Source organism: Prevotella melaninogenica ATCC 25845, assembly GCF_000144405.1.
Lineage (GTDB): Bacteria > Bacteroidota > Bacteroidia > Bacteroidales > Bacteroidaceae > Prevotella > Prevotella melaninogenica.
The window spans coordinates 838874-954216 of record NC_014370.1 but is presented as its reverse complement, the minus strand read 5'-3'; the positions used below and the strand labels follow the sequence as shown (position 1 = coordinate 954216).

The window sequence follows — 115343 nt, the reverse complement described above, 5'->3', positions numbered from 1 at the left end:
TAGAGTGTTATGGTGCCAAGAATGTTCAAACACCTAATATTAATAAGCTCGCACAGTCAGGTATACGTTTTACAAATGGACATGCAGTCGCTGCAACAAGTACTCCCTCTCGCTATTCGCTTCTTACTGGTGAATATGCTTGGCGTCGAGAAGGTACAGATGTAGCAGCTGGTAATGCTGGTATGATTATAAAACCGAGTCAATTTACGATGGCTGATATGTTTAAGAGTCGTGGATATGCTACCTGTGCTATAGGAAAGTGGCATCTTGGACTGGGTTACAAGGGGGGCGAACAAGACTGGAATGCACCTTTGCCAGAGTCGTTAGGCGATCTTGGTTTTGATTATCATTATATCATGGCTGCTACTGCGGATCGTGTACCATGTGTCTTTATAGAGAATGGTTCGGTTGCAAACTATGACCCGGCTCACCCAATAGAAGTATCCTATGTTCGAAACTTTGAGGGTGAACCTACAGGACGTAAGAATCCAGAACTCCTTTATAATATGCGTTCGAGTCATGGACATGACATGTCTATCGTTAATGGGATCGGCAGAATTGGTTATATGAAAGGTGGTGGAAAGGCTCTTTGGAAGGATGAAAACCTTGCCGATTCAATACTTGCACACGCAGTGAAATTTATTGAAAACCATAAGAAAGAACCTTTCTTTATGTATTTTGCAACAAATGATGTTCATGTTCCTCGCTTCCCTCACAAACGTTTCCGTGGAAAGAATCCAATGGGAATGAGAGGTGATGCTATCGTCCAGTTTGACTGGACAGTCGGACAATTAATGAAGAAACTACATGAACTAAAGATAGATGACAACGCACTCGTTATTCTTACAAGCGATAACGGACCTGTCGTAGATGATGGATATCAGGATGGTGCAGAAGAACTCCTCAATGGTCATAGCCCTGCTGGTCCTTTCCGTGGCAATAAATATAGTGCTTTTGAAGGTGGAACAGCTGTTCCATTAGTTATATCTTGGCCTCGTAAGATTAAGGGAGGAATGGTGTCTAAAGCACTTGTGAGTCAGATTGACCTTTTATCTTCTTTGGGTTCACTCGTTCAAGCAAGATTTCCCAAAGGTAGTGCACCTGACAGTCGTGACTACCTCCCTACCCTTCTTGGTAAAGACCTGAAGGGGCGCAACTATGTAATTGGACAATCTAACACACATGTCCTTTCAGTGCTTACCGCTCAATATCGGTACATTGAACCAAGTAACGGACCAAAAATGATTCAATGGGGACCAAAGATTGAAACAGGAAATCTTCCTTTTCCCCAACTTTATGATATGACTGTCAGTCCTTTCGAATCCAAAAATGTTGCTGATGAGCACCCTGATGAGGTTTCTCGTATGCAATTAATATTGAAAGAAGAGAGAAATAGATAGTACTATTAATTAATGTTTGATAGAAATTAAGACATCCAATTCTTTCGATATAGCTAACAGCAAAACTATTCCACATATTACAAGAATAGTTTTGTTTTGATTTGCTGTCACTTTTAACACTTCTTGTAATCCTTCTGTAAACTAACGAGTTAGATGAGAATATAGAGTGATAGAAGTGACAGCAATAGTTATTTTTTATCAATAAACCGAGTTCGCTCTGGCAATGAATTGTAAGCTGTAATGCCAGCAACACGATGAGTGCTTACCAACAGCACAATACGTGCGGAGCAGCAACACGATATGTGCGGGGTAATATAGAATTCTTAAAGGATATTAGTTTGATGTCAAGGAAGCCTCTCCTTATATTCAACTTTATAACAAACTTACTTTTTGAAGGAACTTAATGTTCAGTTTAAGTAGCTTGTTGTAAACTTAAAGTATCTTCTATTATTTGAGGTGATGTTTGGGGTTTGAAAATCATTAATACCAAAGGTTTTTCCTTAATAATATCATCTAATAAAAATATATTATCATCTATTAGGCAAGATAAACCTGTAAAGAAATCACATATCTTATTGTGAATATCCAGACTATCTACAAATCTTACATCAATATCCATTTCTAACTGTTCTGTACTATTTAAGTACCACCTAATAATAGGTCGTTTATCTAAGAAAAGGGTTATTATTTCATTACAAATATTGTCCTCTATACCCTCTGCAAACCCATGAAATCTATCTTCTATAGAAAACAAAGACGTTTTACAGATATAGTTATAAATATCTGTCAATGTCCCTTCTTTAAGATGTAGAGCAATTATATCTCTAATAAAATCATCATGAGTATAATATAAATATTTCTTTATTTGATACCAGTTCATAACGCTTACCTTATTCAAAATCCATTAAAAGTTTTTGTAACATATTCTAAAATCATACCAAGTAACTTTATTATAAACCATCGTTCTTTAATTTATTTCTTCATTACTTATTTTGTTCTTAGAACTCATTATATGACTTGAAATTTTCATAAATCGTTAAATCACTATATTAAGCATCTCAATGAGTGCAAAGATAATTAAATATCGATAAATAGAAGTAATTGTCAATAATAAATTACAAGATTAATGAGACTCTTGTCTATAATTAAAAATATATTTTTTATCGCTATAGCATTCTGATATTCAAAAGAAAAAGAGGAATATCCTTACGAACATTCCTCTTATAACATTCAGTGATTCCGTTGGAATCTTTTGTGATTCGGCTGGAATCATTTTACGAACTCTTGTGCCTTGATGTAATTAAATATGTATCAATGTGTTGAACGGATTTATTAAACATTCACTTTGTATTGAACTTTGCGGTGGTAACACACCCGTAACACATTTGGTACATGACCCAACAAGAATCATTAGCACATATTCTATCGAGGATGTTTTTAACTTGTTCAAAGAGCTACACTACCGTATTTATATATCGGAGTGTTTGAGGAACATGGTGCATCAAGAAGTTAAAAACTTAGCATAACACCTACTCCATCTAAATAACGGAACAAAGATAGTAGTTTTTCTTGAATACAACAACTAATTTCGCAAAAAATATCAATGGAACAGCACAAAAATAATTATTGTATAACCACAAAAAACATCAATGATAATACACAAAACACATCAATATAGTTGTTGTAACAAATAAATTTATTATCTTTGCAAAAAATATAAACTGATATGGAGTATTATAGTAGAATGGCAGATGGATTACTTGCCGATCATCTTGATTCTGCAGGTGCGGTATTGATAGAAGGTCCGAAGTGGTGTGGAAAAACAACTACTGCCACACAACAGGCTGCAAGCGTCATAAAGTTACAAGATCCTGATATGAGAGAGCGTTATTTCTCTGCCGCATCCATAAGACCATCTTTATTATTGGCAGGTGAAACGCCTCGCTTGATAGATGAATGGCAGGAAATCCCCATTTTGTGGGATTCTGTGCGAACGATGGTGGATGAACGGAATGATGTAGGTCAGTTTATCTTGACAGGTTCTAATTCCATAGATAAAAGTGCTATCAGACATTCGGGGACTGGTCGTATTGCAACAATGGAAATGCTTCCTATGAGCCTGTTCGAGTCCAAGGAATCATCTGGTACAGTTTCATTGAAAAAGTTGTTTGATGATCCTCTTTTAGATGTTGACGGCAAAACATCACCGATGCAGTTGGAAGACTTGATTTTTGCAGCCTGCAGAGGAGGATGGCCAGCTGCATTGAACCGTAAAACGGACAAAGCACGTCTTCAGGTTGCAAAAGACTATATCAATAGCCTTTGCCGAATAGACATTTCAACCATAGATGGTGTTGCACGCAACGAAAAGCTTACTCAGCTTATTCTTCGTACTTACGCCCGCAATGTCTCGACACTGGCAAAGAAGAGCAATATGCTGAAAGATATTAGGGCAAATGTAGAAACCTGTTCAGAAAACACGTTGAATGATTATCTGAACGCATTGACTAAACTCTTCGTCATACAAGATATAGAGGCTTGGAGTCCGGCGGTCAGGTCGGCATCAGCCATACGTCGCGGTGTAAAAAGAGAATTTGTAGATCCGTCTATCGCAGTAGCAGCCTTATCTATGTCTCCAGAAACATTGCTTATGGATTTGAAGACTTTTGGCTTTGTTTTTGAGTGCATGTGCATTCGTGACCTGAAAGCATATTCTCAGGCCTTAGGGGGCTATATCTCCTATTATCATGACCGATATGATTTAGAGGCAGATGCTGTTCTTCATCTGGAGGATGGAAGGTATGCGCTCATAGAATTCAAACTTGGAAGCAGGGAAATCGAGGAAGGAGCAGAACATCTTTTAGAGATTAAGCGTCTCGTCCAGCAATATAATGAAAAAGAAAAGCAGATTCGGCTTCGTGAACCAGACCTGCTGATGGTAATAACTGGAGGTGCTATGGCTTATTCAAGACCTGACGGAGTAAAAATAATACCCATAGGATGTATGAGAGATTAAATATGTGGTAATCCAAAGGATTCATTTAGCATCTTTATCCAACAGACAAAGATAGCAGGGTTCCAAAATTTATAGAGGTATGGCCAATAACGGTCATACCTTTTTTGTGTCGTTTTACATACAAGACACCGTTAGTCTTCAAAAATCCCATTAGAACCTGCCAAGTAGTGTTAAATAGTTGGTTGGTTGGTAAGTTTTGATGTCTTTTCTTTCTTTTTCCAGATTTTTTGATTATATTTTTGCAGCATTAAATCAGAAGAAACAAGTACAAAATGGCTGGAAAAGGATTTAGTGCTATTCTACACGTCCCCAAAACAGGGACCGGAATCTTTCTACTTTTGAATACCGGAGCAATATCGCTTCGGACTAAAATTTCATCAACATGAAAGTAAAAGTAGAAAAGGTAATCCATCCCTCAGCATGGATCAACGGCATCAGTGTCGGAGAGGTAAGAGTGGCCAACATTCCCCCAATGCGTGCGCACGCTGTGCACAACCTGGCAAGCAGATTCAACCGCCTCTTGGGTGAAGAAAAGGACCGCTTCCTCCATGTTTCTTACAACAGCTACGCCCATCGTATGGCCATCTGTGCCATCAGTATGGATCAGCGAGCCCTTGAACTAAACTCATTTGCAGATAAACATGAATGGACAAAGGAACTGCCCAAAGGATTCTTCGACAAAGAACCATGGGAGGAAGGACAAGAGTATGAGTAATGCCACGGACAACAACCACGGCATAGTAGATACCTCGGACACCGTTTATACCGTGCCCGATGTCGCCCGCATGTTCGGACGCAAGGAATGTACCATACGCAAGCGCATCGAGAAGGGACTTATCCCCGCCCACAAGATGGGACGCTGCTGGTACATCCTGAAGTCGGAACTGGTGGCGGGACTGAGAGATACTTAGCAGAATCCTCTAAATAACAAGTAACTAAGTAGAAGCCCCCAGCCGACCAGCTGTGAAGCCAGTCGGCTGGGGCATTTTTTGTGAACATTGAAATTATTAGAGGATGAGATGATACCCAAGACCATCATAGAAAAGATACTCGATGCGGCACATATAGAAGATGTGGTTGGCGAGTTCCTGCCACTCCAAAAGCGTGGCACCATCTATCGTGCGCTGTGCCCCTTCCACCAGGAGAAGACGCCATCGTTCACCGTTACGCCCAACCGCAGCATGTTCTACTGTTTTGGCTGCCACAAGGGAGGCAACGTGATCACCTTCCTGATGGAGCATGAGAACATGACCTACCCGGAAGCCGTCAGGTGGCTGGGTAGGAAGTACGGCATCGAGGTGGAGGAAAGAGAGGAAACCATCGACGAGAAGCAGCAACGGTTGAAACGCGAGTCGCTGCTGATTGTCAATACTGCCGTGCATAAGCATTACCGTGAGGTATTCCTGCGCTACAAGCCTGCCCAAGATTATGCCTACCGCCGCTGGGGGCAGAAGTATTGCGACGAGATAGAAATCGGTTTTGCGCCCATCGACGGCAAAGCCCTCGCCCATCTACCTCTGCAAAAGGAGTTTCTTCAGGAGTTGGGACTTATTAACCCACAAGGCTACGACTTCTTCCAGAACCGCATCGTCATCCCTATCAAGGACCGCTACCAACACATCATCGGCTTCACGGCAAGGGTGATGGACGACAGTCAGCCCAAATACCTCAACAGCAAGGAATCCCTTCTATACAGCAAGCGCAGCACCGTCTTCGGGTTGGACGTGGCATGGCGGGCAGCGGGCAAGACCGGGCAGATGTACCTCGTGGAGGGCGCACCCGACTGTATGCGTCTGCACGCCATCGGGGTGCAGAACGCCGTGGCCGACCTCGGCTCGGCGTGGACTGTGGAGCAGTTTCAGCTCATCAAGAGGGCTGCCAACAAGGTGTGCTTCATTCCCGACAACGACCCACTCAAGGGTGGAGCCGACTATGGCACGGGCATCGAGGCGGTGATGAAGGCTGGTAAACTCGCCACCGAACAGCACCTTACGGTGTCGGTCAAGGAGATAACTACCACGGAGGAAGGCAAGAAAGAAGATCCCGACACCTATTTCAAGAATCAAACCCTCTTCAAGGCCGTCGAGGAAGAGGACTTCATCCTGTGGCTGGCCGCCAAACTCTTTGAAACGAGCGGCAACACCGAGCAAAAAAGCGATGCCGTGAAGCGGATAGCCCATCTGCTCTCCTTTATCGACGACGATACCAAGCTCACCATGTTCATCGATGCCCTCACGAAGTACCACCGGGGCAAGCTCTTCTGGCAGAAAGCCATCGAGAACGAGCGGACGAGGCGCGACAGTCCGAAGGAGGACGATATCGACCTGAACCGCCAGTACGGATTCTGGATAGACCGCGGCAAATACTTCTCCACCACCGAGAAGGGCGGCGTACTCGAATGGAGCAACTTTACCCTTACGCCGCTCTTCCACATCAAAGACCCGCTCATGGCCAAACGCCTCTACCTGCTCACCAACGAACTGGGCGTCAAGGAGATTGTGGAGATGGAGCAGGAAGACCTTATCTCACTGCAAAAGTTCCGTCAGAAGCTCGAATCGCTCGGCAACTTCATCTGGAAGGCCAGTGAGAAGGAACTCATCAAACTGAAGAGTTTCCTCTACGAAAAGACCGAGACGGCTGCGCAAATCAAGCAGTTGGGCTGGAACAAGAAGGGCTTCTTTGCCTTTGGCAACGGTATCTTTGACGGTCGGCAGTTCCACGAGGTCAATGAGTACGGCATCGTCCACCTGGGCGAGAAGGGCAATTTCTATCTTCCCGCCCTCTCTCGGATTTATAAGGAGAACACCGACTACTTCCGCTTCGAGCGGCAATTCGTGCATTTCAACTTCTCCATGATCAGCCTCCGGGACTTCACCCGTCAACTCTTCCTCGTCTTCGGCGACAACGGCAAGATCGGCTTCTGCTTCTATCTCGCCACGCTCTTCCGCGACATCATCACCCTCACCACACGTTCCTTCCCCATCCTCGACCTCTTCGGTCCGAAGGGTTCCGGCAAGAGCGAACTGGGCCACACGCTCATGTCGTTCTTCGTGATCGACAACATACCGCCCAACATACAGAACTCCACCATTCCCGCCCTCAACGACACCGTGGCTGCCGCTGCCAATGCCCTGGTGCATATCGACGAATACAAGAACGGCATCGACACCGCCAAGATAGAGTTTATCAAGGGGCTTTGGGACGGCACGGGTCGCACGCGCATGAACATGGCCACCGACAAGAAGAAGGAAACCACCGCCGTGGATGCGGGCGTGATTATCTCCGGGCAGGAGATGCCCACGGCCGACATCGCCCTCTTCAGCCGACTCATCTTCCTCTTGTTTCCCAAATCGAACTTCACGGCAAGCGAGAAGGCGAACTATCAGCAATTGCTGCAAATCCGCTCCAAGGGACTGAGCCATCTCACCCTCCAGCTGCTTGCCCACCGCGACAAGTTCGGCCAGTGCTTCTACGACCAGTACCGGCAGACGCTTGACGACGTGAACAGTCGCCTCACGAGCCACACCATCATCGACCGAATTGTTCAGAACTGGGTGATTCCCCTCACGTCCTTTCGCTGTTTGGAAGGGAAGTTAGACACCACTTTATCCTACAAAGAACTGCTGGAGATCACTGTCGAGGGTATCGTCCATCAGAACATGGAGTGCAAGACCAACGACGAGTTGGGCAGCTTCTGGCGCATGGTGCAGTTTCTCAACAGCGAGGGCGAGATCAACGAGGATGCCGACTTCAAGATCAAGGCCGTGAGCCGCTTCCGTTCCACCCTCGTCAGCGAGACCGTCTGGACCGAGCCGCGCAAGATACTCTACCTACAGAAGACCCGTATCTTCATGCTCTACAAGCTCAATGCCCACCGCAACGGCGAGACCTCCCTGCCCGAGGAGTCGCTGCGCTACTATCTTGAAAACAGCAAAGAATATCTGGGCGAGCAGCGCATGACTTACCACGTCATTAAAAAAGGCAATCAAGTCCTCGACTTTGAGCACCGCGATGCCAAGGGGCAGCCCACCAAAATGTCCGTGCAGCAGCGTTCCTACTGCTTCGACTACGAAAAGCTCGTCGAGGCGTTTGATATCAATTTGGAGATGTCTCGTAATGAAGATATTTGAATATCGTGATTGTCTCACAAAAATATTCATTTATTATGTTATAACATGAATAATTTAGGTGTATGGTAATGTTTTAACAATGAAAGCTTGTCGTTACACAAATAAAACACTAAATTTGCAAAGCGAATTATTGTGTGTTAGTAATTATGATTAATTCTGACCAAGTATTATCCCTGATACGGAATCATTTGAATAATGATGATGCCCAGTTCAGGAAGGTGGCTTTACAGATATCAGCTGTAGAAGCCAAGAATGGTCATGTTATTTTAGCACGTACCATTCAAGATTTACTCGGTAAATCCAAGACTTCATTTAGTCCACTTCATATTTCTCCGAAGCATAAAGATGTAGAAGATCTTTTATTGCAAATTGAAAGTGATGAAGACTTGAAAAGTCTCATAACATCAGATGAGAACATTGAGAAAATCAACAGAATCATCAAGGAATATTTGAAACGAGACAATCTTCATAAGTATGGACTTGACAATAGACGAAAACTGTTGTTATATGGTGAATCCGGAACAGGTAAAACTATGACAGCTAATGTTCTGTCTAGGGAACTAAATCTTCCTTTCTTTGTAGTACGTACAGAAAAGGTTGTTACGAAGTTCATGGGAGAAACCGGGTTGAAACTAAGTAATATCTTTGATTTTATCTCCGAAGTACCAGCTGTATATCTTTTTGATGAATTTGATGCAATTGGAGCTCAAAGAGGAATGGACAACGAAGTTGGTGAGCAACGTCGTATTTTAAACACATTCTTACAGCTCTTAGAAAGAGATTCTTCTGAAAGTTTTATTATCGCAGCAACAAACAGCATCGAATCAATAGATAAGGCTATGTTCCGCAGATTCGATGATGTGATAGAATATACTTTACCAGATTCAAAACAACGTCTAAAGCTTTTAAAAGAATATTTATATACGGCAAAGGATCTTGATTTTTCAATGGTCGAGCCTTTGTTTGACGGAATGAGTCATGCAGAGATTAAAATGGTCTGTGCTGACATATTCAAAGAATCCCTTTTAAACGATACACCTATCAACATTAATCTTGTAAAAACCGTTCTTGATATGCGTAGCATTTTGGTACGCAATATCGGGTAATATTTTTTATGCACAAAAAACATTTCTTCTTAGGTAATCAAATAGCTGAGAATAAAGGATTTACACCCCAACCGCAAGGAGGTGGCTCTCCAGCAGAATTTCCACAATACGATAATAGAAGAGCTCATGCAGATGCATTAAAACAGCAATATGCTAATGCATTTGCAAATGCAATTAATGAGCAAGAGCCACTTCTTCAGTATGGGCAGCATACGGCTGATGGTGCCTATCTGGATTTTACCGTACCACAAAACATGATACCTTCATCTCTTGACACCCAAAGAGGCGCTCGAATAATGAAGATCCATAAAAAGGATTCAGAGGATGATAATGTTGATGTAACAGTTTTTGTTTCGAACAAACATAAAGATTGGTTTGATAAGAAGGCTGATAAATTTGCTACAGCAGAGACAGAAAAGAAAAAACCATGCAATGAATCTCTTATCGCTCCAATACAAGGTATTTCATCAGCAAAAATAGAATCCCTATTTGAGTCAAATGACGAATATGAAGCCTTAGGACCTGCAGAGGAAATGGGATTCGAATTGTGGATTTGTAAGACAGATGATTATAACATCAATGATATTCAGATCGTTTTAGATGACCTGAGTATAAAATGTCAAATAGAACAACGGCTGCAATTTGCGGATGTTGATGTTTTTCTAATTACAACAAACAAGACCGTTCTTGCACAATTGCCATACCACATGGCAAACATATCTGAAATCCGCCGTTATAAGCAGCCATCTATTTTAACAGAATCTTCAGAGGTCAGTCGAGAATGGACAGACATACTTGCAAACGAGTTACAGTTTGAAGAATCTGATGTTCACATAGGTATTTTAGATAGCGGTGTAAATAATGCGCATCCATTAATAGCTCAAGCACTCCCAGACAGTCGTATGTCCACTGCTATCAATGTTCAAGATAACCTAGATCACATAGATCATGGAACAGGAATGGCAGGCTTGGTTCTCATGGGAGATTTGAAAAAATTGGCATACGATAGAGGAAATTTACCAGTTGTCCAGCATAATTTAGCTTCTGTGAAGATTGTAGATGCAAATTACTCCACAGCCCCTTCATTTTATGGCGCTGTTATTGAAGATGCTATATCTCAAAGTCAAGACATGGGAGCTGATATTGATTGTATGGCGGTAACAGATTCAATTTCTGATGATGGAAAACCAACATCTAGTTCAGCTGCTCTTGATGAAAGTATTTATCATAGTGGAGAATGTGATCGCCTAGTATTGGTTTCTGCTGGTAATATATATCAAGATGATGTAGACGCCACCAATTATATTAAATCATGTAAGGCAAATGCTATAAATAGTCCTGCTCAGGCATGGAATGCTCTAACGGTTGGCGCATATACAGAACTTTCTATACCTGCAGATAAGACTGCTAAAGGAATAGCGTCCCCTAAAGGAGTGTCCCCATATTCATGTACTTCGTTTAGTTGGCATGAAGAAAGAGTTAAACCAGAAATTGTAATGGAGGGTGGAAATCTGGCATATAGTCCATCTATGGGTTTATATCCTGACGAGGATCTGTGCCTTATCACAACCAGCAATGATTTACGTTCCCCTCTTGAGACGTTTAATGCTACAAGTGCTGCAACAGCTCTTGCTGCGCGTCTTGCAGCAAAGATAAAGGTAGAGAATCCTAATTTAAGTATGCTGTCAATCAGAGCGTTGATGGTACATTCAGCTCGTTGGACAGATGAAATGAAAAGTATTGATGACGGAAGACCTCAAGATATAATACCACTCTGTGGATATGGCGTCCCAGATGAAGATATAGCAGCATATAGCAGTGAAAAATATGCAACTTATGTATTTGAAAATGAATTAAAGCCATACAAGTCCGGGGGGACGAATACATACAATGAAATGCATTTCTATGCTTTGCCATGGCCTGTAGACGTACTAGAAGCAATGCACGATGAAGTTGTAACTTTACGTATAACTCTGTCATACTATGTCGAGCCGGCACCAGGAAAATCCGGAAAGAACAATAAATACCGCTACCCATCAGCCACTTTGCGTTTTGATGTAAAAACTCCAATTGAGAACGATTCAGAATTCTTGGCTCGCCACAATAAACTCGAAGGTGAAAAAACAAGTGACAATAATTCGACACGATGGAATATCGGACAGCAGCGTCGAGAAAGAGGTACCGTCCAGTCAGACTGGTTCTCATGTACGGCACAAGAGTTAGCAAGCTGTGGGCAAATTGTTGTGTTCCCAGGTCCTGGTTGGTGGAAAGAGCGTAAGCTTGAAAATGTCGATAATAAGATAAAGTATTCACTTGTGGTATCAATTCAGACGGAGAAAACTGAAATTTACCAAGCTGTAGAGACCGCTATTGCAAACAGAATAGCAATTCCAATTTCGAATCATTATTAAAAAGTATGAGGTTGCTTGATGGCCACATGAACCAAATCATCAACAAACTGGAAGCGCACGAGAGCAAGACTCCCTCACGCTGGCGCGAGGCGGCTGAATACCGCCAGGCCAACAAGTCGTGGCTCCGCCACTCGCAGCGTATTGCGATGCTTATGCTCGACAAGATGGACGAACTCCATCTTACCCAGACAGAACTTGCCCGGCGCATGGGCTGCTCGCAGCAGTACGTGTCGAAGATACTTCGTGGCAAGGAAAACCTTTCCATCGAGACACTATGTAAGATAGAGGATGCCCTCTCACTCCATTTGCTCCCCAGCGAGGTAGAAGCCGTATGATGAAGCTATACTCACATGAAGATATGCTCGACCAGGTGTTGGGCAGCAAAGGCACTCCTGCCCGTAATGCTTATGAGCAGAAAATCAACTACCTCTTGAAAGATAAAAGAGATACGCATTAAGAAAAGATACCAAAGGTTTGTATAGATAGGATTTATACTGTATCTTTGCACCGCTAGAACCCACCAAGCCTCTCAACGATGCTCAAATGAGTTTGCAAATGAGGGCAATGGAAAGTGCACTTTCACATTGCCGAATGCAGCAAGCATTATACAAATGTGCGGGTCGTTTTTTTACAAAGCCGCCATTACCAAGGTGTAAGTCCTTGTAATGGCGGATTTTTATATTCGCAACTTTTTCAGAAAGGAACTTGTTGAAGAGAATAACAATTAATCGTTTCCAAATCAATGATTAATGGACAATATCTTATCATAGTTCACACCTTTATATTCGTTCCTACGCCCTTTCAGCACAACTTTCATGGAGTCGAGAGGTTGATAACTGTGACGTTTGTAGAAATAAATTCTACTATATAATAGCATTTTAGTTGTATCTATGTCTATCATTTCACTTGCAATATCAAACTTGAGAGAATGTCTGTCGCTTATTTTTGGGGGAAAGATAGCAAATTTGCCTTGTTGTTTGATTTTCCATAACAATTCATCGGTGCAATATTCCTTGATGATTTGCTGTAAAGATTCTGCGTCAAAAGGTTTGTAAAGACATTCATGGGAATATAACAAATAAAATTCGGTCACCAAATCTGATTCGTCTAAACTCTGTGGCATCAGGTATTTGTTGACGTTACCGTCTTTAGAGAATGCTAAAATGTAAGTGTATCCATCGTCTGTTTCAGGTAGGTATGAACCTACAAATAGATAGACTGTCGTATTAGAAACAGCAAAGAGGGGTCCGGCATATAGTTGTCGTTCATTATCTGGACTCCCTAATAGCCATGGCGTAGTTACAGCCTTTTGATGGAAAAGTGTTTTGCCATTTTTGGCAATTGTCACAAAAAGCGTTTTATCGTAGAAGTTCTCATTTTTTATCTTAATGCCATTGTCTGCAGTTTGTAATAGCATATGCCAATCCCTTACTATGGTATCAAGTTCGATGGTCATTTTAGACTTGGCATCCACAAAAGAATCCGATTTTCCATCAATGATGGAATGACCTCTTCCGTTCGCTCTTGAAACCATAGTTGCTTTTCTTTCACAACCAGCCGACATCAGCAGGATTACAATAATAGTGCTAAAGAATAGTAGATGGATATAGTTTAACTTTCTTCCCATAATTCACCTGTTTTAGTTTTAATATTGCAAATATAGTGAAAAATACATGAAAGTAAACACCCTTATGTTTGAAAAATATCGATGAAAAGCTTAATTAGCGTTCAATGGGTATCTTTTCGGCCTCCGAAAATGCTTGTCTTAATTGTCTTATATGTCTTGTCATTGATTATCAATGGGTTATATGCTGCTTGTTTTGTCTTGACTTGTCATCGCTTGTCTTAGAAAAGGGCTGAAGTGGAGAATCTTTCTAATTTAGTCAAATTAGATTAAGTCTTGTCCAATAATAAAGAATATTATATTACTGAATATCAACACTTTATGTGTTTATGAAAAATAAGACAGAAAAGACAGCCAAAAAATATATGCCCTATGAAAAATAAAAAGGCGGAAGCTCCGCCTTTTCACTTAGCTGCACTCGGCAAAGTTGAAGTAAGCTCCCTTTGCTCTCGTTTGCAAAGTCTTTTGTTACTACTCTTCATATAGCCTTGACAGAAAGTCCTGTAGCCGCCTATCCTGTATCTCGGCAAGTGGGCATGGCTTAAAGTTCAGCACCTGCCTAATGCGCAACGTGCCCAGACCATACCGTGAGCCATCCACCGTGATGCCTTCCATCTCCTTCACAGAGGCGTAGCCATACTCCGTTTCAGCCATGCCGACGACGATACTGAATAAAGTGAAGTCATCGCCTTCTGGCTGTCCCTCCAGTACATACCAGCGGATGAGTCCAATCTCGAATACACAGACACAAGTAGCGTCCTTTTGCTTCCCATCCTGAGAATAAAGGGGGAAGTCCTTCAGCTGTTCGGCGAGTTCTGCCGTCATCAAACGATTTGCCATATAAAAAGCTATTGTGGAGCAGTGGTGAGCCACCCCGTTACTTTGATTTCGATTCTTTTCCCTCCTGTGAAGTCTAACGACTTCTTCGGGGAAACGATTTTCGAGCAAATAAGTCGCTATTGGACGACACATTCAACGGCAAGGAATTTTTCAAGTTTTTATTAGCTTACCACAACCAAACTAAGAACGGCCATTAAAAACCTGAAAAATAAGGCACTGGTACTTGACCAGAAGGTGCCAATAGCGAACTTCGCGAAGGAAATGGATGACCACCGAAGAAGGTTTATTTCTCACAGCAAAACGAGTGCGCAATGGCAGGTAATGAGTTGAAGAGAGCCGAAAATAGAATGGAAGAACTGCATGCAATGATGCGGACCTTCTTGCTGCAAGTCTGAAATAGAATGTGGTGTCTTCAACTCATCACTGGCCTTGCTGCGCACGGAATGACCTAACCTCTCTCCCTTGTCATTCTTCGTCCCTGAAGAATGATGGAAGCGGTATCGCAATGATTGCTGCTCTATGCGCAATGAATGGAGATACGGCCTTCAGGGAAATGGGCACAAAGCAGTTAGGTAAAACCTGTAAAGATAGTCAGTTTATCGTCAGTGCAACGAAAAAGTGAGTTACACCGACAATAAACTGGCGTTACACTGGATAGAGCGTGCGATATGGTGTGCATAGGCATGGAGCAGGAAGTAAGATAGGCGGAGCCGTGAAGTGGTCATGGGCGATAAGTCCTTGACAAGTGAAACAGCGGTAGCCTATCCTTCCTGCCCCCATTGCCCATGCACTCCATTCAGCACAAAACAACCTAACCGCTCTCCCTTGTCGCTCTACGTTCCGGCGGAGCGATGAAAGCGGTGTGGAGCCATCACGATCATTTATGGCGTGATAGCGAGATACGGCTTTCAGGGAAATAAAGTACTCCCAACGAATTGTCTTGTTTTCTGCGTCAAAAACAAGACTTTTTATCTCTGTTATTCATCCTTCCGATGGGCAATTCCCTCCCAAGCAGGCAGCGAACTGTGACCGCTGCCCGACTTTGAAAGCCGGGTATACCAGCCTGATATGCCCAGCCGTACCTTACTTCTCCCTGCTTATTCTGGCCACCTGCTTATAAGGGTGGTTACAGAAATTCCAGTCTATCTCATTGTCTGGCAGCGTGGTTTGTATGCCACTGTCCATGACCATGCCACAATGCTTTAGTATTTTATCCTTGGCTTCCTCCCTGCTTTCAGCTTCTACCTTGAAAGTACCCTCGAAGATGTATCGAGCCGTTACACTATACGTTTTCTTCATTGTAACTTGCTTTTGTGGAGTATGCCGATAGCTCGGCACACTCCTGGTTCTACTTAGTCAAACATCGTATTGACGTGGGTCTCAAACTCGTCATCGGAGTAGTTATAGAAAATATCGTCCTCCACATATCCGTAAAACAGATTGTCCACCGATGGATAGTCGCCCCTCCACTTGTCGCACACACTACAAGGTGCAAACAGGGCATCGCCCAACTGCGCATTGCAAATCTCCCTTGCATCAACGCCCTCTATCGAAAAAATACTGATATTCTCCATACGCTTAAAAATGAAAATCAATGATACCACCGATATAAAGCTCGTCGCCTTCCGTCAGATGCTCCACCATGCGCATCAACTCCACCGACTTCTCCGCAAAGGTCTGATAGTCGTCATTGCAAAGGTAGAAGTGTGCTGCGGTATCGAGTGGGTTCTGTAATTCGTTTTCCAGCCGGTACACCTCACCGCAAAAGTTCATCACGTTTTCCATGTTCACCTTTGCAGCCCTTATCTGAATACGCTCCACCCACTCACGTTTCCACTGCTCAAAACCACCTTGATACACCAACGTCGTTTCATCTTTGAGGTGAAACATACCCAATGGCAGTATGTCATCTACGAGCGAGCAAACGGCTCTCTTCCGCTCTTCCTCCGATATGGCGGCACAGTAGTCGTAATCGCTGCCATCACCCTGCAACAAGGTATCTTCACAAAGATAGCCCTCGATGCGTTCTTCCGATAATTGAAAAATCCATGCGTGCATAACTTATAATTTTATGAGGTTAAACTTAATCTTTTCCCTTTTGTGAAGTCTTCAGACTTCTTGCAGGTACTTAATTTTCGAGCAAAACAGGACGGTATAAGCGGGAAAGATAAGGCAAGTAATGCACAGAAAATCGACGGAATACCCCAATCTATGATTGTTGGGAAGGCTGCCGTCTATTTTCCTGCGCATAGCCGTAGCGGTACTTGCCGTTCTTTCCTATGCCGTAACTTTGCAAAGAAAATGAGCACATGTAGCAAGGAGGCAACTGCAAACATGGAAATGATACACAAAAAATGGAGACTGTCTCACGACAATCTCCACCTAAACAAAAGAGAATTAACCCAATTCAACCAAAAATGCCAATATCTTTATGGTAGCGGTAACTCAAACGTCCTTACTACCGCCTTGCCGTCCATGCTAATGAAGAACCACCGCTCAGCATTGTACTTCATGCCATGATGTGTTACCGCCTGATAGTCGATCTTCACTTTCCAGCCCGTCCATTCCTTCCTGTCAGTTGCCTGGCTAAGCATTTGCCTGATGTCCGAGTTGGCACGCATCTGCCTTTCAGCGAGATCCATCACGTAGAAGTCGTTGATGTCCAGCGACTGCATATTGTCAGTTCGCCTCATGATGCTGTCCGTTACCGATTTCATGATACGGACGATGCCTGCCTTCTCCTTTTGCGAGAAGTAGCTGAATCCAAACGCCGAGTCTGGTTCTGATATAGCCATCACCTGTAACTGCTTAGGATATTCCACCGACTGTTTCAGATTCTCCACTACCAACTGCTTCAACGCATGACGTTTATTCGTACAACCAGTGAGGCATAACAATGCCACCACTAAATATATAATACTTTGTCTTTTCATCATCAATAACTAATTAAATCATGATTATTCTGTCCTTTTCAGGCGTTAGCTGCAGACGCTTGTAGTACACCGTACCGTCTTCCTTGTAGAACTCAATGCTGTCCCTCGTCACGCCCTGCTCACATATCTGCTTCACCTCCTCCACCGACACGGCATGACCGCTGATGTTACGCCAGATGGAGAACTTGCAGGGATGTTCGGTATTGCGGTAATTGGCACAGTTGTATGCCTTCAGCCCTACATGCAGGTCTCCCCCGCAATGCGGACACTTTGCGATGCGCGATTCCAGCTTCACCTTGCCCTCGGCTATCGACAGCGACGAGGCAAACATCTTCCACTCATTCGAGGCAAAGCCCTCCAAAGCGATATGCTTGCCATTCAAGAACGCCACGGCATCCTGCTCCGTGATCCTGCGGTTGCAGATGATGCCCGGAATCATGAAATCGCATGACGGATGCTCTCCGATGGAGTTCTCACACCGGTAGCCTTTCGAGGTCTTGCGAATCCTGCCTCCGCAGAGAGGACATACGCCGTCGATGTAATGCACACCCGACGAGACCTCTACCTTTCCATTACGGATGACGAGAGCCGCCTTGAAATGCTGGCCGTCCCTGTTCTGTAACTGCAACGGATTGGTATGGCCATGCTTGACAAGCTGCGCAACCAGTTCCTCTGTCATTTCCAGATTAAACACACGATTAGGGATAACGAACCCGCAGGACTGCTCACTGCACTTCCACTCCTGTTCGTTATGTACCATTGTGCCCCTGCCACACACGGGGCAGGTCTGTAAATTGTCAGTATCACTCATTTTGTTATTTCTTTACGTTATATGTTACTCTATCTTTGGCAACCCTCCGTTTGCACCGCTCCTCCTCGAAATAACAAAGTGTAGCGAGTGCAAAAGTACAGAAAATTGCCCATATTCAGGCCTGTCAGATGTATTTCCACTCATAGACCAGTCCATCCACAATCGCCTTCCCCGACATCACCGTGGCCCAGCCTTCTGGATCAAGCCCGAACCAAAGGTCATTCCACGAGTACGTCCTTACCTGCCATGCCAGCAACCAAAGGTCAGTATTGATGGTCTCCAGTTTCGTTACCACCTCATTGGCAATGTAATACCGTTCCGCCGAAGAGAGCAAGTTTACCTTATGCTTCTCATTGATGGGCTTGCCCGTGGCATCATAGCCACTCACGTTGTATGTGCCGCTTGTCACCAGCTGCTTCATGAACGGATAGAGCGAAGCCATCTGCGTGGCAGCGTCCGTCAGCTCATCAGACACCAACAACGCAATGGCCGTTCCTTTCAGACGACCGGGCAGCGACTGGCGTAATAGGCTCATGTTTCGGGGTATTTCTACCGTCGTCAATTCCGCTGCCCGCTTAATCTGATAGAGGTTCTGCATCGCACCCTGTGCATTGGAAAGATACTCCAGCATCTTGTCCTCTACCTTGTGCATCCTGTCCATGGCTACCGTGACCGCCGTTTCCGCTGCAATGATTTTCTTCTGCGTCTTCTCGCGGTCTTTGAAAATCTTTTTCAGCATCTCGCTCTGCGCTACCACGGCGCCCGTCAGCGTCGGATCCGTCTGCTGTGCCAGCATTGGGCAGAAGGCCAAGCCTCCAACCATCATTGTCACAAGAATTCGTTTCATAAGCCTACTCCTTTCTCTCGGCGGTCGGCCAGATTTCGGTCCCTTGCAAACTTGTTTTTTACCGCCACAACTTCCAACTGTTTACCCATCAACTGGTCGTTCCAGTCTTTGTAGTTTGCGGCAGTCTTCCATTCACCCACGTTATAGCGGATATGGATGTGCTTGCGAAGCTCACGGATCGACAACTGGTCGTTAGGAATGGCAAAGCTCCTATCACCAATGGTAATCTTTACCTCGCTATCTTCCTTATGTATATTCATGCGAATACCCTCCAACAGGGCAGCCATACGGATGCCATAGATGCGCCCAGCAAGGTCATTGTCGAAACAGTCCATCGCCTTGGCTTCAGGGTAATGCGACATGATGCCTTTGACTTGTCCGTCAGAGAATGTACCGCCCAGCGACACGAATACCGAATGAGCAGCATCCAAGCGAAGGTGATTCAGCTGATAGAACGCCATGATGTCGTAGGCACTCTCTGCGAAATACACATTTCGGATGTCCGCTGGATTACCACCTCTTGACAGGTCAGCAATCCATGCGCCTGTTGTCGAGTTGGTACCAGCTGCTTTACTTTTGAATGAGCCGAAGCCACGGATTTCATAGCCTACCACCTTGTCCTTGCCAGCCTCCGTATAAGAGAAACCGATGTTGAACTGCTTGTAGGTGGTATGGCAGCTGTCCCTTATCTGCTTGATGAATGGAGCGAAGACACCCACCGTCTCCTCTTTGATGCCACGTTGGGCAAAGAATGCCATCACCTCAGACAAATCACGGCCTATCTCCTTCACTTCGTAGCGTTTCGGATCGAACACACGGTTGTCGCTATATCCGGCTTTTGTGAGATACTGGCTATCACCATAGTCGGGAATTGGCTCGTTGGCAAAGCGTGCCATCACCTTACCGATGATTTCCCACTCGTTCCTGCCGGACTCGTGAAAGCTGTTAAGATTCTCACGAATCAACGACACCACATCGCCGCCCTTCGCCCCGTTACGACGAAAATAGGTCTGTGAAGCCTTCTCCTTCGGATTCTTGATGATGAGCTTGTCCTTATGCCCCGTGGTGTCAGGCAGCACCATTTCGATATATCTGCCCACACCCGCCGAGCGGTCGAGGCGATACCCCAGGTAATAGGCAATGTCATCCACGCCGACCTTGGCTTTCAGGTCTTTGAAGTTTACGGTCTGTTTCATAACTATCTACAAGTATAAAGAGGTTAGATTTTCATACCATGCGAGCGTCGCTGTCCTTGTGAGAGGATTATATCGCCATAGCTTTTTTCCAGCGTATGGGAGAGCAGACGGGCCTTCTCCGCTTCCTCCGAGAGAGAAAAATAGAGGATGCCCACATTTCGGTCAATTGGTTTGATGCCCAAATCCTTGCCTTGGAACGAGGCACGCACCGCATAGTCGCCGTCATTCTGCTTGATGATCGAAGCGTTCTCAAAGACAATCTTGTCCTTGGCGGTATCGGCAGAAAGGTTCCTATTCTTGTCGAGCAAAGGCTCTTCGCCCAACGCCATCTTCTGCTTGTCCACCTCTTCCAGTACCATGTTGGCAGCCTTGTTCACGTCAGCAATCACCGACACGATGAACTTAGGATTCTCTTTGAGGGTAGAGATCCAGCCATCGAGGTAGGCCGCATTGTTGTCCAGTATGCGCTTGTCAAAGCCCATTGAGTTGCCCACCATCGCCGCCGTCAGCTCAGCTACCAGTTCCTCCTTGGCATACATTGCGTCTCCGAACTTCTCATGACTGCCCCTGTTCAGCCGAGGTTCCGTACCCGTGGAGTGAGCCATCTCGTGCAGGGCCGTGGAGTAGTATTCCATACCGTCCTTATACACTTCCTCCGGTGTCTTGCCGATGTTGAACTGTTCTTTCCTTGGAATGACGATGATGTCCTTGGAGGGAGAAAAGTATGCACCGGGTACCTGCTTGTCATATTGGATAGGACAAATCCACTCCTGTTTCTCAAACATACGGTCGAGTGCCTTGCTTGTAAACATCCCCTCTGCATCACGCAGTTCAGGCGGTGCAAATAGCTTTTTGAGTGCTTCCACCTTATCAGGCTTCACCTCAGCCAGATTGGTCTGATCAACATTGAACACATTGTAGGCCTTTAGGAATGGAATGGTCTGCACCTGCATCCGCTCCGCAAGGCTCATCTTGCGGTAGGTGTCTTTGGTGATTTTGCGTCCGTCCTTGTCCCTTGCCATGATGTCCCAGTAGAGCACCGGCATGGCCGACTCGCCCTTCTTGACATACGCTCCCAAGTCATTGGTTTGCTTGAAGGTGAGATACACGGGCATTGAGTAGCCACGGAGAGCCGTGTCCAGTTGGAGGAAGAAAGAGTTACTTCCCGAATATCCACGCCCGGACACATTCTGAGGCATGGCACCGGGGGCGGTGGCACCGCCTATCCACTCCTTGTGCCAGCCCACGGACTTCATCTGTTCCATGCGCCCAATCATCATCTCCGTGAACCTGTCCACGGCTTTCTGACCGAGCGTCTTTGTTTCAGTTCCAGCTGTAGTCATAGTCGTCCTCTGCCAAGATTTGCTTGTCCTGCATACTCAGTTCCACCGACTCCATGTAGAACTCTGCGGTATCTTCACTCGGATGCGTGTTGTGTTCCTTGCACCACTGCATGAAGCCGTCCGCATGCTCGCCTTCGAGCGTGAACTGCAGCCACCCGATCCGTCTGTCCTGTTTGAGCTGGACCAGCTCTTCAAAACTATATGCCATTTTCTTTGATTTTATTTTGCCTGTATTTTGTAATTCATACTCACTATACCATAACCAAGCTCTACATCTTCAGTCCGTTGCTGATGGCTTGTTTCTGTCCCGACAGCACCTTGATGTCGTCCGAGAGATATTTGGCGGCCAGCTGCTCCCGTGTGACGGTCTTGGCTTGGAAGAGAGAAAAGCCGTCGTCAAAGGAAATTGCTTTCTTGTCCGTGCGCCCATTTTCGCCCACGGCAGCCGAAATCTTCCACTTACCGTCCATGTTGTCCTTCGCCACCCGGATGTCCTCCACCTTGATGTTGGCTGGGAGCTGATAGATGGCGTAGGCGGATGCCAGGTGCAGCCGTTCACCAAAGTTCTTTTCTACCAATGCCGCCGGTGTCGTCACGCGGTCGAAGAAAGCACTCTGGTCCGCTTTGGTCATGGGTACGGACATGCGCTGGTCGCCCACCTGTGCGTAGAGCTTGTACTTGCCATAGTCGGCACGCTGCTCGTCCTTCTCCTTATACACCGTCATCTTGTCGATGACCCTACCATTGGAAAGAATGTTGGCAGCCTTGTATTCCTCCACCGACACCTTGGGAGCCAACTTGGTAGGATAATACTTCTGCATCATGTCCTCCACCTTCGCCTCCCGTTTCTGATAGGCTGCGATGTCGGCAGCGTCCATCTTCATAGGGTTGAGCTGCTTGCCGTTGAGTTGAGCCACATAGAACCAGTCGGCAGGATTCACCTTGGACTGGAAGGCATGGGCATGGGAAACTTTGTCGCCATTGACCGTTACCATCTGCGGCTCACGCGGCTGATGCTCCTGTTTGGCGGAAGCCGACTTGTCCACGTTCTTTCCTTCCTCTTTCTTTTCCTGCACTTTTGTTTCCTGTGCTTTTGTTTCCGTTTTTACCGATGTGGATTTCTCTACGCTTTGTTTCTTCTCCAGACTGTCCACGATGGCCACTCGAAGACCGGCACGGATGAGTTTTGGCAGGTTTGTGTCCAAAGCATGATGAGGGAATGTGACTTGCAGAGGGCCGTCCTCTGCCTTTGCCGGTTTTGTTGGCTTGATGGACAAGGTGTCAGCCACCTTGGAGGCATCAGCGTTCAGGGCCGTGTAGAAATCTCCCGTCCTGAAGAGCAGGACGGCATCAGGATGCTTCTCCTTCATGTTCTCGTACAGCTCTGCCAGCGTCTTTGACTTCGGGAGCTTCGCGGTTTTCTTTGCAGCTTTTTTCTCAGTCTGAGCCTTCGGCTCTTCCTTCGGGGTAGCTTGCTGTTGCACCTCTTCTTTTTTCTTGCTTGCCATATTGTTGTCAATTAAAGGGTAAATATCCGTTTTCCATTTGTTGGGCGTGAACTTATGCGTATCACCGAGCACCGCCATCAGCGTGTCCTGCCTGCCTATCGCTTCATAGGCAGCCATTGCCGTGTGCCCGGTGTCGAGTACATTATCAATGAGAATGGGTATCTTGTCTCTGGGCACCCTTCGGATGCGATAGAAGTAGAGCGGCACTTCATCGATCGAGCCATTGGCTTTCTTCACCAGATAAAGCGGCTCGTGGGTATTGCTTGCTAATGCGTCGATGACAGGTAGATGCAGTGCCTCGCTGATTTTCTCGGCAAGCGTTTTGGTGTAACCCGCCCTGCCCGTGCGGTTGGGAATGGGTACCAGTACCACCTGCTTGTCCTTAGGCATGACATTCCTGACGGCAGCCGTCATCATCGCTGCTGCCTTGGCAATGGCCATATCGTCCCCAGCCTTTACCTTTCGGGCAATGGGAGCAACCTTGGCATAGCCAGCCACGGAGCTGACGATGTAGTCGTAATCAAGATTTTTGTATTTCTTTCTACCCACCTTGCTTGTCGTGATATGCTTTAACGCTACGGTTCTACAACAGAAGAACTCGCCAACAAAGAAGAATGTTAAAGCACTCGCTGGCTCTTATGAAAGTGACAAGCCGGGAGCAGAATATTAAAGAATCCCTTGTTTGGGAGAATGGTTCTTAGTCCGGAGTTATCGTATCAAGCCAGTACGCTGTTTCTTTTCGATAGACTCAGAGGGGTTGTTGGTCATTGTCTGGCGTTCCACCACCTTCTGGTATTCCCAGCGGTTCTCGTCGGTCATCACATACCCTATAAAATCCTCGTGGGTATCATCGTAGCGCATCTGCTGAAGGCGTTCCCATTCCTTCATGTCGCCATTGACCACCTTGAAGCCCTGTGGCTCACGCAGGTCCACACCCACCGTTACCTTAGTGTCGCCGAGCGAAAGCTCCACGGGCTTTCCCTCCTGCAGAGCCTCCTTCTGGTTAGCCCCGAGTTCGATGTCCTTCACCTTGTCCCGTGTCATCAGTTCCGATTCGATAGACACACTGGCCACGTCACGGTGCATGAGCGAGTTGGTTTCCTTATCCAACTGGATAAATTTTACTTTCCTTTCTCCCTCCACGTCCACCTCCTTACGGACTACATCGCCCGACTGCACACGCCGGAGTTCAGTTTGATTGAGATTCAGCTCGTTGGCAATCTCCCGGCGAAGCGGATAAGTCATCAGCATCACTTGGTCGTTTTCATCCAGCACGAACTGGGCTTTAAGCGGTAACTGTATCACCTTGCCATTTACTGTTCCCATGTTTGCCACGAAGACAGGCGTTACCTCCCCACGAAGCAGCGGAACTTTCAGAGCGTCAGGCATTAACTCCAGTTTTTCGCTGTCGATACCCAGCTGCATCAGTTTCTCTAAGACTGCTCCCTGAGCTTGAAAAGTCATCACATTTTCCATACGTTGAATGTTTATCGGTAAATTTGTCGAGAGAAGACTTGCGCTTCTCACCAAACAAAATTATCAAAAAGCAAGACGATAAGATGAGACGATACAGATTATTTCTATTGGTTTTCGTCGCTACCGCAATCAGTATGAAGATGGTAGCGCAGTTTTACACCCTCCGTACTGAGGAGCCTCACGCACAGGTAAGACCTGTAAGACAAACAGTTACAAAGAAAAAAGCGGATAGCATAGACACAAAAACACCTGACGTAACCTTTCAAACAGGTCGTGGCTTGGAGATCACCATCGAGAAGGATGTACCACTGTTTGTCAATGTGAAGGACTCCCTGCTTTTCAATCTGATCAGCCAGCGTATGAACGTCTGCCTGCCGCTCGACTTCTTGAAACTCAACTCTGCTTTCGGTTACAGGAAAGATCCAGTAAGAAGATGCACGGCTTTCCATAATGGCATCGACCTCGAATGTAACCATGCAAGGGTCTATGCGATGCTGCCCGGTATCATCAAGGAAGTACATTTCGGGAACAGAGGCTACGGCAACTATATCATCTTAGAGCATGGCATCTTTGAGTGTTTATACGGCCATCTTGACCAGATAACCGTAAAGGAGGGCGATGCAGTGTCGGCAGGAACCATCGTGGGAATATCAGGGAACACCGGTAAAAGCACCGGTCCACATCTCCATATCCGAATCAGGAAAGGTGGGAAGAGCGTCGATCCCAATATTTTCGTGGATTATCTTAAAGGTTACATCACACAGCTACAGGATAAGATGGCATGCGTCAGATTCGGGACAAAGCCCGACAAAGAGTTGAACATCGAGAATCTGATGGCCACATTAAGGCAATTTGATGTAAAGTTCCCACAGATAGTAGCAGCACAGGCTCTGCTTGAAACAGGCTACTTTACCTCCCGGGTATGCTTAGAGAACAACAACCTCTTCGGACTACGTCGCCCCAGCAATGGCAGCTACTATACCTACAACTCATGGGAAGAAAGCGTTAAGGCCTACAAGGACTATGTACAGTACAAGTACAAAGGTGGCAACTACTACGACTTCCTGAACAGGATTGGCTATGCGGAAGATGGTAGTTATATCTCAAAGGTAATGAGCCTTGAAAAGAGCCTATAAATACTAATCGAGGAAGTGAAAACGCTCAGAATAAATAGCTTCCTCGAAAGATATTTCTCCTGCTTGTTCTGCTTCAGATTTCTGTAAGTGATGGATATTATAATTCTTTCCATCCTCACTATACAATTGAAAACGATTAAGTAATATATGACTTCGGTACACATAGAATCATCCGTCATCCAAATAGATTCCATATCGATTATCCCAATCGGTATAGTGAGATTTCATAATTTTATCTTTTAGGGAGACAGAAAAGTTCAGCAACGACATCCGAATCTTCATGTCTTCCCAATGATGCAGTTCTACATTTGTGAGCACACTGTTCTTGGGAAAGAATAATCTCCGTTCGTCAATCTCTCTGAACTTCTCAAACTCTGTGCGGTATGTAGATAAAATAGCCTTTGGTATCTGAATAGGAAAGAACCAATTTTCCGAATATTTCTGTTTAATCATTCCATATTCACACCCGTACATAGCTTCTGCTAAAGCACCGGTTAAAAAGCAAGCAAATGTTTATTACCATAGTAATCATACATAGCCATTGTGAAGGGCAGAAGTATAGTCTCAACTCTTCTTGAAACATTGCCAAGCATGGAATATGTACCCACCAAAATCATTAGAAGATAAGGAATCAACCCCATTAACAATATCCTGTACTCCTTCTATTGCCTGTGCTTTAGAAGCACCATGACGTAACCTTGAGATAATATCTCCAATAACAGTTATCAGATACTGATCTCTCTTTGAAAAACTATCCATTAAAGGCTCATACGAAAAATCTATTAGCTATATCGTATAAATCAACGAAAAATACAGTCAACCATGAATTAATGGCACAATCATCTAACAATATGACAGAATTTTTATATATTTGCGTCTAATATCAATTTTTGACAAATGGAAAAGATTAATAGAATTAAAGGCGCACTTGCTGATGTTGGTCAAACTGGTAAATGGTTGGCAGAACAATTAGAAAAGATCCTGCAACTGTATCGAAGTGGTGTACTAATAGTTCACAGCCTGATCTACCGACACTCCATCAAATAGCAAAATTGCTTAAAATTGATATTCGAGAGCTCTTGGTTAAGACAATGACTAACAATTAATTTGAATTATCAACATAGTCGATATTTTTTAGAAAACAGATGAAACATATTTCTATCAGAGTACCATGGCATGATAAAAAATGGAATGGCTCGGTTTGTAACTGTCCAAAAAACAACCCATTTTGCATGATGCTCCATAATATATCAGAAAAAAAGGATATTGAAAAAGAACAAAGTCTTTCGGGCAAAACCTTCTTTGAACTTTCAAGCCAAGATATGCCAGCATGTATGACTGAAAATGGGGGCTTTATGAGTGAGAAGTCTTTTAATCGAACATTTACTCATGTTTATGCTTGGAATAAAAATAACCCACAGAGCAAATTGTTGCCAACAGAGATTTCATTGAATCCCTATAGTGTCTTTGGAATTCCTTTCAAGTATTTAAATAAGGACAGCCAAGAAGAATTAGACAAGAGGTACCCAAATTTGCCAAAAGATGAAGAGGCGACTTTCCGTACAAGTTGGGTGTTTGGCAGAGAACGTCAATACGCCATTCTTAAAAAATTTTCATCAAATATTATCCCAGATTCCTCTATAGCTGTTTTTTATTGCAAAAATGGGAACCCCGTTGATGAGGACTGTTCTAGATTGATTGTAGGAATGGGAAACGTTAAAAGGGTTCATGAGATAAAGAGTTACGATTCAAAGGCTGAATATACATATCCTTTTTGGGATCTAATATTTGAGCATGGAATACGTCAAAATTTAGACAAATCTGAGGGTTTCCTTCTTCCATATCATGAATATTTAGATTTGGACGATGACTATATAAATAAAATCACAGGCAAGAAGAAGGAAGAAGTAGTCAGTGAAATAAAACTATCATTAGATAAACTTGGCAATAGTCAACGGATTTTCAATGAACTTTCCTATGGGTGTAATTATATAAGCAGCCATAGCATGCTCATTATTTTAGATGCTGCTAGAAAATGTTTAGAAAAAGTTATAGAACATAAGCTCGTAGGGGGGAATTGGAAAAAGCAGATTTTATGGATAGATGAGCAGATAGCAAAAGTAAAGGATCTAATCGGTCCATTCCCTTCTTTTGCTGAATCTTTACGTGCGATAGGAGTAAATTATGCCTATATAATAGAACAGGATCTTCGTAATAATGGTTTTTGCAAATCAAAAGATAATCCTTGGTTAGCATTTGATCAATTAATGTCAGGAAAGATATCTCTGAAAGATATTGTATACGAATGTGAGTTACCTTTGTATAAAGACACGTGGAAAAGCATTTCTGAAGAATCACGTAATGTATTATCACTCTTGTCTCGTTTTGAAATTACATCGGATATTATAGAGAAATGGTACGGGCACCCAGAAAAATATACAGAACTACTTGAGAATCCATATATCATAAGTGAAGATTGTAGTTTAGGCGAGGAGAATGTCGTCACCACAGAGATGATTGATCTTGGAGTCATTTCAGACCCTAACCTTCAGGGGCAGTGGACTCCTAAAAATCCTTCTCTTGTAGAAACAATGATTGATAAAAGAAGAATCCGTTCTTTGGTAGTTTATCAATTAAAGGCTGCTTTACAAAATGGCGACACCTTGTTGTCTGTCAATGAACTTGAAAGATCAATAAAGAACACGTTGTCCAGTGATAGCTTACAACTGCCGGTAAACTACCTACTGACAAACAGGAACTTTATGCAGACTATATTGACATATATAACTCCAGAAGACAAATATGGAGCAATACAACTCAAATATTATAGTAACGCAGAGGAATTTTTGAGGAAAAAGTTTAAAGCAAGAGCTTCAAAGTCTGTAAAAGTTCCCTTAAATGAAGATTGGGATTCGCTAGTTATCAACTCGATAGAAGGCTATGATGCTAACAATGAGCGAAGTCGTTCCGCAGTAGAAGACCAGATAAGAGCCTTAAAAATGTTCAGTGACAAAAGATTGTCTGTTCTGACCGGTCCTGCCGGCACTGGTAAAACTACTGTAGTACAAGCCTTTTTAAGCTCCAAGCAGATAAAAGAAGAAGGCGTACTACTTTTAGCTCCTACGGGAAAAGCAAGGGTTCGGTTAGGAAAAATGGCAGAAAACATTCAAGCCTATACATTAGCGCAATTCCTATCTAGAAGAGGTTTCTTTAATTGGTCAAAGATGGAGGCTTTTGTTCCTGCCAACTTAGAAAATAAGGGGTATGCAAAAGCAAAAAATATTATTGTAGATGAATGCTCCATGCTTACATGCAATGACTTCTACGTTCTACTCAATGCTTTGGATCTAAAGTATGTACAACGAATCATATTTATTGGCGATCCATCTCAATTACCGCCTATTGGGCCGGGACGTACTTTTGCTGATTTATGTAACTTTCTTGATAATAATAATGAAAAAGCCATAACTCACCTCAAAACTGTTGTTAGAACTATTAGAACAGGAGACTCCGATATATTATCATTAGCTTCTTGGTTCTCCGGGGAAAAGCCGGTAAAGGATGCAGATCAAATATTTGAAAAAATAATCGATAAAAAATTAGATAAGGATTTATCCGTCTATACTTGGAATAACGAAAATGATTTGAAAGACAAACTACAGGAAGTTCTGGTTAAAGAGTTACCAAATCCAGAATTAGACTTGAAGGACAGAATCAAGGATTCTATTGGGATTACAGATTTGAACTTTGCCAAGACTAATCCTGATTGTGTCGAAAGATTCCAAGTTTTATCACCTGTTATAAACCCAGTATGGGGAACTTATCAGTTGAATACTAATTTTCAAGAATGGGTTGGAAATACTAACAGAAAACTTTCAGTTGAGATAGCGCCAAATTTCATCTTTTATGGTGATAAGGTAATTCAACTTCTTAATGAAAAAAGAAATAGTTATCCTTCTAAAGAAGAAAAGCAATTGTCAAATGGGCAAATTGGTTTTGTTTCCTATGCTAATAATAATGATAAAAGGGCATCCGTCGTTTTCGCAGGAATACCTAATGAGACATTTACGTACTTTCCATCGAAAACAGACGAGAAGGATTCTGTAATTGAATTAGCTTATGCTATTTCTATTCACAAGTCGCAAGGAAGTGATTTTGACTGTGTTTTAGTTGTTTTGCCAAAAGGAGGAAGGATTCTTTCGCGTGAGCTTATTTATACAGCACTAACAAGAGCCAAAAAGAAATTAATATTATTGGTACAAGATAGTATCTCATGGTTAATGGAATATACTAAACCTCAACAGTCAGTCTTGGCAAGAAGAAATTCCAATTTATTTAATTTTTCTGTTCGAGACAATATTGATAAGATTCCGTATGTTGAAGGCCTTATTCATACAACCGAAAGTGGACTTATTGTAAGGAGTAAGTCTGAAGTTATTATTGCTAATATGCTTTATGAACAAGGAATAAAATTTGAATATGAGAAATTACTGCAAGAAAATGGAAGAAGATGTATTCCTGATTTTACGTTCGAAGATGCATCTGGTGATACGATAATCTGGGAGCATCTAGGAATGCTTGACAACCCTGGTTATAGAGAATCTTGGGAAAGAAAATGTAAATTCTATGAGTCTATAGGATTTGTAAAAGGAGAAAACTTATTTACTACGAGGGACCATGAAGATGGAAGTATTCATTCAAACGAAATAAAAGAAGTAATAGATGAACTAAAAGACCTGATTTAAGTTGAGAGGTTAGCTCATAAAAAAAACATATAGTTCCTACAGTTATCAGCTGCAGGAACTTTTTTACCAGTTGTCATTTTCGTTGCCCACAAGCCCATGCTTGGCAGCTTCTTCAATCTTGTCGAGCAATACATTCGAGTAAGCGTAAGACATCACGAGCGCTTTGCTTGATGTTTTCTTGGCATGATGGACATCTTTCTCCGTGAACGGATAACACTTGTCAAGTACCCATTTCTCCTCAACCCTTGTAGGGATAGAGCCTGCAAGTGCCCCCATGATTCCACCTCCGGCAAGCACCGTCACGTCATAGTGGTCGATGGAGTAAGTTACCCTGATCTTACCTTCCTTGATATCCGCTCTAATCACAGGCTTGATACTCACATTGTAAGAGTTCGTTCCTCCTGCATGACCGGCGATGTCGGCCATATAGCCCGACGCGATGATGACACCACTCTCCTTGTCGTTCAACTTGATCACAGAGTTGGCATCGTTGAAGGTTGCGGTAAACCAGTAGTTAAGGTTCACGTACAGCTGCTCCGCTGACTGCCCGTCACACGAGATAACTTGCACGAAGGTCATTGCGTTGTTCTTGTCGAGTTCAATGCTCTTCGAGATGTTGGTGGCAGCTTCTGTCCACTTGTCGCCATACTTCTCCTTGACGTACTTCTCCAACTCATCTACACGCATAATCTGCGCATTCGCACACACGGTTGCCATAACAAAGGCAATCATTAACAGTGGTTTCTTCATAACCGATTAGTATTAAATGAGAACTATATTTGTTTCTGCTTGCAAAGTAAACACTCAACAGCGCAACCATTCTGCATCATTCCACAAAAAGTAGTCTTTCACGATGAGAGAGGAGGTTGTTTGGCGGTCAAAACAACAAAATGAAGGAAAATTCCACATTATCTATAATATGCAGAGGCTTCTCTCGGAAAATTTCATTATATTTGTGCCGTAAGCATTTTAATTCCTAAGCGACATGGCAAAAGACATCAATCGAATCAAGGTCGTGCTTGTTGAGCATAAGCGCACCAACAAGTGGCTTGCCGAACAGTTGGGCATTAACCCCACTACCGTTTCCAAGTGGTGTACCAACACGACCCAGCCCAACATCGAAACTTTGCTCCAGATAGCCAAACTCATCGATGTGGAGGTGCAGGAACTATTGATTAAATAGCCTCAATAGACTTCTCATAAAAAAATATCAAGCAAAGCTGACAGACGGCATTGAAGCATTTTTGCCTTGCCAATAGAAAAGATACGATATGACCGAACAAGAATTAGCGTCCGTGATATGGGACATTAAAGAAATAATAAGAGGACTGTACGATGATGCCGAGGTGGAGGATGTGATTTTGCCCTTCACCCTGCTGCGCCGACTGGACTGTGTGCTCGACGAAAAGCGCGATGCCATCATGGAGGAACTGAGCAAGATCCCTACTGATGCGCCCGAGAAGATGAAGAAAATTAAGCTCGACAGCATTCTCCGTCGAAACAACCTGACCTTTTTTAATGTGTCCGGTCTCTCGATGGAAAAAATGCTGGCTGCCCCGGCACAGATTGCCACCTCGTTCGACTATTATCTCAACTCCTTCACCGACAACGTGCGCGACATCCTTGCCAACTTCGTACACAAGCAGGACGCCGGCGACCACCTTGACCTGAGCGACATCTACCGTCGGTTGGCTGAGAGCAACAAACTCTTCTCTGTGTGCCAGATGTTTGTGCAGCGTGCCGACCTGCACCCTGACAAGATGAGCAACGCCATGATGGGGACTGTCTTTGAGAATGTGATTCGCCGCTCTAAGGAATCGAGCAATACCAAGGCGGGACAGTTCTACACCCCACGCGACATCGTGCAGTTGCTCGTGGCGCTCACCATCAGCGGACACGAGGACGAGCTTTACATTCCCGGGCGTATCTTCTCCATCTACGACCCCTGCTGTGGCACGGGTGGTATGCTTACCGAGGGCAAGGCGTATCTCCAGCGGCTGGCCCACAACCCCGACTTGAAGGTGCAGCTCTTCGGACAGGAGCTTAACGACAAGACCTACGCCATCTGCAAAGCCGACCTACTGATGAAGGGCGACGACCACAACATCAGTCAGCAGCTTTTCAAGGGCAACACCTTCAGCGAAGACCGTCTCTATGGCCGCACATTCAACTTCATGCTTGCCAACCCACCCTTCGGAGTAGATTGGGGCAAAGATGAATATGTGAAGAAATGTGTGCAGAACGACAACGCCCCTGGCCGACGTTTCGAGGCAGGTCTGCCCACCACCAGTGACGGCTCGCTGCTCTTCCTCATGCACATGGTTGCCAAGATGGACCAGGAGAACGGCTCGCGCATCGGCATCGTGCTCAACGGCTCGCCGCTCTTCAACGGTGATGCTGGTTCGGGCTGGAGTAATATCCGCAAAATGCTGCTCGACCGCAACCTGCTCGACTGCATCGTGTCGCTTCCCGGCGACCTGTTTTATGGCACGGGCATCTCTACCTATCTGTGGATACTCGACAACAAACGGCCTGTGGAAAAGCAAGGAAAGGTGCTCTTCATCGACGCATCGCACAAGCACGAGTATGCCAAGTTGCTGCAGACCAACCTCGGCAAGAAACGTTATGACATCAGCGAGGAGGGGGCAAAGAATATTCTTGATATCTACAGAGAATATCAGAGCGTGAGCTGCGACATCCTCAACGAAAACACGGGTGAGGTGGAGCATTTGGAGACAGCCAAGAAGCTGGATTACGACGACTTTCTCTATACCAAGGTAGCAGTGCGCCGCCCTATGCGCTATTGGTTTGAAGGTATCACCTCCAAGTATGAGCAAATGAAGGCGGAAGAGGGTTTCAAGCCCGATGACAAGAAGAACCTTATCTATAAGAACGTTGCCGCCATTGATGGAATCGACAAGAGGCGCAGCGACACCGAGTTTTTCGCATTTCTGAAAAGCAAGAAGTGCAAACCATCTGCAGCAGAAATCAAGAACATCCGCAAGGCATGGGGCTCGATGAGCGAAGATGCTCCCGAAGTGCTCAACAATCCCTACAAGGCTGACAGTGGCTTTCTGGAGGACGGCAATCTCACGACACCGAGAACATTCCCTTTAAGCAGGACATCGACCAGTACTTTGAACGTGAGGTGCTGCCCTTCACTCCCGATGCGTGGATGGACCGCAGTAAAGATAAGATAGGATGCGAGTTCCCCTTCACCAAGCTGTTCTACGTGTATCGTCCCATGCGCGACCTCGACGCTATCCTTGCCGACATCAAACGGCTTGATGAAGAGGCCGATGAGGAGTTGGAAAATGTTAAGTTGTAAGTGTTAAGTATTAAGTGATGGATAGTAAAGGCGAGATAAAGATATATCAGACGCAGGACGGGCAGACCGCCATCGACGTGCGACTGGAGAACGAGACGGTGTGGCTCAACCAAGACCAGATTGCCCTATTGTTTGACAAGTCAAAGTCAACCATCAATGAGCATATCAACAATGTGTTCAAAGAGGGTGAATTGGAGAAAGAAGAGGTAGTTCGGAAATTCCGAATAACCACTCAACACGGTGCAATGACAGGAAAGACACAAGAGCATGACGTGATGTTCTACAACCTTGACGTGATTATTTCTGTGGGTTATCGTGTAAAGAGTAAGAGAGGTACGCAGTTTCGCCAATGGGCCAATACCGTACTAAAGGAATACCTCGTCAAGGGCTATGCCATCAAGAACGACCTTGCCCGGCAGCGGTACGACGACCTACGGCATGTGGTGGAGGTGATGGGGCGCACCATCAAGTCACTCGATGCCAAGGTGTTCGACGAGACCGAGAAGGCTGCTGACAATGCCGACGAGCGCGAGGCACTCATCAGCGTGGTAACCGACTATACCCAGGCACTCGACACCCTCGACGATTACGACTACCAGCGGCTGGAGGTGAGCGACACCAACGAGCAGGAGCGGTTTCATGCCACCTACGACAATGCGATGGAGGCCATACAGAGTCTGAAGGAAAAGTTTGGCGCCAGCCAGTGGTTTGCCAACGAGAAGGACGACTCGTTCAAGAGCTCCATCGGACAGATTTATCAGACTTTCGGTGGTGTGGAACTTTATCCGTCCGTAGAGGAGAAAGCCGCCATGCTACTCTATCTCGTTACCAAGAACCACTCGTTCAGCGATGGCAATAAGCGCATTGCCGCCACACTCTTCCTTTGGTTTATGAACAACAACGACATCCTCTACAACCCCGATGGCTCCAAGCGCATCGGCGACAATACCCTCGTGGCACTCACGCTGATGATTGCGGAAAGCCGGACGGAAGAAAAGGATACCATGGTAAAGGTGGTGGTGAACCTGATCAACAAAAAGAACATATAGGTATGAAGAGGTACGGGAAATATAAAGATAGTGCGGTGCAGTGGCTGGGGAAAGTTCCGAGCCACTGGAACTATTCACGTATTAAGTTCGGTCTCAAATCGAGTTTCTCTGGTGTATGGGGAGACGACGAAAAAGGAGATGATAATGATGTCGTGTGCTATCGTGTAGCGGATTTCGATTATAAAAATGGTGGACTTTCCGAGGAAAAGATAACTATTCGTAATATCGACGAAAAGACCTTCAAAGAAAGAGAAATTCTACCAAATGATATCCTTATTGAAAAATCAGGCGGCGGAGACGTCAATCCTGTTGGCAGAGCTGTAATAGCTAATCTTGATCATAAAGCAACATGTTCAAACTTCATACATTGTGTACGTTGCAATGAAAACGTTCTGAACACCAGATTGCTTTATTATTTCTTCTATTCGATTTATGTACAGAAGGTGAATCTTTTGTTCTTCAATCAAACAACAGGTATTCAGAATTTAAAAGTTCCTGAATATCTTGGCCAGGTAATGTTTTTGCCACCTCTTTCCGAGCAGCAATCAATAGCATCCTTCCTTGATGCCAAGACGAAACCGATAGATGATATTATCGCCAAGCGTGAACAGCAGATAGCACTTTTGGAAGAAATGAAGTCGGCCATCATCAGCCGCGCCGTCACCAAAGGGCTTAATCCCGAGGCAAAGATGAAAGATAGCGGGATTGAGTGGATTGGGGAAGTGCCTGAGAATTGGAATTTATTAAGGTTTCGATTGCTTTGTAGAATCAGTACCGGCGATAGTGATACTCAAGATGCAGAGCCAGATGGAGAATATCCTTTTTATGTACGTTCCCCGCAAGTCGAAAGGAGTTCTAAATTCACTTGTGAAGGAGATGCTATTTTAATGGCTGGCGATGGCGCTGGTGCAGGTAGAGTCTTTCATCATGTTGATGGCAAGTATGCTGTCCATCAGAGAGTTTACATTTTTAACCAATTTAATAAGGTTGTCGACTCTAATTACCTGTACCAATTTATGCGAATAATGTTCCCACAAAGAATGAATATGGGAAGTGCTCAGTCTACTGTTCCATCTGTCAGATTACACATGATTCAAAATTTTGTTGTTCCTATTCCATCTATAGATGAGCAACGCACCATCACCTCCTACCTCGACACCGAAACCGCCAAAATCGATGTACGGATAGATAAGCGTCGCAAGCAGATAGCACTTTTGCAGGAGTATAAGCAAGCCCTCATCACCGATGCCGTTACAGGAAAAATTGATGTGAGAGGATTTTCTTCTTAATGACGCTGAATGGTTGCATAGTTATGATGTACCTTTGCATAAGTAAGGCTATTGTAAAGACAAATTTTTCGCAATAAAAATGAGGAACGAGAAAATAGAAATCTGCAACCAATTGACAGTAAGAATAGTAGGGATGCAAAAACGAAAGAGCTTCTTTCGCTGTGCAAAACTTATCCTTTCGCCATGCGAAAGAGCCTCTTTGACGATGCGAAAGCTATGCTTTCACAATGCGAAATGATAGTATCTGAAAACAGTAAAGATAATTCACAGCGCAAACAACGGCCAGAAACCTAAAAATAGAATAAAGAAAAACAACAGATATGGCAACAAGCAATCTTAACGAGACAACTTTTGAGGAGCATATTGCTCAGCAGTTGGCTGGCAGCGACCTCTATAATCAGCGCACCAGCCGCGACTTTGACATCGAACACCTCTGCGACCGAGAGATGCTGGAACGGTTTCTCCGCCAGCAACCCGCTGTATGGGCGATGCTCGAACATGCCTTCCCCGGGCAGGAGACCGATGAGGTGGTGAAGCAGCTGAACAGCCAGTTGAACCGTGGCGAGAGCATGCTCAAAATCTTCCGCAAGGGATTTAAGATAAGGGGGAAAGACATCAAGTTTGCCCAATTCAAACCTGTTCTCGCCGGGGAGGACAGTGAGGCTTATCGGCTCTATCGGTCCAACACTTTCAGCATCGTGCGCCAGATGCGCTATAGCACAGCCTGCAGCGACAAGGGCAACGAACTTGATATGTGCATCCTGCTCAACGGTCTGCCGCTCTTCACCTTCGAGCTGAAGAACGAGGGTACGGGGCAGAACTATGCCAACGGCATCTACCAGTACCGGTACGACCGCAATCCCGAGAACCGAATGTTGCGGCATTGCCTGGTACACTTCGTGATGGATAACAACTATGTGTTCATGACCACGCGGCTGAAAGGTGCCGAAACGAAGTTTCTGCCTTTCAACCAAGACAGCGTGAACCCGCCCATCGAAGACGAATATCCCGTGGCCTATATGTGGCAGCACATCCTACAAGCCGACAGCATACTGGACCTACTGGAGAACTTTATCAAGCGATACAACGATGAAGACGGCAAGCCCGTGGTGATCTTTCCTCGTTTCCATCAGCTACGAGCCGTGCGGAAGCTACGCCGAAAGGTGAGCGAGGAAGGTGCCGGGCACAACTACTTGGTGTGGCATTCGGCAGGCTCGGGCAAGACCAAGACCATGGCGTGGCTGGCCCACCAGCTCGCCAACATGACCAATGAGGACCACAGCTGCGTGTTCGACAGTATCATCATGGTGACCGACCGCATTGTGCTCAACCGCAACATGGCCGAGGACGTGGTGAACTTCGAGGACGTGGTGGGCACCGTGAAAGACGTGCGCCATGGTAGCAAGAACCTCGCCACCGCTATCGACGAGGGCCACCGTATCATCATCAGTACCGTGCAGAAGTTTGCCTTTGCGCTGAAAACCCTGAAGCGCGAGAAGCACCGCCAATATGCCGTCATCATTGATGAGGCCCATACCGCCGTGGGCAACGAGAGTGCCAAAGACCTGGTGAACGCCCTGAGTACTGACGAGGACCTGAAAAACATTCCCGACTTCAACCCCGATGAGTTTGAAGACGAGATGGATGCTTTCATGGCCTATCAGCAGATTATGCGCCGCTCCATGCACCACATGAGCTACTTCGCCTTCACCGCCACCCCGAAGGACAAGACCTTTGTACTCTATGGCGACGAGAACCATAAGGAGCACGACCTCTACTCGATGAAACAGGCCATCGACGAGAAGTTTATCCTCGATGTGCTGCAAAACTACAAGTCGTACCAGACCATGTTTGAGCTCATCGAAACGACCACCGACCCCGAGGAGAAAAAGAAACGCTTTGAGGAAAAGAAGTCGCTCGCCCTGATCTATGGCGAGCTGAACAAAAACTCCTACATCATGCTGCGCAAGGCCACGATGATGGTAGATCATTTTATGAAGCATACCATCGGCAAGATTGGCGGTGAAGCCAAGGCTATGGTAGTGTGCGACTCGCGCCGAGCCGCCGCCGACTATAAGCGCATCATCGACAAGGTAATAGAGCAGAACTATCATGGCGTGATCAAGACCTTGGTGGCCTTTTCGGGTGAAGTGGAAGACAGTCATGGGCACAAGTGTACCGAGGCCAGTATGAATGATGAAGGCGTGCATGACGACGGCATCCGCATCAAGTTCAAGGGGAGCGACTATAAGATACTGATTGTGGCCAACAAGTTTCAGACAGGCTTCGATCAGCCGCTGCTCCACACCATGTTTGTGGACCGCTCACTCGGCGGTATACAGTGCATCCAGACGCTGAGCCGCCTGAACCGCTGCTGTCCGGGCAAGGACGACACCATGGTCATCGACTTCCGCAACAATCCGGAAGACGTAAAGGCAGCCTTCCAGCGTTACTACACCGACATCGACCTCCTGGGCGAGGTGGACACGCAGCGTATGTACACCATGATGGATGACGTGAATCGCTGGCGCATATTCAGCGATGACGACGTGAATCGCGTGGTGAAGATGCTCCAGCGCAAGGAGACGGCAGTGGGCGTGCCGTCGCTACTGAAGACCATCGTTACCGAGCGTGTGGAACCGATGACCGACGAGGAGAAGGACCGGTATCGCAAATATGTGAACCGCTATATGCGTCAGTATGGTTTCATGGCGCAGCTAATGGACTTCGTCGATCCCGACCTGGAGAAGTTCTACGTGTTCTGCCGTGTGTTCTACAAATATCTGCCCTACACCAAAGAAACCCTCCCTATGGAGGTTCTCGACAGGATTGACCTTGACAAGCTGCGCATTCAGCTGAATTTTGACGGGCAGCTGGAGCTGGAGGACGAGGATCAGCAGATGGCATCGAGCCGCATAGGTGAAGTGGGACAAAAGCAGGAGGACGAGAAGAAGACGATAGCTGAAATCCTTGACATTGCCAACAGTCCGTTCCAAGACCTGCTCAATGAGAATGACAAGATATTGAAGCAGATCTGGATAGACATTCTGCAAGATCCGGATGTAACAGATGCCTTCAGTGCAGGCAATTCCTACGATGCCCTGATAGCACTTGTCAAGGAGAAGTTTGACGAGAAGGTGGCCGACCAGATAGAGAAATACTATAACTTCCAGGAGGAACTGGAGAAGAACCAGTCGTTCTCGATGATGCTTATCCGCAAGTTTGTGGATGCACTGGCCATGAGAAGCCGGAAGGCCAGCGAACTTGCCTACGATGAAAATACACTGAAAGAGGCGCTGATGGTCAGCCTCGGCGAGGAGTTTGTGGATGTGTGCAGCCATGTACGCTCGTTCGATGAGTTTGTGGATGTGTTCTTCGCAGTGCTCAACCGCAGCAGCCTGCCTTCGCTCGACGGTGCAGACGGCATTATCAAGAATGCGCTGAACAATATCTATTGCAATGATCATCTGCAGAACTTTGACAAGCAGACCTATTTCAACAGCCTGCTTTCTAAGTATGAGAGCTATCTGAAAAAACTTTATTACCTCTGCCATGGCGAGGAAGTGCCGTCGTCAACAGGAGATACTGACCATTCAACATTGGCAAATGCCATCCATGGTTTCAAATGTCTCTGGAATCTGAGGCATGCCGCCACAGAGGAGGGCAAGCGTTTCAGTGGCTATCTGGACATGGTGCGTCAGTGGCGTAATGATGAAGCACATCGTGCGCCCATCACAACTGACGAAGAGGTGAACGCCGCCATCAAGGTGCTTGTGGCCATGTACTTGTTTGTGACAGGAAACTCAATAACCGATTTGGAGATGCAGGAGGGTGCAGGAACCCCTACTATCAAGCAGGATCCTGATTCCCATCCCCAAGGTTACGAAGCGTTCGAGGAGGACCATCTTGGATATTCTGTAGCCGCAGAGCCTGAACCGGGCGAAGAGTAATAGATATGTGTCTGAATAAAATAGAAGAATCATGGAACCGACAAAAGAGAATACCTTGTACCTGACCATCAAGCAGGTTTTCTTCGACCAGATAATAGCTGGTACGAAGAAAGAAGAATATCGTGAAATCAAGGATACCACCTATAAGAAGTATTTGGCTTGTACCGAGGATGGCTTTCCCTATTTCGATGATGAGAAGATAAGTGATGACGACCCATTGGTGGGCGACATCTGCGTGTGGAACAACGGTGTTTACCCTTACTATCCCAAGGATGAGCTGAAATACCTGAATCTTGCCGTGGGCTATGCCAAGGAGCGCGACACCGCATTGGTGGAAGTGACAGACATCACCTTCGAGCCTCTTACTGACAAAGACGGTAAGCCCGCTCGTTTCCACGATGACGGGGAGAATGTAGCAGCTGATTCCAATGGTGAGTTCTGCTTCTGGGAGGCGGTGTTCCATCTCGGCAGAATAGTTGAAGTGAAAAGGAAATAAGTTTTTCCCAACCATGCAGAAAGGCTGCATGGTTCCACTTTACCTTTGTTTCGACTATAATAGTAAGAGTATGGCAACAAATAAGAATGCACAGATAAGATACCAGGCACTGGACAGATGTCTAAGCAACTGGAGTCGCCGTTACTATATTGACGACTTGGTGGATGCTTGCAATGATGCGCTTTACCTTTACAATGGCGAAGGAAAGAAAGGTGATGGTGTCAGGAAACGTCAGGTACAGGAGGACTTGAAGTTTATGCAGAGCGAGGAAGGCTACAGAATGACGATTGATGCCATACGCGACGGTCATAAGATGTACTATCGTTACCACCATCGCAATGATTCTATCAGCGAGCGACCTTTCAATCAAGAGGAACAGAACATCGTATCTGATGCCCTGATGCTGCTCAAACGCTTTGAGGGTGTGCCACATTTTGACTGGCTAATGGATATTGACAAGAAGCTCTATTCCACCAGCCAATTAGGGAAGGATGTACGTTCGGTGGTCAGCTTTCAGCACAACCCCTACCTAAAAGGAATGGACAAGGACTATTACAAGCAGATTTTCGATGCCATTGTCAATAGGCAGGCTCTGGAGATTTGTTATCATCCTTTTGGTAAGGATGCTAAAGAGCAAGTCGTAAGTCCTTATCATCTGAAGCAATATAATAACAGGTGGTTTCTTATCGGCAAGCAAGGTAACTATGACGGACTGACCAACTATGCCATTGACAGGATTGACGGCATCAAGGAATTGGGCCGTAAAATGTTTGAACCGCTGGACGATGATTTCAACTTCGATGAGTTCTTTGAGGATGTCATTGGTGTGTCGGTCGAAGATGTTCCGGTTGAGGATGTGGTGCTCTATGCCAACGATAAGGCATTCAACTATATCTACACCAAACCTCTCCATGAGTCACAGGTAGCCAGAGGTGAACGAACCGAGGATGGAAGACGGATTGTAACTTTGAAGGTGAAAGACAACTATGAACTGCGGGCATTGTTGCGTTCTTTCGGAAGCCAAATAGAGGTGATAAAGCCAGCCTCACTACGTGAAAAGATGAAGAAAGAGGCTGATACCCTATCTAAAATGTACGCTGACGAATAAAAATCCGCAATAACGCAGAATGTCTGCACAGTTAGTAATTACCTTTGCATTGTAATTTTTAATAAGTTTGTTTATGAGCGAGATTAAATGTCCAAAGTGCGGTGCTATTTTCACCGTTGACGAAGCTGATTATGCAGCTATCCTTAATCAAGTTAAGAATGATGCTTTTGATGCAGAGATAAGTCAAAGACTTGCTGAACTTCATAAGCAGCAGGAGGCAGAGCAAGCTACAGTTATCTTAAAAAACGAGCAAGGGTACAAGGATAAGCTGTCGGCCAAGGATACAGTCATTGCCGGTAAAGATACGGAAATAGCCAAGCTCAACGAGCGACTGAATAGTATCGCTCAGGCTAAGCAACTCGAAATGAATGAGCAGATGGCAGACAAAGATACTGAGATTACCCGCTTGAAGGAGCAGATCGCCAGCTTGCAGAACAGCAAGCAGATGGAGATTGACAACAAGGTGGCAGAGAAAGACAAGCGCATACTCGAACTGGAGGCGTCGCTACAGCAGAAGGCCAAGGACCAGGAACTGGCCGTGATACAAGAGAAGACCGTACAGCAGGAGGCAATGCAGCAGAAGCAGCAGCGTATCACCGAACTAGAAGCCAAGCTCACGGAGAACGAGGCGAAGGCCACGCTCAACGAGAAGAATCTGAAGGAGTATTACGAGCGTAGCCTGAAGGATAAAGACGAGGAGATAGAGCGATACAAGGACTTTAAGATTCGCCAGTCGACCAAGATGATTGGCGAGGACCTGGAGATACATTGCCACAACGAGTTTGATAATGTCCGTTCGCTCGGGTTATATCCCAACGCCTACTTCGAGAAGGACAATGATGCCAGCAGTGGCAGCAAGGGCGACTTCATCTTCCGCGACTATGACGGCGGCACGGAGTATATCTCGATTATGTTTGAGATGAAGAATGAGGCCGACATGACCGCCACGAAGCATAAGAACGAGGACTTTTTTGCTAAGCTCGACAAGGACCGCAACACCAAGGGATGTGAGTACGCTGTACTCGTGAGTATGCTGGAGCCAGAGAGCGACCTATATAATAATGGTATTGTAGATGTGAGCCACCGCTATCCCAAGATGTTCGTCGTGCGCCCGCAGTTCTTTATGCCCATCATCTCGCTATTGGCCAAGGCTTCGAGAAACGCCGTGGATTATAAGCGGCAGCTGGCCATCGCTCGTAATCAGTCGGTAGATGTGACGAACTTCGAGAACAAACTCAACGAGTTTCGCAGCGGCTTCAGTCGTAACTATGAATTGGCCAGCAAGAAGTTCAATACAGCCATCGCCCAGATTGACGAGTCTATCAAGCATCTACAGAAGGTGCGTGAAGCCTTAGTTGGTTCTGAAGACAACCTTCGTTTAGCGAATAAGAAGGCTGACGAGCTGACTATTAAGAAGCTTACCTACAACAATCCTACAATGAAGGAAAAGTTTGAAGAAGCAAGAAGACTTGAGTCTGAAAGTCAAGAGGTGTAAATAGAAATAGGTATCCTCGTTTATTTGAGGATACCCAATACCAATAAGAATATGATTTACGACGGATGGCTAAAGATACAAGACTGGTTCCATGAACGAAGTCTTATCTATGACAAATATTCCAAATCGATTCCAAAGAAACCTGATGTGATAAACGTCGATTTTTTGAATTTACGATATGGATGGCTGGAAATGGTTTTTAGAATCAATGGTCAAAAGCAGCTGATGATACCTTTAAGCGATTTATACGATCCGCTACAGGATATAGTACAATGGCTGGAGGCAATCATAGATTTGGGTAATGGAAATCCATACTATGAGCATACGTTGCATAAAGACAGCGAAGGTACCCATATCTTTATGCACTATGAGTTAGTTGAACTTCCTGAATTTGGTAGCGTAGAAGACCAAAGAGGATTGTTTGTTGTGTATTGTTCGACTTTAGAAGATAAAGAACAAACGGTCTCTGCTATTTGTTCACCCGTTAATTTAATAAAAAGCATCTATTTGGCACTCCTAAACTTCTTTGCTTTTCATAACAATGGACAATACGATGAAGAATATCTTATTGAGAATTGGTCGATGCCGCACGGGGAAGTTTCCACCTCCCTCGAACTTTACAATAATGTTAAGTCTACCAAATTAGAGTGGTATACAGCCCAAAAGGACTATGATGCTTGGTTTGACAAGAGCTTCGTAAAGCCAACTATTAAGAAAATCATATTGTTCTGTTCAGATGATGGAGGCTCATTTTGGAATCGTGATGGATCCCGTTTGACTGATGAAGCGGAATTAGGGATGGATGAGCAAATGCCAAATGATGTTTCAATATCAACACAGACAAAAAATATTCTTGCACCACAAAGGGACGGGTCTAAGTCTGAGTTTGGGGTTGACATAAAATTCCTCATAAAACTGCGTATGAGCTTGAAAGATGATGTCGATTTGTTTTTTGGTAGCAGGCCTATCAATGGACATTTGGCAAAGTTTGAGTTGCTGCCAAACTATCGACTATGGCAAAAAGGAAATCATTCTGGGCTGAGGTATAGAAAAATAAAAAAACAGATAATGCAGTATAGATTTAAAGACGTTGAAATTGGAGTAGATTCTCCTTTTCAGGAGGACAAGTTAGGAAGAAAAAAGTATGTCAATATATTGACAAACATTATTGCTCATGACCACGAGGGCTGTGTAATAAGTCTTAATGGCGCATGGGGGACTGGCAAAACCACATTTGTAAAGATGTGGGAACAAATGCTGAAGAACAAGGGGTATAAGACCATCTATTATAATGCTTGGGAATCAGATTTTGTTGAAGATCCTTTAGTTGCAATGATCGCAGAAGTTGGCGAATTAAGCCAAGAAGAAAAATTCAAAGATTTGTTTGCATCTGTAATAGCTAATGCTGGCAAAATAACTTTGGCAGCAACACCCAAAATAGTGAAGCATATTGTGGAAAAACATATAGGAAGTGATGCAGCTGATTGTATATCCGATATGCTTGAGGAAGGTGCATCTGCTCTTAAAGAGCAAATAGATAAATACTATGAAGAAAGGAAGAGTCTTACTTCTTTTCGAGCACAATTAAAGGGTTTGGTAGACCAATTAACAGAACAACCATTAATCTTTTTTGTAGATGAATTAGATAGATGTAACCCACATCATGCTGTAAAAGTACTGGAACGAGTAAAGCATCTTTTCTCTATTCCTAATATTATATTTATTCTTTCTGTGGATAAGCAACAGTTAAGTAATTCTATTAGAGGGTATTTTGGAAGTGACCGAATTGACGCAGAAGAGTACTTACGTCGCTTTATAGATATAGAATACTTCTTACCAGAACCCAACTATGATTACTACATTAAGTATCTGTGTGATGATCTTAATTTCAAAGGCTTCTTCTTTGGTAATAATTCTGATATGCCAAGTTCTGCATATTCATTCTTCGATGAGTTTGTTAGATCGCTTGCTGGTAGTAAAAGGCTTACCCTGAGACAGATGCAGAAATTGTTCGTGTCTGTTCGATTAGTATATAGCTCACTCAACACGAATAGAGAAGAACTGCCAGGATTGATATTGCTGCTTTTGTATATTAGAAGTTATCATTTTGGATTATATGAAGCTATTGTCAATCATCAGCTTTCATGTCAAGAATTAGTTAGCGAGTTAGATAGAATATTACCTAATTCGCTTTTTGAACGGAAAAAATACTCAGGATATGATTTCCCAATTATTCTCTTCCCTTTCTGTGATTTGCTGGTTTATTATATGGCAATCGACAGCTATAGTGGAGAATCTAAACTATGGAAAGTTGATGAAGCTGATACTAATAAGTTGACAGTGTACTTTACCTCTGAACATATTGGAGTAGAAGATATTACTCGGTATGCAAAGTCTGTAAAAAGGTATAGTTCACCGAAATTATCTTATGTTACCAACTTTATAGATTTGACAGAGGATTTACAGATAGATTAGAAGATTTTTATATGAGGAGACAAAGATGTAACGGATAGTATGCGTAGCATAAATATTTCGCATACTGCCCTTTTATAAATCCTCGCTCTCCATTGTAACACAGGATGACGGCCTGCCCCAGCCAAAGCCCGACTACACCATACTGGTACATGAACAGGGTAGCTAAAAGGCATTTCGTCACCTTGTCCGGCTGGAAGAAGTGGAACGCGCATATCAAGAGAATGCCAGAATATTCATAATCGACATGCAGCCAAGTAGCATTAGCACAAATGGAAGCCATAATGACACACCAGAGCAAAGGCTTGTTGCCAATTCGGGTTATCAAGTCTATTGCCACCAGTCCTAACAATAGGGTAAAGAACACATTGTGGGTGTTGTCATGATTCAGCAACCACCACGGAGCTTCGGATATGAGTGCAAAAGCCAAGAGGTTGAGCGCATACTTCCCCGTGGAACGAGTATGGACATATCCTTCCACCAACAGAAAGGCGAAGATGGGGAACGCCATTCTTCCCATCGTCCGCATCAAGTCATACATCAAACTACCATGTTCCATGAGGTAATAAGCGATGTGATCCATCGTCATGGACACTAACGCTATTACCTTCAGGGCACTGCCCGACAATCCTTTCCACTGATAAGGTACCATACTACTGTTTATTTTCCTGTTTCTTCTTCCTGTCCTTGCCAAGAAGCTCGGCAATCATCGCGTCCACCTCGTCATTGACCCGCTTGAAGTTACGACCGAGCATGATTTCCTTCTCACGGTTAGAGGCAAACTGATAGATTTTCGGCAAGTCGGCATACTGACTTTCCTCCTGCTTGATTTGTGCCATGTCAAAGTGCGTCTTGCAGAAATACTTGGATGTCTTGAACTCCTCCGACTTTTCGATGTCAAAGCCTTGTATCATACTACCCTCAGTAGGCGTGAAGTCACGAGCCGACTGACCTGCCAGCCAACCAGTTGCCATGTCCGCTATCTTCGCCGCTGGAACAAGATAGTCCAACCGTTCCGAGATAGATGTGGAAACCTTCTGGTCGTTGATGGTGATGGATTTGGAAGTCTGCTTCGCCTTACCGAACACGTCATTCTGCGCCCATTCCAGTGTTTCCTTATTTCGGGCAGCACCCATGAAGATATTTCCGCAAGTGGTGATAATCTTCTGCATACCGTTCTTGCCATAGTCCGCCTCCAGCTGTGGCAGTTCCTGAAAGCCTAATGTCACCGCCACCTTGTTGCTACGCGCCGTACCGATCAGACGGTCAATCTTATGAAAGTATAAGGTCGGCAGCTCGTCCACAATGATGGAAACAGGGATATTCCCCCGGCTGTTCACACGGGTAACGAGACGGTTCAGCACCAACGCATTCAGTGCACCCACTATCTGCTCCTTCTCCGGGTCGTTGGCTATCACGAGATATGAAGGACTTGCAGGGTCTGAAATCTTCAGGTCGAAGTCGTCCCCCGTAAAAATCCAGTAGGCTTCTGGCGAGACCAAGCGTGCCGCATTGACCCGGAGCGTACCCACCATACCTTCGAGCTGGTCCATCGCCTTGTTGGTATAAGCCGACTGGAACGGAGCCATGAGCGAGAGAATCTTCTGGTCCTGCATCAGGATGTCGAATACGTCACTGTACTGCTTGCCAAGGAAGGACAGCACGTGCGGCATATCCGAGTATTCGCCGGTGATGGTGTCCGGTTCCACCACCTGCCCCTGCTCATCCTCATACCATGACGAAGTGATATGCACCCTCTGCCCGTTACGGCTGATATAAGTGAAGTCATTCAAATCCACGAACATACCGTCCTCATCTACAGACACATCGTGGCTCAACTCATCCACAAAGTCCAGTATCGTGTTGCCGTCCTTATCGACAGCCCGGTAGTCATGCCAGTTCTTCGTAATCAATTTCAGTTTCTTGCCCCTGTATTTGACATACCTCGTGAGCTTCTTGCCGTCCTTGAATCCCGTCGGGTGAAAGTTTACGAAGAAATAGATGATGGCAGAGAGGAAGTTAATGGCTGAGTTCTGAAAAAACGCCTCCGAGCCACCCTTCTTGTCGCCCCCTTTATTGAGCGATTCAAGCAAGGTCGCTGCCGTCTCTGCTGCCGCCGCCAAATCAGGGATATACTTTCGCTGAATAGGATTGATGCGGTTGGAATATTCCACATCGGTAAAGTTCACGATATGGAAACCACAGTTCTCTGGTAACCTACCGAGTTTCTTGTTCTTGCAGTACTGATAGAACAGCGTCTTTCCCAATGTCGGAAACTTATAGTCGTACACCATCATGGCAAACCCCTTGGCCGCATGCTGACGGATAAACGGGTCGATGATGCCGAAGGACTTACCAGAGCCGGGTGTACCCAGTACGATGGTTCCACGGAAGGGATTGATAATGTTAATCCAGCCCTTGTGCATCCGTCTCTTGAAATAGTAAATCATCGGGATATTGACCGAATACGGATTCTCATTCAGTTCCTCCGACTGCTGGAACGATTCATTCTCGAAGTTGAAGCGGTCCTCTCCTAACTTATAGTTGTAGAAGCGCGAGATACCGTCCAGCCCCTGATGCAGGAGCATTGTACCGATGATGGAAGTCATGGCATAAAGGATGCGGTTGGTCGGAAAACCAAAAGAGACTCCTCCCCAGATGCCCTTATGAAACATCATGCAGAGTGCGATGAATGTGATGCCGATGCCGATAGGATAAAGCACCATCGTTTTGACATTGAACTTCAGTGCCTTCTGCGGACGTGTGCCGATACATGTCACACCGATGCAGATCAGTTCGACGAGCTTACACGATGCCACATTGTTGAACACTTTGAAGCGTGCGATGAGTTCCAAAATAAATCCTGTGACACGGTTGTCCGCCGTGATGGGCAGATTCATGATCAGTTCCACTATCAGGAAAAGATAGATGCAGCTCCTGAAGATGTTGTACATCTGCTGCTGTTCTCTTGTCTCTTCTACAGCCATGACTTTACAATTTGATGGTTAAAACACTGGCAGATACGATACCATCTGCTCACTGACCCCGTCAGCGTGCAGCATATCCTTGTAGTTGATATCGAGCGTGATGACACGGCCCGAAATCTGCTCCTCCGAAATCTCCAGCTTCAGCACCTTCTCTTCAGGGAATGTGAGCTTGTCCAATACCAGCACGTTGCGATATGTCTTCTTAAAACTCCTGACACTGCTCAGGCTGTACACTGGTGTCAGCTCTATCGTCTGCGAATTGGTAGCCTTTAGCTCCTTCTTGTCCGTGAGCTTGATGCGTACCTCGCTGATGTCATACTTGATTTTGGTAGCATTGTAGAGCGAGTAGTCGATGAAGAAATAGTCACCGATACTGTAGATGTTGTTCACCCTCGCCTTGATTCCGTTCTCATTAGAATGGATGTTCTTGCGTGGTTTGCTGGTAAAGATGGCCCAGGCGTAGGCCGCCATTTCCTTGCGCGGCATCGTTACGTCGGGATTTTCATACCTGCCCATGTCCCCGGCTTTGATGCGGTAGATGGAGTTGGCTTTGGCAGGTCCGGCAGTATAAACCACGTTGAGCTGTACGATATGCCGTTCACCAATCACGGTAATCGTGCCCACCAGCTCGTTGTCGTACATTCTCCCGGAGGGTTTGATACGCACGATATTGTCCGTACACTGATTCCCTACTATCTTGTTCGTAGAAATGTCCACGAGCTTGATATTCTCAGGCATCAGCAGGTGTGTCGTCACCTCTTCGTTGACAAAGATCACGTCCTTGCGCCTGTTTTCGTCGAAGATGTAGCTGTCCGTAGGCTTGGCGTTGCGGATATACCTCACCGAAGCCGAGTCTGCCTCGATGTTCTTATACTTCTTCTGTGCCTGAAGGCTGCCACACAATCCCATGAGGGCAACCATGAGAACTAAATTTTTTTTCATATTTCCTAAATGTTTGATGAATTATTGAAAGCTACTCTGCATTGGTATTGATCAGATAGACGATGGTATTGTACTTGATTCGGGCCTTATTCTTGCGGATATTGGCAGACACGGCTGATGTTGCCGACTGGTACATATTCTGTAGGGCCTGCAGAGCCACCGCTTCGGAACTCAGTCCACCGCCATACCCACCGTCAAAGTTGATGTTGCTCTGCAAGGCATTTGCCTTGGCATCCTTCATCAGGTCACGGAAGGCAGACTCTGGGACATAAAAGCCCTCCATGCCGTCGTTGTCATAGACCGACAGTCCCACCTTGATGAACTTATCCCTGACCAGGATGCTGGTGATGGTCGCCATCACACGCTGCTGACCGAATCCCGTCACCGTACCATAGAGGTAGGTGCCCTTCTTCAATTTTGTCCCTTTGAGCGTGACATCGTCGAGGAGCTTGAAGCGGAGGCGTGTACCCTCGTGTGCCTTCGTCGTCTTGTCTATCATGGCACGGATCAACGGAACATCCGTCGTAGGCTCGGCACTGACGGTGTTGAACTTCTCCGCATTACCCTCCATCACTTTCTTGACAATGACCGGTTTCTCTTCGGACTTACGATTGGACGCACCAAAAGGATGTGACGCTTTTGACACTTTGGCACTTTCATCCTCGTCGCCGATACCTATGCTCTTCTCCAACGCTTTCTGCCGGGCAAGGCTTCTCTTCTGAATCGCCTCCACCTCCCTGGCATAGTCATCCATCTCTGTCTGTCTGGAACCGCGCCCATAGCTGCCGCCCGAACCATAGCCAGATGCACCTCCGTAACTGCCACCCTCATAGGCATTGATATGCTTCCGTGACTGAGCCAGCCGCTGCTGCAAGGCTTCCATATCCTTCTGCCGCTGGGCATTGATGGCATTCTGGCGGTCTATCTCATCCAGTTCATGCTCTTGATAGCTGTTGCCGAGCGAGTCCTGCTGTGGCTGGTCCTCACCGATGCCGTTCACTGCCGATGCCGCATCCTCTTCGTTATAGCGTTTGTTCATCTCAGTCATCTTATCACCCATATCAGCATTGGCCGCCGTGGGCAGGGAGGCATTGATGCTGTCCGTGGCCACACCCTTCTTGGCATTGTCCGTACCTCCGAACACCCCCATCAACTCATAGCCTAAGAACAAGATAGGCAGAAGAATGGCCAAAGGAAAGATGTACTTGGGCTGTTTGAAGTCGATGCGCCACCAACTCTTGCCCTGTGATAAGGGCTTCACTACGGGCGGCTCTTTCGGACTTGTCTTTTCCCTTTCGTCGCCCTTAGCCTCGTTTTCACCCTGCGTTTCTGCATCAGCCTCCGTCCGGGCATTGTCTGAAGGGTCATCCTCCTTTCTCAGTCCTACTTTGAGTAAGAGTTTCTTAATCAGTTCATTCATATCATTGATGTTTTAAGTTTGCCACTATCATTTCGAGTTGTCTGTATTTAGAGATGATGAGCATAGAATCCCGATGTGTCTTTACAGGGATGTGTACAAGGGAATCCAACTCCCATTTCAGCCGTTGTCCTCTGAGAGCCAGCTGCCCGACTTCACGCACCTGCACGTTTTTGCCATTCTGTATGCTCTGTAGTCCGGCGAACATAGACTGCACATTCTCTATCTCTCCCACAATATCCTTGCTGGGTTGTGGAGTGTAGAGGGAGACAAGAATCCCAAGGCCGAGCGAACAGACCAACGCACCGATGGTCATGGCCGCCGTGCGCTTCGGATGATTTGTAGCCCATGTATTGGCAGCGTCTATCCGCTCCTGTATCTTCCACTGACGAGAGAATTTCCTTACGACAGTTTCTATTTTACCTTTGACTCCCTGTTCCCATCTTGCTTTTGCTGCTTTCGCACGCTTCATTTTCTTCTTCATACCCTTAGTAGTCTAAATCCTTATTCTCCAGCGTTCTCCAGTTGGTAATCAGCAGCCCGTGCGGATTATTCCTTGTGCGGGGCACATTCTCGATGCTGCCCACCGTGATGAGGGAGCGTTTCATGTCGCGCGAACGGCGCTTGATAATCTGCGTACCATAATATTTGAACTTCCTCGACTGCTCATCCAACTTGATGGAATCGCAGATAATCATGCACACGGCAGAGGAAGACACGATGTCCGAGTAGAAACCGTTTTCCTCCATTGCCTGTTTCTGCTTCAGTGCCGTACCGTCCGCCATATACATCGCCTTGGACAGCGTCCACTTGATATAATCATCATCGGGCGGCAGGTTGAAGAAATACTGATGGAAGAGTTGGATGTGTGCTTTCGCCTCCATCACAAAGTTCGTCTCCTGCTTGCTCCTTTCAGCGAGGAAAGGGATGTCGCCGTCGAGGACATAAATCTGATTACGCTCTTCCGTTACCAACTTGGCACAGTAGAAGATGCAGCAGGCACAGACCACCGTACTGCCAATGATGGTCAGCAGTACGGTCGTCAGTGCGAGTCTTGTTTTCTGTTCCAAACTCTGTATTAACATATCCTGTCGTTTTAGTTTATTTTCCTCTGTTATATGAATCCTTCATGGAACTGCCCATCTTCGATGCCGCCTTGCCAGCAGAGCTTTCGGTGAACATGTGCTTGGCCTCTTTCGCCATACCTGAAGCTGCACCGCCCATCGCCCCGGCCAAAGTAGCTGCACCGCCATCGGAATAACCACTTGCGCCACTTACTGCCCCGGCCATACCTGCCGCTCCGAGGTGTGCTACACCCGATACCCCGAACCTGCTACTGGCGTAGCCACCGAAGCGATGCCCATACCAGTAGAGGCGGCACTGCCCATGGCTCCGCCCACAGCACCTGCCACAACACCACCGGCGGCACTGCCCGCACTCGAACTCACGCCACCTGGTATCAGCCATGATGCCACCTCTGGAACAAAGCGGATAATGTAGGCACCCACGAGCATACCCATAGCGTACATACAGTTGGAGCCGATGCCCTGAATGCCCAGCGCACCTATCTGTCCCCATGAGTTCACCTGTCCTTGTAGAAGCCTGCCATAGGCGGTAAGGTCCTCGCCAAGGTTATACATCAGAATGAAGTCTATGTAATACAGGCACATATAGGTAACAAATCCCCAAAGCGATAAGGAAAGGTATTTGCTGATCCATTGCGACCACGCACTGCTCCATGGCGGTACGATGGACAGGGCAAACATGATGGGCGCGAAGGTCGCCAATATCGTCATGAAGATACGTTGCGCCACCAAAATGCCATAATACGACATTTGGAAGATCAGTTCCCCGATAAAGCGTATCACGTCGTTGATCCATTCCGACACTTTTGTCTCCGCGGCTACGGTAGCCCGTTGCGCATAATTGTTGATGGTCGAGCCAAGATTCTCCATGTTGTAGATGAGCTTGTCCCACCAATGGGCATCCTCGCCAATTTCCTGTACCTGCTTCGCCGTCTCGATGCTGTCCTGTACCTGCCGGAGCCGTTTGAGGTAGTCCGACTGCTTCTGCGCCACTTTCAGTTCGAGGGCTGCCACCTCCTTATTTTTGCTGCTCGCCATCTGTTTGGTTGTCGCCTCCAATGCCTTTCCCGGCCAGGCAAGCTCCTGACAGATCCACGAGCTGTAAGTGATGCAGATGGACAGTCCCACGATACGGAGGAGTTTCATCACGTCCATCGCCCTGCGCCCAAGCATCATCATCCAGCACTCGTAGGAACCCACGCAAAGGGCAAGGCATAGGCCGATGACACGGGCATAGCCCACGGTGTCGCCCAGCACCGCCGACTTCGGGAAGGTTTCCATCGCCACCAGCAGCTTGTCAAGGCTCTCGTCGATGGAAGGCAGTCCCATCGTGAGCAGCTGACTTGTGATATTCAATAAGATGTCTGTAACCATATTCTTAAACCATGTTTTATCGTTTGTAATAGTTCTGCGCCATGCCGACAAGGTGCGCCACACGGCTGACCATCTCCTCCATCTGTTTCTTGTATTGCTGGTAGGCTTTCTGCCGCTTGGCGTTTTCAAGTTCATACCCTGCACCTGTCCGATGGATGTAGACGATGTCCTGGCAAATCATTTCATTCTGCCGTGTCAGTTCATCGACCTGATATTTCAGTTTGCCCTTGCTTCGCTGCATACAGAAGAGCAGTCCGTCGGCAATGGATTGCTGCATACGGTCAAAGGCGGCCTTGAACGAAGAATAAACCAGATCGACATTCCTGTCAGCGGCACGCGCCACTTCCTCCTTGTAGAGTTCTTCCATCTTGACACGTTCCTGTTCGGCTTCCTTCATCTTCTGCCGTTGTGTCTCCTCGGCGGTGATACGGGTGGGCATGATCCGCTTCACCTTGGACTTACTTTCCTTGAACCGCACCCTCCAACCAGATTTAAGGAATCCCCATTTCCAGTAGGTCTCCCCACCACTATACTTTTTATGCAGCAGGTAATAATACCATGCAGGAGAAAAATCCCACGGCCCGTTTTCCATTGACTTCCACTGCTTTTCCTTCTGGTCGTCGTAGGTTGGATGCTGTGCCGATACTGGTAAACATAGGTAAAGCAAGCCCACTATTATCAATAAATACTTTCTCATACGCTGTTCCATTTATTGATTACTCTCTCTGCTATCTTGTCCGTTACCTCACTGTTGAGAATGTCCCAGATGTAATCGTATCTGAAGCCGCCGACGGTAATGATGCTGCACCATACGTTGGCACCGTCTATAATTCCCCTCATGTTCTCGATGGATGTTCTCAGTTCCATGACCAGATGTAGCTTCTCGTCCACCGAGGCCTTCATTGCGTTGATACCGCTGGCGGCAAGCGAGGCATAAAGGGCTTTGATATTCTTGATTTCCCTTGCACATGCCATGTTCGCCTCGGTATAGTACCATGCCACCATCGGTTTCTTGAAGGTATATTGAAAGGTGGAGCGTGTAAACTGGGAATACTCCTGTATCAGACGATACATGCTGTTGGCCGTCGAACCCAACGCACTGGCTAAGATGACGTAGGAATAGCCGTTGTTCAGTTTGCTGTCCAAGGTCGTCCTCACATCATTGAACTTCGTGGCACCTTTTGTGATGATGCTCTGCTCGCCAAAACTCGTCGTCACCTTTGCCAAGGCCTTGTCCTCCTCGCCCTTAATGAGTTTGTGCAGACTGATGAGGGCTTCGATGGTGGCCGGATCCCTCGGTGTGGGAATTACATCGGCAAAAGTAGGAGCTGCTAATGTTAGGCATAAGAGCAACATCCAACACCTATTTATATAATATGCTCTTTTCATAGGCTCGACCTCCATTATACACCCAATCCGTTCCAGTTGTCAATCAGCCCGTCCACCGAGTTGCGAGCGGTGATATAGGCAGCCCATGACTCCACGTCGATGGCCATGAGCACATCGCCCCAGCTGTTACCGAACTGACACATCATCACCATGACCTCCAGTTTGTAGTGGATTTCAAGCAGACGGCTGTAGATTTTGTTAGCCATCGTCAGCCGTTCATAGCGGTTAAGCAGGTTATACCCATCGTCCTTGCCGCCGTTTTTGCCTTCTTTGAGTGGGTTGCGGATTCTGCCATTGTTCACAATGTCCACAAAGTCGTGTACCAGTCCTTCCGTCTCGGACACGAGGTTGGCCATCTCATTGATGCATACTACATAGTTTTTGCCCGGCGACTTGCCGAGCTGTTTCAACACGATGGGCACGTCCTTGAAGATACCAGCGGTGAGCGAGACTATTTCCCCATAGTATTTGCTTTCCTCCCCAAAGCCTGTAATGTTCTGCATGGAGAGTAGGTAGAGTTCCTTAATGCTTGCCATCGTAGCGGTGTATTGCATCAGCTTCTCCTGCTTGGACTTTATGGAATCCAGACGACCGTTGTGCTTGTCCTCAATGATTTTCTGTGAAACTGCATTTGCCGTTACTGCTGCCATCGTTCTCTTGTCGATCACCACACGCCAGCCAGCCCGGATATTCAGCGAGGCAAGGAGCATCGTCAGAACGAGGATTAACTTTGACTTTTCCATAAGCTCATAATGTTTTGATGATTGTTGACCTGCCGCGCGAAGTCGAGATATTTATTTATCCCAGTCTGTCTGCGGTCTTTTTCGATCTCCGTGATGGCACGTTGGATGTTGCCACCGAAGTGCCTTGTATAGATTTTGAGAGCTTCCTTTTCTGCCCGTTCCGTAGTATAGGCCCAGTAACATTCAGGCGGCTCCTCCACACCATACACGTCCGACACCTGCCCACGGCATATCCATACCTCCTTGAAGTAGTTGCGTCCCTCGTGGTTGTTGAGCGCATTGATGGTGAAGATCTGCTGTCGCTGTACGGCCGTCAATCCGAGGATGGCCGCAATGTCATCGTACCTGTCCTTGAACTTGGCCTGGTCGAGCAGGATTTTCACATCACTGTTGTTGATAATCGCCTCTTTGACAATGGGCGAGTCAATCACATCGTTCAATTCCTGCGTCACCACACCGGCGATGCCGTGGAACTTGCGCACCGTCTTATACAGATATTTGATATACTCTGCCATCGTAGGCGAGGCGATGGCCTTCCATGCCTCTTCGATGATGAGTGCCTTTCGGCCTTTCTTGATACGCATCTTCTGGAGGAACACATCCATGATGATGAGCACAACGATGGGAAACAGCACGGGGTCGTCCTTGATTTTGTCTATCTCAAAGACGATAAACCGCTCATCGAAGAGCGACTGCTCCAAATCGTTGTTCAGTGTACTCTCCAGTTCACCGCCACGGTAGAACTGTTCGAGGATGGCAGCGAAGTTGTCAATGTTGAAGGCTATCTTTTTCTCGGCCATCAGCTGTGGAATACGTTCCAAGGCATATTCATAGAAAGTATTGAAAGACAATTTCCTGACGGTCATCTTCCGTCTGCGCTGTTCCATTTTCTCTATCTTCTGTTCGATACGCATAAGATAGCTGCCCTCGATCACCTCCGCCATGATGCGCATAAGCTGACGGTTGGCCGCCACCTTTTCGCCTTCGGTCGCAGCTTTGTCATTGACCAAGGCATGTAGTTTCTCCACCTGACGCTTTGCCTTGACCTGATGCCGCACCTCTGCTTCTGAAAAGATGTCGTCCTTACCCTCTGCATAGTCCTTTGTGGAAATGTCGCTCTGATGTTCCTCAAAGTCCTGATAATAGCGATGCTCCACCTTCTCACCATACTTCTCATACTCGCCGTTCTTCTTATCCTCCAGCAAAAGTCGGTGGCGCAGTCTGTCCTTTTCTTCGGAAGAAAAGCCACGGAAAGGATGAAAGTAGGCATCGTAATACTCTACAATGACCTGATTGATGATGGCATCCTCAATCTTGGAGGGCATCTCGCTACCCTTGAAGATCAGGAAGATGAGGGATTTGAGGAAGTTCTTCTTCTCCCCGAAGTTCTGTCGGTACTCCGTTTTGGTAATCTTGAACGGATTCATGGAGATGGGATGCTCCTTGGAATAGGTGATATAAGTGCCACCGAAGTAGCTGCATATTCCCTCGTAGCTGTCACCAGTATCAACCATCACCACATCCGTGTTTTGCTCCAGAAGCTGGCGCACCACACTGTTCATGTGGAAGCTCTTGCCACTGCCAGAAGGTCCTATACAAAAGAAATTGGCATTGTCGGTATATTTGTGCGCACCTTCCTTGCCGGTAATGTCTATCGCCACGGGTAGTCCCTGCCGATCTGTATAGTAGGTTTTGAGTGGCGTCTCCTCCGAGTGTTTCAGATGCTCCTTGAAGCAAAGGCAGAGTGCGGCGTCCGACAACGTAAGGAAGAGATCGTAGTCGGGATTGAAGGCATAGCCGTTGCCCGGGAAACTGCATGTGAAGAGTTCCAACTGGTTATACGCTGACCGAGAAGGCATGATGGCGCAGTCGTAGAGTTTCGTCTCGATATACGAGGTAACTGGGGTTATCTTATCGTGTGGACAGCTGACGAGGATATTAAAGTTGGTATAGACCATCAGTTTGCTATCCACGGCCAACGTGTCCAGTAATCGTTCTATATCTTCCTTGGCGATGCGGTTGGACGGGTCGGGCATGGAGCCATGACGTTTCGCCTTGCCTTGCAGCTTCCGCATGAGTTTTCGTTGGGCAGGTATCTGGATGACCTGATTGTAGATGACGCAATCGGTATAAGGAATCTCCGTCAGGAAGGAGAAGAGGTCGGTGGCAATGTAAGTACCGTTGATATTCACAGAGAGGAACGGACGCACGAAGTTGGGCATGTTGATTTCGTCTATATCCACCAAGGGGAAGGACTTTACCGTGCGGTCGCCAATCTTCAGGTTCTCGTCCGAGCACTTGAAGTTGGTCATGGAGAATGGTCCCTGCTTGAACTGGAACGCCATGAAGCGATGAAGGTACTCGACAATCTCAGGCTTGCTCAGCTTACGGTGCGCAATACCTTTCTCCTGCAGGATGTCGGCTACCTTGGCCACCTTTACATGGAAGTCCTCCCATCGCTTGGCATCGTATTTCACGAAGGCATTGTGCGCACATTCCTGCGTGATGATGAGAAAGGTGCGTATGTCGGTATAAGGCCGTCCCTCGAAGTAGTTGAAGTAACTTTCGGTGAGGAACTCCTGTTCTCCCTCCGGCTCATGGTGATATTCCTGCTTGCAGAAAATATCCTGCTTCTGGAGGGTATAGCCCTCGCCGAGCGTCTTGACGATATTGGCCAGTACGTCCTGAAAGAGCCGATACTGGTCGGCATCGGTACAATACTGCTGCACGGGATTCTCTATCTCGAAAAATACTGATGGATTGCCCTTCTGCGACCAGAGCACCGTGTTGAGCAGTTTCCCGCCCTTCTCCCTGATGTCCTGCAACTGGGCAAAGAGCTTGTCGAATGGTTTTCTTTTCTGTGTCATAACCTTTATTGTTTGAAGATTCCGTGATAGATGCAGATACCCTTATCGTGGCGTTTGGCATGAAGGCCATTGCGCTGCCGGATGTAAATGGTGGCCAGTCCAACAAGGGCAAGGACAATCATGGCAATGAAGCCGGCTAACTTACCCAAGATGATGGAGAAGAGGATAAAACCGAGGAAGGACACGCCGATGGCTATGGCAGCAAAGGTCAGGAATCGGCCTCTGATGCCCATGAACTCCAACGGTTTCTGTATGCCCTTGTATATAGGAAAGAAATCTTCCATAGAATGTTGAAATTTGGCAGGAGCCAGACGCATGGTCAGATGGTCCGGCTCCCACCGGTTAGTTACTTGAAGAAGAGCGGAAGCGCCTCCGACATGGCGATGAAAGCCACACAGCCACCGATGGTGAGCATGATGGTCTTCTTCACGTCCTGGTCGCCGTTCTGCATCTTGAAATATACATTGAACGCACCCACAAGCACGATGACGGCTGCGATGGCCTTCATCAGGTTGGAAACAGGGGTCTGATACGAAGAGATCTCCGTGGTGGCCTTTGAGAAGCCGCCCGCCCCCCTGCTGTTGGCCAACGCTGTTCCTGTACTCAGGGTGAACATACATACACCCACTGCTAATTTCAAAGACTGACGCTTCGCAAAGCTCCAAGCACGTTTTACGCATCTTACTGCTTGTTCTCTTAATTGCAACATAATCGAATGGATTAAATTTGAAATTCAATTCCATGTTAAAGCCGTAAGTGAAGCAAGTTAAAGTGCTACGTCTGAAATATTAAAGATAAAGGTCGATATATGATTCATGAAGAAATCCGCTATGAAGATGGTGGACTTTTCTTCCAGTCGGCAAGCAGCCCACCCAGTTCACTGTTCTCACCGTCTTTCGACAGGTCTTCCACCTTGACCAGCAGGTCGTTTACCTCAATGCCGCCAGTCATCAGGAGCTCTGCCGTCTGCTTCCGTTTCATGGCAGCTGCCTTTTGCTTCTTGACAATAGGGCGAGTGATGAGGATGGGCGCAAACTCCCTTACCTCATCGGAGATGTCGATGACTTCCTCCTGCGCCTTGTCGTCCTCACTGGCAGCCCGCTTGCTGTTCTCCAGCAGGTCGTAGGCCACCGTGCAGAAGTAATAGCAGAGGTAGCAAGCCACGATAAAACCAAGGAATACTTGAAAATTCATACGCAATAGGCATTAAGTGAATGACGGGCATGGAACTGATGCGGCAGGATAGGCACTCATGGGCTGAAACCGCAAGCCCAGCCTCTCGCCGTTGCTCTCACGAATCGGGCGGCGCTTCAGATTCTCATGATAATATAATGTGTTACGTCCTGGGATAACAAGATAGCCATATGACTTCAGGATGCTCTTCAGGACCACCCGTTTCTTGTTGCCTACCACTTTGATGTTGGTTTTCTGGGGCAGACCGAACAACACGCGAGCCTTCTCCCGTTTGATGATGCTCCTTCTGCTGCGGGACCGTATCTGCCGGGCATCGTCTAAAGTCCTGCTAAGATGGTACTTCTTCACGATTCGTGAAACCGTCCGGGTGGATATGCCGGTAAGCCGGGCAATCTCACTATGGGAATGGCTGCTGTATAGCCGACAGACGGTCTCTACTACCGTCATCGCCTTGGTGACAGGGTGTTTACGCAAGCCCAACTCATGCAGCTTTCGGCGTAAGCAGCTCAGAGAAATGCCCAGACGCTTGGCTAACGAGGCATTGCTCATCGCCTTGTAGTGGTCAGTAAGGAAATCCACCATTGGTGCGGTCCAGATGATACTTTGCCTATACATGATCTTGAAGGTTATTGACAATATAATCGTTACTGCGTAGAAACTCTTTGAGGTAGCCGCTGTTGGTGCCGATGAAGGCACGGAGAGCGGCATTGATGATGTCGGTAACGGACATGTTGTTGATGTTGCAGAGCTTCAGCAACTCCACCACCTCGTTGTCTATCTCGTAGTTCTTGCGGTCGTTCTTCTTGACACGGTAGCCGTATTGCTGGGCACACTGCCGGAAGAGTTTCCAACTGTTATCAGTCTGGTGAATGTCAGTATGAGTTGCCTTAGGGATAGCTTGTGAAAGTGGAGGGACAGATGGCCCTTTCACCTCATTAAACACACCATCTATGTCGGGCAGGTTGAGCAAGTCATTGGTAGGTGCAACCTGCGAATGAGAAGTATTCGTTTTCATTTTGTCTGCTCTTTAGGTTCTGAGATCTGTTGATACATAAAGTCGAAGGTGGGTGACACGATGTCGTTTTGCGGCCCCATCAGTTCGATGGTATTGTACCGTTGCATATCCGCCTTGACCTCTATGCGCGGCGCAACCAGTCCGAAGTGGCGCAGCCGCTCCTCCGTCTTATCCCACAGTTCCAGTTCCGCCTTGCGGCCATATCGCTTGTCCCATTTGTTCACGACGAAGATGAATCGGCTCTTCATGACGGGCAGCATGTGCTGGAGTTTAGCGATGAAGCCGATGAAAGTGGCGGTGGAACTGATGGAGGTAGCCTCGAACTGATAAGGGCAGACGATGTAATGGCTGAGGGCGAAGATGGGTACCAGTCCCTGCTGCGACAGGTTGCCGGGAGTGTCCATCAGCACGAAGCCTTTATAGCCGTTGCGTAGATTCGTCAGGAACTCCCTGACGTTGTTGGTGTTTTTGATGTCGAAGGGCTGTACGGTATAAGGCAGTCGCACACCCTCGTATTTCCCGATGTCTTCCTGCCGTTTGGAAAAGATGGTCTGCTGACGGTCGAAATCCACAACGAGTACGTTCTCTCCCTTTGCAGCCAAATAATCGGCGAACATGGTGCAGAGCGTTGTCTTTCCGACACCGCCCTTCTGATTGGCAAAGGTGATCATGATGTTGTCTCTCATTGTCGAGGTTGTTATTAGTTGTGAGATAATAACAAACTCCTTTTTGGTAGGCCGGTTATCAAATGGAGTTGGGCCCCAGTAGCGTTATTTCGAGAAATAGGCATCTTGCGAGTTAGGTAAAAGAGGAAGATGCTAAATCGTGAAATCATGGACAAAGATAGTGTTTTTGTTTTATACTTGCAAGTGGCTTTGTTGCCGTGAAGAGCCTCATTGATAGATGGTTAATGTGCCTTTGTGTAAATGTAATAAGACGTATGATTAGAGAATATGATATGTGGGGATTGTACAAAAAGCAGATAAAAATTAAGGTTTAAGATAGATTAACGGTCGATGGACCGATTTGTCAGAAAAGATTATGAATCTGATAGTTTTTTGAGTCGCCAAAAGAGAATGTACGAAGAATTGAGTATCTTTGTTGTTGAAAATAAAACAATCATCATAACTATACCGTCTATGAAGAAACTATTAGTTGCTGTATTTAGTATGATGCTGTCGGCTTCTGCAATGGCGCAGCAACCCCTTGAAAGTCAAGTCATAGAGTTAAAACAGAAAATAGAGGCACAGCAGCAACAGTTGAACGGACTTTCCAGGCGTGTGAGTGAGGTAGAGCAGCTGAATATCGATCTGCGTAAGGCGATGGACTTTGGCAAGGGCATCACTACGGCACAAGGCGACAATGGTGTAACCTATAAGCTTATCTCACTAAAGGGGAATAAGGCTGAAAAGTCTATCACGGCCATTTTCCAAATGTCCACTACAAGCGATATGGTGGATATGGTTATTGCTGGGTATGAAGCATCTTATGTAGATTTATATGGAGAACGGCAAAAGACAGAGAATCTTACCGTAGGCAATGATGTGATGGTCAGGGTTTTCAAAGATGCCCCAACCAACGGTCGTATCATCTTCAATGATGTGGATATAGATAAGGTGAAGGAAATCAAACTGCTGCGCTTTGATGTCTTCAATGGAGAGAATAAAGAATCCGTTATGTTTAAGGATTTGAAAGTGGAATGGTAGGAACGAGTCCTGTTCAAAAAAGGAAGACACATCGAAACTTTTACGATTATAGTTAATCCCATTGAAATATTAAAGAAGTATGAAAAAAGGATTATTACCTCAATTCCGCAGTATTTTTCCTTGTGAGGTACTTTTATATATTGAAGTGACATTTTTGGGATTTATCCATTGATATGGGGATTTTCTGGGGTTCTTGGTTCTTGCATAATCATGAAATCCCCCACCCAAACCAATGGGGAAGTATGAAAAACCACAAAGAAATACTGTTTATTCCATGAAGACTTCAGCGTAGTAGGTTTTATTTGTATATAGGTTCAGAACGTTCTGCCTTCCCGTTCTCACCCATTTTGCTGGCACGCTGACAAAATGCAGGATAAAGGCTTTCAGCCTGCTTGTCTTTTTCAATGGCTTGACCTTTTCGCTGATATGACGGACGAGATAGAAGTTCTTCAGCATGACGGTAACCATCATGAGAACCATGTTCTCAGCCATAAAGGTAAAGGGCAGATGCGATCATCTGACCATCCGAAGTCATTGTTCTGTATGTCGAAGTTCTTTTCGCTTGCTCCACGCTCATTATAAAATGTAATGGTGTCTTTCTCGGTAGACATCCAGTTATTGGTGAGGATACAGCGATATGTGTATATTACTCCGAAGATATCTGTCTGTTGCTTGTCATCTTTGTCTTTCAAAGCCCAACTTTGAAAATGTCCATAATGTGATAAATTCCACCGAAAGAAGTGATATTCTCGTTTTTAATTGCTACCTTTGCCATGTCAGATTTTGTCTATTTTTTGTTTGCAGCACCAAGATAGGTGGAATTTCTGACGTATCGAAGTGTTTTGAGAACTTTGTTTCTCAGACACTTGGAGTTCTCACAAGAATTTATGCTGCGGAATTAAGGAATGAAAGTTTTAGTATGGAGGTTAGAATTATACTCTGAATAATGTCACATTACACTGCAAAAACAAAAAAATATGGAAGGGCAAAATAACAGTTTGTGGGGTGTTATCAGGCAACACTTTAACTCCCTTCCAGATAAAAATGAGGAGCGCGATACCATTAGCCAAATAACCGACGGCATATCATTCAAAGGCTCCAACCTTTGGATACTTATCTTTGCCATCTTGATAGCATCGTTGGGGCTCAACGTCAATTCTACTGCGGTGATTATCGGTGCCATGCTTATCTCTCCACTCATGGGACCTATTACCGGCATGGGTCTCTCTATTGGTATTAACGACCTTCAGTTTCTAAAGCGCTCTTTCAGAAACTACCTTATCATGGTCGTTATAGCTGTTATCACTGCCACACTCTATTTCCTTATCACCCCACTGAAGGAAGCGCAGTCGGAATTATTGTCGCGTACTTCACCAACTCTCTATGATGTGCTGATAGCCATTTGTGTGGTGCTGCCGGCATTATCGCGCTCTCTACCAAGGGCAAAGAATTAAGGAGCCTGTATCCTAACGTTACCTCCATCAGTCTGTCAAAGGTAATGGAGGTACCGACAGACACCTCTGCCACGAAACGTTACGTTGTGGCTATCGTAGGAAGCAAGACAAATTTCTCAACTGCTGACCGTGAATGGTTGAGCAGATGGCTCAAGTCGCGTACTGAGTCGGATAGTCTGCGACTCATTACTACTCGCTAACATAAAAAAGAAAAGATGAAAGAAATATATAAGCAGAAAATTAATAAGAAGTTGGTTATGCCTGCCTTGATGTTCATGCGGCAGGAAAAGTCGAGCGGAATAGTTCTTGGTATTGCCGTTATCATAGCCCTGTTGCTTGCCAACTCGCCTTGGCGCGAGCAATACTTTGAATTCTTTGAACATCACTTGGGGTTTGTTTTCGACGGAAGACCTTATTTCAACTTCTCTTTGGAACATTGGATTAACGATGGGCTGATGTCTCTATTCTTCTTCGTCGTGGGATTGGAGTTGAAACGAGAGTTCATAGGAGGAGAGTTACGCGAAATAAAGAAGGTGGTACTCCCTGTGGGAGCTGCTATCTTGGGAATGCTTTTCCCTGCTGCTATCTATCTTAGTTTTAATATCGGAACATCTGTTGCTCATGGTTGGGGAATACCCATGGCAACAGACATTGCCTTTGCTCTCGCCATTGTTTATTTACTTGGTGATAAGGTGCCGCTATCAGCTAAAGTGTTTCTCACCACGCTTGCCATTGTCGATGACCTTGGATCGGTTATTGTTATCGCCCTGTTCTACACATCTAATATCTCCATCCCCAGTATCCTCGTGGGTCTGACTTTTCTTGGTATCATGTTCATTGGCAACAAGATGGGCATCAAATATGCCTTTTTCTATGGTATCCTTGGCGTGTGCGGTGTATGGGTAGCCTTCCTCATGTCAGGCGTTCATGCTACAATAGCAGCTGTTCTTGCCGCATTTGTAATCCCCGCTGATTCACAGATACCAGAATCGACATTTATTGCGCGTCTGCGCCGACAGCTTCATCGGTTTGAAAATGCAGAAAGCAATGATGTAAGGACATTAGAAGAAGAACAAGTGGAGATTATTTCCCAGGTGAAAGCTGAAGCCTTCAATGCCGTACCACCTCTTCAGCGCCTCGAACATGGCATGCATCCATTTGTTTCTTTTGTCATCATGCCCATCTTTGCACTCGCCAATGCAGGTGTAGCCTTTATCGATATGGATCTGCAGAGCCTGTTCTCCAATCATGTTGCTCTTGGTGTGATGTTCGGACTGCTATTGGGCAAGCCCCTTGGCATCGTCTTGGCAGTTTGGTTACTCAGCAAGTTGGGGCTTGGCAAACGTTCAAAAAAAATGACATGGCACCGCATCTTCGGCTTGGGATTCCTTGCTTCGATTGGTTTTACCATGTCGATGTTTGTCACCTCACTCGCCTTCGACGAACCTGTAAGCCATGTTCAAGCTAAGGTCGGAATCTTCGCAGCTTCCATTATTGGTGGTTTAGCAGGATATTACTTGCTCAAAATAAGTAAACGATAATTCCTTGCTGCAATCTTCGGCTATAAGGTCTATTCGATTTTACAATGTGGCAAGAATACATTCTTGCCTATGCTGTATTTCCTTAATTCCGCAGTATTTTTTCTTGTGAGAAAATTCTATATGTTGAGATGTCTTTTTGGAGCTCTATATGTTGATATGAGGTGCTTCGGTGTTTCTTGGGTCTTTTCTAAGCATAAAATCTCCCACCCAAACCAATGGGGAAGTTTGATGACCACAAAGAAATACTGTTTATTCAATGAAGACCTCAGAGTAGTAGGTTTTATTTGTATATAGGTTCAGAACGTTCAGCCTTCCAGTGCGCACCCATTTTGCTGGTACGCTGACAAAATGCAGGATAAAGGCTTTCAGCCTGCTTGTCTTTTTCAATGGCTTGACCTTCTCGCTGATATGACCGACGAGATAGAGATAGAAGTTCTTCAGCATAGCGGTAACCATCATGAAAACCATGTTCTCAGCCATAAAGGAAAAGGGCAGATGTGACCATCCGAAGTCATTGTTCTGTATGTCAAAGTTCTTTTCGCTTGCTCCACGCTCATTATAAAATGTAATGATGTCTTTCTCGGTAGATGTCCGGTTGTTGGTGAGGATACAGCGGTATGTGTATATTACTCCGAACATATCCGTCTGCTCCCGGCCCTCCTTGTCTTTCAAAGGACTACGCTGTACGACAAGCCTGTATGACTTTCCTTCGATGAAGTTGTCCATACTGATGGATGTGACATCGCATTTCTCATAGCCAACTTCAACGCTCTTCCATTCTTTCAGCTGGAGGAAGTCCTCGCATCGGCTGCCGCAGCTGGCTGCACGTATATAGAACGTGTTGCAGCGCGACTCTACGGTTTGGATGATTTCCTTTGAGAATGACCCGCAGTCAGCACGGAAACGCTCTATTACCACACCAAGTTCTGAGGTTACACGGTCCATAATGCGACGGAGCGTGTCTTCTTGATGGAATCTCACATTGGTGTTTCCGTCACGATTCTCACCTCCGACTATGATTCCCCCAATGGAAACCCAACCAGGGAAATAGCCAAAATCCTGCTTGTAAGAATACTTTGCATCGAACTTGTGGGCTGGAATAAACTGATGGTCAAAGTCTAAGTCAACATGACTGCCCACCTTTATAAGCCCCATTCTCCGTATCATCCGTAAAAGTAAGGTGTTCAGCTTCTCTGCAGTGTTGAAACTATAAGACTTGCCTGATGTCTCGCTCTTGTAGATAATGTTCTCTTCGGCAAGCTCCTTCAGTCCTCGCCCCACGGTGTCGGCACCGGGTACCAGCGTACCAGGTCTCTGCCTGAACTGCCCTGTAAGCGCATTGATGTCCTCAAGGAAATCCCCTCCACAAAGGTAGCTGAAGAAGAGAGAGCCAAAAATACTTCCATAACAGAATGCTTTGCCGCTGCTTCCGCGTTTGCCCAATACAGATTCGGTAAGTTTTTCAAAGCCCAACTTTGAGAAAACGTCCATAACATGATAAATTCCACCGAAAGAAGTGATATTCTCGTTTTTAATTGCTACATTTGCCATGTCAGATTTTTGCTTACTTGTTATGTTTGCAGCACCAAGATAGGTGAGATTTCTGACATATCCAAGTGTTTTGAGAACTTTGTTTCCCAGGCACTTGGAGGTCTCACAAGAATTTATGCTGCGGAATTAAGGATAAAAGATGCTATAAAACACAATAATACGAACAAAGAGTTCGTTTTTAGTTTATAACTTTGCATCGTAAATCTTAAAGACAACATCCATGCCAGCAAATAAGAATGCAATGACACGATATAAGATATTGGATGAACTATTAAGCAGCCGGTATCATAACTATTCACTTGATGACTTAACAGAAGAAGTTAGCAAGCGATTGTCTGACATGTATCCTGATACTAATGGAGTCGTGCGCAGAACCATTGAGAAGGATATAAAATATTTGGAGTATGAAGGACCATTCCTTGTGGAAATAGAACGATACTCAGCTCCTGGTTACAACAGAGAAAAGCAGAAATCTTATACAAAGCAATGTCTGAGATACAAGACTCCCGGCTTCTCAATTTTCAAGAAAGACCTATCTGACGACGAAGAATATCTTCTTCGTGAGGCATTATCTTTGCTTGGACAATTTGACGGGCTACCTAACCTTGATGCCCTCGAAGGATTACGACTTGGATTAGGCGTGAGAAACAGTGATCGGAAGATTATCTCGTTTACGAAAAATCCTTTGGAAAAATCGAACCTTATAGGTGAACTTTTTACGAGTATTTCACAAAAGCAAGTAATAGAACTACAATACCATAAGTTTGAAAGCACCAATGAACTATTGTCCGTGAACTTGTGCCCTTATTTGCTGAAAGAGTACAACCGACGTTGGTACGTAATAGGCCAGACAGAAACAGGTAGCAAGTTGTTAAATTTTAGTTTGGATAGAATAGACAAGGTTATCCCTCTATTGTCTCACAACTATATAGAGTACGAAGGTGATATCAATGAGTTTTTTGATGACATAATAGGAGTTACAAACTATGATGAGATTTCTGTAGAAACAATTTTGTTTTGGGTAAGTGATATATCGAAGGATTTTGTAGCCAGCAAGCCTTTACATGATTCTCAGAGACACTACAAAGGTAAAGCTGAAAACGAATATCGTGAACTATATCCATCACTTGCTGGTGGCTGTTTTTTCTCAATTCAATGTAAAGAGAATTATGAACTCATCAGAGAGTTATGTTCTTTTGGCGAGAACCTAATAGTATTATTACCTAATAATATTAGGGAGAAAGTAGCGGAAAGAATCCATAAAATGAAGACTATTTATAATTCAATAAAATCTACGAACATATAGGTCATAGTTGACCTCTAACTTTGCAGCAGAAAATTAAAGTCAAACAAAAAACGAAGAAACATGCGTACAGAAAAGTACTTTCAGGTAGAGGCTATCGTAGCCAAGTACAAGAACCTTGCTTCTAGCACAGAGGCTGCAAAGAAAACTCAGAGTTCCTTTACGGATTTCTATATCCCTGACGATTTTGCCCGACTTGACTTTATCGAGCAATTGCTTGGTCACATCTATCTGCTCCGTGCTGGTGAAAATGCAGATGCTGATGTTGTGAAGAAGTATTCTGTAGAGACTTCATACTATGTCAAAGGTCTTCTCGAAGAATCAGAAGAGCAATATCTCGTCGAGAACTTCGCAGAGTTTGTGGATTATGCGTTTAACAACTCTAGTACTGTATACTCTTTCGGTATGGATGGTTTTGACGCCCCCCGAGAGTGGAGTTGCTTAGTTCCTTACCTGCTGAATAACAAGCCGGAGAAAGTATTCATAGCCCACTCTGATGGCGGACGAGAATTTATTGGTCTTGAGAAATGTGAACTCACGGTTTGCGGTGACTATGAAGATGCCGCCATACGGGCTCTTGCACATGGGCATACCATTCTTAAATACCAATACCATGTTGCTGACGGCGAGTCATGGCATGATGATGACATTGCTGATGGTACGTATGACGTCGCTTTAGTCGACATACATACAGAATTGAGGAGTTTTGCGGAGAACGCTGACTTTGATAGATTCTTTAACTCATGCACTCGCATCGTTAAAGAAGGTGGCGAGATTCTTCTCTGTTTATCCAAAAATGCAATTTTGGACGATGTCTCTGCTGTTATGCGTACAACTCTCAAGAAAGAGAGACTCCTTCAGGAGGCGATTATGTTACCATCGGGTAATATCTTGCTTCATATTGTCAAGAACTCTCAGGACTCATTCGTAATGTGTGATGCCAGAGGCTTGCATAAAAAAGACGGCTCAGGAGTGGTCGATGTAGATACCTTTGTAAAGGAAGTGCGAATGGCAGGTATGCCTGAACGGGAAAATTGTCCAATCGTGCAGCGCCATGGATATGACATGTTAGATGAAAACATGTTGCTTCCATCCTTCTATCTGCATTTTCCTCAAGAAGGTTCTTCAATAGAAGACGTGGCTAATATTGTGGATGAGTTTGTGCTCTCAGATGAGTGCAATCCTAAAGAAAAGGTCGTAACAGTAAATCACCTTTCTGCGGTATTCACAAAAGGAGAATTCAAGGTTGCAGAGTTGCCTGTGGTAAAGCAAGAACGGTTAAGACGATACTACCGGGTGCATGGTCCTGCTGTTATAATGGCTGTATCTGAGCAGGATATCGCTGTTGGTTACACTGAAGAAGATGCAGACTTCCTGGTTCCTAAGAACTTGTATGTCCTGACTCCTTCTAGCGGAGTGCATGTGCGTTACCTTGCAGCTAATATGCTACGTGAATCTGTAAAAAGCCAGATTGTAGCACTCGTCTGCGGAAAGGGAATCAATGCAAGACTGGCAAAAAAATGGATAAATTATATCCGCATTGAGTTCCAGCCATTGCAAGAGCAGCAGCAGTTTGTACAAAGTGTAATCTTAGAAGACTACGCCTTGCAGGAACTCAATGCTAAAAAGCAGGAACAGGGCTTTAAGCATGCTATCAGACTCCGCAAACATGCTTTGATACAGAATATTTCGGCCTTTGATAGTCTGTTTCGCTCATTAGAGTATTGCATGAGGGATCACAATGATCACATCAAGGCAAGCTACCAGATATCCCCAATAAGTCCAATGACAGTTGGAGAAGCAATGGGTATTCTTCACTCTGAGCTGGAAACAATCAGTTATCGCGTGGAACACTTAACCGATAGCAATGATTGGGGCGACTGTGAGCCCATAGAACCTCAAGGCTTTATTGAGGCATACGAGAACACTCACAAACAGCCTGGGTTTAAGTTTGTGCATCTATGGGAACCATTTGAGACCAACATCTTCTCTAAGGATATACACGACAAGAAGACCGGCAAACTACTCTTCCATAAGGGCGAGTCAATGAATACCGCTTGGTTCCCTCGTAAGGCTTTGCAACAGGTCTTAGACAATATTGTTGCCAACGCACGAGAACATGGGTTCAAGGACAAAGAAAGGGATGACTTTGTCATTCGAACAAGTTGGAATACAGATGGCCTTAATATGCTTATTAAGGTTTCCAACAATGGTTCCCCACTTCCGGTTGATATCGATTCTGATTTGTTGTTGGAGTATGGGTACTCAACGGCTTTGAATCAGAATGGCCATAGTGGTATCGGCGGAGGCGAGATAGCAGAAATCATGCATAAGTTTGGAGGTGATGTTCGCATCATTTCTTCTCCCGAGAAGAAGTTTACTGTCACTTATGTACTGACAATGCCTCTTGCGAGTCTATACTAAATGTTTAACACGGGTCAGATGGTTTTCCATCTGACTCCCAAAAATAAATCGATATGAACGGAAAATTTATACAGGTGTTATGGGTTGAAGATGATCCTCAAATCACCCAAACTTACCCATTGGAAGCAGCTCAGTATGGAATCCAACTGGTTCCTTTCAGTTGTTGGGAAGATGCAGAAAAGGCTCTTATAACAGAATTCAAACGTTGGTCCGCCATCGTGCTGGATGCGAAGTGCAAATATAAACGAGATAGTCATGATAATGCTGCTGTTTTCTTAACTCAGGCAATTCATGCAATCGACACAATTTGTGCTCAACGCCATCGAATACTGCCTTGGTATGTTCTTTCTGGAGGTAGCGAAGAAGAATTAAATGATTTGATTATTGATAGCAGAGAAGAATGGGATGGTGACTGGAAGAGTAAGAAATACTATAGCAAGGCTACAGATCGAGATATGCTATTCCATAGAATACCTTATCATGCCAAGGTCTCTCCTGAAATGCAGATTCGTCTGGTATATTATCCAGATGTATTCAAGGCCATTCGTAATACCCAATTGGATACTGATGTTGAGGTTTATATGGAAGAATTATTGCTTCCAATCCATGCCTGCAACTACTCTGGGAAAGAATATAATGACAATATGACGAAAATACGCAAATGTCTTGAGTTGGTTTTCCAATCCATGGCAGAGCATGGTATTCTCCCAAACAAATCTAAAGATGGAAGGTACGTAATGCACGATTTACTCACTGACAAACGAGGCGGTGTCAATAACACCTGGTGTAGTCTTATCCTTTCAGGAAAAGAAATAAAGCAAGGGGAGAAGGTGTCAATCACAAGTAAAAACATATTGCCTAACGTGCTAAAAGACAGTTTCCAGAGACTGATAGAGATTTCTGCGGCATACGAACATGCTGAAAACAAGAATGTCACAGATGAGCAGAAAGCAAATAGCCGTCACACTGAAAAGTTCCTCGATAGTATCGGGAATGCTCCTTACCTGCTTCGAGGATTGACAATGGAATTATGCAATATAATTCTTTGGTATGATTCTTATTTGTCGGAACATGACGATAAAGAAATGAATGCATTAGATTGGAATATATCAACTTTTACAAAGTAATTTTGCATGTAACGCTTGCTTCATGCAGCATACAGACAGAGCGATATGGCAATATTCTATCCTTCACTCGAAAAAATAATGCAGTTTAAGGTTCAGCCAACAACAGGAGAACTAACATTGCTGAACTTTTTGAACAATACATTGGACGACTCTTTTGAGGTATTCTTCAATCCATACCTCAATGGAGACCGTCCCGATGTCCATATTATGCATAAGGACTATGGCGTTATGATTATAGAAGTAAAGGATTGGAATCTTTCCAACTTTAGTTTGAATGACAAGAAGAAATGGGTCTATACTCCCAATAATGCCGTTACCAAGTCCCCCATAGATCAGGTTCTTAAATACAAAAACAACCTGTATGATTTGCACGTAAAGGATCTTCTCAAAATGAAGATTAAGGATTATAGACATTTCAGAATTGTATCATGTGCGATTTACTTTCACTGTGCAAGTCAGAAATGTATTGAAGACATGTTGGTTACTCCTTATTTGAAGGATAAAAAATACCAGGATTTTCTCCGTTATAATATTGATTTTATCGGCTTTGATTCGTTGCCTTGTAAAAGTTACGGATAAGTGCTGTAAGAAGAAGGAACACTGTGTTCTCTGCCATGAAGGATTTGGGCAATCTGTCCCACCCGAAGCCATTGTTCATATCATCGAAGATACGTTCCTTTCCTCCACGAAGGTTATAGAACTCGACAATTTCTCTTACGGAAGAATCATAGTCGTTAGTCAGGATACAACGGTATGTATATTCTCCTTCCCAAAAATCCTGCACACCATCCATCCGTTTCTGTCTTTGAATCACAAGTCGATATGCCTTACCTTTCCACTTCTCAACAAGGATAGAGTTCAATTCGAACTCAACGCCATTGATTTCCTCAATTTTCCAACCTCTGAGAGCAAAGATGTCATTGTAGAGCAAACTGCAGCGGTTAGCACGGATATAGAAGGACTTGCAGTGTTTTTCTATTTCCTTCACGATTTCCTCGGAACATGATCCACAATCAGCTCTGAAGCGATTGATAGTGAGCCCATTCTGTTCAAATCTCTCAAAGATCCTCTTCAGCGTGTCCTTCTGATGGAAACGAACATTTGTGTTACCATCACTATTCTCTATACCGACTATCAAATCGCCAATAACCGCCACACCAGGGCAATAACCAAGGAACTTCTTGTATGTAGGCTTTGCATCATACTTCTCTGTCTCTATGAACTGATGGTCGAAATCAACATCATACATCTCACCCTCTTTCAGTTGGCCAGATGCAAATATACAATTGAGCAATAAAGTATTGAGAGTGTCAGCCGTATTGAAATCATAGGTCTTGCCCATATCTGATGTGTATGAAATGTTTTCTTGCGTCAACTCCTTTATCGCTCTGAGGATAGTATCAGAGCTACAAGTGCGAAGTGTCGGATGGAGCGAGAGGTGGTTCATCAAATGAGTAGTGACATCCTTGGGTACATGAACCGCCACAGAAGTAGATACTCATGAGAGAACGGATGATTTCGCTGTACTGATAACCGAACGATCTACACCTTAGACCGAGGGTTGAGTCGATTACAGATGATAATGTGTGGAGTCAAATTGCTCCATGATTGAAAATAATCCCCCAAAAGGAGTGAGTCTCTCTCAGATTTAATTTGTATCTTTGCCATGTCTATCGTCGGATTCTCTTGTTTTTTTTTGCAATACTAAGATAAGTGAAAATTCTGACATGGCAAAATCCTGAGCAACTTTTTGTTGCTCAGGTACTTAAAAAGTTTAATTTATAATAGTGTTGCGGAATTAAGGTATTATTTTTATTAGGTGTTCTTGTTGGATGTATTCTTACATTTGGAGGTCTCTTTATTTACTCCAAAATGCAGAGTACACCTGAGCAGTCTGGGATAAGAATGGCTAAACAAAAGACAAAGTTTACGGTTGCAAACAAGTTTGAAGTATTTCAGAGCTTTGAAGATGGAGCACTTGCAACAAGTGAGGTAAAGGATTATATCAGCGCCTTTACAGGGCCTGTTGTATTTCTTGTTGCTGAAGAAAATGAACAGTTCTATGACGGGCAGATCGTTACTATTCCTAAAGGAAAGTCTGCAATGCAGATAGGTACATATAGCTATGAGAGTAAAGCTGGTGTGCACACTGTACCTATCATTGCGTTTGAATAAATGACTATATTGAGCCGCAAAGATGAAAGAGTAGCACCGTAATCGGGTTTAGCAAATCATCTTTGTTGGCTCTTTTTGTATCTTATCTCTTCAGTTTCCACTCGCCGTCCACCTCATAGCCACCATTGCTGCCCACTTCCCATTCGGCATTACGGTCGGAAACCGATGTCTGATGCGAAAGGACGTTACCCAGAATATTATTAGAATGGCGGGAACTTTGGGCCGGCATAGGTTGGAGTTCTTGCAGAGTTGGGAGCAAGGACTTGAAGGCGATACCCTCAGAAGCTAAATTGAAGATGCACCTGTGTGTGAAATCGACACAATAATATTGGTCACCTTGTCTGAAAATGGCGAGATGATTTTCTTTTAATGCTGCCCTCAAGTATTGCTTCTCAGTTGATGCTGCCAGATTGTTCAGCTTTTCTACAGCAAAGCCATTATTGGGCTTGCTGTGTGGCTCTATATAAATAAGGTGGGGATTCTCAATCTTCCAGATATGGCAGAGAATGTCACGCTCGGTCTCGTTGGTAGGGAAAAATGCCTGGACACGGCGCAGCATGAAGTTGAACTTCAATATCTTTTGCACGTTATCGCTCAGGGCAATCTCCCCGCCACCAAGTAGTTTGAAACGACCCTTGGCAATGCGAGTGCCGTATTGTCGCCACAACATTCTGTTAAGTTCGTAGGCAATCATTCGGGGATTATCCTCCAGCATGGCATCCACATAGAGTTCCACCTTGTTAATACGTTCTTCCTCACTCATGAAGTGTTGTAGCTGCTTGATGGAGAGTACTGTGCCACCTTTATACACTGCCTGTTTATGATGATCCACTATCATGTAACCGTATGGCTTGTCCTTTGAGCCAAAGAAGATGAGCGACACGCCAAACTTCTTTTGCAGGATGTCTGCCAACTCACTTCGACAGGAAACCATGTTGCGATACTTCTTCATAATGGCTCCCAGCTGTCTACGGCGTTTGTAGGTCTCTTTTTCATCAATGAGGACGAATCTTGATGTCAAATCTTGCATTCCGATTTTATTTCGTACCCGCCCACCACGTGCAATTTCGAGATTGCCTTCACGCTCGAAACACTCATAGCCCGATGCCTCCAAGATGGTTTTGAATTGGGTGAGGGAGTTGAACTTGTAACCAAGGGCTTCCTTCAATAACAAGTCTGCACGCAACTCCTCATCTTCGCCGACGATCTTGTTGATAACCTCCTGCGATCGGATGCGCTCATGGTTATGGTCTATCTTCTGCCCGTTGGGATTCACCCGACTGGTGATGATGTGCAGGTGATTATTGTCGGTGTCATTGTGCGCATAGATAAGAAGCGGTTGCCCTTCATCATCATAGCCCATTTCATGAAGATACTGGTGGGCAATATCCAGAAGCTGCTCCTGGGAATATTCATGTCCTCGGCAGGAGATGGCAACATGGAACTGCGCCTTGCGGATATGCTCGTTTTTTGCCGAATAGTCAATCAGGTATTGTTGCAGCTGTTCGGGAGTATAGCTATCAGCGGCTCCCACATAACCGAAGTTCTTCATTTCAAGAAGCACAGCCTGGCCTTTGGCAACTTTTCGCTCGTTGTACTCAACGGCATGGAATGTCGTGCTGGAGGGTAATATGGTTGCTATCATCGTTTTCTTGTGTGTTCGTGAAAAGATGTGATTGATAAATCGGTATTTACCGATTACGGCTTTTCGCTTTATCGTGTTAATCGTTTGGCTATCTGATGCTGTTCCTGTCTTATCGCTGTTAAGAGCTTTTGTAGCTCCATGATTTGAGGATAAAGCACTTTCTCAAAATAGGGAAGTGTCAGCTCATTGGCTATCGCCAGTTCGTTGGCTCGCTTGACCACCTGATTGAAGTTACCGCCCATCCATGCCAAGTCCTGGTGATACTTCTTATAGAAGGTCATCATTTCGTTGAGCGTGGCGATTTTACGTTTTGTGCCAACATCGTCAAACTGCTTGATAGCATCCCAAATCATGCTACTTACCGTTTTGTAGTTAGTAGCCTTCTGTTTAATCAGCTCGGCATCCTGTGCAGAAATCCTTATCCAGAGTCTTTTCGTTTTCCGTTCCATATTCTTCTGTTTATATTCTGAGTTGCGAAGAATAATCCCCAACTTGACAGAGTTGGCAAGTTACTTTTGTCCGCACAAAAGTACAACTTGCTACCCAAACTCCGTAAGGGAAATGTAGTCTCGCCACCTGCTTGTCTGACATAAAGTTAGCAAGAAATGATGGACTGTGGTGTTCTTCGATAACTGATTCAAGAAAAATGTTATCGTGAAATCGGGATAATGAAAACCCGATTTAGCGATATAAGGAAAAACCGAAGTTACGAGTCCGTTTCTTCGAGAAAAGACGAAGAAATGAAGCCGTGAGATAGTGATATTACGAGAAAATGTAGTCATAAAATACTTGCTGATTGTCAATGCTTAGATGCTCTATTATTTGCTTTTCTCGGATATTTTTCGTATCTTTGGTATAGCTAATAATGTTTTAAGATGCAAGTATTTCTCTTCGTATATATCCTGTTCAGAGCCATCTTCCAGCTGATAGGTTGGGTGATTCAAGGCTTTCTGTATGTTTTGTGGATGCTCTTTGGCGGCATCGCTTACCTGGTGAATTATCTGATAGAACGCAAAACATAAAGCCATGCCTCGAAGGGGAGGTATGGCTCTATGTGGGTGTGAGATTTATTCATCATTCATCTGATTGCCTTCTGGAGGTTTACCGCATGTCGCTCGATGGTCGATTTCAGCACCTTCGCATAAATCTGCGTGGTCCGGATGTTCTGATGCCCCAACATGCGTGCGACGTTCTCTATGGGCACGTCGTGGGCAAGAGCCAGCGTCGCAAACGAGTGCCGGGCAATGTGGAAGGTCAGGTTCTTGTTGAGTTTCATGGCTGCCTGGATGAGATGCAGGTAGTCGTTTGCCTTTTGATTGGATATTCTCGGCAACTTGAAATCATACTTTTTGAGCACCTCCATTGCCGGTTTGAGAATGGGAGTGAAGAATTTAGAGCCAGTCTTTAATCTGCTTCCATCAATATAATACAATGTTCCCTGCAGTTCCGTCATCGTATCAAAGCTAAATGATTGAACATCACAATATGCCAAACCAGTATAGGCGGCGAACACAAACAAATCTCTGACCTTATCCAGTTTCCCCTCCAGTTTTATTGTTCGGAGTTTTTTCAATTCTGTTTCAGAAAGCGGCTCACGTTCTTTACATTTGCCTCGCTTAAATTTAGCCAAGTCGTAAGGATCAACGTCTATAACATTTTCTGTAGCAAGCCTCTTTGTATAGATACGAAAATTCTTGTGATAGTTATTGATTGAAACATCAGAGCGGGTGCCATCTCTAAGCCATTGGTCAAAGGCTACCAAATTTTCCCGCGTTAAGTCCTTTGTGGTTTTTATCTGACCAAAACGCCTGATAGCTTCCAATGTGCAAATCTTGTGTTTGCGTGTACCCTCACGTATGTTTTCTTGCTTAATGGATTGTTCCATATACAGCAAGAAATTTACCGAGCCTTTACTTTTGGCAAATGGATTGTCTTCTGTTTCGTAATAATAGGAGTCAAACTTCTCAACGGATAATTTATCGTCAAGAACACTCATTGCAGCCAGTATCTGCTCACATCTTTTCTTGATAGCAAGTACCTTGGAAGAACTTACAAAATTTTCCAGTTCATCAGGGGCTACATCACCAAGAGAAATATATTTCCTCTCAGTCCTGCTGATATAGACTCGTACTTCGACTTTCCCTTTGCCACGTTTTGCAGCAACCTTTTTCCAATCATAGATGACCACAACTTCCTGTTTTGCCATATTAACAACATTTTAGTGTGGATGGAGAAGATTGTGGAAAGTGGTAACACATTCTGTATTCTGGTAACACAAATTGGTAACACATTTTATTCCCGAGAGCTCCTTTTTGCTCCCATTACTTCCCATTAGCCACGGGGTTTAACATTAAGCATAAACTCCTCTAAATGTGCTAATTAGGACACAAGTGGCTCATTCTAAACGCAAAAGAGGATTTTGTTTCCAAAATCCTCTTTTTACATGGTTTGTGATTCCGTTGGGGTTCGAACCCAAGACCCACAGCTTAGAAGGCTGTTGCTCTAATCCAACTGAGCTACGGAACCATCATGCGGGTGCAAAGGTACAGATTTAATTCGATTCTACCAAATTCCGTTCCCCCAAATTTCGTGACAATAAACTTATCTGGTAAATTTATTTATACTTCTGCAAGAAAGTATCAGCTTGTGTATTGCCAAGTTCCTTAGCCTTTTGTATATTCTTAAGACCTTCTTCTTTCTGTTTACTTTCGCATTGTGCAATACCAAGAATAAGATGAGCATCAGGCTGAGAGGCGTCAAGTTGAATTGCCTGTTGAGCAGCACTGATAGCAGCATCAACTTTGTTTAGACGTAACAAAAGGCTACCTGCTTCTGTTGGGTATAAGGCTTCCTTAGAATCAAGTTGTGATGCAATGAGAATATCCTGCAAAGCTTGCTGCCACATACGTCCTTTCACCTCGCACTGTTCACGCATATAATAGAAAGCAGCACCAAGACGTCCTTGGTTAAAATATTCATATGTATAATAATCCTGTACAGCCTTTCTATATTCTCCCATCTTCTCTAATTGCTGACCACGTGTATAGAAATATGGTGCAGAAGTAGAAACATATGGTGTGTCGCAAAGTTCGATACTCTTATTAAGCAAATCGAGAATCTCCTGATCATTAGCTCCCAAATGCTGACGACTCTGTGCCATCTCTAAGTAAAGTTCTGGATTATTGAACTTAGTCTTTGTCAATGCTTCAAACTCAGTATAAGCTTTTGCATAATCGCCTTTCGCATAGATAATCTGTGCCTGAAGGTGACGATAAGCATCGTTTGCCTTAGTAGTTTCAGCCTTTTTTATCTCATCCAAAGCCTTATCCAATGTCCATCCCACAGACTTTGTCTTTTCAGCAAACTCTTGAATAAGCGCATTACGATAAATAAGACGAGCAAAGTTATAATGTGCTTCATCCTTTGCAGTCACCTTACTAATAGCTGTTTGCATTGTTTTATCCGCATTAGCAAAGTCACCTTTTGCAACTTGTATATTCGCTAAAGCATAATAACCATCATTTGCTTGTGGGAATTTTGTAATAAATTCGTTGACAATAGCTTCGTGTATATTAGTAGGTTTCTCAGAAGAGAGCATCAATGCAACAACAGCCTCCTCTAATGTGTTCGGTAAACCTATTCGAATATTGCTCTGTCGAAGAGTGATATCATTCTGTGAAAGTCCCTTAACAACAAAGTCCTTGGCATAGTTTACATCCGTTGAGCTCTGTGATTCACCAGCAGAATTGAACAAACCGATAACCTGTCCTTTAACATTAAATACAGGAGCACCATTCAACTTGTCAGTAGCTGAAGATTTCAGAATCGTATAATTATACTTATCCATGAATTTTTCAACACTTGAAACATCAGCCTTCTCAGCATTACCACTCTTTGGCATTGGTGTAATCCATGCTTCATCACCTACAGAAACTGTTGTTGCCAAAGGAGCAGCAATAGTCTTACCGCTCACTTGAAACTTGACTATATCATAAATCTCATTGGCACCAAGCAAGCAATCCACCTCGTGTTTCTGTCCTTTAGCATCAATAATAACAGCTTTATCTGCTCCTATAAAGGGCTTCCAAGGGCTTACAGCAACACCATCAGTACTAATACATACACCATTAGATGTTGCCAAAATACTGCCGTCTGCCTTAAAGGTTGTCAATGTAAAAGCTGCATCTGCAGCCTTCTTAATCGCACCAGGTTGAGCAGAAATGTTAGTAGAAACACCCAATATAAGGGCAATGGTCAAAATTAAAGTTTTCAGTTTCATATTCATTATTTCTTTCATTGTATATTTTTAGTAAGGTATTACTATTTCTTCTTACTTAAATCTAATAGTTCTCGAGCATTCTGTAAAGCTGCATCAGAAACATCGGCACCCGAAAGCATCTGTGCTATCTCATTCACACGCTGCTCTTGAGTCAACTCACGCATGTGACTGCGTGTCCCTTCTGCAGTCTCCTCCTTCTCTACTTTATAGTGTGAAGTACCCAAAGCAGCAATCTGTGGAAGGTGTGTGATAGAGATAACTTGACGATTATTATTACCCATTTCTTGCATGATAAGTGCCATCTTCTGAGCAATTTTACCACTAACACCCGTATCAATCTCATCAAAGATAATCGTTGGTAACTTCACGGCACCACTTACCATAGCCTTTAGCGATAACATTACACGAGCAATCTCACCACCAGAAGCCACCTGTGCAACAGGTTCCATAGCCGTACTTGTATTGGCAGAGAAAAGAAATTGAATCTTATCTGCACCGTCTATTGACAAAGGCTTTGGTGACAAATCAACCTTAAACCTAACATTCGAAATACCCAATGGAATAAGTCGGCTACTCATCTGTTCCTCAACAATCTTTGCAGCCTTACGTCTAAGTGTAGTCAACTTCTCTGCTTGCTTTTCACAAGTAGAAAGTTTTGTTTTTACTTCTTGCTCAAGTAATTCCAGTTCTTCATCACTATTGTCAATATTCTTTAGCTGTTCAGCAATGTTGTCACGGATTTCGATGAGTTCTTTCTCTGTGGAAACGTGATACTTCTGTTCAAGTGTATTCAGCAAGTCAAGTTGTTGATTTATACTATCTAAGCGAGAGGGGTCAAAGTCAATATTCTCAACTTCACTACCAATCTCACCTGCAATGTCTTTCAGTTCTATATGTACTGATGACAAACGTTGTACGAGTTCTTGTGCTTTAGGATATACTTTCTCTATATTTCCAAGACTATCCAGACTTTGTCCCAGCTTTCGAAGAACTCCGTTGTCATCATCACTCAACAGATTATCAGCCTCGTAGAAAGCTGTTTTGATATCTTCTGAATGAGAGAGCGTTTCACTTTCTTGCTCAAGTTCTTCTTGTCTGCCCTCAATTAGACCAGCATTGTCCAACTCATTGAACTGAAAACGCATGAATTCTTCATTTTCCTGTGCTTTGAAAATCTGCTCTTTCATATCTGAAAGACGTCTTTCAGCTTCTTTATAGTCTTGATATGCCGAACGATAATTAGCCAGTTCCTTACTATCTTGTGCGATAATATCTACAACATTCAACTGAAAGTCATCCTTCTGTAACAGCAGATTCTGATGCTGTGAATGAATATCTATAAGTTGTTCACCCAATGCACGCATCATTTGTAACGATACAGGTGTATCATTAATGAAGGCACGTGACTTTCCTGTAGCCGTTAGTTCACGGCGAACAATTGTATCTTCAGGTTCAAAATCAATATCTTGTTCTTCGAAAAAGGATTCAAAACCATAGTTAGAAAGGTCAAAATGTGCCTCAATCGTACATTTCTTTTCTCCTTGCTTTATCTGTTTGCTATCAGCCCTATTGCCTAACAGCAAACCAATTGCCCCCAAGATAATACTCTTTCCCGCTCCCGTTTCACCAGTAATAACCGAGAAACCAGAATGAAAAGCAATATCCAATTGATCAATCAACGTGTAGTTTTTAATATATAGATGTTTCAGCATATATTTGTCAATTATAATAATTGAAGTTAAGGCAGAGGACAACTGAGTCCTACAATGAGATTACTATTGTTTTATTTTATCCCATGTAATATTCTGACTGGCATTGATACCAAAGAGAATATCGTAGACCAATTCTTTTTCTTTTTGTGTTCCTTTGCCTTTATATATATTAGCCAACTCGTCCTTCTTGTAGTCTGTCCAGATTTGTGGTAACATACTTATTGGACGATTCTCATGTGCTTTCTTTAATCCATTCTCCAAGGCTGACGTGATATTTGTACGACCACGTTCGGCATTATTAGCCATTTCATCCAAACCTGTTCGGTAATAGTCGTACTGCAATTGGCGGAAAGGTTTCATCGCACCATCAAGATAATCGTTGATAATAGCAAAGCGGTTGCGTGAATTATCAAAAGCTTTCCATCCCGTAAAGTTAAGATTCTGTGCATTATTTGTCAAAACCATGCAGCGTTGTAGGATATCTTCACCACCCATAGGAGAGAAAGAGTCTAAATCTAAACCTATGATAAGATAAGCATAATAAGCTATCAGAGCCGTCAGTTGATTATCTATATTCTCCTCATTAAACTCAATCTGATCAAATTGAGCAAAGGTGAAGTTAAAGTCACCATCTTGATTATTATAGAGGGTGGAACTATAAGCAGCATTATAAACAGGGCGGTTTGCTTGAATCAAAGCAGAACAAGTAAAGAGGTTGCTACCTAGGTCATACTTGCTAACTGTAATATTAAAGTTACAGTTTATACGTTCATTCCTTTGAAACTGATAATGAGTCCATTGGCGTGTGTTAATAAACTGTTCTAAAGTCTGTTGTAAATTCTCAAAGACAGAAGCATCTGTACCCTGAATCTGATTATGATTCACGGTTACCTTTGCATTTAGCTCTTGCGCAGATAATTCTCCATTAGAGAATAGAAACAAGCTCGTCAATAATATCACGAGCCACTTCTGTCTTTGGTTTCTTAGCATAACTCTTCTTACCTTCTTTGTTGATAATCGTTATTTGGTTATCATCTGCTTGGAAAGTCGTACCAGGAATTCTCGTTGAGTTCAAAACAATGAAGTCAGCATTTTTCTTTTCCAACTTTCTTTGGGCATTGCTTTCTTCTTCATTTGTTTCTAATGCAAAAGCAACGATGCGTTGTCCTTCTCCTTTCATACTGCCGATAGTTGCAGCAATATCCAGTGTTGGCTTCAGTTTTAAGAGTAGTTCATCACCCACTCGCTTAATCTTTTGCTCAGCAATCGTCTCTGGACGGAAGTCTGCAACAGCTGCACACAGTATTGCTGCATCACAATTAGGGAACTCCCCTACTGCAGCTTCATACATCTCCTTACAGCTTTCAACATCGACTCTCTGAATACTTTCTGTACAAGTAAGGCTCACTGGACCAGCAACAAGCACAACCTTTGCACCACGTCGACTGCACTCTTCTGCCAAAGCAAACCCCATTTTACCAGATGAATAGTTTCCTATAAAACGTACTGGGTCAATCTTTTCGTATGTAGGACCAGCTGTTATAAGAATCTTTTTATCTTTTAAATCTTCTGTATAAGATGGCGACTCCGATGAAGTAGAGAAGAAATCCGCCAAAGCCTTAACAATATTCTCTGGTTCTTCCATTCTTCCTTTCCCTTCAAGACCACTGGCAAGAAAACCACTACCTGGCTCAATAATATGATTCCCGAAGCTACGTAACGTCTCAATATTCTTCTGCGTTGATGGGTGCTTATACATATCTAAGTCCATTGCAGGCGCAATGAAGACAGGTGCTTTCATTGAAAGATAAGTAGTAATAAGCATATTGTCAGCTACTCCATTTGCCATCTTACCCAACGTAGCAGCTGTACAAGGAGCAATAACCATTGCATCCGCCCATAGTCCAAGGTCTACATGAGAGTTCCACGTACCATCCTTCTGTGAGAAAAACTCACTTACAACTGGTTTATGTGTTAATGCGGACAGTGTTATAGGAGTAATAAACTCCTTACCAGCAGGCGTAATAACCACCTGCACTTCTGCCCCACTCTTTATCAGCTCACGAATAATAAGACAACTCTTATATGCTGCAATAGAGCCTGTTATACCTAAAACTATTTTCTTTCCTTTCAGCATTACCTTACTTATTATTAAACTCTCTCAGGCGAATACGTGTCAAGACCTGCTTTGTATTATAAGTAAAATCACTTGCAAGCATCCAACTGTAATAACCTGGATCTTTACGCAGAACCTCTGCTACATCCCAACCTTTATACTTACCAAAGTTGAATACTTCATGACGGCGTGGCTTTCCTGTAGCATCCAACAATTGGTTACCATCCTTATCAGTCATGTCACACCATATTATACGACCAGCGAAGTCTACAAAGTCATTCATACGAGAGAACTCTGCAAGTTCATCCATGTCGTTATTCAACACACGATCCTCTTCTTCCTGATTGCCGGGAGCATACATATCAAGTTCACCCTGTAGCACACACCATGTAGCTTCAGTATCCTGATCCGCCTTATGTGCTTCAAAGTCGTCCTCCATCTTCCTACCACAGTAGAACTTATAGGCAGCAGCAAGATTACGACGCTCCATCTTATGATAGATATTCTGTGCATCAATCAGACGACACTTTGAGAAATCAAAGTCAACACCTGCACGCAGAAACTCTTCTGCCAACATTGGCACATCAAAACGATTAGAATTATATCCAGCAAAGTCACAACCAGCAAACTTATCTGATAAATCCTTAGCCTTCTGCTTGAAGGTTGGCGCATCAGCCACATCAGCATCAGAAATACCGGTCAATAGCGTTACTTCTGCAGGTATTGGCTTTTCAGGATTAATAAATATATTTTCTCTTTCTTCCTTTCCATCAGGATGAACCTTGATAAAAGAAATCTGGATAATACGGTCGTTTACAAGGTCAAGCCCTGTCGTTTCTAAGTCGAAAACTATCAAAGGCTTTGTCAAATTCAGTTTCATACGTCTGTGTATAACCCTATATATAATCATAAAGGAGAATGGCTATATAGAAGATACACAGCCATCCTCCCGATAAAATCTATCTCACTTGTTTCTTAATCGTTCAACAACATCGGCATAATCAGCATGAGAATATCCTCATTCTCTGGCTGAGTACCTGGCACGATTACACCAGCACGTGATGGATCAGCCAACTGAATGACAACATCATCACTCTCAAGGTTGTTCAATATGTCAAGCATGCTTGAGCCCTTGAAGCCAATGCTCATAGGATTGCCACCATACTCACAAGTAACACTCTCCTTAGCACTTGTTGCAAAATCGATATCTTCTGCATTCAACTCTAACAAACCTACTGATACATGGAAACGAATCAACTGTGAAGAATCACTTGCAAAAGGTAATACACGACGCAAAGCACCAATCAATGACTTACGATCAATCGTAACCTGATTAGGATTATCCTGTGGGATTACACTGTTATAATTAGGATATTTACCTTCAATCAAACGACATGCGAGGTTGCCTTCAGCAAAAGAAATCTCTGCAGAACGCTCATCGAAACGAATGATAACATCGCCACCATCCTTTGAAAGAACATTCTTCAACAACGAAGCTGGCTTCTTAGGAAGGACAAATGATGCAGGAGAATCACTCTTAATAGAGAAGATCTTGTTTCTTACAAGCTTATGACCATCGCTGGCAACTATTGCCAACCCATCTTCCTTCAAATCGAAATAAACACCATTCATCACTGGGCGGAGCTCGTCCTGTGCTGTTGCAAAGAGTGAACGTGTCAGACTATCTGATAACTTCTCAGCTTGAAGCGTAATTGTCGTTGCATTATCTGATACAGACTGCGCCTTTGGATACTCATCTGCACCAAGAATCGGGAAGTTATAAGAACCATTCTGATAGGTAACATAAATCTTCATTTCATCCAGATTAACATCCAATGTCAATGGTTGCTCTGGGAGTTCTTTCACAGCATCAAGAATTGTATGATTGTTCACTGCAAAATTGCCCTCGCCTTCACAACTCTCAAGATTCAATGTTCCGCGCATGACATTCTCACTATCTGAAGCAGTAATTATAAGTTGACCATCATGAACTTCAAACAAGAAGCAATCCAAGATAGGAAGAGAATTCTTACTATTAATTACTCGAGAGAGAGTCAACAACCGGCTGCTCAATGCAGTGCTTGAAAGGTTAAATCTCATTAGTATCTTATTTTAGTTAATATTCTGTTACACTTATTATATATCCAGACGGCTGAAACAAGTCCATTACCATCTTTCAACTTCATCGTACAAAAATACAAAAAAGGGACGTGAAAAACAAAAATTAAGTATAAAAGTTTCGCTTTTTAGAACTATTTTAGTAATTTCGCAAACAGAATAAAGTATTAAAATAACCAAAACAAGTAAGATAAATGGATTTACAAGGAAAAGTAATTGCTGTCCTTCCTGCACGTGAAGGAACTTCAGCTCGAGGCCCATGGAAGTCACAAGAGTATGTGATTGAGACACACGACCAGTACCCAAAGAAGATGGTTTTCAATGTTTTTGGTGCTGATAGAATTGAGCAGTTCGCTATTAAGGCTGGTGATGAGCTCAATGTAAGTTTTGACATTGATGCACACGAGTACAACGGCCGTTGGTTTAACAATATTCGTGCATGGAACGTTCAGCGTGTAGACGCTACAGCTGCTATGGCTGGTGCGCCTGTTGCTGCAGCTCCAGTCACTCCTCAGCCAGCTCCTGCTGCCCCACAGGCTACCCCATTCCCTCCTGCACAGCCAGAGGAAAATTCTACAGATGACTTACCATTCTAATAGAATTACACTATTTTCCGATATAGATAAAGGCAGACTCTCTGATTTTGTAGAGTCTGTCTTTATGTTTTAACAGATATTCTTATTCCTAAAAATCTCAGCTTTATACCTTATTATATGGTGATACTATGAGTTGTAAACACAATGTCTATAAAAGCAAAACCTATTATCAAATTTATAGTACTAATACAATATGAAAATAGAACAAAAATCGACACTTAACTTTCTTCATAGTATAGATTTGATAAAGATAGCAAATTTATTATCAATACACTTGACATGAATGTTATTTTTATTTATCTTTGCAGCAGATAATCGATTATCTCATAATTTAATCAACTAAAAACCAAAGAAAATGAAACAAATGGACAAACAAACAAACAAACAAAATGATTCTATACTGTATCATTTTAGTGATAGCTTTAATAGGATGTACAAACATCGAATCAAACCAAGGAGGTGAAGTAGTAAAGGACGAAACCAGAAACTTTTTTAAGGCACTGACTCTCAATGTCCCTGCCATTGCATCAACTCAACTCATTCCAACAGGAAAAACCAGAGCAAGCAATGCCAAAGACTCCATTAATACGAGTAATTATGTAACATTACATGCTGATTTCCCTGAAGATGCAACAGAGATACAGAAAAAATTACTTAAATACGTACGAACGGTACAGGATGTATCAGATTTTCATAGAATAACTGCTGCAGATTTTTCCATAGTACCAAACATGCAAAGTGGAGAAAATGATATTATTGTTTCAACTGTAGAAATCAAAAATGTTTTAAATCCTATGTTGGGCGTAAGTAGGGGATACTTGCTGGAGCAAGATATAACAGAAGAAGAGCTTAATCAAATAATAGCAGAGACAGGAGCAAGCGACGAGGATGTTATTCTTGTTGCAATGATTTTAGGTAGTCAAGACATTCAATGTGCAGAGTTAAAAGTTTCAAAGAATGAAAGACAAACATTTAATTTCTTAGCAACACCATGTTATGCCAAAGACAATTTTGCTAAACAAAGTAATCTAAAGATTATTTTTGACTGTACTTTAGAAGCCATAGGAGCAGACATATTTACAAATGCAGTTGCATTTGCAAAAGCCAAGTGGTCAAAAGTTATTATTAAAAAAATTTTTACGACTGTTGCTAAGAGAGCTTTAGGTCCAGTCGGTGTAGGAATAGCTGTAGCAGAATTTGGATGGTGTATTTACAGGCACAGTAATACAGACTGTTCTTTTTATGCTTCTCCCGAAATGCAAAAACGTATGGAGAAGAATATGATTGAAGAAAAATTGCGTGAATTAGAAAAGCAGCAAGCAGTAACGAAAAGAAAACAGTAAAAGAACTAAGAAATAATATGATAATATTAGCATTTGCACTTTGTGCCGTTTTAGTTTATATAACTGTCAAGAGCGTGTGGGGGTTATTTAAGAACTGGAAAGAAATGGATTTCAAATCTCGTCTTATCAACATTACCCTCTCTATTATATCAGTTGGCGGTTTTGCTTATATTCTTTGGAAGCAAAAAGCCATACAAGATGTGATAGAATTCATAAAGAATATCTAAAAAAGACAAAGAGCACAGCAGATTTTCCAATCCTACTGTGCTCTTTTTTCATTTAACTATTCTATGCTTATCTGAGTAAAATGAGTTGTAGGAATACTACTTGTAAAGATAAATTCAAATCTAAAAAACTATGTGAGCCTCTATTGTGTTCAAATCAAGCACCAATTAACGTTCAATAGGTGCCTAATTGAAGGCGAACTAAGGCTTAATTGAAGTCCGATTAAGCACCTCTTCTTTCACAACTCTGTAACCTTTTAATTACTTGATAGTTACAAGACCATCAGAAACTCCGCTTTTCCAGACTTTCTACACCTGTAATACGATTGTATATGTAAATATTTTTCCAATGAACATAATAATAAAAAAGAAAAATTGGCGTACTTCGTAGTCGTTAATATTACCTGGTATTGTCCATACTTAGACACGTAGTGAAGGTATACTGGCTTTCCTGTTTCGCTTTTATTCTCCTGCTATTTGTTTTTGTTAGGGTTCATCACAAAAGAAAATCGCCCAGAGATTTACCGAAATCTTTGGGCGATTCATATTACTTGTTCAATAATCAGCGGTTATTAAACTGCTGCCGCAATCCACTCATATACAAAGCTGCATACACCAAAGAGGAGAATTCCTGCCATGCAAACAGCCAAAGCGAACTTAGTGTTACAGTCACTCTTGAAGGTTGGCAATGGATTGTCTGTACGAACAATATACATAGCCTTTACAATCTTAAGATAGTAGTAGAGTGAAATAACAGTGTTGAGCAATGCTATGAATACAACTCCGTAAGCCCATGCTCCCATTGTAGTATTGATGTCAGCACCATTAACGCCTGACATGAAGATGAAGAACTTAGAGAACATACCTGCAAACGGAGGAATACCACCGAGTGAGAACATCGCTAAGGTCATCAAGAAGCTCAGACGTGGGTTGGTTTGATAGAAACCATTGTAATCATCAATATTGGTCTTACCGCCATTATTCTGTTCTACAACAGAGATAATTGTGAAGACTGCCATGTTAGCAACAACATAAATCAAAACGTAGTAACTAAGTGCAGCAACTGAATTTGCCCAATTATTACCGATAGCTGCCAACATAATATAACCAGCCTGAGAGATTGAACTGAAAGCCATGAAACGCTTCAATTCACTCTGACGTACGGCAAAGAGGTTGGCAATAGTAATTGAAAGAACAACTACAATCATCAGCAACACGTGCCAATACTCCATCATGCCATCAAAGACATGGAAGAGAATACTCAACAATGTGAAGGCTGCAGCACCCTTTGAGATTACGCTCAAATAACCAGTAACAGTTGTTGGTGCACCTTGATAGGTATCAGCTGTCCAGAAGTGGAATGGAACAAGAGAAATCTTGAAGCCAAGACCACTGAAAAAGAACACAAGACCCATGATTACCAATGGGGTTGCCTGCATCTTTGTAGCGATATCAGCGAAGTAGAGAGTACCAAACTGACCATAGAGGAAGCTGATACCATAGAGCATTACACCGCTTGAGAAGGTTGCTGTCAAGATAAACTTAGCTGCACCCTCTGCAGAGTTCTTGCGATACATATCGAAGGCAACAGTACATGCCAAAGGCACAGATGCCATTTCAAGACCGAGGAAGAACATCAAGAAGTTGCCTGCACTCATCATGGTGAACATACCAAGCAGTGTTGAAACAATGAGCATATAGAACTCAGCTTCTTTACCACTCTTTGCAGCCCAAACACGACTCTGAACAACAACAATAAAGGTACCCATAGAGAGGATTGCCTTCATCACATCAACAGCAGGTGTTGTTTCATACATACCACCGAACAAACTCTGTGTGCCCATAGGATAAAGACACACGAAGGTGTTCAGAAGCAAGAGTACAGAAGCCAGCGGATTGAACCACTTGCGTTCTTCAGTCTTTGCCGTTACAAAGTCAGTAACGAACAAAACAATCAGGATGGCAATAAGACTTGCCTCTGGAATCATCTTAAAGAAATCACTATACATTTCGCCAGTTTATTAAAGATTACCCAAATTTGGTATATATGTGAAGATGTGATCAAAAATAGGATGAACCGCGTCCATAATCATATTCTCAAAGAAGAGTGGGCAGAGACCTAAACCTGCAACGCAGAAGATTAGACAGCCGATAGCGAATCGCTCGTCCCATGTAGCATCATGTAACTCATAGAACTTCTTATTTGGAATTTTCTGGAAGAGAATCTTTCCTACCACACGTAAGATGTAGACAGCTGTAATTACAATTGCTGTACAAGCAATGATTGTTGCTACACGATGGAATGTACCTGCATTCTCAAATGAACCTACGAAGATTGTCATCTCAGCAACGAAGCCTGAGAAGCCTGGCAAACCAAGGTTAGCAAGACCTGCTACTACATAAGATACAGCCAAGAATGGGATAACCTTCATAAGACCACCAAGGTAACGAACATCACGTGTTCCTGCACGGTGATAAATCATACCGATACATGCAAAGAACAAGGCTGTCATCAAACCGTGTGAAAGCATCTGGAGAATAGCACCAGTGATAGCTGTCTGCGTGGTCATAACCAAAGCGAAGAGTACCATACCACAGTGTGAAACTGATGAATAAGCATTGATATACTTCAAGTCGGTCTGTACACAAGCAGAAAGTGCACCATATACTACAGAGATTGTTGTCAACACAAGGAATACTGGTGCCCACATCTCCAATGCATCAGGCATAAGGAACATTGCAATACGCAAACAACCGTAGCCACCGAGCTTCATCAAAACACCAGCGTGGAGCATTGATACAGCTGTAGGCGCTGAAGCGTGACCGTCAGGAGACCATGTGTGGAATGGGAACAATGCACCAAGTACACCAAAACCAATAAACACCAATGGAAAGAAGATGTTCTGAATGTTCTTAGGCATAGCATGCATACGTGCTAACTCCATTACATCCATTGTGGTAGCACCACTAAAGTAGTAGATACCAAGGATACCGAGTACCAAGAGAGCAGAACCACCCATCAACATCAAGGTAAGCTTCATTGCTGAATACTCCTTAGGACCAGTACCCCATACACCGATGAGGAGGTACATTGGAATCAGCGCAACCTCATAGAACATGAACATGGTGAACATATCCGTAGAGATAAAGAAGCCAAATACACCTGAAGACAAGAGTACAAACCAAAGGAAGTATTCTTTCTTCATTGGTTCAAGCTGCCAGCTGGCAAAAGTACCTGTGAAAACAATGATTGCAGAAAGCAGAATCATTACGACAGAGATACCATCTACACCTACCGAGAAGGCAATATTTAGAGGCTTAAACCACATTACGGAGTTTGTCAACAGCATCGCATCATGATTACCTGCGTTGCGCTGCTGAACGAAATAAACAGTCAGCCAGATTGCACCTATCAAAAGTGCCGTAGAGCCGGCTACCATCACACCGCGTACCTGATTATCATTCTTCGCTACCCAAAGGGCGAAAAGCATCAGGACGGGGATAATTACAAATACAGTTAATATCCAACTCATTTCTTTAAATCAAGCAAAGTAATACTAATGTTAATGCTACAGTACCAGTGATGAACCATACGGCATACTGACGAACATCGCCACTCTGCCATGAACGGATAGACTCACCAGCCTCCTGTGTACCCCAAGCCATGAAGTTAAACGTACCATCGATAACGTGGCGGTCGAACCATGCGATAGGAATAGAGAAGCAACGGAATACGATCTTGTGTGTAAAGAACTGCCATGCATTATCAATATAGAATCTGTTGAGGGCAGCCTTGTGCAAACGTGGAAAGGTACGCTGCAAAGCATCAGCAACAGGTTGCTTCTTACCAGCATACATCCAAGTTGCAAGAGCGAAACCGATAAGTGCGGCAATGATACTGGTTGTAGCGATACTCCTGTCAATATGGATATCATAGCTGAGACCATTGGCACTCACAAAGTGGCCAAATGGAATCCAACCTGCAGTGATAGAGATAATTGCGAGGAATACCAATGGACCCCACATTACGAAAGGTACTTCCTGTGGACGACGACGGTTCTCTGGGTCCTGCTCGTAGTAAGACTCACCCCAGAAGATTACGTAGTAGAGACGGAACATATAGAATGCTGTCATACCAGCTACGAGTGTCATAATCCACTTCAAAGCCTGTCCTTCTACACCCGGCAATGCATTACATGCTGAGATAATCTCATCCTTTGAGAAGAAACCTGCAAATGGAGGAATACCTGCAATTGCTAAACATCCAATCAAGAAACAAATGTTTGTAATAGGCATGTATTTGTGTAATCCACCCATATACTCCTTGAAGTTGCTACCAATGATAACAATAATAGCACCAGAGCAAAGGAAGAGCAGAGCCTTGAACATTGCATGAGTGAAGAGGTGAAACATTGCTGCCATATAGCCGAGACCACCATGGTGGAGATATTCTGCACTATAGAATGAACCGTGCTCCTTCTCATAGAAGCAAACACCAAGCGCAACAAGCATGTAAGCAATCTGTGAGATAGTAGAGAATGCCAAACCACGCTTAATATCACGCTGAGCACAAGCTACTGCTGCTGCATAGAAGGCTGTAAATGCTGCAATCCAAGCAATCCAATGGAGTTGCTCCTGTGCACCGAACTGTACATAGATAGGCAACAATGATGCAACTTGGAAAACACCAGCAACAACCATCGTAGCTGCGTGAATCAAAGCAGATACAGGCGTTGGACCCTCCATAGCATCTGGCAACCAGATATGCAATGGGAACATTGCTGACTTACCAGCACCACCAATGAACATCAAGAAGAGAGCTGTTGGGAGTACCCAAGTCAAATGTGGGTTCTTAGCCAAGCCATTCAGTGTCTCAACAAGACCTGGATTAACATTAAGATCATAGTTGAATGTGCCAACATAGAAACTGAAGAACAAGATACCAATCAAGAAGAACAAGTCAGCAAAACGTGTGACAATAAAAGCCTTCTTGCTGGCATGTACTGCAGTATGCTTTGGATAATAAAATCCAATCAACAGATATGAACATACACCTACCAACTCCCAGAAGAGATACATCTGGAAAATATTAGTTGCCACTACAAGACCAAGCATTGACATCGTAAAGAGTGATAGGTAGGCATAGAAACGCTGGAAGCCGTGCTCATACTCCTCAAACTTATAATTCTCATCACGTTCAGCCATATAACCGAATGAATAGATGTGAACCATCAAGCTGACAGTAGTAATGACGATTAACATCATCACACTGATTGGAGAAAGACGGAAACCAATGTTGAAAGTCAAAAGTTCAGTAAACTTCAACCATGTAATGTTGAAGACTGTAACAGTTGGGTATGTACCATTAGCCAAACGACCATCAGTTACATTGAAGGTCTCGCCCATTGCTGTATACTCACCAGTATAAAAGAAATAATGGTAAGCAGTGTAGAGGCTAAGTACAAATAATGTTCCCAACATACAAGTGCCGATAATACCAGCGACCTTGCGAGGCATCTTCATACCGAACAAGCCAAGCACAACAGCGCTTAGGAACGGGAGAAGAAGTATCAAAAATGCGTAATCAAACATATTTGTTTCTCTTTATAATTTCATATTTTCAATACTGTTCACCTGATCGCTGTGGAAATGACGGTAAACATTGATGATAATAGCGAGTGCAACAGCTGATTCAGCAGCACTTACACCGATAGAGAAGAGTGTAAAGAACATACCCTCATATCCATCAGGGAAAAGTAGACGGTTGAATGCAGCAAAGTTGATATCAACGCTATTGAGAACTAACTCTACGGAGATAAGCATTGCAACAAGGTTGCGACGGGTTACGAAACCAAATACTCCAATAAAGAACAATAGTCCACTAAGGACAAAGAAATATCCTACTGGTATCATTTGCTTTCCTCCTTCTTTTTGTTATTCAATATAACCAAGCCACCAATGATACAAGCCAAGAGGAATACAGAGATGAACTCGAATGGGAGAACATAACCATACTTATTGGCTGTCATCAAATTACGACCGATGGTTTCCATTGTAACCTCATTTGATAAAGAATCACCGTTCACTACAGTGTGACGCAAAACTTCATTCTTTAACAGAACAAGGATTACTGTACCAAAACCAACTAAAGCAATGAAGGCTGCAAGGAAAGTACGCTTTCCTAACCAACGCTCAGAAAGACCTTGCAATGTACGCTTACTTACTAACTGAATAGCAAAAATGTACATCATTGTGATACCACCAGCATAGATACTGATTTGGGCAGCACCAAGGAATGTGTAATCGAGCAGGAAATAGAGACCTGCAACGCCAAAGAGCACAAACAGCAATGCTGTCACAGCTCGCATGATACGCTTCGTCGACACGCAGAATACGGCTGAAGCCAGTATAATAACGGCGAGAACCGCAAACATAATTAATCTTGCCATATCTCTAAACCTTTATTTCTTTTTAGTATTGAATGTACCTACCTTCCAGTCTGCACCACCGTCGATAAGACCTGGTAGTGAACCTCCTTCATATACCTCCTTATCAAGGTGAAGGATTAACTTAGAACGGTTGAAGACAGCATTCTCGAAATCATTCGTAAACTCAATTGCATCGAAGTTGCAGGCATTAACACACAACTCACAAAACATGCAATCACCTAAGTCATACTCATAATCAACGAGCTGCTTCTTCTTTTTACCTGTCTCTTCGTTGGTAACCATCTCAGAAAGAATCTTGATAGTACCATTAGGACAAGCCTTCTCACACATTGTACAAGCAGTACACTTGTGATTCTTTTCTTCGTCACGCTTGAAGACCAAACGGCCACGGTGACGCTTGGCTACGTGAAGGGTTGTCTTGCGATTCTCAGGATACTGCTCGGTAGATTTTGGTGTGAAGTATTCCTTCATGGTCACCTTCATACCCGTAGCAAGTGTCTTGAGTGCGCTCCCGACCTCACCAAAATATGATTGTTTTTTATCTTCCATTCTCTTTAACCATTAATAGTGAATAGTCCAACCGAATGCAACACACACCGTCATCAACACAAGGATAACCAATGATAGTGGCATAAGATACTTCCACTCTAATTTCAGAATCTGATCGATACGGAGACGTGGGAATGTCCACTTAATCCACATCAGCAAGAATACTACTGCGAATGTCTTACCAAGGAACCAAACAAGGCCTGGAATATAATTCATAATAGCATCAAAGCCATCTAATCCAATGTTCAAAGGAGCCCAACCACCTAAGAATACAGTAGTTGCAATACCTGCTACAACAAATAGATTAAGGTACTCTGCCAAGTAATAAAAACCAAATCCCATACCACTATACTCTGTATGGTAACCTGCAGTCAACTCACTCTCAGCTTCTGCCAAGTCAAATGGACCACGGTTAGCCTCTGCATTACCTGCTACACAGAATACGAGGAAAGCCAAAGTAGCAGGAACATGTCCCTGTACGATCAACCACTGCAAAGGACCTGTCTGTGCTTCAACAATACCTGAGATCTGCATAGTACCAGTCAGAATAACTGCTGAAATCAAACAGATACCTAATGACAACTCGTATGAAATCATCTGTACTGCACCACGCATAGCAGAAAGAACAGAATACTTGTTGTTACTACCCCATCCTGCGATAAACACACCAATAACACCAATAGAGCTAATGGCTGTTACAAGGAAAATACCGACATTGAAATCAAGGATATGAGCTCCCTTATTCCAAGGAAGGAAAGAGAATGTACCGACAGATGCAATAATTACAAGGAATGGAGCCAAGTAATAAAGCAGTTTATCTGCCTTATCAACAGCAAAGATTTCCTTAATCAACATCTTCAATACGTCAGCAAAGACCTGTAAGGTACCCCACCATCCTACTCTGACAGGACCAATACGGCACTGGAAGTAGGCGCAGACCTTACGCTCCATAAAGATAAGCACAATTGCAAGCAAAGCATAAGCAAGAAGTATTGCCAGTCCCACCGCAACGCACTCAATCAGAACGGTCCAGAAATTACTCAAGCCACAAGTGACGCGAAGCAATTCATCGAACCATGTTGTTACTATTCTAAAATCGAACATAGTATGATTTTAATTCTTAATTGATTACTTTAATGATAACCTTGTTAGCGGTCAATATCTGGAATAACGAAGTCAAGCGCAGCACCAGTAGTCACCAAGTCGGCAATCTTCTGACCACGTAGCATCTTATCCATAGCACCAACAAGTGTCAGACCCATAGGACGGAACTTCAAACGATATGCAGTCTTGTCACCACGTGAATCCAGATAAGCACCAAACTCACCACTTGCACCCTCAACAGCGAAGTACCACTGCCCTTCAGGAACCTTGATGATTGGCTTCTGCTTAATATAGAACTCACCCTCAGGGATATTGTCAATCAACTGCTCAATAATATTGAGACTCTGATAAATCTCCTGAATATGACAATAGTAACGATCCATAGAATCGCCATGAGTCAAAGTAATCTGCTCAAAGTTAACCTTATCATACATAGCATATGGATGGTTCTTACGAACATCATTCTTCCAACCACTTGCTCTACCAGCAGGACCAGTAACACCATAGCTGATACAATCCTGCTCATCCATAACACCGACATTACGGAAACGCTCATGGGTAATGACATTATCACCAAAGACATCAAGATACTCTTGAACCATTGGACGTAGGTACTTGCAGAGCTCCTTAACATTTGAAACGAAGTTCGGATCAATATCAGCCTGCAAACCACCTATTCTATAATAGTTCTGAATCAGACGACCACCCGTTGTCTCCTCCATCACGTTCAAGACATGCTCACGATCACGCATACCATAAAGGAAGGCTGTGAGTGCACCTAAGTCCTGAGCACAACAAGATGTATAAAGGAGGTGATTATCAATACGCTGCAACTCATCCATAATTGTACGGATGTAGAGAATACGCTCTGACAATTCAATACCCATACCCTCCTCGATAACACCAACAAGTGCATGACGATGCATCATCGCTGACAGATAGTTCATACGGTCAGTCAATGCCAAGGTCTGAGGATATGTGAACTGTTCACAAAGTTTCTCGATACCGCGATGAATATAACCCAAGTGTGGATAAATCTTGGTTACAGTCTCACCATCCAACACCGTCTGCAGACGAAGCACACCGTGAGTAGAAGGGTGCTGAGGACCAATATTCACAACGAAGTTATCATCAGTAAACAGCGGATGCTGTGTACCAACGAGTTCACCATTCTTATTAAGATTCCACTCTGTAGTTGTATCAAGTTCTACATCATCCTCCGTAGTATACATGTTCTTAGCAGGATCCATGTCATAATCCTTACGGAGTGGATAACCCTTAAAGTCGTTTCTCAAGTAGAGGCGACGCATATCAGGGTGACCAAGGAACTTAACACCATAGAAGTCATAGACCTCGCGCTCTAACAAGTCAGCATCAGCCCAAATATTGTAGACAGAAGGAATCACATGCTCCTCTCCTACCTTCTTTGCAAGCTGCTTTACAGAACAACGCTCGTGTGTATTTGTATTCTCAAGAATATAGATACATCCAAGACCTTCCTCTGCACCAAAGTCTTCGCCGACAACAGTTACAAGGTAATCGAAATGCTTCTCATTCTTCAGCTTTGCCATTTCTGAAGCAAAGCTATCAAAACCGAATTCTTTATTTTCTAATTTCATTCTCGCGTACCTTATATATTAATTGTTAGTAGCTGTCTCATCTGCAGCCTTACTTGCTGCATCAATCTGATCGATTTCCTTGCCCAACTTCTCAACATCTTCTTGTGTCACTGGCTGGTTAACGACAATCGTATCTTTCTTTGGAGCAACAGGCTCAGAAGAAGTAGCAGCTTCTGCAGGTTTAGCAGGAGCTTCAGCAGGCTTCACAGCTGCAGGCTTAACAACAGGACGTGCAGGTTTTGGAGCAGGATTTTTAGCATCATTCCAAGCTGCTTCACGCTTTTCCTTAATCTCTTCAGGGGTAATACCCAACTTCTCACTAAAGATAAGCTCGGCATTACTTTTACCCAACTCACGCTCCTCAGCAGTCTGCTTGTGGTTTACGCCACCAAAGAATTTCTCAACCTTCACCTTACGTTGAAGCTGCATCATACCATAGATAATAGCCTCTGGACGTGGAGGGCAACCTGGAATATAAACATCCACAGGGATAATCTCATCGATACCACGCATCACATGATAACTATCCTTGAATGGACCACCAGAGATAGCACAACCACCAACAGCAATTACATACTTAGGCTCAGCCATCTGGTCATACAAACGCTTTAAAGCTGGAGCCATCTTGTTTGTGATAGTACCAGCACACATTATCAAGTCAGCCTGACGTGGAGAGTTACGTGTTACCTCAAAACCGAAACGTGAGAAGTCATAACGCGCACATCCAACAGACATAAACTCAATACCACAACATGATGTTGCAAAGGTAAGTGACCAGAGAGAGTTACTACGTCCCCAATTGATAAGTTGATCCAAGTTACCGAGAACGAGGTTTGTTCCACCATCGTTCAATTCGCTTGCCATTTTGCTAAGCGTGTCATTGTCTTTCCATTCATCGTATGGAAGAGACTTGATTTTTGGCTTTCTTATTTCCATTCAAGTGCTCCTTTCCGCCAAGCATACGCAAGACCAAATACTAATACCAACATAAAGAAACCAATCGTAGCAAGTGCGAGAGGTCCAAATGTTTTTACAACAACAGCCCAAGGGTAAAGGAATACGGTTTCCACGTCAAACATCAAGAAAAGAATGGCAAAGAGGTAGTAACCGATATGCACTGGCAACCAAGAGGTTCCGTAAGTCGGGATACCACACTCATAAGGCTCACCCTTCGCCGGATTATATGAACGCGGACCAATCCATTTAGCAATAGCATAAGCTGCTACTACCAAGAATGCGGCCGTTATCAAAACGGTAACAAAAAGTGTGAAATACATAAACTTTATATAGCTATAATTTAATTGTTCAATCTTGCTCTAAGAAAACATGTTTCAAAACGTGTGCAAAGATACAAAAATATTTGAGAACGTGTGCAAATTAAGCAGAAAAACATACCACTTTTTGCAAACTCCACTTTACAAACGATGTATTGGCAGATTTACAAGACGATAATACGAAGTCTATCAAATACGACATGTTTACTTCCTACGACAATTAGGTTACTAATGAAGTTGTCCATGAAAATATCTTATCGACAGCTTACATGAAAGAAAACAAATTAAGAATAGTATTCTATCAATCCATCTATTGGTGAAGCTATCACCTTACCAACTTTAAAATTAAAAGTACTGGCACTCATTCTTAACTGTTCTTCAAAAGCAGCCGCAATACCGCCAACAGCAGAAATTGTACGAACTGAGGTTGTTGCATACTTCAAGATATTTTTCTTAAAGAAATTATCGAAGTTACATTTTACTAAAGATTCTAATTCAGCATATTGTAAGTTCTCTTTAATAAACTTAGAAATACCTCCTAAGTAGCGATTCGCAAGCGGTTGACGATAAACTTTATCTATGATTTCTGGATAGGTTAAACCACTCCACTCTAAATATAAATCGCGTATCTCTGTAGATAAATCACCCTTAAAAATACCATTGAGTAGCAACTTGCCAAGTACTGCTCCACTACCTTCATCTCCTAAAATATAACCTAAAGGCGGAACATTTGCCACAATATTCTCACCATCATACTGACAGCTATTGGCACCAGTACCTAAAATACAAGCAATACCCGCCTCGTATCCACAGACAGCATGTGCAGCCCCTAACAAGTCACTCTCCACCTTTATCGAAGCTGAAGGGAATGAAACCATAAGTGCTTCACTCACAACTGAAGAAAGATTCTTCGTACAGCCTGCTCCATAAAAAGCTATCTGTGAAACACATTCTGTTATATCTTTCTTTAGTAAAAAGCTATCATTTTGCTCTGTAGCCTTGCATAGCGCAGGCTTTAGCTCCTGCTCTAACACCTTCAAAATAACATCCTTCGACTGATGAAAAGGATTTATCCCTTGTGTACGAACTTTCAGAACATACTTACTTGTATCTGTAGGCAAACTAATCAATGCCCAGTCTGTCTTTGATCCTCCACTATCAGCAATTAATATCATAGTATATTTTTTCGTGCAAACTTACTATTTTTTATCCATTTATATGAATTATAACCCAAGAAATGCACATACAAAGACATCTTTAGTATCATTTTACATTCCGATATAAGTCTAAATGACAAACTTTGTGTACCTTTGTAGACATTAAAACAATCATAAAAACTATTCTTTACAACAAATAGATATGCGCAAAAAGCTATTCTTTATCACCATATTGCTGTTCATCCTGACCCTTCCAGCAAATGCTGTACTACAGGAGGACTCACTGAAAAACTCACTCCAAGTACTACGCCATGAATTGATTGCACAGCATCTTGAACAAACAAAACAGCTTAATAATTCAAGATTCATAACTGAACAAGTGACAAATCAGTTAAAAGAAATTGGTGAAAAGTCTGCTCAAGTATCATTGATGCTTTACTCACAGAAGACGGACAACATCTTTGACCTTACCTATGCTTGCCAACAAGCAACTGAATTATGGAAAGACTTCCAAACAAAAACACGTCCGTTTCATGACCTTATCACGGAAAGTAACGAAGAAATAGCACGCTACGACTCCCTTGTCAATGTGCTTAGCACGATGTACACTTTCGGTCTTACTCAAAAAATGAAGACTGACCGAAACGTATGTCTTACTCTTGCTGTAAGTATTCGAAGAATGCTAAAGGAGCGCAATGATTCTTATCAAGAATATATACAATACTACAATTACAGCCAGCATCAGTTGCAGGCACTTGATGCATATGCACAAAAACGCTATGCCGAGATTCAGTCAGGCATCTTTACAAACACAGGAGATAGCTACTTCAAGGTTCTTAAATCAGTTCGTTTTCGTCTTAGTCAGATGAACACGACACTCTCTGAGAAATATACTCCAAATACCGTCGTAGTCTCTCAATGGGATGTAAAATGGATTATTACACTCTTCAGTATGATTCTGATTTATGGTTTGATAGCCATTATCATTAATTATCTGAGTATTCGATTCCTTGTGACGCGAGTCATGAAGACAAATCGTTTCGAGCAGAAGAATCAAAGTTTCCTTGCCAAGCGTACTTGTATTATTATGCTTGCTTCTGTCATCACATTTAGTATAGTACTTATTATTATCCGATTGTTCTCGCCTTCTAACTTCGTACACATGGCATGCAGCCTACTTTTGGAGTACACATGGATGCTATCTGTCATTTTTGCATCATTGCTTCTGCGTGTAGAAGGTTCACAGACACATAATGCTTACCGTATTTACTATCCCCTGATTATGATTGGCTTCTTTGTCATTGCGTTTCGTATCGTGATGCTACCAAGCTCAGTCGTAACTCTTCTCTTCACACCTTTATTATTCATAGACACATTGTGGCAGGCAAGAATGATACACAAATATCATAAGCTTGTACCTCATTACGACTTAAACTTTGCATATATCTCTCAATTTGTATTCATCTTCTCACTTATAAGTGCATCGATTGGATATACAATGTTTGCCGTTCAGGTAATCATATGGTGGTCAATGCAGTTGGCTTGTATTCTTACAATTGCTTTCTTCAAAGACTACCTCAACCACTACAGGGAGAAACATCCAATAAAGAAACTATCACCAGCAAAGGTATGGCTTCTTCGTTTTGTTGACATTGTTCTCATTCCAACAGCTTTAGTAATATCATTTATCCTTGCTATTTATTGGGCAACTGATGTCTTTAATCTTAGTGGATTGACATGGAACTTATTCCGTGCCAACTTTATTGATTCTGATAAGATACAGATTAGTGTCTACTCAATAGCTGTGGTAACTATCCTATGGTTCATCTTTAATTATCTGAATCTAACGATTCGAGATGCTATCAAGTTATATCTCAAACGCAATGACCCATCTACAGCCGAAGCACGTGCGACGATGTATATCAACGTATTACAAGTAATCGTGTGGGGAACTTGGCTATTGATTACACTTGGTTTCTTTAAAGTCAGCAGCACATGGTTAGTTGTTGTAACAGGTGGCTTGTCAACGGGTATCGGTTTCGCCATGAAGGATATTCTTGAGAACATTTATTATGGTATTTCTTTGATGGCTGGACGTATTAAGATTGGCGATTATATCATCTGTGACGGTATACGTGGTAAGGTAAGTTCAATAAACTATACCTCGACAGTGATTGATGCACTTGATGGTTCTACGATTGCTTTCCAAAACTCACAACTCTTCACTAAGAACTATAAAAACATGACCAAGAACGATGGTTATGAGGTAGGAACTATTCAAGTTGGTGTTGCATACGGTACGAATGTAAAAGAAGTAAGAGAACTACTTATAGATGCTATTGCTAAACTTGGCATCACTAATGAGAAAAAAGATATTATTGTTAGACTTCAAAGCTTCGATGATAGCTGTATCACACTGAAGATTCTTGTTTGGCTAAATGTGTTAACACAGGGAAATGATATATCAGTTGTTATGGAATGTATCTATGATACGCTGAACAATAACGGCATTGAAATCCCATTCCCACAGCGTGAGATTACAATTAAGCATCAACAAGAAAGCTAACATATTAGCCTATTTACTTAGATATAAGGACTATAGGTAGGTAAAACACACTCCATTTTGTTAGTCAGAAAAGGCTTATTTCGTCATATATATGATGACGATTATAAGCCTTTTTACCCTCTCCTACGATTGTGTTGAGGCTTAGCACGTGTGGTGCGAAGGCTTAACACCAATGGTGCGAAGGACAAACTCCAAGCTATATATTATTGGAGAGAATGCAACTCAACGTTTGGAACGATGAGTACAAGTATGTAATAAGAAGCTTATTACTTGTTTTTTCTACATATATCAACAGCTATTATGCTAAAAAAGTTATTACAGAATAACAACATAAATCTTAATTAAAAAAACTCAAGAATACGCTTTTCAAAGATACTTATAACTATCATAAAATCAATTGATTACATATTACAGAAGTAAAAGATGCTTGTTTAGCATTTAAAAAGGCGTTAATAAGAGATCAAAAGGGTATCTTTTAAAAGCCAAGTAAGGCTTAATAGAGATACAGTTAAGCATTGATTAGACTTGATGAAGAGAAGAAATATTGACAAATATAAGACCAATGGTTAGTATTATAATATAAAAAAAAGAGGGATGCAGTATGCATCCCTCTATATAACTTAATCTTTGTTCAATTCAACTTATTAGAAGTTGTAGTAAACACCGAAAGTAATGTTGTTGCCATCAAGGCTTGCACCCCAAGTGTGAGCATCTACGCTTGAACCCTTCTGCTTAACAGACTTCCAACCAGCGAAACCTACGTGAGCTACGAGGCTTACCTTTGGGCTAACGTTTACAGCAACACCAGGCTTCAAACCTACAGACCATGCGTTTGTACCACCTCTATAGTGCTGGTAAGCAAAACCACCATCAATGAAACCATTTACATACTTGCTACGTGCGAAAGTGTAACGAACGTATGGCTCCAACTTGAAGTAGTTGTTAACTGAATTCTCGCTCTCGATGTTAACAGGGTTACCTTTACCCCAACCAACTACTGTACCGATTGCCAAGTTTTCGTCGAGATTAATACCAACCTCAGGGAGAACCTGATAAGTTGTTACGTTCTCTGAATTACCAATCTTTGATGAAGCAATACCTACGCTACCACCAACGTAACCCTGTGCGCTTGCTGCGAGTGATACACATGCTACAGCAAATGACAATAAAATCTTTTTCATAATAGAAAACTTTTAAATTAATACTGAATTAAATCTATTTACCTTATGCTACATACCACTCATAAAGAGGTAATAAGCGTTGTTTTCTGGGTGCAAAGTAAAAGGTTTTCTATTAAACAACCAAATTTTATGCATAAGTTTTACTTTAAACATCTAAATGAACGTTAATCATTTGTCTGTTCACCTTATTATATATAACTTTGCAGTAACTCTTGAGAGAATATATCAATATTTTTGTAGAAACAGGAGCATTATATACTATTGAATTATGATGAATAAACCTACTTTCATTGCAGGTCCCTGCGTTATTGAAAGCCAAGAACTACTCAACACGGTTGCAGAAGAGTTGGTTAGGCTTAATAAGAAATACGATATAGATATCATTTTTAAAGCAAGCTTTGATAAGGCTAATCGTACAAGCATACACTCTTTCCGTGGTCCAGGACTTGACAAAGGACTTATGATGCTTCAAACAATCAAGGAGAAGTACGGATTACGATTGCTAACCGATATTCATGAAAGCTATCAAGCTGAGGCTGTTGGAGAAGTTATTGACGTTATTCAGATTCCTGCTTTCCTTTGTCGTCAGACTGACTTATTAGTGGCTGCAGCAAAGACTGGTAAGATTGTAAACATCAAGAAAGCACAGTTTCTTAGTGGTAGAGATATGCGTTATCCTGTACAAAAGTGTCACGAAAGTGGGGCTAAGGATGTGTGGTTGACTGAGCGTGGAAATAGTTTTGGATATAACAACCTCGTTGTTGACTTCCGTAATATCCCTGATATGAAAGAAATCGTTTCGAATGTTATTATGGATTGTACGCATAGTGTACAGCGTCCAAGTGCAGGAGATGGTAAGACGGTTGGCGATCGTAAGTTTGTTCCTTCGATGGCATTAGCGGCTAAAGCCTTTGGTGCTACAGGCTACTTCTTTGAAGTTCACCCTACTCCAGACGCAGGACTATCAGATGCAGCTAATATGTTGGAACTTGAGAAGTTAGATGAATTAATAGGAAAACTGGTATGAACGAAGCAGAACAAAGATTGACACAGGTCAGAGCATATGCAACACAGTGTATCAAAGAAGAAGCTGAAGCTACACTTAATCTGATAAACCAGTTAGATGAGAACTTTGATAAGGCTGTTAGCCTAATGTTCCATTGTACTGGTAAGGTTATTGTCACGGGTGTTGGCAAAAGCGGAAATATAGGTGCTAAGATTGCTGCAACCCTTTCTTCTACAGGTACACCTGCATTCTTTGTTAACCCTTTGGACGTTTATCATGGCGATTTGGGTGTGATGACAAAGGATGATGTTGTATTAGCATTATCTAATTCTGGACAGACAGACGAGCTACTCCGCTTCATTCCAATGGTACTTCACATGAATATTCCTATTATTGGAATGAGTGCTAATCCGAATTCATTATTGGCAAAGTATTCTACAGCCCATTTGAAAGTGTGGGTTGAGAAAGAAGCGTGCCCTCTTAACCTTGCTCCAACCAGTTCAACAACGGCAGCTCTTGTTATGGGTGATGCTTTAGCGATTGCACTTATGCGTGTTCGTAACTTTAAGCCACAGGACTTTGCACAGTTCCACCCTGGTGGAGAGTTGGGAAAACGCTTATTGACTACAGCACAAGACGTAATGCGTTCTGATGAACTTCCTATTATTCCAAAGGATATGCACTTAGGGGAAGCCATCATACATGTAAGTAAGGGTAAGCTTGGCTTGGGTGTATCGCTTGACAATGGGAAGGTGATAGGCTTGATAACGGATGGAGATATCCGTAGAGCTATGGAACGTTGGCAGGCTGAGTTCTTTGATCATACGGTCAGTGATATAATGACAAGAGAACCAAAGATAGTCTTACCAACTACGAAGATTACAGAGATTCAACAGATTATGCAGCAGAATAAGGTACATACAGTGTTAGTATGCGATGAGGAAAGACACTTCTTAGGTGTTGTTGACCATTATAGTTGTATGCTGTAAAGATAGTTTTTATTATCTTATCTACGATATTTATATTAGACAACATAACCTTTATTTGCCATAGGTTATTGTTTGCCATTGACGAAAATGAGAGAAAGAAAAGTGAACTTTAACACAAAAAAAGCTATTACATGGGTGATAGTATTATGTTACATACTATTTCCAACATACCTTTTAGCACAAACAGAGACAGAAAACACTGTGACTGAAGGGCATGAGATACTTGCGAATAGAGCCGATTCTATGATTGTGAATCAGCTGCGCAAGAAGAATGTACACTTCTCTCATAACAACTCAGTAACTTTACTTACGACAGGTAAAGATAAGTTTAATGATCTATTTAAGGCTATTGATCAAGCACGTTCGAGTATTCACTTGGAATACTTCAACTTTCGCAATGATTCTATCAATGACGAACTCATACAACATTTAGCGGCAAAAGCGAAAGAAGGAGTTGAAGTTAGAGCTGTTTTTGATGGCTTTGGCAATGCAAGTAACAACCGTCCCATGAGGAAACGCCACCTGAAAGCGATTCGTGAAAAGGGTATTGAGATATATGAGTTTAAGCCAATGGAGTTCCCTTGGCTACATGATATATTCAATCGTGACCACCGTAAGATTGTTGTTATAGATGGAAAGGTTGCATATACGGGTGGAATGAATGTAGCTGACTATTATATTAATGGTACTAAAGTTGTTGGTTCATGGCATGATATGCATTGTAGAATCGAGGGAGACGAGGTAAATACATTGCAGAACATCTTTCTTAATATGTGGTTCTTAGCATCTGGACAGAGAATACATGGTGCTAAATATTATCGTGGAATCTCTAACGCTGATTACATAAAAGGCTTGAAACCTGACACTTGTGGAAGTGCAGGAAGTAAGATGGTAGGTATTATCAACCGCGAACCACACATTTCTAAGGATATTATCCGTTATTTCTATGTGAATGCTATCAATGATGCAAAGGACAGTATAAAACTTATCAACCCATATTTTACACTGAGCAGAGCCTTGAAAAAAGCATTAAGAAATGCCGTAAAACGAGGTGTAAAAGTAGAAATCCTTCTGAGTGTAAAGAGTGATATCCCACTAACTCCTGATTGTGGATTCTATAATGCACATCAATTAATGAAGAAAGGTTGTACAATATGGATGTACGAAAAAGGTTTTCATCACACAAAAATTATTACTGTAGACGGACAATTCTGTACTGTTGGGTCAGCCAATCTTAATGCAAGAAGCCTACGATGGGATCGTGAAGAGAATGCAGTAATAGTTGATGTTTGTACAACACATGAGTTAGATGAACTCTTTGAAGCCCAAAAGAAAGATAGTTTTAAGCTTACCGAGGAAAAGTGGAAACAGTGGCGTACACCATGGCAACGTTTCTGTGGCTGGTTTGCTCATCTGCTATCTCCATTCCTATAACGGATAGGAAATAGTAAATTAGCCATATTAAATCTTATTGATATCAATATAACCATGCATCACTGCATAGATGGTCAAGGCTGACACACTCTTCATTCCAAGCTTGTCCATAATATTCTTGCGGTGAGTAATAACTGTTGTAAGACTGATATTCAACTTCTCAGCAATCTCTTTGTTAATCAATCCTTGAACTATCAAAGACAAAACCTCTATCTCACGATTGCTTAAGATCTTATTCTTTAATACTTGAGGGAGTTCTGGTAAGTTCTTACCACCAGAGTGACCATACTGTACTATCTTCAGAATAGCCTTGACAAGTTCATCCTCTGGAACATTAATACAAAAACTATGGAAACCAGAAAGCTGTGCATTTGGGTCCTTAGTAATAGTCAGAACAATGGTCTTGTGGATACATTGAGAGAAGAATTGTCTATTTTCTAAGACAATTACTTGTGACACAAAATAATGATAATACAAATTTGGCTGTGCCTTTTCGAACTCCTGGAAGCTTGAAAAAGAATCAACAGTCATGATAGGCATAACATTCTGTAATAGCTGCTTCAATCCTAACACAACAAGTGTGTTAGCATCAACTATCGCTATCTTGGGACGTCCCATATTCATATTAACTGGATGCTCCATCGTTTTGTTTATAGAGTAATAGGGTGACTACCCACCCTATTAACAGATTTCTATTAAAGTTTCACGCTACTGATATCCACAAGATTATTAACAATTGCATAGATTGTCAATCCTGCTGGTGAATGTATTTGCAGCTTACGAGCGATATTACGTCGATGCGTAATCACCGTGTTAGTTGAAATACACAGATGGTCAGCTATTTCCTTGTTTGTCATTCCTTGTGCAACTGCCACAATTACATCCTTTTCACGATCACTAAGAACCTCGTTTGACACAGGATTCTGTGTAATCATGTTCGAAATCTTTACACTTACATCATTTTGCTTACTCTTTTGTTCTAAGCGTCTGATTACTGGAATAAAGATTTCTTCTTCTACCAAAGCATGCTGTTCAAGCCATGCTTCGCAGTTATATATGTCATATAATGTAGCAGTAAGACGGTTGTTATGATGCGCATCGGAAGGCAAATACTTGATGATAATACTCTTCAATTCACGTAACTTCACGTCTGTTTGGCTATGATGCTTAGAATAAGTCTCAACATCGTATGTATCATTTGCCTCACCCTTCAGCAGGCTATCAACATATGGAAACACATTCTTCTCCTCATATTGCATGTGATTATGGATAGAATGAGCATACTCATCATAGAGGCGGAGAATAAGACGGGCAAGATTATCCGTTTCATCCAAAGAAGCACACAACTCTTTACGTATGAAAGGTAACTTATATTCAAGGTAATAAGTATGACTTGCTCGTAAGTATTGCATAAGGGTTGGAATCGACAATCTGTCTACATCATCAAAAGCCTTATATCCGTTTATAGTAAAATTAACTACAGCCAGGAATGTATAAGTGTCTACATTCTGTTCATCACAAACCTCTCTCACGGTTTTATCACCAAAGCCCAAGCTGATACCAAAGCTCCCTAAGCTCTGTAACAGGTCGTAATTATCTCTGATAAGATAAATCATCTTATCATCGGGCTCGTACATTTTCTGATTCTTCATCTTGTCACGTTGTAATGATATCGTATGCAAAATAACAAAAAAAAAGTCAATAATGCAATAGTTATTGTCAAGTATTTATTTTTTTATCATTAATTATCATCCTAAAAAATACACTATAAAAGAGCTACTTAATCATCTAATATTCTACTAAACCTATAATCTTACGATGTGTTTATCTTGATAGTGGCAAGTAATTCTCACCTTTTTACGAATGTTTTTATGCCCCGCACATATCGTGCGATAGCTTAGCACCAATGGTGTTGTTGGTTAACACCAATGGTGTTGAGTGCTAAACACCTTACCATATCTTGTAAATAAAAGAACGACTTAGTACAAAAATCCTTTCGAATAATACGCTATAAACTACAAAGGGAAAACTATTTTTGTTTATTTAGTGGTTTGTTCCAAATAAAAGCGGTATCTTTGTAACTTCTAAAGTGTTATAAAATACATGATAAGCTAAGACAACTGATATGACAACAGATAAAACAGCCATTAGAAAGGTTACTCGTAAACGTGGAGCAAAAGCACAAAAAGCACCGTTGAAAAGTCGTACTATCTCGAATGACCTTATCCCTATAGAAGAAGAAACATGGCTTCTTCAGCCTATCGCTGTGACGATGATGCGTCATGATTATTCGCTCATTCAGGTGAGGATTCTGGTGTCTATTGTTGAGAGTTTGCAATCTATCTTACATGGTATTTTAAATAACAAACGAGGATTTCAGCTCGACTTATTCCACACTGATGAGTTGGATGAGGACGGACGTATGCCTATAAAACTGCCTTTCAAAGAATTAGGTGTCGACCCAAATCACTATCCTCAGTTGAGAAATTCACTGAAGATGCTTGCTTCTATTCCTGTAGAAATACCCTATAAGACAGCTGAAGGAAGAAAGTACACCAAGGCAACCAACCTTTGTGACGTATATATTCCAGAGGATCGCTCTTATAACAAATATGCTATTTTGAAGCTTGATCATAGTGTTGCAGAGCGTCTTGTATCGTTAGACTTCGGTTATCATCGCTTAGGCAAACAGATTGTCTTTGCATGTAAAAACCGCTACACCCAGCGTATCTATATGTTTATAGAGTCATGGGTGGACAAAGGTCGTACTGTTATTAAGACTTTGGAGTTCCGAAAGATGCTTCGTTTGGAGAACAACTATAAGAAGTTCTCAGACTTCTGTCGTCGTGTTCTTGACCCTGCCATGCAGGAATTAAAGGAGCTTGCAGAGAAAGGTTTCTGTGATTGTCACTTTGAGTATGAGAAGAAGTATGACCATGGCCAGCGTGGTGGTGAGCCAGATGAGCTTATCTTCATCATACACCGCACTAAGGATAAGATGAATGTACAATTGCAGGAAATGACACAGAACCAGCGTCGACAGTTCCAACAATACCTTGTACAATACTTTGACTTCACACCAGTAAATGCGCAAGCAATGGCTGATCGTATTACAGCCGAAACCTACCAGGAGGCTGTACAGAAGCTAATGAGCCTACGCGATCGTTTTGCAAAAACATTCGTTAAGGACAAAGCTGCCTATACTTTCAAGAGTCTTGATGAAATGTTGAAGTCGAAGGAAGTTCCCAACACCATAGTAGAGGAAGTGGAATAACATATAGGAACTTTCCCTTACGGAATAGGAATTTACCTATTGGATATTTGAAACCAAACGACTACTTTTGCAATAGAGAAATAACATAAGTAGTCATTCTTAAAGGTTACAGATATGAAAAAGAATATTTTATATACATTCGCATTAGGTTGTTTAAGCCTTTCACTTTCTTCATGTGGTGCATACCTCTCTGCAGGGGGTGGATATGGTAGTCCTGTTTCTGTATATGACGATGGATATAATGTTGGATACAGCAGTACATACGGCAGAATTGGATATGAAGAGGCGCGACGACAGGCACTCTTCTTGTCAGACAAGATGGCGTATGAACTTGGATTGAGCGATGCACAGTATCAGGCTGTGTATGAGATAAATCTTGATTATCTCCTTAATATGCAGGGCGAACGTTCACTCTATGGAGACTATTGGACACGTCGTAACAGCGATTTGTTCTATGTATTGAATGCTCGCCAATATAACTATTACATAGGTGAAGATTACTTCTACCGTCCAGTTTATTGGTACAATAATGATTATGCTTATCGCGTTTACAATCGTTACCGCGACCGCAATTATTATTACCGTTCACGCCCAGCAGAATACTACACCTATCGTGGCGGAAGAAACAGATACAATGACAGCTATTATGCAGGACGCTTCGGTGCACGACGCAATCCACCTACGGTAACCAACCGTACAAGAACGAATCAAGAGGTTTATCAGAATGGTGGCTCATGGAATACTCCTCAGCAGAATAATGGCTATAGCAGCTTTGGTAATGCAAGGAGAGAGAATATGAATACAGCGCCAAGTAGGTCTTATAACGAGCAATTTGGGGGAGCAAGACCACAGTCTGAAAGACAGACTTATCAACCTCAACAGCAGCAGTATTCTGTTCCTCCACAGCCATCAGGTAGCAGATCTTCATTTGGAAGTGCTTCTCGTTCATCAGCACCAAGTGCTCCAATGAACTCTAATCAGTCTTCATTTGGCGGTGCTTCTCGCTCATCAGCACCAAGTGCTCCAATGAATTCTAATCAGTCTTCATTTGGTAATGCATCTCGCTCATCAGCACCAAGTGTTCCAATGAATTCGAATCAGTCATCATCGGGTTCAACCCGTTCAGATGCACCAACGAATAATAGTCGATTTGGTGGACATAGATAGTAGAAAAATAATATATGAGAATAACGGAAATAAACCGCTCAAGAGTAGCCTCTGTAATGGTCAGGGGCTACTTTCATGCTTTCTTCTCGGGACTGGCTGATGCCTTGTATCCAGGGAAGAAAAGGTTAGAACCAAAGGAATACAAGCAATTATTGGTTAACAATTTTGATAATCTTTCAGGTCATTTTGTATCTGTACTCTTTCCTGTCCTTATCCGTCTGAACTACTCAGACCTTGATACTGTGGCAGAAGATATGAAGCGACGTCATTTCTCAGAGACAACTTCTGCAAAGATTTTATTGCGTTATGCCTGTGGGAGTAAGGAGTTATATGACCTTGTAACAGCCGAATATCAAAAACAGATGTTTGCTCTGCTTGACGGACATTTACAGTCTGCTGAAGACTATTTTGCTGATTGCCCTACTTTAGCACATGAAAACAACGTACCTGTTTCACTGGCTATCCGCTCTATCGTTCGTGTACAAATGCAAGCCTATGCAGCTGGAGTAACACAAGCAAAGACAGAGATTAATGGATTGCACCAGGCAACTGTATACCGCTTGATGATTGCTGGAATGATGACACTTCTGCATGAAGAGCCTGTAAAGTTTGAAGAGGAGAATTTGGAAATGATGTTCAGAAAGGTATCATTAAACTCTGATAACTTTGAACATCTCATGAATGAAATGAACCAAGCATACGAAGGCTTGGTTTAATACAAATATTTTCGAAACAAAGACTTTAGAGAAGTAGCACTGAAACACTGTATCATCTGTCACCATAAAGCAGCTATACAACCTCACTTTTACGGCTTTTAAGGTTAGAATTTCTTTTACATTTTATTCTACAAAGCCTGTTAGAAGACGATATAAAACGGCTTTCTTTAACACACCTGTAACCAATTGTAATTCAATATCTTACAATACGGCATAAGAAAAGATGCTTAGTTGGCTTTCAAAAGAGCGTTAGTTAGACCTCAAAAGGGCACCTTTTACAATACAATTAGTGCTTAATTGGAATCCAATTAAGCACTAACTACTTTTATTGCAAGAATATTTTTTGACATTATCTATTAATTCTAAAGATACAATACACTATCTTTTTGACTTATAGTAAAGTGATTTTTCCACAGATTCTCATAATCTTAGTAGATACATTCATCAACCTTTATATCTGTCTCTTCAGTTGGTATGTTTGGAAGGAACTGAAAAGGAAAACAGATACCAACCTTATATGCATTTGTGAGCAAAGGAAGAAAACGGTCATAATAACCTTTTCCACGTCCAAGACGATTCCGTTCCTTATCAAAAGCCATGCCTGGAATGAGCGCAAATTCTATAGAAGAGAAATCCGTAAAAGCTTCACCTATAGGCTCAAGTATTCCATAACTACTCGTTTCAAAGGAATTTGGATTACGATAGAGTCGAAGTTCCATTTCGGTATCACTGATGACAACAGGAAGAAGAATAGTCATTCCTTCATTATGAAGTTGCTTGATGAGGTCATGTGTATAGACCTCATCAGGCAGCGAATTATACAGAAAAACTGTCTTAGCACTTTGAAGGCGTGGGTGATTGAGTACTCGCTGTATAAGTGGACGTGACTCCTTTATCAATTCTTCTGTAGAAAACTGTTTCTTACGTGTCCTCACTTCTTTCCGTAAGGAGTTTTTATCAAACTGTATCATCGGCGTAGAGGGGTTGTTTTACGTAGGGAATCAGAATGCTTCAGAGCCTTCTGCTTTGGTTTAAGCAAAAGTAGAGAAGGCATATGGAACACTCTGATAGCCTCTTTTACAGTTGCATCGTCACGGTTCACATACTCTATCCAAGCCTGTTCATCAAGTATATTATAAATGATGCGACTGTTAAGATAATCCTGCAGAAGTGAGTGTGAACGCATAATCATGAGATTACGTCTGCGCAATCCGTTCTTTTCTGCAAAGTTAACGAAGTCACCTACAAGGTTCTGATGCTCCAAGTAGTTTGCCAATGGTTTCATTTCCCCAAAGCTACTGAGTTTCTTTCTGTTACTATCAGTATAATTGAAAGCATACTGAAGGATAAGTCCACTCATCACAGCTTCCTTATAATAAGAAGTTACCTTTGATGTATCCTCTGGTACAAAGATGTCTGGCGTAATACCACCGCCACCATATACGGTACGTCCGTTTACTGTATGATAAGCTGGTCCCTCATGTTTTATACTATCCTGAGAGAAGAACTCACCATGCTGATAACGTGTGAGAATATCATTTTCATAGTCAGCATTATCACCAGGCTTGAATGGCTTTTGGATACAACGTCCTGAAGGAGTATAATAACGTGCTATCGTCAATCGAATCAAACTGCCATCATTAAACTGAATTTGCTGCTGTACCAATCCCTTACCAAAGGAACGACGACCAACAATCGTTGCACGATCGTTATCTTGCATAGCACCAGCGAAGATCTCTGCAGCAGAAGCCGAACCCTCATTGATAAGTACAACCATTGGAATATGCTGATAGCTTCCCTTACCATCACTACGATAATTAACACGAGGACTCTTTCTACCTTGTGTATATACAATCAGACGATTCTTTGGAAGGAACTCATTAGCCATCTGTACAGCAGACTCCAAGATACCACCTCCATTATCACGAAGGTCAATAACCAAGTGATCTGCACCCCGAATATTGAGAGTTTGCAAAGCTGCTAACATCTCCGCATAAGTTCTTTCACCAAAACTCTTGATACGAATATAACCTGTTGTATCATTAAGCATATATGCAGCAGAGACACTCTTCACAGCAATATCACCACGTGTTACCGTGAACATCTTTACTCCCTTTTCACCATATCGCTTAACACCAATCTTTACCTTCGAATCCTTTGGACCCTTAAGGCGGTGCATAGCTTCCTCATTTGTAACATCTTTACCAACAAACGATTTACCATTGATACTAACAACCTTGTCACCTGCTAACAAACCAGCCTTATCTGCGGGTCCATCCTTGATAACATTCTGTATACGCAATGTATCTTGACGAATAGTAAATTCAATTCCAACACCTGAGAAAGAGCCCTTCAAGTCATCCGTAGCCAGCTGCACATCCTTTGCACTGATATAGACAGAATGTGGGTCAAGCTCTGACAGAATCTCAGGAATAGCCTTATCAACAAGTTCATCGATATTAACAGAATCAACATACTGATCATCGATGATATGCAACAGATTACTAAGTCGACTACTACCACTATTAATGATATTTAGACGATTACCTGAGAAATGATTGGCATAGAAAGTACCAATAAGAATACCGACGACAACACATAGTGCCATCAGTAACGGCATGAAATGATTGTTTTTACTCTGATTCATAAAAGCCTAACCCCCACTCTTCCAGATAAGATGAAAGCACCAAGAGGGATTCGATAAATACTTGTTATACTTTGTTTTATTAACAGTGGGGATAACTATATTAGGTATGAGACCTATTTGATTATACTCCAACAGTTTACTCAAATTCTTATTCTTGTTTATAAAGACGCTGAAG

The 115343-nt window shown here is 43.3% G+C and carries 100 protein-coding genes, 1 tRNA gene and 4 pseudogenes (2 of these 105 running past the window's edge); 40 read left to right on the top strand and 65 right to left on the bottom strand.

Annotation, left to right across the window (positions count from 1 at the left end):
* Positions 1 to 1400: the 3' portion of a sulfatase-like hydrolase/transferase gene (locus tag HMPREF0659_RS03755; protein WP_013263832.1), read on the top strand. Its footprint begins 142 nt before the window's first position; 1400 of the gene's 1542 nt are visible here — the last part of the coding sequence; the start codon falls outside the window, past its left edge; its stop codon occupies positions 1398 to 1400.
* 412 nt (positions 1401 to 1812) lie between these two features.
* Here the strand turns inward: HMPREF0659_RS03755 and HMPREF0659_RS03750 are convergent, their stop codons facing one another.
* Entirely contained in the window at positions 1813 to 2280 is a 468-nt protein-coding gene (locus tag HMPREF0659_RS03750; protein ID WP_044045858.1) for a hypothetical protein, read from the bottom strand.
* An 846-nt stretch (positions 2281 to 3126) separates the two neighbouring features.
* Here HMPREF0659_RS03750 and HMPREF0659_RS03745 point away from each other — a divergent pair.
* The 8 genes from HMPREF0659_RS03745 (at position 3127) to HMPREF0659_RS03710 (ending at position 12520) form a co-directional block, all read left to right on the top strand.
* On the top strand, positions 3127 to 4416 hold the full coding sequence (locus tag HMPREF0659_RS03745) for an ATP-binding protein (RefSeq protein WP_013264019.1): 1290 nt from the start codon (positions 3127 to 3129) through the stop codon (positions 4414 to 4416).
* A 487-nt stretch (positions 4417 to 4903) separates the two neighbouring features.
* The gene (locus HMPREF0659_RS03740) at positions 4904 to 5131 is read left to right on the top strand and encodes a hypothetical protein (RefSeq protein WP_226893159.1); all 228 of its coding nucleotides are present in this window, start codon (positions 4904 to 4906) and stop codon (positions 5129 to 5131) included.
* Positions 5124 to 5327: a helix-turn-helix domain-containing protein gene (locus tag HMPREF0659_RS03735; protein ID WP_025791145.1), complete on the top strand. Its 204-nt coding sequence runs from the start codon at positions 5124 to 5126 to the stop codon at positions 5325 to 5327. The genes HMPREF0659_RS03740 and HMPREF0659_RS03735 overlap by 8 nt, the downstream gene beginning before the upstream one ends.
* A gap of 108 nt (positions 5328 to 5435) precedes the next feature.
* Positions 5436 to 8546 (top strand): DNA primase, encoded by a 3111-nt coding sequence (dnaG, locus tag HMPREF0659_RS03730; RefSeq protein ID WP_044045856.1) that lies wholly within the window; start codon positions 5436 to 5438, stop codon positions 8544 to 8546.
* Positions 8547 to 8692: 146 nt separating this feature from the next.
* Positions 8693 to 9652, top strand: coding sequence for an AAA family ATPase (locus HMPREF0659_RS03725; RefSeq protein ID WP_025791141.1), 960 nt, complete (start codon positions 8693 to 8695; stop codon positions 9650 to 9652).
* Positions 9653 to 9660: 8 nt separating this feature from the next.
* Positions 9661 to 12063, top strand: coding sequence for a S8 family peptidase (locus tag HMPREF0659_RS03720; protein WP_013263898.1), 2403 nt, complete (start codon positions 9661 to 9663; stop codon positions 12061 to 12063).
* A 26-nt stretch (positions 12064 to 12089) separates the two neighbouring features.
* The gene (locus HMPREF0659_RS03715) at positions 12090 to 12398 is read left to right on the top strand and encodes a helix-turn-helix transcriptional regulator (RefSeq protein ID WP_025791139.1); all 309 of its coding nucleotides are present in this window, start codon (positions 12090 to 12092) and stop codon (positions 12396 to 12398) included.
* Entirely contained in the window at positions 12395 to 12520 is a 126-nt protein-coding gene (locus HMPREF0659_RS03710) for an XRE family transcriptional regulator (protein ID WP_108235544.1), read from the top strand. Before HMPREF0659_RS03715 ends, HMPREF0659_RS03710 begins: the two co-directional genes overlap by 4 nt.
* A 282-nt stretch (positions 12521 to 12802) precedes the next feature.
* Here HMPREF0659_RS03710 and HMPREF0659_RS03705 read toward each other — a convergent pair whose 3' ends face one another.
* The 14 genes from HMPREF0659_RS03705 to HMPREF0659_RS03645 form a co-directional block, all read right to left on the bottom strand.
* Complete coding sequence (locus tag HMPREF0659_RS03705; RefSeq protein WP_013264483.1) at positions 12803 to 13690, bottom strand: hypothetical protein; 888 nt, start codon at positions 13688 to 13690, stop codon at positions 12803 to 12805.
* 468 nt (positions 13691 to 14158) lie between these two features.
* On the bottom strand, positions 14159 to 14527 hold the full coding sequence (locus tag HMPREF0659_RS03700; RefSeq protein ID WP_013264841.1) for a hypothetical protein: 369 nt from the start codon (positions 14525 to 14527) through the stop codon (positions 14159 to 14161).
* A gap of 290 nt (positions 14528 to 14817) precedes the next feature.
* Positions 14818 to 15033, bottom strand: coding sequence for a hypothetical protein (locus HMPREF0659_RS12805; RefSeq protein WP_174254475.1), 216 nt, complete (start codon positions 15031 to 15033; stop codon positions 14818 to 14820).
* 577 nt (positions 15034 to 15610) lie between these two features.
* Positions 15611 to 15826 carry a hypothetical protein gene (locus tag HMPREF0659_RS03695; RefSeq protein ID WP_013264015.1) on the bottom strand — a complete coding sequence of 72 codons (216 nt, stop codon included), beginning with the start codon at positions 15824 to 15826 and terminating at the stop codon, positions 15611 to 15613.
* Between the two features lie 53 nt (positions 15827 to 15879).
* Positions 15880 to 16101 (bottom strand): hypothetical protein, encoded by a 222-nt coding sequence (locus tag HMPREF0659_RS03690; protein WP_013264447.1) that lies wholly within the window; start codon positions 16099 to 16101, stop codon positions 15880 to 15882.
* Positions 16102 to 16105: 4 nt separating this feature from the next.
* Positions 16106 to 16585: a BTB/POZ domain-containing protein gene (locus HMPREF0659_RS03685; RefSeq protein WP_013264049.1), complete on the bottom strand. Its 480-nt coding sequence runs from the start codon at positions 16583 to 16585 to the stop codon at positions 16106 to 16108.
* 371 nt (positions 16586 to 16956) lie between these two features.
* Positions 16957 to 17460, bottom strand: coding sequence for a hypothetical protein (locus tag HMPREF0659_RS03680; RefSeq protein ID WP_028900031.1), 504 nt, complete (start codon positions 17458 to 17460; stop codon positions 16957 to 16959).
* 13 nt (positions 17461 to 17473) lie between these two features.
* The gene (locus tag HMPREF0659_RS03675) at positions 17474 to 18271 is read right to left on the bottom strand and encodes a topoisomerase C-terminal repeat-containing protein (protein WP_013264795.1); all 798 of its coding nucleotides are present in this window, start codon (positions 18269 to 18271) and stop codon (positions 17474 to 17476) included.
* Positions 18272 to 18395: 124 nt separating this feature from the next.
* Positions 18396 to 19118: a hypothetical protein gene (locus tag HMPREF0659_RS03670; protein WP_013264878.1), complete on the bottom strand. Its 723-nt coding sequence runs from the start codon at positions 19116 to 19118 to the stop codon at positions 18396 to 18398.
* Positions 19115 to 20314, bottom strand: coding sequence for a toprim domain-containing protein (locus tag HMPREF0659_RS03665; protein ID WP_013264375.1), 1200 nt, complete (start codon positions 20312 to 20314; stop codon positions 19115 to 19117). The genes HMPREF0659_RS03670 and HMPREF0659_RS03665 overlap by 4 nt, the downstream gene beginning before the upstream one ends.
* Before the next feature lie 23 nt (positions 20315 to 20337).
* Positions 20338 to 21657, bottom strand: coding sequence for an ArdC family protein (locus HMPREF0659_RS03660; protein ID WP_013264967.1), 1320 nt, complete (start codon positions 21655 to 21657; stop codon positions 20338 to 20340).
* Positions 21638 to 21865, bottom strand: a complete 228-nt coding sequence (locus HMPREF0659_RS03655; RefSeq protein WP_004382186.1) for a hypothetical protein — start codon at positions 21863 to 21865, stop codon at positions 21638 to 21640. Before HMPREF0659_RS03655 ends, HMPREF0659_RS03660 begins: the two co-directional genes overlap by 20 nt.
* 61 nt (positions 21866 to 21926) lie before the next feature.
* The gene (locus HMPREF0659_RS03650) at positions 21927 to 23714 is read right to left on the bottom strand and encodes a MutS N-terminal domain-containing protein (protein ID WP_013265032.1); all 1788 of its coding nucleotides are present in this window, start codon (positions 23712 to 23714) and stop codon (positions 21927 to 21929) included.
* A gap of 159 nt (positions 23715 to 23873) precedes the next feature.
* Positions 23874 to 24641 carry a DUF4099 domain-containing protein gene (locus HMPREF0659_RS03645; protein WP_013264025.1) on the bottom strand — a complete coding sequence of 256 codons (768 nt, stop codon included), beginning with the start codon at positions 24639 to 24641 and terminating at the stop codon, positions 23874 to 23876.
* Between the two features lie 83 nt (positions 24642 to 24724).
* Here HMPREF0659_RS03645 and HMPREF0659_RS03640 point away from each other — a divergent pair, with 83 nt between their 5' ends.
* Complete coding sequence (locus HMPREF0659_RS03640) at positions 24725 to 25777, top strand: peptidoglycan DD-metalloendopeptidase family protein (protein ID WP_013264095.1); 1053 nt, start codon at positions 24725 to 24727, stop codon at positions 25775 to 25777.
* Between the two features lie 168 nt (positions 25778 to 25945).
* On the opposite strand, the gene HMPREF0659_RS12245 is transcribed toward HMPREF0659_RS03640, so the two are convergent.
* Entirely contained in the window at positions 25946 to 26230 is a 285-nt protein-coding gene (locus HMPREF0659_RS12245; protein ID WP_146160280.1) for a hypothetical protein, read from the bottom strand.
* A 444-nt stretch (positions 26231 to 26674) separates the two neighbouring features.
* Here HMPREF0659_RS12245 and HMPREF0659_RS12360 point away from each other — a divergent pair.
* Together HMPREF0659_RS12360 and HMPREF0659_RS03630 are read left to right on the top strand one after the other, a co-directional pair.
* A pseudogene (locus HMPREF0659_RS12360) lies at positions 26675 to 26883 on the top strand (helix-turn-helix transcriptional regulator).
* A 39-nt stretch (positions 26884 to 26922) separates the two neighbouring features.
* Complete coding sequence (locus HMPREF0659_RS03630; protein WP_013264744.1) at positions 26923 to 30522, top strand: ATP-dependent DNA helicase; 3600 nt, start codon at positions 26923 to 26925, stop codon at positions 30520 to 30522.
* Between the two features lie 63 nt (positions 30523 to 30585).
* Here HMPREF0659_RS03630 and HMPREF0659_RS03625 read toward each other — a convergent pair whose 3' ends face one another.
* The gene (locus HMPREF0659_RS03625) at positions 30586 to 31272 is read right to left on the bottom strand and encodes a DUF4468 domain-containing protein (protein ID WP_036917858.1); all 687 of its coding nucleotides are present in this window, start codon (positions 31270 to 31272) and stop codon (positions 30586 to 30588) included.
* A gap of 235 nt (positions 31273 to 31507) precedes the next feature.
* Between HMPREF0659_RS03625 and HMPREF0659_RS03620 the strand changes: the two genes are divergently transcribed.
* The 9 genes from HMPREF0659_RS03620 (at position 31508) to HMPREF0659_RS03580 (ending at position 45712) form a co-directional block, all read left to right on the top strand.
* Entirely contained in the window at positions 31508 to 31705 is a 198-nt protein-coding gene (locus tag HMPREF0659_RS03620) for a helix-turn-helix transcriptional regulator (RefSeq protein ID WP_013265011.1), read from the top strand.
* Between the two features lie 88 nt (positions 31706 to 31793).
* Entirely contained in the window at positions 31794 to 33722 is a 1929-nt protein-coding gene (locus HMPREF0659_RS03615) for a class I SAM-dependent DNA methyltransferase (RefSeq protein ID WP_052299127.1), read from the top strand.
* Positions 33723 to 33867: 145 nt separating this feature from the next.
* Entirely contained in the window at positions 33868 to 34899 is a 1032-nt protein-coding gene (gene rhuM / locus HMPREF0659_RS03610; protein ID WP_013264723.1) for a virulence protein RhuM/Fic/DOC family protein, read from the top strand.
* A 2-nt stretch (positions 34900 to 34901) separates the two neighbouring features.
* Positions 34902 to 36188: a restriction endonuclease subunit S gene (locus tag HMPREF0659_RS03605; protein WP_013263982.1), complete on the top strand. Its 1287-nt coding sequence runs from the start codon at positions 34902 to 34904 to the stop codon at positions 36186 to 36188.
* Between the two features lie 320 nt (positions 36189 to 36508).
* Positions 36509 to 40138, top strand: coding sequence for a type I restriction endonuclease subunit R (locus HMPREF0659_RS03600; RefSeq protein ID WP_013264686.1), 3630 nt, complete (start codon positions 36509 to 36511; stop codon positions 40136 to 40138).
* Positions 40139 to 40169: 31 nt separating this feature from the next.
* A complete protein-coding gene (locus HMPREF0659_RS03595; protein ID WP_013264154.1) occupies positions 40170 to 40634 on the top strand; it encodes a hypothetical protein in 465 nt (154 codons plus the stop codon).
* A gap of 70 nt (positions 40635 to 40704) precedes the next feature.
* Positions 40705 to 41742, top strand: coding sequence for a helix-turn-helix transcriptional regulator (locus HMPREF0659_RS03590; protein WP_028900044.1), 1038 nt, complete (start codon positions 40705 to 40707; stop codon positions 41740 to 41742).
* Positions 41743 to 41815: 73 nt separating this feature from the next.
* Entirely contained in the window at positions 41816 to 43237 is a 1422-nt protein-coding gene (locus HMPREF0659_RS03585; protein WP_013263934.1) for a DUF2130 domain-containing protein, read from the top strand.
* Positions 43238 to 43288: 51 nt separating this feature from the next.
* Positions 43289 to 45712, top strand: a complete 2424-nt coding sequence (locus tag HMPREF0659_RS03580) for a KAP family P-loop NTPase fold protein (RefSeq protein WP_013263941.1) — start codon at positions 43289 to 43291, stop codon at positions 45710 to 45712.
* A 7-nt stretch (positions 45713 to 45719) separates the two neighbouring features.
* On the opposite strand, the gene HMPREF0659_RS03575 is transcribed toward HMPREF0659_RS03580, so the two are convergent.
* The 17 genes from HMPREF0659_RS03575 to HMPREF0659_RS03500 all read right to left on the bottom strand — a co-directional run bounded on the left by HMPREF0659_RS03575 (position 45720) and on the right by HMPREF0659_RS03500 (position 61408).
* Entirely contained in the window at positions 45720 to 46361 is a 642-nt protein-coding gene (locus HMPREF0659_RS03575; RefSeq protein WP_013264988.1) for a TraX family protein, read from the bottom strand.
* A gap of 1 nt (position 46362) precedes the next feature.
* A complete protein-coding gene (locus HMPREF0659_RS03570; RefSeq protein WP_013264369.1) occupies positions 46363 to 48696 on the bottom strand; it encodes a type IV secretory system conjugative DNA transfer family protein in 2334 nt (777 codons plus the stop codon).
* Between the two features lie 18 nt (positions 48697 to 48714).
* Positions 48715 to 49638, bottom strand: a complete 924-nt coding sequence (gene traN, locus HMPREF0659_RS03565) for a conjugative transposon protein TraN (RefSeq protein ID WP_044045854.1) — start codon at positions 49636 to 49638, stop codon at positions 48715 to 48717.
* A gap of 31 nt (positions 49639 to 49669) precedes the next feature.
* Positions 49670 to 51058, bottom strand: a complete 1389-nt coding sequence (locus HMPREF0659_RS03560) for a conjugative transposon protein TraM (protein ID WP_013264952.1) — start codon at positions 51056 to 51058, stop codon at positions 49670 to 49672.
* 1 nt (position 51059) lies between these two features.
* A complete protein-coding gene (locus tag HMPREF0659_RS03555) occupies positions 51060 to 51539 on the bottom strand; it encodes a hypothetical protein (protein WP_013264290.1) in 480 nt (159 codons plus the stop codon).
* A 4-nt stretch (positions 51540 to 51543) separates the two neighbouring features.
* A complete protein-coding gene (traK, locus tag HMPREF0659_RS03550) occupies positions 51544 to 52140 on the bottom strand; it encodes a conjugative transposon protein TraK (protein ID WP_013264774.1) in 597 nt (198 codons plus the stop codon).
* 225 nt (positions 52141 to 52365) lie between these two features.
* Entirely contained in the window at positions 52366 to 53514 is a 1149-nt protein-coding gene (locus HMPREF0659_RS03545; protein WP_013264149.1) for a membrane protein, read from the bottom strand.
* Between the two features lie 16 nt (positions 53515 to 53530).
* Positions 53531 to 54211 (bottom strand): DUF5045 domain-containing protein, encoded by a 681-nt coding sequence (locus tag HMPREF0659_RS03540; protein ID WP_044045853.1) that lies wholly within the window; start codon positions 54209 to 54211, stop codon positions 53531 to 53533.
* Complete coding sequence (locus tag HMPREF0659_RS03535) at positions 54208 to 54903, bottom strand: hypothetical protein (protein WP_028900053.1); 696 nt, start codon at positions 54901 to 54903, stop codon at positions 54208 to 54210. Before HMPREF0659_RS03535 ends, HMPREF0659_RS03540 begins: the two co-directional genes overlap by 4 nt.
* A gap of 14 nt (positions 54904 to 54917) precedes the next feature.
* Positions 54918 to 55646, bottom strand: coding sequence for a hypothetical protein (locus HMPREF0659_RS03530; protein WP_013264430.1), 729 nt, complete (start codon positions 55644 to 55646; stop codon positions 54918 to 54920).
* Entirely contained in the window at positions 55628 to 58513 is a 2886-nt protein-coding gene (locus HMPREF0659_RS03525) for a TraG family conjugative transposon ATPase (RefSeq protein ID WP_013265026.1), read from the bottom strand. Before HMPREF0659_RS03525 ends, HMPREF0659_RS03530 begins: the two co-directional genes overlap by 19 nt.
* 5 nt (positions 58514 to 58518) lie before the next feature.
* Positions 58519 to 58797, bottom strand: coding sequence for a DUF4133 domain-containing protein (locus tag HMPREF0659_RS03520; protein ID WP_025791084.1), 279 nt, complete (start codon positions 58795 to 58797; stop codon positions 58519 to 58521).
* A gap of 62 nt (positions 58798 to 58859) precedes the next feature.
* Positions 58860 to 59222, bottom strand: coding sequence for a DUF4134 domain-containing protein (locus tag HMPREF0659_RS03515; RefSeq protein WP_044045852.1), 363 nt, complete (start codon positions 59220 to 59222; stop codon positions 58860 to 58862).
* Positions 59223 to 59341: 119 nt separating this feature from the next.
* Positions 59342 to 59707 (bottom strand): hypothetical protein, encoded by a 366-nt coding sequence (locus HMPREF0659_RS03510; protein ID WP_028900055.1) that lies wholly within the window; start codon positions 59705 to 59707, stop codon positions 59342 to 59344.
* 12 nt (positions 59708 to 59719) lie between these two features.
* Positions 59720 to 60322, bottom strand: a complete 603-nt coding sequence (locus HMPREF0659_RS12350) for a helix-turn-helix domain-containing protein (protein WP_013264347.1) — start codon at positions 60320 to 60322, stop codon at positions 59720 to 59722.
* Complete coding sequence (locus HMPREF0659_RS03505; RefSeq protein WP_013264255.1) at positions 60315 to 60722, bottom strand: hypothetical protein; 408 nt, start codon at positions 60720 to 60722, stop codon at positions 60315 to 60317. The genes HMPREF0659_RS12350 and HMPREF0659_RS03505 overlap by 8 nt, the downstream gene beginning before the upstream one ends.
* Complete coding sequence (locus tag HMPREF0659_RS03500) at positions 60719 to 61408, bottom strand: ParA family protein (protein WP_013264177.1); 690 nt, start codon at positions 61406 to 61408, stop codon at positions 60719 to 60721. The genes HMPREF0659_RS03505 and HMPREF0659_RS03500 overlap by 4 nt, the downstream gene beginning before the upstream one ends.
* A gap of 390 nt (positions 61409 to 61798) precedes the next feature.
* Here HMPREF0659_RS03500 and HMPREF0659_RS03495 point away from each other — a divergent pair, with 390 nt between their 5' ends.
* Positions 61799 to 62428 (top strand): hypothetical protein, encoded by a 630-nt coding sequence (locus tag HMPREF0659_RS03495; protein ID WP_013264490.1) that lies wholly within the window; start codon positions 61799 to 61801, stop codon positions 62426 to 62428.
* A gap of 267 nt (positions 62429 to 62695) precedes the next feature.
* Here the strand turns inward: HMPREF0659_RS03495 and HMPREF0659_RS13015 are convergent.
* A pseudogene (locus HMPREF0659_RS13015) lies at positions 62696 to 63120 on the bottom strand (IS1380 family transposase); the annotation flags it as partial.
* Positions 63121 to 63405: 285 nt separating this feature from the next.
* Here HMPREF0659_RS13015 and HMPREF0659_RS03485 point away from each other — a divergent pair.
* From HMPREF0659_RS03485 to nhaA, 3 genes and pseudogenes are all read left to right on the top strand, one after another.
* Positions 63406 to 63875, top strand: a pseudogene (locus tag HMPREF0659_RS03485) (DUF389 domain-containing protein); the annotation flags it as partial.
* A gap of 51 nt (positions 63876 to 63926) precedes the next feature.
* Positions 63927 to 64082, top strand: a complete 156-nt coding sequence (locus HMPREF0659_RS12850; RefSeq protein ID WP_226893193.1) for a hypothetical protein — start codon at positions 63927 to 63929, stop codon at positions 64080 to 64082.
* 15 nt (positions 64083 to 64097) lie between these two features.
* Entirely contained in the window at positions 64098 to 65423 is a 1326-nt protein-coding gene (gene nhaA / locus HMPREF0659_RS03480) for a Na+/H+ antiporter NhaA (protein ID WP_013264769.1), read from the top strand.
* 249 nt (positions 65424 to 65672) lie between these two features.
* On the opposite strand, the gene HMPREF0659_RS03475 is transcribed toward nhaA, so the two are convergent.
* The gene (locus HMPREF0659_RS03475) at positions 65673 to 66974 is read right to left on the bottom strand and encodes an IS1380 family transposase (protein WP_013264372.1); all 1302 of its coding nucleotides are present in this window, start codon (positions 66972 to 66974) and stop codon (positions 65673 to 65675) included.
* A gap of 220 nt (positions 66975 to 67194) precedes the next feature.
* On the opposite strand from HMPREF0659_RS03475, the gene HMPREF0659_RS03470 reads away from it, so the two are divergent.
* From HMPREF0659_RS03470 to HMPREF0659_RS12335, 4 genes are read left to right on the top strand one after another with little or no spacing between them, the layout of a single operon-like run.
* Positions 67195 to 68280 (top strand): helix-turn-helix transcriptional regulator, encoded by a 1086-nt coding sequence (locus HMPREF0659_RS03470; RefSeq protein WP_013264778.1) that lies wholly within the window; start codon positions 67195 to 67197, stop codon positions 68278 to 68280.
* 60 nt (positions 68281 to 68340) lie between these two features.
* Positions 68341 to 70701: an ATP-binding protein gene (locus HMPREF0659_RS03465; protein WP_013264875.1), complete on the top strand. Its 2361-nt coding sequence runs from the start codon at positions 68341 to 68343 to the stop codon at positions 70699 to 70701.
* 53 nt (positions 70702 to 70754) lie between these two features.
* A complete protein-coding gene (locus HMPREF0659_RS03460; RefSeq protein WP_013264809.1) occupies positions 70755 to 71828 on the top strand; it encodes a hypothetical protein in 1074 nt (357 codons plus the stop codon).
* A gap of 45 nt (positions 71829 to 71873) precedes the next feature.
* Positions 71874 to 72407 (top strand): nuclease-related domain-containing protein, encoded by a 534-nt coding sequence (locus HMPREF0659_RS12335; RefSeq protein ID WP_013264665.1) that lies wholly within the window; start codon positions 71874 to 71876, stop codon positions 72405 to 72407.
* On the opposite strand, the pseudogene HMPREF0659_RS03450 reads toward HMPREF0659_RS12335, so the two are convergent.
* Positions 72388 to 73496 (bottom strand): annotated as a pseudogene (locus HMPREF0659_RS03450) (IS1380 family transposase); the annotation flags it as partial. The gene HMPREF0659_RS12335 and the pseudogene HMPREF0659_RS03450 sit on opposite strands and share 20 nt — an antisense overlap.
* 237 nt (positions 73497 to 73733) lie before the next feature.
* Here HMPREF0659_RS03450 and HMPREF0659_RS03445 point away from each other — a divergent pair.
* Positions 73734 to 74003 (top strand): hypothetical protein, encoded by a 270-nt coding sequence (locus HMPREF0659_RS03445; protein WP_226893157.1) that lies wholly within the window; start codon positions 73734 to 73736, stop codon positions 74001 to 74003.
* Positions 74004 to 74085: 82 nt separating this feature from the next.
* Here HMPREF0659_RS03445 and HMPREF0659_RS03440 read toward each other — a convergent pair whose 3' ends face one another.
* From HMPREF0659_RS03440 to dnaN, 11 genes are all read right to left on the bottom strand, one after another.
* A complete protein-coding gene (locus tag HMPREF0659_RS03440; protein ID WP_044045851.1) occupies positions 74086 to 75648 on the bottom strand; it encodes a relaxase/mobilization nuclease domain-containing protein in 1563 nt (520 codons plus the stop codon).
* A gap of 68 nt (positions 75649 to 75716) precedes the next feature.
* Positions 75717 to 76097, bottom strand: a complete 381-nt coding sequence (locus HMPREF0659_RS03435; RefSeq protein ID WP_013264229.1) for a hypothetical protein — start codon at positions 76095 to 76097, stop codon at positions 75717 to 75719.
* A 369-nt stretch (positions 76098 to 76466) separates the two neighbouring features.
* The gene (locus tag HMPREF0659_RS12715; protein ID WP_167310032.1) at positions 76467 to 76676 is read right to left on the bottom strand and encodes a hypothetical protein; all 210 of its coding nucleotides are present in this window, start codon (positions 76674 to 76676) and stop codon (positions 76467 to 76469) included.
* Positions 76677 to 76726: 50 nt separating this feature from the next.
* On the bottom strand, positions 76727 to 77854 hold the full coding sequence (locus tag HMPREF0659_RS03430; protein WP_013264067.1) for a site-specific integrase: 1128 nt from the start codon (positions 77852 to 77854) through the stop codon (positions 76727 to 76729).
* A gap of 245 nt (positions 77855 to 78099) precedes the next feature.
* Positions 78100 to 78174: transfer RNA gene (locus tag HMPREF0659_RS03425), tRNA-Arg, on the bottom strand.
* 88 nt (positions 78175 to 78262) lie between these two features.
* A complete protein-coding gene (locus HMPREF0659_RS03420) occupies positions 78263 to 79945 on the bottom strand; it encodes a tetratricopeptide repeat protein (RefSeq protein ID WP_044045850.1) in 1683 nt (560 codons plus the stop codon).
* Between the two features lie 23 nt (positions 79946 to 79968).
* The gene (gene recN, locus HMPREF0659_RS03415) at positions 79969 to 81639 is read right to left on the bottom strand and encodes a DNA repair protein RecN (RefSeq protein ID WP_013263838.1); all 1671 of its coding nucleotides are present in this window, start codon (positions 81637 to 81639) and stop codon (positions 79969 to 79971) included.
* Positions 81640 to 81702: 63 nt separating this feature from the next.
* Positions 81703 to 82629: a type IX secretion system protein PorD gene (gene porD, locus HMPREF0659_RS03410; RefSeq protein ID WP_052299126.1), complete on the bottom strand. Its 927-nt coding sequence runs from the start codon at positions 82627 to 82629 to the stop codon at positions 81703 to 81705.
* A complete protein-coding gene (gene coaBC, locus HMPREF0659_RS03405; RefSeq protein ID WP_013264026.1) occupies positions 82565 to 83776 on the bottom strand; it encodes a bifunctional phosphopantothenoylcysteine decarboxylase/phosphopantothenate--cysteine ligase CoaBC in 1212 nt (403 codons plus the stop codon). Before coaBC ends, porD begins: the two co-directional genes overlap by 65 nt.
* A 4-nt stretch (positions 83777 to 83780) precedes the next feature.
* A complete protein-coding gene (locus HMPREF0659_RS03400) occupies positions 83781 to 84635 on the bottom strand; it encodes a 3'-5' exonuclease (RefSeq protein WP_013264770.1) in 855 nt (284 codons plus the stop codon).
* A gap of 95 nt (positions 84636 to 84730) precedes the next feature.
* Positions 84731 to 85855, bottom strand: coding sequence for a DNA polymerase III subunit beta (dnaN, locus tag HMPREF0659_RS03395; RefSeq protein ID WP_013264888.1), 1125 nt, complete (start codon positions 85853 to 85855; stop codon positions 84731 to 84733).
* Positions 85856 to 86067: 212 nt separating this feature from the next.
* On the opposite strand from dnaN, the gene HMPREF0659_RS03390 reads away from it, so the two are divergent.
* From HMPREF0659_RS03390 to HMPREF0659_RS12965, 3 genes are all read left to right on the top strand, one after another.
* Positions 86068 to 86469 carry a DUF3127 domain-containing protein gene (locus tag HMPREF0659_RS03390; RefSeq protein WP_013264502.1) on the top strand — a complete coding sequence of 134 codons (402 nt, stop codon included), beginning with the start codon at positions 86068 to 86070 and terminating at the stop codon, positions 86467 to 86469.
* A 389-nt stretch (positions 86470 to 86858) separates the two neighbouring features.
* On the top strand, positions 86859 to 87812 hold the full coding sequence (locus HMPREF0659_RS03385) for a hypothetical protein (protein ID WP_013264557.1): 954 nt from the start codon (positions 86859 to 86861) through the stop codon (positions 87810 to 87812).
* A 104-nt stretch (positions 87813 to 87916) separates the two neighbouring features.
* A complete protein-coding gene (locus HMPREF0659_RS12965) occupies positions 87917 to 88039 on the top strand; it encodes a hypothetical protein (RefSeq protein WP_013265029.1) in 123 nt (40 codons plus the stop codon).
* A 569-nt stretch (positions 88040 to 88608) separates the two neighbouring features.
* On the opposite strand, the gene HMPREF0659_RS03375 is transcribed toward HMPREF0659_RS12965, so the two are convergent.
* The 11 genes from HMPREF0659_RS03375 to HMPREF0659_RS03325 form a co-directional block, all read right to left on the bottom strand.
* Complete coding sequence (locus HMPREF0659_RS03375; protein WP_013264406.1) at positions 88609 to 90045, bottom strand: NADH-quinone oxidoreductase subunit N; 1437 nt, start codon at positions 90043 to 90045, stop codon at positions 88609 to 88611.
* A gap of 12 nt (positions 90046 to 90057) precedes the next feature.
* On the bottom strand, positions 90058 to 91569 hold the full coding sequence (locus tag HMPREF0659_RS03370; protein ID WP_013264465.1) for a complex I subunit 4 family protein: 1512 nt from the start codon (positions 91567 to 91569) through the stop codon (positions 90058 to 90060).
* A 4-nt stretch (positions 91570 to 91573) separates the two neighbouring features.
* The gene (locus HMPREF0659_RS03365; RefSeq protein ID WP_013264943.1) at positions 91574 to 93628 is read right to left on the bottom strand and encodes an NADH-quinone oxidoreductase subunit 5 family protein; all 2055 of its coding nucleotides are present in this window, start codon (positions 93626 to 93628) and stop codon (positions 91574 to 91576) included.
* A 12-nt stretch (positions 93629 to 93640) separates the two neighbouring features.
* Entirely contained in the window at positions 93641 to 93949 is a 309-nt protein-coding gene (nuoK, locus tag HMPREF0659_RS03360; protein ID WP_004360908.1) for an NADH-quinone oxidoreductase subunit NuoK, read from the bottom strand.
* Positions 93946 to 94485, bottom strand: a complete 540-nt coding sequence (locus HMPREF0659_RS03355; RefSeq protein ID WP_013264062.1) for an NADH-quinone oxidoreductase subunit J family protein — start codon at positions 94483 to 94485, stop codon at positions 93946 to 93948. The genes nuoK and HMPREF0659_RS03355 overlap by 4 nt, the downstream gene beginning before the upstream one ends.
* A 12-nt stretch (positions 94486 to 94497) precedes the next feature.
* Positions 94498 to 95034, bottom strand: a complete 537-nt coding sequence (locus tag HMPREF0659_RS03350; protein ID WP_013264214.1) for a 4Fe-4S dicluster domain-containing protein — start codon at positions 95032 to 95034, stop codon at positions 94498 to 94500.
* 12 nt (positions 95035 to 95046) lie between these two features.
* On the bottom strand, positions 95047 to 96138 hold the full coding sequence (nuoH, locus tag HMPREF0659_RS03345; RefSeq protein WP_013263889.1) for an NADH-quinone oxidoreductase subunit NuoH: 1092 nt from the start codon (positions 96136 to 96138) through the stop codon (positions 95047 to 95049).
* A gap of 44 nt (positions 96139 to 96182) precedes the next feature.
* On the bottom strand, positions 96183 to 97757 hold the full coding sequence (locus HMPREF0659_RS03340) for an NADH-quinone oxidoreductase subunit D-related protein (protein ID WP_013264719.1): 1575 nt from the start codon (positions 97755 to 97757) through the stop codon (positions 96183 to 96185).
* A gap of 18 nt (positions 97758 to 97775) precedes the next feature.
* Complete coding sequence (locus HMPREF0659_RS03335; protein WP_013264238.1) at positions 97776 to 98693, bottom strand: NADH-quinone oxidoreductase subunit B; 918 nt, start codon at positions 98691 to 98693, stop codon at positions 97776 to 97778.
* On the bottom strand, positions 98684 to 99034 hold the full coding sequence (locus HMPREF0659_RS03330) for an NADH-quinone oxidoreductase subunit A (RefSeq protein ID WP_013264896.1): 351 nt from the start codon (positions 99032 to 99034) through the stop codon (positions 98684 to 98686). Before HMPREF0659_RS03330 ends, HMPREF0659_RS03335 begins: the two co-directional genes overlap by 10 nt.
* A gap of 281 nt (positions 99035 to 99315) precedes the next feature.
* Positions 99316 to 100206 (bottom strand): ATPase, encoded by an 891-nt coding sequence (locus tag HMPREF0659_RS03325; protein WP_013264374.1) that lies wholly within the window; start codon positions 100204 to 100206, stop codon positions 99316 to 99318.
* Between the two features lie 184 nt (positions 100207 to 100390).
* On the opposite strand from HMPREF0659_RS03325, the gene HMPREF0659_RS03320 reads away from it, so the two are divergent.
* Positions 100391 to 102754, top strand: coding sequence for a mechanosensitive ion channel family protein (locus HMPREF0659_RS03320; RefSeq protein WP_013264233.1), 2364 nt, complete (start codon positions 100391 to 100393; stop codon positions 102752 to 102754).
* Positions 102755 to 103398: 644 nt separating this feature from the next.
* On the opposite strand, the gene HMPREF0659_RS03315 is transcribed toward HMPREF0659_RS03320, so the two are convergent.
* Positions 103399 to 103935, bottom strand: coding sequence for an outer membrane beta-barrel protein (locus HMPREF0659_RS03315; RefSeq protein WP_013264901.1), 537 nt, complete (start codon positions 103933 to 103935; stop codon positions 103399 to 103401).
* A gap of 268 nt (positions 103936 to 104203) precedes the next feature.
* Between HMPREF0659_RS03315 and kdsA the strand changes: the two genes are divergently transcribed.
* The 3 genes from kdsA (at position 104204) to HMPREF0659_RS03300 (ending at position 107364) form a co-directional block, all read left to right on the top strand.
* Positions 104204 to 104962 (top strand): 3-deoxy-8-phosphooctulonate synthase, encoded by a 759-nt coding sequence (kdsA, locus tag HMPREF0659_RS03310; RefSeq protein WP_004360898.1) that lies wholly within the window; start codon positions 104204 to 104206, stop codon positions 104960 to 104962.
* Positions 104959 to 105930 (top strand): KpsF/GutQ family sugar-phosphate isomerase, encoded by a 972-nt coding sequence (locus HMPREF0659_RS03305; protein ID WP_013263848.1) that lies wholly within the window; start codon positions 104959 to 104961, stop codon positions 105928 to 105930. The genes kdsA and HMPREF0659_RS03305 overlap by 4 nt, the downstream gene beginning before the upstream one ends.
* Positions 105931 to 106017: 87 nt before the next feature.
* Positions 106018 to 107364: a phospholipase D-like domain-containing protein gene (locus HMPREF0659_RS03300; RefSeq protein WP_044045974.1), complete on the top strand. Its 1347-nt coding sequence runs from the start codon at positions 106018 to 106020 to the stop codon at positions 107362 to 107364.
* Between the two features lie 27 nt (positions 107365 to 107391).
* Here HMPREF0659_RS03300 and HMPREF0659_RS03295 read toward each other — a convergent pair whose 3' ends face one another.
* Both HMPREF0659_RS03295 and HMPREF0659_RS03290 read right to left on the bottom strand, forming a co-directional pair.
* Positions 107392 to 107988 carry a response regulator transcription factor gene (locus HMPREF0659_RS03295; RefSeq protein ID WP_226893186.1) on the bottom strand — a complete coding sequence of 199 codons (597 nt, stop codon included), beginning with the start codon at positions 107986 to 107988 and terminating at the stop codon, positions 107392 to 107394.
* Positions 107989 to 108059: 71 nt separating this feature from the next.
* On the bottom strand, positions 108060 to 109016 hold the full coding sequence (locus HMPREF0659_RS03290; protein ID WP_013264377.1) for a LuxR C-terminal-related transcriptional regulator: 957 nt from the start codon (positions 109014 to 109016) through the stop codon (positions 108060 to 108062).
* A 473-nt stretch (positions 109017 to 109489) separates the two neighbouring features.
* Between HMPREF0659_RS03290 and HMPREF0659_RS03285 the strand changes: the two genes are divergently transcribed.
* The 3 genes from HMPREF0659_RS03285 to HMPREF0659_RS03275 all read left to right on the top strand — a co-directional run bounded on the left by HMPREF0659_RS03285 (position 109490) and on the right by HMPREF0659_RS03275 (position 112521).
* Entirely contained in the window at positions 109490 to 110638 is a 1149-nt protein-coding gene (locus HMPREF0659_RS03285; protein WP_004360893.1) for a replication initiation protein, read from the top strand.
* 114 nt (positions 110639 to 110752) lie between these two features.
* A complete protein-coding gene (locus HMPREF0659_RS03280; RefSeq protein WP_013264776.1) occupies positions 110753 to 111805 on the top strand; it encodes a hypothetical protein in 1053 nt (350 codons plus the stop codon).
* 14 nt (positions 111806 to 111819) lie between these two features.
* Complete coding sequence (locus HMPREF0659_RS03275; RefSeq protein ID WP_013264199.1) at positions 111820 to 112521, top strand: hypothetical protein; 702 nt, start codon at positions 111820 to 111822, stop codon at positions 112519 to 112521.
* A gap of 428 nt (positions 112522 to 112949) precedes the next feature.
* On the opposite strand, the gene HMPREF0659_RS03270 is transcribed toward HMPREF0659_RS03275, so the two are convergent.
* The 3 genes from HMPREF0659_RS03270 to HMPREF0659_RS03260 form a co-directional block, all read right to left on the bottom strand.
* Positions 112950 to 113492, bottom strand: coding sequence for a 5-formyltetrahydrofolate cyclo-ligase (locus HMPREF0659_RS03270; protein WP_013264205.1), 543 nt, complete (start codon positions 113490 to 113492; stop codon positions 112950 to 112952).
* Complete coding sequence (locus HMPREF0659_RS03265) at positions 113489 to 115168, bottom strand: S41 family peptidase (RefSeq protein WP_044045848.1); 1680 nt, start codon at positions 115166 to 115168, stop codon at positions 113489 to 113491. Before HMPREF0659_RS03265 ends, HMPREF0659_RS03270 begins: the two co-directional genes overlap by 4 nt.
* A 158-nt stretch (positions 115169 to 115326) precedes the next feature.
* On the bottom strand, positions 115327 to 115343 hold the 3' portion of the coding sequence (locus tag HMPREF0659_RS03260; protein WP_013264379.1) for a dCMP deaminase family protein. The gene runs 484 nt beyond the window's last position; the window shows 17 of its 501 coding nt (coding positions 485-501); its start codon lies beyond the right edge, outside the window; the stop codon is at positions 115327 to 115329.

Coding starts and splice junctions, on each gene's coding strand:
- recN (WP_013263838.1), bottom strand. CDS start 81,639: ATGCTGAAACATCTATATATTAAAAACTACACGTTGATTGATCAATTG.
- HMPREF0659_RS03390 (WP_013264502.1), top strand. CDS start 86,068: ATGGATTTACAAGGAAAAGTAATTGCTGTCCTTCCTGCACGTGAAGGA.
- HMPREF0659_RS03660 (WP_013264967.1), bottom strand. CDS start 21,657: ATGACTACAGCTGGAACTGAAACAAAGACGCTCGGTCAGAAAGCCGTG.
- HMPREF0659_RS03440 (WP_044045851.1), bottom strand. CDS start 75,648: ATGATAGCAACCATATTACCCTCCAGCACGACATTCCATGCCGTTGAG.
- nuoK (WP_004360908.1), bottom strand. CDS start 93,949: ATGATACCAGTAGGATATTTCTTTGTCCTTAGTGGACTATTGTTCTTT.
- HMPREF0659_RS03600 (WP_013264686.1), top strand. CDS start 36,509: ATGGCAACAAGCAATCTTAACGAGACAACTTTTGAGGAGCATATTGCT.
- HMPREF0659_RS03285 (WP_004360893.1), top strand. CDS start 109,490: ATGACAACAGATAAAACAGCCATTAGAAAGGTTACTCGTAAACGTGGA.
- HMPREF0659_RS03630 (WP_013264744.1), top strand. CDS start 26,923: ATGAAACATATTTCTATCAGAGTACCATGGCATGATAAAAAATGGAAT.
- HMPREF0659_RS03540 (WP_044045853.1), bottom strand. CDS start 54,211: ATGAGAAAGTATTTATTGATAATAGTGGGCTTGCTTTACCTATGTTTA.
- HMPREF0659_RS03655 (WP_004382186.1), bottom strand. CDS start 21,865: ATGGCATATAGTTTTGAAGAGCTGGTCCAGCTCAAACAGGACAGACGG.
- HMPREF0659_RS03280 (WP_013264776.1), top strand. CDS start 110,753: ATGAAAAAGAATATTTTATATACATTCGCATTAGGTTGTTTAAGCCTT.
- HMPREF0659_RS03530 (WP_013264430.1), bottom strand. CDS start 55,646: ATGGAAAAGTCAAAGTTAATCCTCGTTCTGACGATGCTCCTTGCCTCG.
- HMPREF0659_RS03475 (WP_013264372.1), bottom strand. CDS start 66,974: ATGGCAAATGTAGCAATTAAAAACGAGAATATCACTTCTTTCGGTGGA.
- HMPREF0659_RS03725 (WP_025791141.1), top strand. CDS start 8,693: ATGATTAATTCTGACCAAGTATTATCCCTGATACGGAATCATTTGAAT.
- HMPREF0659_RS03385 (WP_013264557.1), top strand. CDS start 86,859: ATGATTCTATACTGTATCATTTTAGTGATAGCTTTAATAGGATGTACA.
- HMPREF0659_RS03715 (WP_025791139.1), top strand. CDS start 12,090: ATGAACCAAATCATCAACAAACTGGAAGCGCACGAGAGCAAGACTCCC.
- HMPREF0659_RS03340 (WP_013264719.1), bottom strand. CDS start 97,757: ATGAAATTAGAAAATAAAGAATTCGGTTTTGATAGCTTTGCTTCAGAA.
- HMPREF0659_RS03605 (WP_013263982.1), top strand. CDS start 34,902: ATGAAGAGGTACGGGAAATATAAAGATAGTGCGGTGCAGTGGCTGGGG.
- rhuM (WP_013264723.1), top strand. CDS start 33,868: ATGGATAGTAAAGGCGAGATAAAGATATATCAGACGCAGGACGGGCAG.
- porD (WP_052299126.1), bottom strand. CDS start 82,629: ATGCTAAGAAACCAAAGACAGAAGTGGCTCGTGATATTATTGACGAGC.
- traK (WP_013264774.1), bottom strand. CDS start 52,140: ATGTTAATACAGAGTTTGGAACAGAAAACAAGACTCGCACTGACGACC.
- HMPREF0659_RS03325 (WP_013264374.1), bottom strand. CDS start 100,206: ATGATATTAATTGCTGATAGTGGAGGATCAAAGACAGACTGGGCATTG.
- HMPREF0659_RS03520 (WP_025791084.1), bottom strand. CDS start 58,797: ATGGAAGATTTCTTTCCTATATACAAGGGCATACAGAAACCGTTGGAG.
- HMPREF0659_RS12245 (WP_146160280.1), bottom strand. CDS start 26,230: ATGATTAAACAGAAATATTCGGAAAATTGGTTCTTTCCTATTCAGATA.
- HMPREF0659_RS03295 (WP_226893186.1), bottom strand. CDS start 107,988: ATGAATATGGGACGTCCCAAGATAGCGATAGTTGATGCTAACACACTT.
- HMPREF0659_RS03545 (WP_013264149.1), bottom strand. CDS start 53,514: ATGGTTACAGACATCTTATTGAATATCACAAGTCAGCTGCTCACGATG.
- HMPREF0659_RS03445 (WP_226893157.1), top strand. CDS start 73,734: ATGGCTAAACAAAAGACAAAGTTTACGGTTGCAAACAAGTTTGAAGTA.
- HMPREF0659_RS03675 (WP_013264795.1), bottom strand. CDS start 18,271: ATGAGTGATACTGACAATTTACAGACCTGCCCCGTGTGTGGCAGGGGC.
- HMPREF0659_RS03420 (WP_044045850.1), bottom strand. CDS start 79,945: ATGAAAGAAATAATGAATATGAAACTGAAAACTTTAATTTTGACCATT.
- HMPREF0659_RS12335 (WP_013264665.1), top strand. CDS start 71,874: ATGGCAATATTCTATCCTTCACTCGAAAAAATAATGCAGTTTAAGGTT.
- HMPREF0659_RS03265 (WP_044045848.1), bottom strand. CDS start 115,168: ATGAATCAGAGTAAAAACAATCATTTCATGCCGTTACTGATGGCACTA.
- HMPREF0659_RS03430 (WP_013264067.1), bottom strand. CDS start 77,854: ATGGCAAAACAGGAAGTTGTGGTCATCTATGATTGGAAAAAGGTTGCT.
- HMPREF0659_RS03365 (WP_013264943.1), bottom strand. CDS start 93,628: ATGTTTGATTACGCATTTTTGATACTTCTTCTCCCGTTCCTAAGCGCT.
- HMPREF0659_RS03290 (WP_013264377.1), bottom strand. CDS start 109,016: ATGAAGAATCAGAAAATGTACGAGCCCGATGATAAGATGATTTATCTT.
- HMPREF0659_RS03355 (WP_013264062.1), bottom strand. CDS start 94,485: ATGGCAAGATTAATTATGTTTGCGGTTCTCGCCGTTATTATACTGGCT.
- HMPREF0659_RS03580 (WP_013263941.1), top strand. CDS start 43,289: ATGATTTACGACGGATGGCTAAAGATACAAGACTGGTTCCATGAACGA.
- HMPREF0659_RS03720 (WP_013263898.1), top strand. CDS start 9,661: ATGCACAAAAAACATTTCTTCTTAGGTAATCAAATAGCTGAGAATAAA.
- dnaN (WP_013264888.1), bottom strand. CDS start 85,855: ATGAGATTTAACCTTTCAAGCACTGCATTGAGCAGCCGGTTGTTGACT.
- HMPREF0659_RS12715 (WP_167310032.1), bottom strand. CDS start 76,676: ATGGCTTTATGTTTTGCGTTCTATCAGATAATTCACCAGGTAAGCGAT.
- HMPREF0659_RS03710 (WP_108235544.1), top strand. CDS start 12,395: ATGATGAAGCTATACTCACATGAAGATATGCTCGACCAGGTGTTGGGC.
- HMPREF0659_RS03525 (WP_013265026.1), bottom strand. CDS start 58,513: ATGACACAGAAAAGAAAACCATTCGACAAGCTCTTTGCCCAGTTGCAG.
- HMPREF0659_RS03620 (WP_013265011.1), top strand. CDS start 31,508: ATGGCAAAAGACATCAATCGAATCAAGGTCGTGCTTGTTGAGCATAAG.
- HMPREF0659_RS03375 (WP_013264406.1), bottom strand. CDS start 90,045: ATGTATAGTGATTTCTTTAAGATGATTCCAGAGGCAAGTCTTATTGCC.
- dnaG (WP_044045856.1), top strand. CDS start 5,436: ATGATACCCAAGACCATCATAGAAAAGATACTCGATGCGGCACATATA.
- HMPREF0659_RS03640 (WP_013264095.1), top strand. CDS start 24,725: ATGAGACGATACAGATTATTTCTATTGGTTTTCGTCGCTACCGCAATC.
- HMPREF0659_RS03300 (WP_044045974.1), top strand. CDS start 106,018: ATGAGAGAAAGAAAAGTGAACTTTAACACAAAAAAAGCTATTACATGG.
- HMPREF0659_RS03275 (WP_013264199.1), top strand. CDS start 111,820: ATGAGAATAACGGAAATAAACCGCTCAAGAGTAGCCTCTGTAATGGTC.
- HMPREF0659_RS03535 (WP_028900053.1), bottom strand. CDS start 54,903: ATGAAAAGAGCATATTATATAAATAGGTGTTGGATGTTGCTCTTATGC.
- HMPREF0659_RS03670 (WP_013264878.1), bottom strand. CDS start 19,118: ATGAAACGAATTCTTGTGACAATGATGGTTGGAGGCTTGGCCTTCTGC.
- HMPREF0659_RS03685 (WP_013264049.1), bottom strand. CDS start 16,585: ATGCACGCATGGATTTTTCAATTATCGGAAGAACGCATCGAGGGCTAT.
- traN (WP_044045854.1), bottom strand. CDS start 49,638: ATGAAAAAAAATTTAGTTCTCATGGTTGCCCTCATGGGATTGTGTGGC.
- HMPREF0659_RS03270 (WP_013264205.1), bottom strand. CDS start 113,492: ATGATACAGTTTGATAAAAACTCCTTACGGAAAGAAGTGAGGACACGT.
- nhaA (WP_013264769.1), top strand. CDS start 64,098: ATGAAAGAAATATATAAGCAGAAAATTAATAAGAAGTTGGTTATGCCT.
- HMPREF0659_RS03590 (WP_028900044.1), top strand. CDS start 40,705: ATGGCAACAAATAAGAATGCACAGATAAGATACCAGGCACTGGACAGA.
- HMPREF0659_RS03495 (WP_013264490.1), top strand. CDS start 61,799: ATGTACGAAGAATTGAGTATCTTTGTTGTTGAAAATAAAACAATCATC.
- HMPREF0659_RS03680 (WP_028900031.1), bottom strand. CDS start 17,460: ATGAAAAGACAAAGTATTATATATTTAGTGGTGGCATTGTTATGCCTC.
- HMPREF0659_RS03625 (WP_036917858.1), bottom strand. CDS start 31,272: ATGAAGAAACCACTGTTAATGATTGCCTTTGTTATGGCAACCGTGTGT.
- HMPREF0659_RS03460 (WP_013264809.1), top strand. CDS start 70,755: ATGAACGGAAAATTTATACAGGTGTTATGGGTTGAAGATGATCCTCAA.
- HMPREF0659_RS03745 (WP_013264019.1), top strand. CDS start 3,127: ATGGAGTATTATAGTAGAATGGCAGATGGATTACTTGCCGATCATCTT.
- HMPREF0659_RS03560 (WP_013264952.1), bottom strand. CDS start 51,058: ATGAATGAACTGATTAAGAAACTCTTACTCAAAGTAGGACTGAGAAAG.
- HMPREF0659_RS03700 (WP_013264841.1), bottom strand. CDS start 14,527: ATGGCAAATCGTTTGATGACGGCAGAACTCGCCGAACAGCTGAAGGAC.
- HMPREF0659_RS03470 (WP_013264778.1), top strand. CDS start 67,195: ATGCCAGCAAATAAGAATGCAATGACACGATATAAGATATTGGATGAA.
- HMPREF0659_RS03735 (WP_025791145.1), top strand. CDS start 5,124: ATGAGTAATGCCACGGACAACAACCACGGCATAGTAGATACCTCGGAC.
- nuoH (WP_013263889.1), bottom strand. CDS start 96,138: ATGTTCGATTTTAGAATAGTAACAACATGGTTCGATGAATTGCTTCGC.
- HMPREF0659_RS03330 (WP_013264896.1), bottom strand. CDS start 99,034: ATGTATTTCACACTTTTTGTTACCGTTTTGATAACGGCCGCATTCTTG.
- HMPREF0659_RS03515 (WP_044045852.1), bottom strand. CDS start 59,222: ATGTTGCAATTAAGAGAACAAGCAGTAAGATGCGTAAAACGTGCTTGG.
- HMPREF0659_RS03505 (WP_013264255.1), bottom strand. CDS start 60,722: ATGAAAACGAATACTTCTCATTCGCAGGTTGCACCTACCAATGACTTG.
- HMPREF0659_RS03510 (WP_028900055.1), bottom strand. CDS start 59,707: ATGAATTTTCAAGTATTCCTTGGTTTTATCGTGGCTTGCTACCTCTGC.
- HMPREF0659_RS03370 (WP_013264465.1), bottom strand. CDS start 91,569: ATGAGTTGGATATTAACTGTATTTGTAATTATCCCCGTCCTGATGCTT.
- HMPREF0659_RS03320 (WP_013264233.1), top strand. CDS start 100,391: ATGCGCAAAAAGCTATTCTTTATCACCATATTGCTGTTCATCCTGACC.
- HMPREF0659_RS03570 (WP_013264369.1), bottom strand. CDS start 48,696: ATGGCTGTAGAAGAGACAAGAGAACAGCAGCAGATGTACAACATCTTC.
- HMPREF0659_RS03350 (WP_013264214.1), bottom strand. CDS start 95,034: ATGGAAGATAAAAAACAATCATATTTTGGTGAGGTCGGGAGCGCACTC.
- HMPREF0659_RS03705 (WP_013264483.1), bottom strand. CDS start 13,690: ATGGGAAGAAAGTTAAACTATATCCATCTACTATTCTTTAGCACTATT.
- kdsA (WP_004360898.1), top strand. CDS start 104,204: ATGATGAATAAACCTACTTTCATTGCAGGTCCCTGCGTTATTGAAAGC.
- HMPREF0659_RS03315 (WP_013264901.1), bottom strand. CDS start 103,935: ATGAAAAAGATTTTATTGTCATTTGCTGTAGCATGTGTATCACTCGCA.
- HMPREF0659_RS03400 (WP_013264770.1), bottom strand. CDS start 84,635: ATGAAACTGAATTTGACAAAGCCTTTGATAGTTTTCGACTTAGAAACG.
- HMPREF0659_RS03695 (WP_013264015.1), bottom strand. CDS start 15,826: ATGAAGAAAACGTATAGTGTAACGGCTCGATACATCTTCGAGGGTACT.
- HMPREF0659_RS12350 (WP_013264347.1), bottom strand. CDS start 60,322: ATGTATAGGCAAAGTATCATCTGGACCGCACCAATGGTGGATTTCCTT.
- HMPREF0659_RS12850 (WP_226893193.1), top strand. CDS start 63,927: ATGGAGGTACCGACAGACACCTCTGCCACGAAACGTTACGTTGTGGCT.
- HMPREF0659_RS03595 (WP_013264154.1), top strand. CDS start 40,170: ATGGAACCGACAAAAGAGAATACCTTGTACCTGACCATCAAGCAGGTT.
- HMPREF0659_RS03335 (WP_013264238.1), bottom strand. CDS start 98,693: ATGGAAATAAGAAAGCCAAAAATCAAGTCTCTTCCATACGATGAATGG.
- HMPREF0659_RS03500 (WP_013264177.1), bottom strand. CDS start 61,408: ATGAGAGACAACATCATGATCACCTTTGCCAATCAGAAGGGCGGTGTC.
- HMPREF0659_RS03585 (WP_013263934.1), top strand. CDS start 41,816: ATGAGCGAGATTAAATGTCCAAAGTGCGGTGCTATTTTCACCGTTGAC.
- coaBC (WP_013264026.1), bottom strand. CDS start 83,776: ATGCTGAAAGGAAAGAAAATAGTTTTAGGTATAACAGGCTCTATTGCA.
- HMPREF0659_RS03465 (WP_013264875.1), top strand. CDS start 68,341: ATGCGTACAGAAAAGTACTTTCAGGTAGAGGCTATCGTAGCCAAGTAC.
- HMPREF0659_RS03435 (WP_013264229.1), bottom strand. CDS start 76,097: ATGGAACGGAAAACGAAAAGACTCTGGATAAGGATTTCTGCACAGGAT.
- HMPREF0659_RS03305 (WP_013263848.1), top strand. CDS start 104,959: ATGAACGAAGCAGAACAAAGATTGACACAGGTCAGAGCATATGCAACA.
- HMPREF0659_RS03665 (WP_013264375.1), bottom strand. CDS start 20,314: ATGAAACAGACCGTAAACTTCAAAGACCTGAAAGCCAAGGTCGGCGTG.
- HMPREF0659_RS03750 (WP_044045858.1), bottom strand. CDS start 2,280: ATGAACTGGTATCAAATAAAGAAATATTTATATTATACTCATGATGAT.
- HMPREF0659_RS03555 (WP_013264290.1), bottom strand. CDS start 51,539: ATGAAGAAGAAAATGAAGCGTGCGAAAGCAGCAAAAGCAAGATGGGAA.
- HMPREF0659_RS03690 (WP_013264447.1), bottom strand. CDS start 16,101: ATGGAGAATATCAGTATTTTTTCGATAGAGGGCGTTGATGCAAGGGAG.
- HMPREF0659_RS03645 (WP_013264025.1), bottom strand. CDS start 24,641: ATGGAAAATGTGATGACTTTTCAAGCTCAGGGAGCAGTCTTAGAGAAA.
- HMPREF0659_RS03615 (WP_052299127.1), top strand. CDS start 31,794: ATGACCGAACAAGAATTAGCGTCCGTGATATGGGACATTAAAGAAATA.
- HMPREF0659_RS03575 (WP_013264988.1), bottom strand. CDS start 46,361: ATGGTACCTTATCAGTGGAAAGGATTGTCGGGCAGTGCCCTGAAGGTA.
- HMPREF0659_RS12965 (WP_013265029.1), top strand. CDS start 87,917: ATGGATTTCAAATCTCGTCTTATCAACATTACCCTCTCTATTATATCA.